Below are 114,082 nucleotides of genomic sequence, written 5' to 3' on the forward strand. Positions count from 1 at the left end.
GCAGAAGATCGCGCTCATGACCGGGGCGGCGACCCTGGCCGGCGGTTTCGCCGTGGTGACGATGAGCATGGGCCACGCCTCGGTGGTGTGCGACGGGCTCGACCAGGCGCTGCGCAACAACGAGAGCTTCATCGCGGGCCAACGCGCCAACCCCGACGCCCAGTCGGCGGCGCGGATCGCCAACCGCGAGGCCGTGATCAAGCAGATCAACGTGCAGCGGGAGGCCTCCGGTTGCGGGGCCGCCCCGGCGGCGCCCGCGGCGCCCGCCGCCCCCGCCGGGCAGGGTCAGGGCCAGAACCAGCAGGGGCAGAACCAGGGTCAGAACCAGAATCAGGGTCAGAACCAGGGCCAGAACCAGGGCCAGGCCGCGCCGCCGGCGGGCGGCGCCGGCGGTCAGGTCGTCTGCGCGGGCTCGACGGTCACCCTTTCCGGCGAGGCCGGCGCGCCCGCCGCCTCCAGCAACCAGTTCCCGCTGGGCACCAGGCTCAAGGTGACCAACCTGGACAACAACAAGTCGACGACGGTGACGGTGACCTCGCCTTCCGGGAGCTGCGCGCTGCTGAACAACGCGGCCTTCGAGCAGGTCCGGGAGCCCGGCAAGTTCCTCATCAGGAAGGCGCGCATCGAGCGCGTCGGCTGACCGGGACCCCTCGGCCGGTCCGGGCCACTGCCGTACCAGGAAGCGGCGGTGGTCCGGACCTCTTGACGGGAGCACGACAGTCCGCTTCAATCCGCGGAGACAGGTCCAGACCAACGGTCCAGACCACTCGCACAGCGCAGCCCCCCGCCCCCCACAGGGAGGTCACGTGCTCTTCCGTCGTCATGTCCCCCGTACCGGATCGCGCAGATCCCGCTTCCTCGCCGGCGTCACCGCCGCCTTCCTCGCCGCCGCGGGCAGCCTGATCGCCCTGCCCGGCACCGCCCACGCCGCCAACCTCGTCGCCAACCCGGGCTTCGAGAGCGGCAGCCTCTCCGGCTGGTCCTGCTCCGGCGGATCGGTCGTCAGCAGCCCCGTGCACGGCGGCACCAAGGCACTGGCCGGCGCGGTCAGCAGCAGCGACACCGCCCAGTGCACCCAGACCGTCTCCGTGCAGCCCAACACCGCGTACTCGCTGTCCGGCTGGGTGCGCGGCGCGTACGTCTACCTCGGGGTCACCGGCGGCGCGTCCACCTGGACGCCGTCCGCCGCCTCCTACACGCAGCTCACCGTCCCCTTCACCACCGGCGCCTCGCAGACCAGCGTCCAGATCTATGTGCACGGCTGGTACGCGCAGGGCACCTACAACGCCGACGACATCAGCCTCGACGGCCCCGGCGGCGGGGGCGGCGGGGACACCCAGGCGCCCACCGCGCCCAGCGGCCTCACCTCGACCGGCAAGACCTCCTCCAGCGTCTCGCTGTCCTGGAACGCCGCCACCGACAACACCGGCGTCACCAGCTACGACGTCTACCGCGGCAGCACCCTCGCCACCACGGTGACCGGCACCTCCGCCACCGTCACCGGGCTGGCCGCGAGCACCGCGTACACCTTCACCGTCAAGGCGCGCGACGCCGCGGGCAACACCTCGGCCGCCTCCAACGCGGTGAGCGTCACCACCAGCGCGGGCGGCGGCGGGGGCACCGGCTTCAAACAGGCCGCGCCCTACCTCTACCTCGGCTGGGGCGACCCGCCGAGCCCGTCCACGGTGATGAGCGCCACCGGCATCAAGTGGTTCACGATGGCCTTCATCCTCTCCTCCGGCGGCTGCAACCCGGCCTGGGACGGCTCCCGTCCGCTGACCGGCGGCACCGACCAGTCCACCATCAACGCCATCCGCGCCGCCGGCGGCGACATCGTCCCGTCCATCGGCGGCTGGAGCGGCAACAAGCTCGGGCCCAACTGCTCCACGCCCGAGGCGCTCGCCGGCGCGTACCAGAAGGTGATCGACGCCTACGGCCTCAAGGCGATCGACGTCGACATCGAGAACACCGACGAGTTCGAGAGCGAGGTCGTCCAGGACCGCGTCCTGAACGCGCTGAAGATCGTCAAGCAGAACAACCCCGGCATCCGCACGATCATCACCTTCGGCACCTCGACGACCGGTCCCAGCTACTGGGGCAACCGCCTCGTCGAGCGGGCCAACGCACTCGGCGCCAACATCGACGTCTTCACCATCATGCCGTTCGACTTCGGCGGCGGCGCCGACATGTACGGCAACACCGTGAACGCCGCCGAGGGCCTCAAGGCCAAGCTGAAGTCCACCTTCGGCTGGGACGACGCCACCGCCTACGCCCACCTCGGGATCTCCGGCATGAACGGGCTGAGCGACCAGCAGGAGACCACCACCCCGGCCATCTGGACCCAGATCCGGGACTGGGCCAACTCCCACCACATCGCCCGGCTCGCCTACTGGTCCGTCAACCGGGACCGCCCGTGCCCCGGCGGCGGTGTGACCAGCAACTGCTCCGGCATCAACCAGAGCACCTGGCAGTTCACCTCGATCACCGCCGGCTTCACCGGCTGATCGGACCCCCGCCCCCCACGGGTCAGGCGGCGGAGGACACCGCGTCCTCCGCCGCCTTGCGCATGCCCACGGCGTGCTCGTTGGTCCGGGCGTCGTACGCCATCAGCGTCGGCAGGCAGGCTGCCAGGGCCCCGACCGCCGCCACGCACGCCAGCCCGCCGGTCCACACCGAGGTGCGCAGGCCCAGCAGCGCCGCCGAGCCGCCGGCCCGCACCTGGCCGAACTGCGGGCCGATGGTGAAGGAGAGCAGTTCGATGCCGGCCAGCCGGCCGCGCAGCGCGTCGGGGATGGTCTGGTTCCAGATGGTGGCCCGGAACACCCCGCTGACCATGTCGAAAGCGCCCGCCAGCGCCAGGAAGGCCAGCACCGCCCAGACGTTGCCGGACCAGCCGGCCGCCGCCATGCACAGCCCGAAGCCCGCCGCGGCCAGCACGACCGCCCGACCGTGCCGGTGCACCCGCGACGACCAGCCGCCGGTGAGGCTCATCAGCAGCGCACCGGCCGGCAGGGCCGCGTACATCAGGCCCAGCGACCAGGGCGCGCCCAGGTCGTCCGCGATGAAGGGGAACACGGCGATCGGGAAGGCCAGTCCGGTGGCGGCGATGTCCACCACGTAGGTGCCCAGCAGTTCCTTGCGGCTCCAGGCGTAGCGCGCGCCCTCCGCGATCGAGCGCAGCGACGGGCGCTTCGCGTCGTGCGAGGGCGGTGAGGGCCGCAGCCCGAGGCCGAGGACGACCGAGAGGGCGAAGGTGAGGGTGTCGACGGCGTACGCCCACCGCAGGCCCGCGTACGCGATCAGCACACCCGCCAGTGAGGGCGCCGCGATCGCGCCGATCTGCCAGCGCAGCGCGTTCAGCGAGGCGGCCGCGGTCAGTTGCCCGTGCGGGACGATGCGCTGCACGATCGCCTCCAGCGCCGGCCGCTGGAGCCCGCCCAGCGCGCTGGTCAGCGCGGCGACCACGTACAGCGGCCACAGCAGCGGCCGCGGCAGCAGGGCGTTGAGCAGCAGCACGGCCGACAGCACCCCGAGGGCCGCCTCCGTCCACAGGATGAGCTTGCGGCGGTCCAGGGCGTCCGCGAGCGCCCCGCCGTAGAGGCCGCAGACGATCAGCGGCACCAGTTCGACGGCGCCGAGGGCGCCGACCGCGAGGGTGGAGCCGGTCATTTCCTTGACCTGGACCGGGAGGGCCACGAAGGTCAGGAAGCTGCCGAAGCTCGTGATCAGGCCCGCGCACCACATCAGGCGGAAGTCGCGCGAGGTCCGCCACGGTGCGAGGTCGGGAAGGAATCTGGACACGAGGTCGCATGCTCCGTGCACGGACCTCTCGGCGCAACCGGATTTTCCCGCCCGTGCCCCGTGACCGGGAGGGTCGGGCGGTCGGGTCGGACGGCGGCCGCGAGGCACCGGTGCGGCCCGCCTGTCCTCGACCGGTGTCACCGGCGACCAGTGGTGGCACATGCGGCGTTCGTGGCCCGGCGGCCTTCCGCGCGAGTGCGGGTCCGCGCTGACGACGGCACGGACGGGCTCACCTGCGGGTGCCGCTCACGCCGCGGCCCCGCGCGGGACCTGGTGGCGGGCATCGCCGTCAGCGCAGCAGCCCCGCGGCCGCCAGCCGCTGCCGGACCACCGCGACGGCGGTGTCGTCCAGCGGGACCTGCGGGGGCGCCGTGGCCGCGCAGCCGATGACGCCGCGCAGCCGCAGCGCCGTCTTGAACGCGCCCAGCGCGGAGGAACTCGGGCCCATCGGCGTGGAGTCCGCGCCCGCGTCGACGATGGCGAAGAGCTGCGCGAGCCGGTCCTGCTCCGCCGCGGCCTCCCGCCAGCGTCCCGCGACGGCGTGCGCGTGGAGCCGTACGTAGCCGTGCGGGTCCACGTTGCCGAGACCGGGGACGACGCCGTGCGCGCCCGCCAGCAGGGCTCCGTCCACGGCGAGTTCGGAACCGGTGAGCACGGCGAAGGAGGAGTCCAGGCCGCGGCGGCGCAGCTCGGTCAGCAGCCGGCGCATGGGGCCGTCGGCGCCGCTGCTGTCCTTCAGGCCGGCCAGGGTGCCCTCCTCGGCGAGGGCCAGCACGGTCGCCGCGGGCAGCTTGGTGTGCACCGCGGAGGGGATGTCGTACGCGAACAGCGGCGCCCCGCCCGCCCCGTCCCGCACCCGGCGGAAGTGGTCGGCGATCTCCATCGGATGCGTCGCCGCGTAGAAGGGCGCGGTCGCCACCAGGGCGTCGGCGCCCGCCGCGACGGCGGCCCGCGCGTGCTCCAGCACACGCGGGGTGGTCATGTCGACGACACCGGCCAGCACGGGCACCCGGCCCCCGACGGCCTCCACGACCGTCGTGAGCGCGGTGTGCCGCTGCGCGTCGGTGAGGAAGGCCGTCTCGCCGCTGGACCCCAGGGCGAAGACCCCGTGGACCCCGGCCGACAGGACGTGCCCGACCAGGGCGCGCAGGCCCGCGGTGTCGACGTCCCCCGTCTCCGTGAGCGGGGTGCACAGAGGTGGTACGACCCCGCGCAGCGGGCGGAGCGGATCGGTCCCGGTTGCGGTCATGGACGGCTTCCTACCAGCTCGCCGGGGGCGGCGACACCAGGTGCTCGGCGAGCCGGGAAAGTCGTGGCAGCCGGTCCCGCAGCCGCACCCGGCGTCCGGCCGCCGCGCTGACCAGGTGCTGCAGCACGTCCATGCCGACCTCGGAGGGCTCCGGCGGCACGGTGAGCGCCTCGTGCGCCAGCCCGCGCAACTCGGGGTCGCCGGCGTCCATCGCCAGCACGGTCGCGCCCGAGCGCCGCGCGTCGTCCACCCGCTCCAGCAGCCCGGCCTCGGCCCGCTCGGGGGTGACGACCAGTACCGTCTCGCCCCTGCGCGCGGCCTCCAGACGGGCCGTCCCGACCGCCAGGTGAGGGGGTGCGCCCTGTGGCACGCGGTGCCGCACCAGCGTCGGCGACAGCTCCGGCAGCCCGCTCCACGCGGCCTCGTCGTCCAGATGGGCCGCCATGTGCCAGGGCTCGTAGCCCCCGCTGCCGACGAGCAGCAGCCCGCCCGCGGGCCCCCGGCGGACGGCCCCGCGCAGCGAGCCGGCGAAGGACCGGGTCAGCTCCGGCCACTCGCTTCCGGCGAGCAGTTCACGGACGACCTCGACCCGTACGGCATCCATGCCCCGCATCCTCGCGGACCGCGCCCCCGCCCGGCCCCGCTTCGCGCCCCGCTCACCCGAACGGGGTCAGTCCGCGCCGTCGGCGGGCAGGGCCCGGGACACCCGTTCCCGCACGTCCGCGAAATGCCGCCGCATGGCGGCCCTGGCCGCGCCCGCGTCCCCGGTGCGCAGCGCGCCGACGACGGCGCGGTGGTTGGCGACGGCCCGCTCGGCCGGGCCGTCGGCGGGCGCCAGGGCGGTGCCGACCTCGTGGTAGGCGGCCCAGAAGAGGTCGACGAGCTGCAGCACGAGCTCGTTGCCGCAGGAGGAGTAGAGCAGCGAGTGGAAGGCCCGGTCCGCGTCCGGGTCGTCGATCATCCGCGCGGCGAGCTCGTCGAGTTCGTCCAGCCGCTGCGGCGGCAGCGTCCCGGCCACCTCGCCTATCAGGCCGACCTCGAGCAGTTCGCGCACCGCGACGAGGTCGGCGAGGGCCCGCACCCGGGACCGCAGGTGGAAGGTGAGCGAGGGCATCAGCATCCGCAGCGGCGCCTGTCCGACGAACGTGCCCGTGCCGTGCCGGATCTCGACGATGCCGAGCGCCTGCAGAGCCCGCACCGCCTCGCGCACGCTGTTGCGGCCGGCACCGAGCAGGTCCATCAGCTGCGGCTCGGTCGGCAGGGTCGCGCCCGGGGCGAGCCGCTGCTCGTGGATCAGCTCGATGATGCGGTCCTGGAGCGTCGGGCCGCGGCTGCTGCCGGCGGTTCTGGTCACGGGTGGCCGCCTTTCCCTGTGCTGTCGTGCGCTTTTGACGTTCCGTCAGCTGTCCCGTGCGGCGCGCACCGGGCGAGGGACGTCCTGCGTCCCTCCGGCGGCCGCGCATCGGGAGGCAACACCGATGTCATACCTCACATCCGTCGTCCCCCGAGCCAATACCGGTGCGTACGGGGGCTTTCCCGCACCGCGCGGGGTCGCGCACGGGCCGGGCGGCGAGGGGCGCGTCACAGCGTCCGCGCGGCCACGCACGGCCCCCACCTGGCAGGATCGCGGTATGACTGTTGACAGTGGCAATGAGACCCCCGCCCCCAAGGCCCCCGCGAAGGACCCCTGGGAGCTGCCCGACGTGTCCGGCCTCGTCGTCGGCGTCCTCGGCGGCACCGGCCCGCAGGGCCGCGGGCTGGCGTACCGGCTCGCCAAGGCCGGCCAGCAGGTGATCATCGGCTCGCGCGCCGCGGACCGCGCCCGGGCCACGGCCGACCGGCTCGGCCTCGGGGTGCAGGGCGCCGACAACAAGGAGACCGCCCGCCGCAGCGACGTCGTCATCGTCGCCGTCCCGTGGGAGGGCCACGGCGAGACCCTGGAAGCCCTGCGCGAGGAACTCGCCGGCAAGCTCGTCGTCGACTGCGTCAACCCGCTGGGCTTCGACAAGCAGGGCGCCTACGCCCTGAAGCCGGAGGAGGGCAGCGCCGCCCAGCAGGCCGCCGCGCTGCTGCCGGAGTCCCGCGTCACCGCCGCCTTCCACCACCTGTCCGCGGTGACGCTCGAGGACCCGGAGGTCGAGTCGATCGACACCGACGTCCTCGTCCTCGGCGACAGCCGCGCCGACACCGACCTCGTCCAGGCCCTGGCCGCGCGCATCCCCGGCATCCGCGGCGTCTTCGCCGGCCGGCTGCGCGGCGCCCACCAGGTGGAGGCGCTGGTCGCCAACCTGATCTCGGTCAACCGCCGCTACAAGGCCCACGCCGGCCTGCGCCTGACCGACGTGTAGGGCCGCGGGGGCATGGGGGACAATGGGCGGGTTCGCGACCGATCCGACAGGAGCCGCCCCCCATGCCCCGCCTCGCCCTCTACGCGCTCGTCCTGTGCGCGCTCGCCGTGGCCGCCGCCGTCGTCTCCTTCGTGGAGGGCAGCTGGCTGGGCGTCCTCTGGATCCTGATCGCGGGCCTGACCAGCAACATGTGCTGGTACTACCTGCGCAAGGCGAAGGCCGAGCGGGAGTCCGGGGAGCAGCGGACCGCTAGCTGAGCGGGTCGCCCTTCCAGAACTGGAAGAAGGCGTAGCCCAGGCCCGACAGCCCGTCCGGGATCCCGAAGGCCGCCGTCACGGAGTCGATGAAGCCGAAGAACGCGGCGTTGACCTCGGGGATCCACAGCACACCGAAGACGGCCAGCAGCCCGAACTGCCCGAAGGGCTCCAGCTGGCGCCGCGTCCGGTACGACAGCCAGGGCTCGATCACGCCGTAGCCGTCCAGGCCCGGCACCGGCAGCAGGTTCAGGATCGCCGCCGTGACCTGCAGCATCGCCAGGAAGGCCAGCGCGGACGCGAACGGCGCGTTGGTGCGGTCCAGCGTGATGACGCCGAGGGTGAACGGCAGCATCAGGGCGATCGCGAACAGCACGTTGGTCAGCGGGCCCGCCGCCGAGATGAGGCTGTGCTTCCACCGGCCGCGGATCCTGCCCCGCTCGATGAAGACCGCCCCGCCGGGCAGGCCGATGCCGCCCAGGATCACGAAGATCACCGGCAGCACGATGCTCAGCAGCGCGTGCGTGTACTTCAGCGGGTTCAGGGTCAGATAGCCCTTGGCGCCGATCGAGATGTCGCCGCCGTGCAGCGCGGTACGGGCGTGCGCGTACTCGTGCAGGCACAGGGAGACGACCCAGCCGGACACGACGAACAGGAACACGGCGAAGCCGGTGCTGGTCGAGAAGTCCGTCCACACCGCCCAGCCCGAGACGGCCATGATCGCGACCAGGCCCAGGAAGATCGGGCTGATCTGCCGTTCACTGCGGGTTGCTGCGGTCGTCATCGTGCGGGCTCCTGCGGAGGCGGTACGTCATCGGTCGTGGTGCTGGCCGCCCGATCATGCCATCCGGCCGCCGCCGGGCACAGCCACGGCGGGATAACGCTCTGCCGCCGCCGGACGTTCCTACGGCGCCCCGCCCCTGCCCGGCCGTCCGGGTGGCGCCCGCGTTGCGATCCGTCATCGATCGCCGCCGGCCCCCTCACGGCCCCGGGAACGCGGGCGCATGCTGAGTCGCACCGGGGTGAGGGGGGAATGATGGGACGGATTCGGCGCGTCGTCCTGGCGGTGCTCGGCACCGCAGGGCTGGGTCTGCTGTCCGGATGCGGGCCGGCGATCACGGGAGTCATGGGGATCGCCGTGACCGAGGACGGGAAGCCGCTCGCGGTGATGCTCGTCTGCGACGGCCAGGTGGAGCGCGTCACGCTCCACGACGCCGACCGGGGGCCGAGCAGGAAGAGCCGCCTGGCCGCCTGGAACCGGGGGAGGCCGGCCACGGGGTTCTCCGTCTGGTCGCTGGAGAGCGGCGGAAGGGGCTGGAGCGTGGACAAGCCCATGCCGCCCCTGGAGCCGGGGCGCGGCTACACCCTGCACGGGTGGACCGGTGACCCCGAGTCGACGACCAGCGGCGTGGACTTCACGGCCGCGCAACTGGCGGGCCTGCGGCCCGGGCAGGTCCGGTGGTTCAGGGGCGAGGGGATGCCGGGCGCGGACCGGGGCGGGTTCGCGACGGCGGGGGTGGGGGAGTTTCGCGCGGAGGCGTGCGGTGGTTTGTGACGGGGGGCCGTGGTTGCGGCCGGTGGTTGTGTGCGGGTGCGTTGCGCCTGCGGCGGGCATCCCCCGCCCTCCCGCCCGATTGCCCGGCGCGGTTGGTGACCGCCTGCGCGCGTGCGTGGTGGGCCGGGGGCGGGGCCTCCGGGGCTGGGCATTCTGTACCGCATATTTATGTGCATGGCGGGCACCCGCGCTCGGCGCCCCGGATGCCGCACAACAAATACACGTCAGCGTCCAGAACGCCCACCCCTACGACCCCGCCCCCTCCGTGTGTGTCGCGACCAACGGCCGGAGGGTGGTGATGGGGGGCACCCCTCCCCACACCGCTGGATGCTGCCCCCAGCGGGGATCCCCCGGCCGGAGGCCGAGCGAGGGTGCGCTGTACTGGTGGCGCGGCCGGCCCGGCGCTCACCGTGCCGCTGGTATCGAGCCGGATTGTGTGGGCGTTCGGTGAGACGCGTGCGGTAACCCCGGACCGCCCTCTCACCCCCCTCCGGCCGTCATGCGCCCGAACCCACGGGAGGGGGTGTGGCGGGGTGCGCCCATGGGGGTCCCCCCGGCCGAAGGCTGGGGGAGACGAGCGGCGGACCCGGTGCGGAATGACGTTGGGGTAAACCGCGAGCGTTCTGGGGGTCCCCCCGGCCGAAGGCTGGGGGAGTGCGCCGACGCGGCACCGACCCAGGCACACGGTGCGAGGCCCGCGCTGACCGCGCCGGGCAATCGGGAGGGCGGGTGGGAGAACCGCCCGCCGCAGGCGCAACGCACCCGCACACAACCACCGGCCGCATGGGGCACCCGGACCGTAACCACGACGCACCCGGACCGCAACCACGACGCACCCGGACCGCAACCACGACGCACCCGGACCGCAACCACGACGCACCCGCACCGCAACAACCGCGGCGCCGCACACGACAACCGGGCCCCACAGAACGCGTCCCGGTCGCAACCCGGCGGCACCCGGACCCCGCGCCTCGGACAGAATGGGTGCGTGCGCTACGGCATTCTCGGGACGACGCAGGTTCACCGCGACGACGGCACAGCCGTACCCCTGGCCGGTACGCGGCTGAGGTCGCTGCTCGCCGCGCTGGCGCTGCGTGCCGGTCGGGTGCGCACCACCGAGGCGCTGATCGACGAGGTGTGGGAGGGCGAGCCCCCCGCCGACGCCACCGGCGCCCTGCAGGCGCTGGTCGCGCGGCTGCGGAGGGCGATCGGGCACGAGGCCGTCGGCTCGGTGGACGGCGGCTACCGCCTCGTGGCCGAGCCGGACGCCGTGGACCTGCACCGCTTCGAGCGGCTCGTCGACGACGGCGGCCGGGCGCTCGCCGACGGCGACGCCGCCAAGGCCGCGGAGGCGCTGGACTCCGCGCTCGCGCTGTGGCGCGGCCCGGTGCTGGCCGACCTCCCGGACCGCGTGTCCGTCGCGCCCCGCTACGACGCGCTGCGGCTGGACGCCCGGCGGCTGCGGATAACCGCCGAAGTGGCGCTGGGCCGGGCCGAGCAGGTGCTGCCGGAGGCCGTGGAACTGGCCGCGGCGCACCCGCTGAACGAGGCGGTTCAGGTGCTGCGGCTGCGTGCGCTGCGCGAGGCGGGCCGGGGCGCCGACGCGCTGGTGGCGTACGAGGAGGTGCGGCGCGAGCTCGCCGAGACGCTGGGCACCGATCCGGGCCCGGAACTGCGCGCCCTCCACACGGAGCTGCTGAATCCCTCCGCCCCCGCCCCCGCCCCCGCCCCCGCGGCGGCGGCTCGGCTCGGCAACGTGCGTGCCCGGCTGACCAGTTTCGTGGGCCGCGAGGCGGACCTGTCCGCGATCGCCGCGGACCTCGCGGCCGCGCGGCTGGTCACCGTCACCGGCCCGGGCGGCACCGGCAAGACCCGCCTGTCGCAGGAGGCCGGGGACCTGGTCGCCGACCACTGGCCGGACGGCGTCTGGTTCGCGGAGCTGGCCCCCGTGGAGGACCCGCGCACCGTGGCCGTCGCCGTGGTGAACGCGCTCGGCCTGCGCGAGACGCTGCTGCACGCGGCCTCGGCGACCGAGGCGGCGCTGGCCGCGGAGGCGAAGGGGGTCGCGGCCAAGGACCCGCTGCTGCAGCTCACCGAGTACTGCGCGGAACGCCGCATGCTGCTGGTCCTGGACAACTGCGAGCATGTGATCGGCGCCGCCGCCGAGCTCACGGAGCGGCTGCTCGCGCACTGCCCGGACGTGGCGGTGCTGGCCACGAGCCGTGAACCGCTGGGCGTCCCGGGCGAGTTGATCCGCCCGCTGGACCCGCTGCCGCAGCCGCCGGCCCTGCGGCTGCTCGCCGACCGCGGTGCGGCGGCCCGCCCCGGCTTCACGCCGGACGAGGACCCCGAGGCCTGCGCCGAGCTGTGCCGCAGGCTCGACGGACTCCCGCTCGCCATCGAGCTCGCCGCGGCCCGGCTCCGTATGATGACGCCCCGTCAGCTGGCCGACCGGCTCGACGACCGCTTCCGCATCCTCACCGCGGGCAGCCGCACCGTGCTGCCGCGCCAGCAGACGCTGCGCGCGGTGGTCGACTGGAGCTGGGGCCTGCTCAGCGAGGCCGAGCGGATCGTGCTGCGCCGCTTCGCCGTGTTCGCCGGCGGCTGGGACCTGGCCGCCGCCGAGGCGGTGTGCGGAGCGGACGGCGGGGCCGTGGACGCCCGTGACGTCGCCTCCGTCCTGGCCTCGCTCGTCGACAAGTCGCTGGTCGTCGCCGACCTCGCCGAGGACGGCGCCCGCTACCGCATGCTGGAGACCATCGGCGAGTACGCGGCCGAACGCCTCGTCGAGGCCGGCGAGCGCGACACCGTGGGCCGCCGCCACACCACGTACTTCCGCGAGTACGTGCGCACCGCCGACCCCGAGCTGCGCGGACCGGGTCAACTGCGCTGCCTGGACCGCCTGGAGCGGGAGCACGAGAACCTGCGGGCCGCGATCCGCCGGGCGGTGGACACCGGGGACGAACAGGAGGCGCTCTGCCTGGTGCTGGCCTGCAGCTGGTTCTGGGAGATGCGCAACTACCGCAGCGAGAGCGGCCACTGGCCCGCCGTGGTGGCCGCGATGAGCCCGGTGGACGCCTTCGCCGAGCCGCTGCGGCTCCCGCCGCTGGACCGAGGGCCGCTGGAGGACCCGCTGCCGATGACGCCGCAGCAGCTCACCGAGGCGCGGCGCTGGGCGCGCACCTCCGAGGTGTTCGCGTACATGGGCGAGCGCGACGTGTGGAACGACCCGCGGCTGGTCGGGCTGGGCGAGGCGATCATCGAGGCCTACCCGCCGGAGCTGCCGCAGTCCAGCCTGCGGCCGGGGCTCTTCCGCATGCTCGGCGCGATGCTGACCGGGCGCTTCGACCGCATGGCCGAGCTCATGGACGACACGGTGGCGAGCTGCCGGCTGCACGGCCGGGTGTGGGAGCTTGCGTTCGCGCTGCAGTTCCGCGCCAAGGTGATGAACGACGTGGAGGACCGGCTCGAGGCCTCCATGGAGGACATCCGCGAGGCCCGGGAGCTGTTCGGCAGGGTCGGCGACGACTGGGGCATGGCCGAGGTGCTGGCGGCGGAGGCCGAGGCGACCGCCAACGCCGGAGACTGGGTCCGCGCCGCGGAGAGCTGCCGCGAGGCCATCGAGCTCGCCCGCAAGCTCGGCGCGTACCAGCATGTGCCGATCATGCAGGTCCGCCTCGGTGACGCCCTCGCCAACGCCGGCGACCTCGTGGAGGGGGAGCGGCTGATCCGCGAGGGGGTGGCGGAGGCCGAGACCTACCGGCCGGTGGGCGACGACGCGGGCTACTACGGCAAGGTGCTCCTCATCGCCCTGCTCTCGCGGCGCGGCGAACTGGACGAGGCCTTCGCGCTGCTCGACGTCCTGCAGGCCGCCCCGCCGCGCGGGATGCCCTCGTTCATCGTCGGACTCCTCGCCGCCATCCGCGGCTGGCTCACCGGCATGGCCGGCGACCCGTACGGCGGGCTGCCCCATCTCGCCGAGTCCGTCGCCTACATGGAGGGGCACCCGCTCAGCCCGATCATCGGGCCGCGCCTGGGTGTGCTCCTCTTCCCGCCGGGTGTCGCGCTCTTCACCGGGATCGCCGGCCTGCGGGACGGCGACGACGTCCGCGGCCCCGCCCGCCGCGCCGCGGTGGTGCTGGGCGCCCATGACGCGCTGCGGCAGACCGCCTGCACCCCGTGGGAGCGGACGAGCCTGGACGAGGACGCGGTGCGGCTGCGCGGGTACCTGGGCGAGGAGGACTTCGCGCACGCCTACCGCGAGGGCGAGGGGCTCGTCTTCGCCGAGGCGGTCGAGCTGCTGCGCCGGCCCGTCTGAACCTTCCTCAGCCGGCCTTCTTGCGGGGCGCCGCCTTCTTCGCCGCGGTCTTCTTGGCGGCCGTCTTCTTCGCGGGGGCCTTCTTGGCTGCCGTCTTCTTCGCCGGGGCCTTGCCGGAGGCGGTCTTCTTCGCGCCGGTCTTCTCCCCGCCGCGGGCGTCGATGCTGGCCTGCAGCGCGGCCATCAGGTCCACCACGTTGTCGGGGGCGGCGGTGACCTCGGCCATCTCGGGGACGGGCTCGCCCTCCAGCCGGGCGGCGACCAGCTCGTCCATCGCGTGCTGGTACTCGTCGTGCATCGACTCCAGGTCGAAGTCCTCGGAGAGGGTGTCCATCAGGCTCTGCGCCATCTTCAGCTCCTGCGGCCGCACGGTGACCTTCTCCGGCGGCGCCAGCCCCTCCGCGGCGCGGACCTCGTCGGGCCAGTACATGGTGTGCAGGACCAGCACGTCCTCGTGGACGCGCAGCAGCGCCAGCGACTCGCGGGTGCGCAGTGCGATCTTGGTGACGGCGGCCTTGCCGCTGCTGCTCAGGGCCTCGCGGAGCAGGACGTACGGTTTGGCCGCGGCGGTCTCGGCGCCGACGTAGTAGGCACGCGACAGCGACAGCGGGTCGATGTCGTCGGCGTCGACGAAGGCGAGCACGTCGATCAGCTTCTTGCTGGGCAGGGGGAGGGCGGCCAGGTCCTCGTCGGTGAGCACCACCGTGCGGCCGGCCTCGTCCTCGTACCCCTTGGCGATCTCCGCGTAGGGGACCTCCTTGCCCTCCTTCTCGCAGAACCGCTTCATGCGGATGCGGCCGCCGTCCTCGGCGTGCACCTGGTGCAGGGAGACGCCGTGCTCCTCGGTGGCCGCGTAGAGCTTGACGGGAATGGAGACCAGCCCGAAGCCGATCGCACCTTTCCACATGGATCGCATACTTTCGTCCCTTTCCGGGGACTTTCCAGACTATGCCCGCCCCGTCAGCCTCGCCCGACCGGCAGACGGTCGAGGTGGACGGCCGCCGAGTGGTCCTCACCCACCTGGACAAGGTCGTCTTCCCGGTCACCGGCCACACCAAGGCACAGCTGCTGCAGTACTACGCGAGCATCGCCCCGGTGCTGGTGCCGCACGCCGCCGGGCGCCTCGCCTCCTTCGTCCGAGCCCCCGAGGGCCCGCACGCCCAGCGGTGGTTCGCCAAACGCCCGCCCGCCGGCACGCCCGACTGGGTGACCACCGCCGGGGAGGCCCGCGAACCGCACATCGTCGTCGACTCCACCCCCGCCCTGGTCACCATGGCCAACCTCGGCGCCTGGGAGGTCCACGTCCCGCAGTGGACCGCGGCGGGCGGCCGCGACGCCCACGACCGGCTCGTCCTCGACCTCGACCCCGGCGAGGGCGCCGACCTCGTCCTGTGCTGCCGGGTCGCCGAACGCCTGCGGCAGATGATGGAGGACGACGGGCTCACCGCCTTCCCCGTCACCTCCGGCAGCAAGGGGCTCCACCTGTACGCGCCGCTGCGGCCCGCCAGCGAGGCCGCCGCCACCGGCTACGCCAAGGCGCTCGCCGCCCGTATGCGTGACGAGCACCCCGGACTCGTCGTGTTCTCCATGACCCGCAGCCTGCGCGCCGGGAAGATCTTCATCGACTGGTCCCAGAACGCCTCCGCGAAGACCACCGCCTGCCCCTACACCCTGCGGCTGCGCGACCGCCCCGGCGTCGCGGCCCCCGTCACCTGGGACGAGGTCGCCTCCTGCCGGACGGCGGAGGACCTCGCCTTCACCCCCGAGGAGGTCCTGCGGCGCGCCGCCGACCACGGCGACCTGCTGGCCGCCCTCGACGGCGCCGCCGGACGCGGCACCCTGCCGTGACGGGCGCCCCCACGTGACCGATCCGCTCCCGCTCCCCGTCCGTGTCGCCCTGGCCCGCCGTGTGGACACCGTTCCCGCGGCCGACGCCCTTCCCGGCGGGTGCGCCTACGAGCCCAAGTTCGACGGCCACCGCATGGTCGTCCTCACCGGCCCCGTACGTCTGCAGACCCGCTCCGGCCGGCTCGTGACGGCGACCTTCCCCGAGATCGCCGAGGCCGCCGGGGCGCTGCCGCCGGGGGTCGTCCTCGACGGCGAGGTCGTCATCTGGCGGGACGGCCGCATCGACTTCGGCGCCCTCCAGCGCCGCGCGCTGCGCGGCTCCCGCCGCGGCCCCGTCCTCCCCGCCAACTATGCGGCCTTCGACCTGCTCGCGGCCGCCGGCACCGACCTGCGCGGCCGCCCGTACGACGAACGCCGGGCCGCCCTCGTCGCCCTGCTGGCGCCGCTCGGGCCGCCGTTGCAGGCCGTACCCATGACGACCGACCGCGACGAGGCCGTCCAGTGGTACACCTCGCTCGCCCCGGCGGGCATCGAGGGCCTCGTCGTCAAGGGCCGCGGCCAGCGCTACCGCCCCGACCGCCGCGACTGGCTCAAGCTCCGCCACGCCGTCCCGCAGGACGCCGAGGCCATCGGCTTCACCGGCACCCCCCGCGCCCCGCGTGCCCTCGTCCTCGACCTCGGCGACGGCCCCTTCGCCTCCGCGCCCCTGGACGCCCCCCTCCGCACCCAGCTCGCCGCGCTCCTCGTCCCCCCGACGCCCACGGCCGCCGCGGCCCTCGACGACGGCACCCCCTACCGCCCGCTGCCCGCCCCCCTCCCCGTCGAGATCCTCCAGGGCGAGGGCCGCCACGCCCTCACCGCGGTGCTCCGCCTCCGGCCCGAGGCGTGAGGGGCGGAGGGGTTCACGGGCGGAGGAGTTCACCACCCCGCCGAGGAAAGCCCGTTGAGCGGCGGTCGGCGCCGGAATACCATGACGCGTCGCCGCCCGGTCCGTCGCGTGCGACTCCCCGGTTCCCAGGAGACTCCTTCCGGCATGCGCGCGTTCCTCCAGGCCGTCCTGCTGCTCGTCCTGCTGCTCGGCTTCTACGTCATGACCCTCGGCCTGCTCGCGGCGATCGTGGCCGCCGACGTCGTCCTCACCGACGTCGCACTGCGGCAGGGCTATGTGACCTTCCTGTTCCTGGGCATCAGTGTCGCCTTCGCCTCACCGCTGGTGTCGGGCCTGTTCGCCTCCGTCCGCGGCGTCAACCGCCATCGGCCCGACGGGATTCGGGTGACCGCGCAGGAGCAGCCGGAGCTGTGGGCGCGTGTGCGCCGGGTGGCCGAGGCCATGGAGACCTCGGCCCCCGTCGAGCTCTGGCTCGTGGCGGAGCCGGTGGCGGCGGTCTGGCAGAGTTCCTGGGTGCTCGGGCTGATCCCCGGGCCCCGGCGGATGGTGCTGGGCATCCCGTTCCTCACCGGCCTGACGGAACGCCAGATCGACGCGGTCATCGCCCATGAACTCGGCCACTTCGCCCAGCGTCACACCGTCCTGGCGGGGCTGGCCGCCCGCAACCGCGTCGGTCTGATGCGGGTCCTGGAGCGGTACGCCGAGGACGGCAACGGCATCGGCCACGCGATGGGCTCGATGTTCGCCGGCTACGCCCGCTTCTGCCTGCGGACGACGCAGGCCCAGGCACGCCTCGGGGAACTCGCCGCGGACCGCGCCGCCGCGGGGATCGCCGGACGGGACACCACCGCCGCCGCCCTGCGCCGTATCCCCCTGCTCGACGCCGCGCACACCCGCTACGTTCGCGAGTACGCCGGCATCGGCACCGCGCTCGGTCTGCTCCCCCCGGCCCAGGAGGTCCACTCCGGCTTCCGTGCGTTCCTGGACAGCGGCACCTGGCAGGAGGAGGAGCGGCGGCTGATCGACGACCCGCCCCGGGAGAAGACCTCGCCCTACGACTCCCACCCCCCGATGCGCGAGCGGGTCGCGGCGATCGAGGCACTGCCCGCCGACGCCGCCGGGACGTTCCCCGGCGAGCCGTCGCCGGCGGGAACCGGCCTCGTCAGGGACCTCGCGGGAACCGGCGCCCGCACCGTGCTGGCGCTTCCCGGGGCCGCGGAGCTGCGGCAGCTGCCGTGGCGGGACCTGGCCGCCGAGGTGGGGACGGCGGAGCTCGGCACCGAGGCGACACCGGTGCTCCGGGCGGGCCGCGCGGTCCTGCGCAGGACCGCGGACCTCGCGATGCTGCTGGACGCGGTCGACGCCGGGCAGTGGGCGGAGGTCGTCGACTGCATGCCGCGTCCCGGCCACGGGGGCCACATGCTGCTCGACGACTCGCTGCGGGCCCGCGCCCGCGCCGACGCCGTGGACGCGCTGTACTCCCTGGTGCTGACGGCCCTGGTCGAGGGCGGCCGGGCCCGCTGGGAGCTGGACTGGGAACGCGGCAGGCACCTGGAGTTCGACGAGGGGGTCCATGCCGCCCTGGACCGGGCCATGGACGCCGCCGTGTCCCCCGGGGAGGGAGCCGAACCGGACACCTCGGGCCTGCGCGACCTCCTCGGGCTGCCCGCGGACCGGGCACCGGCTCAGCCCTGAGCGGCCGCCGCCGGCACCTCGCGGGTGCGGGTCCAGCGCAGCAGGGTGTCCGCGTCCCAGGTGTTGACGACCCGCTCAGGGGGGACGCCGCACTCCTCTGCGCGGGCGCAGCCGTTGATCTGCCAGTCCAGCTGGCCGGGGGCGTGGGCGTCGCTGTCGATGCTGAAGAGCACCCCGGCCTCCACGGCCTTGCGCAGCAGCCGGCGCGGCGGGTCGAGGCGGTCCGGGCGGCTGTTGATCTCCACGGCCACCCCGAAGCGCTCACAGGCGGCGAAGACCAGGTCCGCGTCGAACTCCGACTCCGGGCGGAGCTTGCCGGACACCAGCCGGCCCGTGCAGTGGCCGAGCACGTCCACCAGGGGGTTGCTGATCGCGGAGATCATCCGCCGGGTCATCTCGTCCCGGTCCATCCGCAGTTTGGAGTGGACGGAGGCGACGACCACGTCCAGCCGGCCCAGCAGCTCCGCGTTCTGGTCGAGGGCGCCGTCGGCGAGGATGTCGCACTCGATGCCGGTGAGCAGCCGGAAGGAGCCGCCGAGGCGGGCGCCGACCTCGGCCACCACCTCCAGCTGGGCGCGCAGCCGCTCGGCGGTCAGCCCCCGGGCCACGGTCAGCCGGGGGGAGTGGTCGGTGAGCGCCGCCCACTCGTGGCCCAGCTCCATCGCGGTGCGGGCCATCGTCTCGATCGGGCTGCCGCCGTCGGACCAGTCGGAGTGCAGATGGCAGTCGCCGCGCAGCGCGGCCCGCATCCGCAGCCCCGCGCCGCCCTCCGGCCGGGGGACCGCGTCCGCGGCGCCCTCCGCCAGCCGGGTGAGGTAGGCGGGCCGATCGCCCGCCAGCGCCTCCCGGACGACCGCGGCGGTCTTCGGGCCGAGCCCCTTGACCTCCTCCAGGCCGCCCGCCCGTTCCGCGCGCCGCCGGAGCTCCTCCGGCGGCATCGCGGCGACCGCGGCGGACGCGCCGCGGAAGGCACGGACCCGGTAGGTCGGGGCACCGTCCCGCTCCAGCAGGAAGGCGATCCGGTCCAGCGCCGCTACGGGGTCCATGCCTCCAGGATCAGGTCTTGTTGCGGAACCTCGCCACCGCCAGCGGCGCGCTGATCGCCGTGATGCCCACGGCCCACATCACCGTCATCATCGCCGAGTGCGCGACGGCGCCGCCGTTGATCAGGTTGCGGGAGGCGTCCGCGAGGTTGGACAGCGGGTTGTAGCGGGTGAAGGCCTCCAGCCAGCCCGGCATGGTCGTCGGCTTGGCGAAGATCGAGCTCCCGAACTGCAGCGGCAGGACGACGATCATGGCGAGTCCCTGGACGGACTGGGGGGTCCGGGCGACCAGACCCAGGAGGATGAAGACCCACATCAGCGAGGCCCCGAAGGCGAGCGACAGCACCACCGCGCCCAGCAGCCCGAACACCCCGTTGTCCACGTGCAGTCCGAGGATGAAGCCCATCAGGAGGAGGATCACGGTGGCGACCAGCGCCCGGCCGATCTCCACCACGATCTTCGCGATCAGCACGGAGGAACGGGCGATCGGCATCGTGCGGAAGCGGTCCATCACCCCGGTCTTGAAGTCCGAGTTGACGCCCGTGCCGACGGCCATGGCGATGTTCATGCCCATCATGGCCATCAGGCCGGGCACCATGTAGTTGACGTACTTCTCCTGGCTGCCCTCGAGCGCGCCGCCGAAGACGTACACGAACAGCAGCGTGAAGACGATCGGCATCAGCAGCGCGTCGAACATCGACTCCGGGTCCTGCCGGATCTGCAGCACGTTGCGCCGCACGAGGGCGCCGATGTGCCGCAGGTTGGCGCGCAGCCCGATCCGCGGATCGGCGGCCGCGGCCCTGGTGTTCCCCGCGGGGACGGTGACGGCGCTCATGCCGCGAGCTCCTCTCGCTCCTGGGTGCCGCTGCCGCGCGTGACGGCCAGGAACACCTCGTCCAGACTGGGCAGATGGGTGTCGATGCCGGCGATGGCGAAGCCCTGTGCGCCGAGCGCGGCCACGACCTCCGTCAGCTGCTCGTCGCTGAGGATCGGCACGTTGAGGACCCCGCCCGCGTGGTCCGCGACGGCCTGCGCGCCCCTGCCGAGCGCCGCCGCCATCGCGTCCAGCACCCCGGGGTCCACCGGCCGCACCTGCAGCGTCCGGCCGCCGACCTTCGCCTTCAGCTCCTCGACCCGGCCCCCGGCGATCACCCGGCCCCGGTCGATGACCGTCAGCTCGTGCGCGAGCTTCTCGGCCTCCTCCATGTACTGCGTGGTCAGCAGCACGGTCGAACCGTCCGCGACCATGTTCCGCACTTCCTCCCACACCTCGTTGCGGGTGCGGGGGTCCAGGCCGGTGGTCGGCTCGTCCAGGTACAGCACCGCCGGGCGGCCGATCATCGACGCCGCCAGGTCCAGGCGCCGGCGCATGCCTCCCGAGTACTCCTTGGCGGGCTTGCGGGCGGCGTCCGTCAGCGAGAACCGCTCCAGCAGCTCGTCCGCCCTGCCGCGGGCGTCCCGCCGGGACAGGTCCAGCAGCCGGCCGATCATGTAGAGGTTCTCGCGGCCCGACAGCGACTCGTCGACCGAGGCGTACTGCCCGGTCAACCCGATCACCCGGCGCAACTGCCGGGGCTGCGTCAGCACGTCGTACCCGGCCACCGTCGCCGTGCCGGCGTCCGGCCGGATCAGCGTGGACAGGATCCGTACCAGCGTCGTCTTCCCGGCGCCGTTCGGCCCCAGCACGCCGAGCACGGTCCCCTGCCGCACGTCCAGGTCCACCCCGTCGAGGGCCTTCGTCTCCCCGTAGCGCTTCACGAGCCCCCGCACCCTGACGGCGGTGTCCGCGCTCTTGGCATCTCGTTGTGTCATGCCGCCACGGTCGCGTGTGTCGCCGACACGGCGCCGACATATCGCTGACAGCCCCACCGACACCCCACCGACACGCCCCCGGCCGCCCGCGCGCCGCACCGGAGAACGCCGGAGGGGGGACGCGCAGCGCGCGTCCCCCCTCCGGCATCGTCGGGCATCAGGCCCGCAGGGCCTACGTGGTGACCGACACCAGCCGCTGGCCCTGGGACGTGACGACGTCGAAGCGGGAGATGTCGTCCGGCTGCATCCCCGCCGACCCGTCCAGCGTGAGCGGGTTGGGCTGGTCGGAGGTGCCGTAGCCGGCCGTCGGGACACTCCAGGTGCCGACCGTCTGCTGGGAGCCGTCCTTTCCGACGACGACCAGGCGGCAGGTCAGCGGGCCCTGGACCCCGGCGAGGGTGAGGCCGACCTCGCTGCCCCACTTCTTCTCGTTGATGCCGACCGTCGCCTTGACGCCCGTGGAGTTGTCGGCGCCCTTGAACTGCTCGGCGTACACCCTGGCCTGTGCGTCGTCCGAGCCGCCGGAGGCCAGCACCGCGACGGTCGGGGCCGCCACGATCAGCGCCACCGAGGCGGCGAGCGCGAACATCCTGCGCCGGGCGCGGGTCTTGCGCTCGTCGGAGACCTTGCCGAGGAGACGCCCGAGCACCTTGTCGCCGCTGGGCGGGACAGGTGCGCCGGCACCGGCGGGGGCGAGTTCGGCGAGCACCGGCACGAGGCCGCTCAACTCGTCGAGCTGCTGCCCGCACTGGTGGCAGATGGCGAGGTGCTGCTCGAAGCGCGCCATGTCGGCGTCGTCGAGCACGCCGAGGACGTAGGCCCCGACGTCGACGTGCGGGTCGTGGGGGGTACCTGCCCCGGAGCCGTAACCGTAGACCGTCACGAGGTGGTCACACCCCTTTCCTCAAGAGCGATTTTCAGGGAGCGGAGGGCGTAGAAGACGCGGGAGCGCACGGTGCCGGGCGGTACCCCCAGCGCCGCCGCGGCCTCGTTGACCGTCCGGCCCTTGAAGTACGTTTCGATCAGCACCTGGCGGTGGGCCTCGGTGAGATCATCCAGTGCGTCGGAGATCGTCATCAGCCTCAGGGAGCGTTCGAGTTCGTCCTCGGCCGGGAGCTGGTCGAGGGCGGCCGGGGAGGCCTCCGGTGGCCGTGCCTGACGGCTGCGATGGCCGTCGATCACGATCCGCCGGGCGACCGTCACCAACCAGGGCCGCAGGGAACGGGCGCCCGGGTCGAGCCGGGACGCGCTCTTCCACGCGCGCAGCAGGGTCTCCTGCACGACGTCCTCGGCCAGGTAGCGGTCACCGCCGACCAGCCGAAGAACGTAGGCGAAGAGCGCACCCGCGTGTTCGCGGTAGAGCGCCCGCATGAGGTCCTCTTCGGGGACCCCACCTGAGCGATGGTCGGCCACTAGCGCATCCTGCCCTACTGATCGCTGGGGGTCGAGTCCTCTCAATGCCTGCTGTCCCATCAGTACCCGTCTGACCCGTTCTCGGTGGAGGCGCTCTTCGGCTGCGCGGATGCCCCGGCCTTCTCGCCGTCCGGGGTGGCCGCGTACCAGGTGCGGTTCGAGCCCTGGCCCTTGGTGTCGCCCGGGTTCTTGTCGCCCGCGAAGTGGTAGAGCGGCATTCCGTTGAGCGTGAGCTGCATCGTGCCGTCGGGACGCTTCACGCTGCCGACCAGGTTCTGGTCCACGCCCTGCACCTGGGTGTCCGAGACCGCGGCGGCCGGCTGCCACTGCGTCGCGCACTCGCCGGTGCAGGTCGAGGTCGGCGGGTTGGGCTTGTCCTGCTCGAAGCGGTACAGCACCCAGCCCTTCTCGTCGGTGACCAGCTTGCCGAGCTGGGCGTTGTCGACGGTCCGGAGACCGGGGGCCGCTGCGGGCTGCGACGCCTGGATCGCGCCCACCGGGGGACTGGCATTGTCGACGCCCGCGTTGCAGGCGGTGGCGACGATCAGCGCGGCGGAGGCGAAGGCCCCCGCCCCCACTGATCGGCGCAACTTCGGAACGTTCATGCCAAGGCCCCCGGCAATTGTCTCGTCGGTGCTCCGCCCCTGGTGGGCGGTTGCCAACTCATACGGAGGCGAGGGGCGGTGTACTCAACGTCCTCAGAAAAAACTTCCGCCCCGGGGAGGGGGTTCCCGGGGCGGAAGCCGGCGGTGGGTCGCACCGCCTTTGGGGAAGTCGCGCGTGGCGCCGCGACAGGTCGTCGGGAGATCAGTGGAAGCTGTGCTCCGGGGCCGGGTAGGCGCCGCCCACCACGTCCTCGGCGAAGGCCTTCGCGGCGCCGCCGAGGGTCTCGCGCAGTGCCGCGTACTGCTTGACGAAGCGCGGCACCCGGCCGCCGGTCATCCCCGCGAAGTCCGTCCAGACCAGCACCTGGGCGTCGCACTCCACGCCCGCGCCGATGCCGACCGTCGGGATGTGCAGGATGCGGGTGACCTCCGCGGCCAGCTCGGCGGGGACCAGCTCCAGCACGACGGCGAAGGCGCCCGCGTTCTGCACGGCCTTCGCGTCGCGCAGCAGCTGCTGGGCGGCCTCCTCGCCGCGGCCCTGGACCGGGTAGCCGCCGAAGGCGTTGACCGACTGCGGGGTGAGGCCGATGTGGGCCATCACGGGGATGCCGGCCTGGACCAGCAGCTCGATCTGCTGGGCGGAGCGCTCGCCGCCCTCCAGCTTCACGGCGCCCACCCCGGCCTCCTTGACCAGCCGGGTCGCGCTGCGCAGCGCCTGCGTCGGACCCTCCTGGTACGAGCCGAACGGCAGGTCGCCGATGACCATCGCGCGCTTGGTGCCGCGCACGACGGCGGCGGACAGCATCGTCATCTCGTCCAGCGTGACCGGGACGGTGCTCTCGTAGCCGAGGTGACAGTTGCCCATCGAGTCGCCGACCAGCAGCACGGGGATGCCGGCCTCGTCGAAGACCGAGGCGGTCATGGCGTCGTAGGCGGTGAGCATGGGCCACTTCTCGCCGCGCTCCTTGGCGGCGGCGATGTCCCGGACGGTGATCCGCCGTGTCCCCTTGCCTCCGTACAGCGCCTTGCTGCTGTCGGGAGCGGGCTGAGCGGGCGTCTGGGCAGCCGGAACGGCATGCGTCATTGCAACTGCTCCTTGTGTCATCTCGAGGCGCCCTCACGGCGTCCCCGGACCGCTTCCATGCTGACACGCGCCGCCGTTCGCGCAAAGGGGGCGCCCGCCGCTCCCCCTTTTGCCGAGGTTTTACAATACGAAACGGTCCCGTATCGGAAATCGGGTCTACGTTGGCCGCATGCCCGCCGACACAGCGCAGCCGCCGAGCCCCGCAGTCCCGGAGGCGGTCCACCGCCGCCGCTGGGGGATCCTGACCGTCCTGCTGTTCAGCCTCCTCGTGGTGGTCCTGGACAACTCGATCCTCAACGTCGCGATGAAGACGATCGCCGAGCCCGCACCGACCGGCCTGGGCGCCACCCAGAGCCAGCTGGAGTGGGCGATCAACTCCTACACGCTGGTCTTCGCCGGCCTGCTGTTCACCGCCGGCCTGCTCGGCGACCGCCTCGGCCGCAAGAAGGTGCTGCTCTTCGGCATGGCCGTCTTCGGCGTCGGCTCGGTGCTGTCGGCCTTCGCCGGCTCCTCCGGCGAGCTGATCGCCTTCCGCGCGGTCATGGGCTTCGGCGGCGCCTTCGTGATGCCCGCCACGCTCGCCATCATCATCAACGTCTTCGAGCGCGAGGAGCAGCCCAAGGCGATCGGCATATGGACCGGTGCGGTGGGCCTCGCGATAGCCATCGGCCCGGTCACCGGCGGCCTGCTCCTCGAGCACTTCTGGTGGGGCTCGGTCTTCCTGGTGAACGTGCCGATCATCGCCGTCGCGCTCGTCGCGATGGTGCTCCTCGTCCCGGACTCGCGCGACCCGCGGCCGGGCCGGCTCGACCCCTTCGGTGTGCTGCTCTCCATCGTCGGCCTGGTGCTGCTGGTGTACGGCATCATCAAGGGCGGTCAGCTCGCGGACTTCACCGCCCCCACGGCCCTGGCGCCCATCGTCGGCGGCCTCGTGGTGCTCGGCGCCTTCGTCTGGCACGAGGCCCGCAGCAGCCACCCCGCGTTCGACGTCTCCTACTTCCGCAACCCGACCTTCTCCGCCTCGGTCTCCGCGATCGGCCTGGTCTTCTTCGCGCTCATGGGCGTGACCTTCTTCATGGTCTTCTACACCCAGAGCGTGCGCGGCTACACCGCCCTGGAGTCCGGACTCCTGCTGCTCCCGCTCGCCCTCGCCCAGCTCGTCTTCGCCCCCCGCGCCCGGCTGGTCGTCGACCGCGTCGGCGCCCGCGCCACCTGCGCCACCGGGCTCGCGCTGATAGCGCTCAGCTTCCTCGGCTTCCGGCTGCTCGACGCGGACAGCCCGATCTGGCTGCTGGAAGTGCTGTTCTTCCTCATGGGCACCGCCATGGCCCACGTGATGCCGCCCGCGACCGTCGCCATCATGTCCTCCCTGCCGCGCGAGAAGGCCGGCTCCGGCTCCGCCGTCAACAACACCTTCCGGCAGGTCGGCGGCGCGCTCGGCGTTGCGGTCCTGGGCTCGCTGATGTCGACGGTCTACCGTGACGGCATCGCGGACCATCTGACGGGCCTCCCCGCCGGGGTGCAGCACCGGGCCGGCGAGTCCATCGAGGCCACGCGCGCCGTGGCCGAGGGCATGGGTCCCGCGGGCAAGGCGCTGATCGCCCCGGCCACGGACGCCTTCCTCGACGCCATGCACGTCACCGCCTACGTCGCGAGCGGTGTCGCGCTGCTCGGCATGCTCGTCGTCCTGTTCTTCCTGCCCGGCAGGAGCTCCGGGGCCCGCCCCGCGGGCGGGGAGGAACGCGAGGCCAGCCCGGTGGGGGCGCGGCGGTGACCGACATCCGTGCGGAGACGGCACCGGGCGACGGGACGCCGCCCGGGCCCTCCGTGCGCGTCGCACGCGGCCGCCCGCGCAGCGCCGCCGCCGACACCGCGATCATCGAGGCCGTCCTCAGCCTGCTGGAGGAGGGCGCCACGATCGCCGAACTGTCGATGGAGCGCATCGCCCGCGCCGCCGGGGTCGGCAAGGCCACCGTCTACCGGCGCTGGGCGGGCAAGAACGCGCTGATGCTGGACGTCATGAAGTCCGTCGACGAGCAGACGCCCCGGCTCGCCGGCCGCTCGGTCCGTGACGACCTGGTCACCTGCGTCGAGTTCATACGGCGCAGAGCCCTGGTCAAGCGTTCCTCCGCCCTGCTGCGCAACGTCATCGCCCAGGCCCAGAACGAGCCCGAACTGTGGGCCGCCTACCACGACACCGTCATCGCGGCCCGGCGCGCGCAGGTCGGCGAGGTCCTGCGGCGCGGCGTCCGCACCGGCGAACTCCGCGCGGACATCGACCCGGAACTCCTCGGCGACCTCTTCCTCGGCCCCATGCTGTCCCGCTCGATGCTGCGCCCCGACGCGGCGCTGCCGGAGGGGCTGTCGGAGCTGATCGTCGACGCCGTGCTGCAGGGTGTCCGCGCCGGGAACTGAACGCGTCAGGGAGCAAGGGGGAATGTCCTGGTTCTGTCACAGGGCGCCCCGTGGGCGGGCCGGTGGGGAACCCGTCGCCCGGCGAGTCCCGTCCTCCGGGCGTCGATCCCCTATGGTCGACTGAGCACCTGGCAAGACAGTGAGGACTCTCCCCATGGCTCAGGCGTACGACTCGGACGTGACCACCGACAGCGGTGACAAGCCGCAGGGTTCGGGTGCGAACGGACGTTTCGGACGCTTCCGGCGGTACTGGGCGTTCGGCGACGGCATGTGGCGCCGGGGGATCGTCACGGCCGTACTGGCCGTCGCGATCACCGTGGTGATGGCCTTTCACGGAGCGGTGCCCAACCGGGTCGGCAACCTGGGCAGCCTGCTGGAGACCTTCCTGCCGTGGCTCGGGCTCGGGCTCCCGGTGCTGCTGGCCGTCGGGCTGCTGAGGCGCTCGGCCACCGCGCTGATCGCCGTCCTGCTGCCGACCGTGGTGTGGCTGCACTTCTTCGGCGGGCTCCTCACGGACAAGCACACCGGCGGCGGCGACCTCACCGTGGTGACCCACAACGTCAACGCCGACAACCCCGACCCCGCCCGCACCGCCCAGGCACTCGTCGGCTCCGGGGCCGACCTCGTCGCACTGGAGGAGATCCCCGCCGGGAAGGTCGCCGTCTACGAGTCGGGGCTGAAGGCCCGCTACCCCTACCACGCCAGGCTGGGCACCGTCGGCCTGTGGAGCAGGTACCCGCTCAGCCAGGTGCGGCCGGTGGACATCCGGCTCGGCTGGGTCCGCGCCCTGCGTGCCACCGCCGCCACCCCGCACGGGAAGGTCGCGGTCTACGTCGCCCATCTGCCCTCGGTGCGGGTCAAGTTCAACGCGGGCTTCACCGCCGGCGAGCGCGACCGCAGCGCCGACGCGCTCGGCGAGGCCGTGGCGGACGAGAAGGTGCCCGAGGTGATCCTCATGGGCGACCTCAACGGCACGATGAACGACCGCGCGCTCGCCAACATCACATCCCAGATGCGCTCCACGCAGGGCGCCGCGGGCGACGGCTTCGGTTTCAGCTGGCCGGCCGGCTTCCCGACCGCCCGCATCGACCAGATCCTCGTCAGGGGAGCGGAGCCGACCGACTCGTGGGTGCTGCCCGCGACGGGCAGCGACCACCGGCCGGTCGCCGCGAAGGTAGCACTCCCGTAACGAGTTCTTCGCCCACGGGAAGAACGGGCCGGGCAGACTTTGTTCCGCAGTTAAACTTATAGCTGCACACAACCCTGCCCCGGAAAGGCCTGTCATGCCTCTCGCCCTGCTCGCACTGGCGATCAGCGCATTCGGCATCGGTACGACGGAGTTCGTGATGATGGGCCTGCTGCCCGACGTCGCGGACGATCTGCACACCTCCATCCCGACCGCCGGTTACCTCGTCTCCGGCTACGCCCTCGGCGTCGTCATAGGCGCCCCCCTCCTCGCCGCGATCACCACGCGGATGCCGCGCAAGGCCCTGCTGCTCTCCCTCATGGGCCTGTTCACCGTCGGCAACACCCTCTCCGCGCTCGCCCCCGGTTTCGGCTGGCTGCTCGCCGGCCGCGTGCTGTCCGGACTCCCGCACGGCGCCTTCTTCGGCGTCGGCGCGGTCGTCGCCGCGGGCATGGTCGACCCCGCGCGCAAGGCCCGTGCGGTCTCCCTGATGATCGCCGGGCTCACCGTCGCGAACATCGTGGGCGTCCCCGCCGCGACCCTCCTCGGCCAGCACCTCGGGTGGCGCGCGACCTTCCTCACCGTCGGCGTCATCGGCCTCGTCGCCATCGCCGGGATCGCCCTGCTCGTCCCCCGCATCCCGCTCGCCCCGGGCGGCGGACTGCGCCGGGAGCTGTCGGCCTTCCGCAGCGGGCAGGTCTGGCTGACGCTGTCCACCACGATCTTCGGCTTCGCCGCGGTCTTCGCGGTCTACAGCTACGTCACGCCCATGCTCACGGAGGTCGCCGGGTTCGGGGAGGGCAGCGTCACCCTGGTCCTCGCCCTCTTCGGCGTCGGCGCGACGATCGGCAACCTCCTCGGCGGCCGCCTCGCCGACCGCGCCCTGCGGCCCGCCCTCCTCGGCGGGCTCGGCGCGCTCGCGATCGTCCTGCTGCTGTTCACGGTCACCCTGCACGCCCGCTGGAGCGCGGCGCTCACGGTCGTCCTGCTCGGGGTCGCGGCGTTCGCCGCGGGGTCGCCCATGATGATGCTCGTCATGGAGAAGGCCCGGCACGCCCCGGCGCTGGCCTCCGCCGCGAACCAGGCCGCGTTCAACCTGGCCAACGCGGGCGGTGCCTGGCTCGGCGGGGTCGTGCTCGCGCACGGCCTCGGGTACACCGCCCCGGCGGTGGCGGGCGCGGGGCTGGCGGTCATCGGGGTGGGGATCGCCACGGCCGGAGGGCTGTGGGAGCGGCGCGCGGCGAGGGGGTCGGGGGCGGCGTCGTCCTCGTCCCGGGTCGTCGTGGCGTCCGACGCCGTGGTGCGGTCCGCGGAGCGGGTGGGCTGACGGCGGGCGCCGGCGGGCCGCCGGGCCGCCCGTCCGCCGGTCCGCCCGTCCGCCGGTCCGGCTGGTTCCGCTGTCGCCGGCTGATCCGCCGTCTCGCGCCCTGCGGGCGCAAAGATGCGGGCTGCGGAAGGGCGAGTGGGGGCCCGGGGTGGGTCGGCGCGGTGCGGGTGGGCGCGGGGCGGGGGTTCAGGCTCCGGAGCGGGTTCCCTCTCCGGTGGCTGGGGTCTCGTCGCCGTCCGCGGGTGCAGATGGCCGCTTCCACGCCCTCGCTGTGTGGTGGGCTCGCCCGCCGTAACCGGCGTCCGCGGCTGGTTCTGGGTGCTGTTGAGCCGTTCCGCGAAACAGAGCCCGATCTTCGAGGCGGGGAAGGCCGGCCGAGTCCGCCGCTCGCCGGGGAAGCAACCGCAGACGCCGGTTACGGCGGGCGCGCCACCCACAAACCGTGGGCGCGGCCGCCGGCCGTCTGCACCCGCGGACGGCGACGAGAGCGGAACCGTACGGACAACCGGCCCCGATCCGGGGCCTGAACCCTCACCACCATCACCCGCCCACCCGCCCACCCGCACCGCGCAGAGGCAGGCCCGCCCTCACCTTCCCGTCCGCAGCCGGCTGCTTTACGCCCGAAGGGCGTGAGACGAACCCGCACCCGCCCGCGGGCGTCATCATTCGGCGCCGCCCCGGACCGGGGCCCGACTCAGGTTCGGGCAGGCCCGCACCGACCTTTCCGGACGGGATCCCCCGGCCGGAGGGCGGGAAAGGGCGGGGGAGGAGCCGCAACCGCAACGGCGCGGCACACAGCGACGGGCCGCAAGGGGTACCCGGACGCCACCCCGGACCGCCGGCGCAGCGTCACGCGTGCTCGCGCCAGCGATTCGTGATGGGGAGCCTGCGGTCCTTCCCGAACCCCTTCGCCGAGATCTTCGTACCCGGCGGATACTGCCTCCGCTTGTACTCCGCCGTGTCCACCATCCGCAGCACCTTCGCCACCAGCTCCCCCTCGAACCCTGCGGCGACGATCGCGTCGCGCCCCTTGTCCTGGTCGACGTACATCGCCAGCACCCGGTCCAGGACGTCGTAGTCCGGCAGGGAGTCCGTGTCGACCTGGCCGGGGCGCAGCTCCGCGCTCGGGGGCTTGGAGATGGAGTTCTCGGGGATCGGCGGGGTCTGGCGCCGCTCCGCCGCGGCCTGGTTGCGCCACCGCGCGAGGCGGAAGACGGTCGTCTTGTAGACGTCCTTGATGGGCCCGTACGCGCCGACCGAGTCGCCGTACAGCGTGGAGTAGCCGACCGCCAGCTCGCTCTTGTTGCCCGGAGCCAGGACGATGTGCCCCTCCTGGTTGGAGATGGCCATCAGCGTCGTGCCGCGCAGCCGGGACTGGAGGTTCTCCTCCGCCAGCCCGGTCAGCCCCAGGGAGGCCATGTAGGCGTCGAACATCGGGCCGATCGGCACGGTGCGGAAGTTCAGGCCGGTGCGCCGGGCCAGCTCGGCGGCGTCGTCCTTGGAGTGGTCGGAGGAGTACCGCGACGGCATGGAGACGCCGTACACGTTGGCCGCACCGACGGCGTCGCAGGCGATGGCCGCGACGAGGGCGGAGTCGATGCCGCCGGAGAGGCCGATCAGCACGGAGCGGAAGCCGTTCTTGGCGACGTACGCCCGCAGGCCGACGACCAGCGCGGTGTAGACCTCCTCGTCGTCGCCCAGCCGCGGGGCCTCGCCGCCGTGCACCTCGGGCTCGTACGCGGGGAGCGGCTCGGTGGAGAGGGTGACGTGCTCGATCTCCAGGCCGTCGTCGGCGATGCCGCCCGGCACCTTCGTGGTGTCCGCGGCGGGCAGGTCGAGATCGACCAGGACGCAGCCCTCCTCGAACTGCGGGGCGCGGGCGATCACCTCGCCGTCCTCGGAGACGACGATCGAGTCGCCGTCGAAGACGAGCTCGTCCTGTCCGCCGATCATGGCGAGGTAGGCGAGGGTGCAGCCGGCCTCCTGGGCGCGCTTGCGCACCAGGTCGAGGCGGGTGTCGTCCTTGGCCACCTCGTACGGGGAGGCGTTGACGGAGAGCAGCAGCCCGGCGCCGGCGGTGCGGGCGGCGGGCACGCGGCCGCCGTCCTGCCACAGGTCCTCGCAGATGGCGAGGGCGACGTCGACCCCGTGCACCCGGATCACCGGGAGGGTGTCGCCGGGCACGAAGTAGCGGAACTCGTCGAAGACGCCGTAGTTCGGCAGGTGGTGCTTGGCGAACTTGAGTACGACCTTCCCGCCGTGCAGAACGGCCGCGGCGTTGCGCGGCGAGCCGGCGGGCTGGCCGTAGCGGGGCTGGGCCTTCTCGCTGCGGTCGAGGTAGCCGACGACCACCGGCAGCTCTCCGAAGCCCTCGGCCGCCAGGCGCTCGGCGAGGGCCTCCAGGGCGGCACGGCTGGCTTCGACGAAGGAGGAGCGCAGGGCGAGGTCCTCCACGGGGTACCCGGTCAGCGCCATCTCCGGGAAGGCCACGAGGTGGGCTCCCTGTTCGGCCGCGTGCCGGGTCCAGCGCACTACCGACTCCGCGTTCCCGGCGAGGTCGCCGACGGTGGAGTCGATCTGATTCAGGGCGAGGCGAAGTTGAGGCACGCCGCTCAGTGTAATCGTCAAATCGACGCGATGTCGTGGGCGACGCCTGTGGGGTCGCGCACTCGGCCCCGGAAGCCGTGGCGGACGGGCCTTTCCGGGGTCGTCCCCCTGTGTCAAGATCGCAAGGGTGCATCACAATGGTGGCGAGGGGTGTCCGGCGGTACCGGCCGCCGCCGAAACAGTCCGGTAATCCCGTGGCGCGATACTGGTCTGGCCCTCGCTCGAGCCGGCACGGACAACAGGCCCCATGACCTGTGAGGTTGGATAGCTATGGATAAGCAGCAGGAGTTCGTGCTCCGCACCCTCGAGGAGCGCGACATCCGTTTTGTGCGGCTGTGGTTCACCGACGTGCTGGGTTATCTCAAGTCGGTCGCCGTGGCGCCGGCCGAGCTGGAGCAGGCCTTCGACGAGGGCATCGGCTTCGACGGGTCCGCGATCGAGGGCTTCGCCCGGGTGTACGAGTCGGACATGATCGCCAAGCCGGACCCCGGCACCTTCCAGATCCTGCCGTGGCGCGCCGAGGCCCCCGGCACCGCCCGGATGTTCTGCGACATCCTCATGCCGGACGGCTCCCCGTCGTACGCCGACCCCCGCTTCGTCCTCAAGCGGTCCCTGGCCAAGGCCTCCGACCTCGGGTTCACCTTCTACACGCACCCCGAGATCGAGTTCTTCCTGCTGAAGAACCTGCCGCTGGACGGCACCGTGCCGGTGCCCGCCGACAACTCCGGCTACTTCGACCACACCCCGCAGAACGTGGGCCAGGACTTCCGCCGCCAGGCCATCACGATGCTGGAGTCGATGGGCATCTCGGTGGAGTTCTCCCACCACGAGGGCGCCCCCGGCCAGCAGGAGATCGACCTGCGGTACGCGGACGCGCTGTCCACCGCCGACAACATCATGACCTTCCGGCTGGTCATGAAGCAGGTCGCGCTGGAGCAGGGCGTGAACGCCACGTTCATGCCCAAGCCCTTCAGCCAGCACCCCGGCTCCGGCATGCACACCCACCTCTCCCTCTTCGAGGGCGACCGCAACGCCTTCCACGAGTCCGGCGCCGAGTACCGGCTGTCAAAGGTCGGCCGCTCCTTCATCGCGGGCCTGCTGCGGCACGCGGACGAGATCTCCGCGGTCACCAACCAGTGGGTCAACTCGTACAAGCGCATCTGGGGCGGCGCCAACCGCACCGCGGGCGCCGGGGGCGAGGCACCGTCGTACATCTGCTGGGGCCACAACAACCGCTCCGCGCTGATCCGCGTCCCGATGTACAAGCCCGGCAAGACCGGCTCCACCCGCGTCGAGGTCCGCTCCCTCGACTCGGGCGCCAACCCCTACCTCGCCTATGCCGTCCTCCTGGCCGCGGGCCTCAAGGGCATCGAGGAGGGCTACGAGCTCCCGCCCGGCGCCGACGACGACGTCTGGGCCCTCTCCGACGGCGAGCGCCGCGCGCTCGGCATCCAGCCCCTCCCGCAGAACCTGGGCGAGGCCATCTCCCTCATGGAGCGCAGCGAGCTGGTCGCCGAGACGCTGGGGGAGCACGTCTTCGACTTCTTCCTGCGCAACAAGAAGCAGGAGTGGGAGGAGTACCGCTCCGAGGTCACGGCCTTCGAGCTCCGCAAGAACCTCCCGAACCTGTAGCCGCAGGCCGGCGGGGTTTTCTGAGGGCGATGCGATGCGATCCGGGCCGGCAGCGGGATGCTGCCGGTCCGGCGTCGTTTCAACTCACCTGGGCCGTCCGAGGACGAAGGCGGCGACCGTTCCGCCGGCATCGGGACCACCGGGACGACGAGCCGCTCGTCCGAGGCTGCAGGAGCCAGCCCGATTCGCGGCCGGCGTATGGCCCCCGGATCATGCTCGACCCCAGCTCAGGCAGGCCACCGGCCAAAGATCACGGCAACGCCCGCGCTGGTCGCCCGCGTCACAGACAGGCCACGCACCGACCGAGGTCGGATGTCATGTAGAGGAAGAAGTGACGCCCGTCGCCGTGGCGAATCTCCCCCAGTTGGAGGGCAGCGTCGCCGGCAGCGGAGAAGGCAGGCAGAGCATCGGAGACCCACTTGTGCCGCTCGCTTGCCGGGGCACGCTTGCTCAAGATCTGTTCCCGGACCCGAAAGATTCTCAAATGGTGGTTGGCCGGAACGCCTGAACCGATAAAGAACCAGAAGCCAGCCCCCTCGCGGAGAGCAGCACGAGCGCTCTCGGCCGCGCGGCTTCCGAGCCGCTCCAACGCCGACATCAGTTGTTCGCGGTCCGTCGTCACAGCGTGGTGTTCCAGAGCTGAGTCGTCCAGGCCGAGGCGTACTGGCACGCAGCAGCCTCGGCCTGTCTCGGCCCCACAGACATCCACCGGCCCCGGGTCCCGACTGGGAGGTACCGTCCGCAACGACCGGTCGGCAGCGGAGGCAGCAGGGTCGGGTGCGGTCGTCCGATCGCCGCTGGCAAGATCGGGCCATGGGTTTGAACATGGTGGTCGGGGTACTCGTTGATGCCGAGGACGACTACACCGAGATGATCCGCGCTGACTTCGCTGCAATCGGCGAGCTACTGGAACGTACGGGAGCACGACAGTGGACCGAGCCTGATCTGGTTGTGGCAGATGACGCAGAGTTCGAGATGTGGGGCTACTCGGGCTTGCACACCGTTCGTCGTCTTGCCGTCCATCTTGCGACGGACGGGCGTCTTCCCGAGCCGTTGGATCAAGCCCAGCGTGCGACTGACGACCCGCTCCTGAGCAAGGTCTACAAGGCTCTCCCAGGTGATCCTCCTGGACCGTTCGATCATCTGATCCATCATTCGGACTGCGAGGGCTACTACGTCCCCGTCGACTTCGCTCATGTCATCGTCGACAAGAAGGCGCGGGGCGGCTACCTCGGCTCCTCGGTGCGACTGCTGGCGGAAACCCGTCGGCTCGCTGAAGCCCTCGGTCTTCCCGAAGACCTCGATCCGCACTCCGAAGAGGTCTTCGAAGTCGCCGATGCCGAAGAGCCGACCACCGAGAGATGGCAGCGTTACGGCGTCGAATCGTATGTCTGCCTGCAACTCCTCCAGGCCGCGAAACTCTCGATCGCGACCGGAGCCGCTATCGCCTTTGTCTGAGAAGGGCGTTGGGAAACGGCCGTCTGCCGACAATCACCATTTGATCGCGAACCCGCGGGTGAGCCTTTTCAACAACTGCGTCATCGGTGCCAGCGGTTCCGAGTTGACCGAAGCCTTAGTGCAGCCGCCGGAGTCGCCCAGCAGGACGAGCAGCATCGTGGGGCCGTCTCAGGGTCGCCTGTCACGGCTGACCGCGGCTTAATGGAGCCTGTCGACGGCCGCGGTGGCGAGCGCGCGGGTGGTCTGTCTCAGCGTTCGAGGTTCCGCTCGAACCAGTGGTGCGCGTACTGCTCGTCGTTGAAGGCCTCGATCTGTGTGAATCCCGCGGTCTCGTACAGGTGCCTGGCCTCCGTGAGCGTGCGGTTGGTCTCCAGTCGCAGCGTCTGCATGCCGCGGGTGGTCGCCTCGTCTGCGAGGCGTTCGAGGATGCGGCGACCCAGACCCAGCCCGCGGGTGTCGGGCGAGGTCCACATCCGCTTCACGTCCGCGATCCGCGTCTCGGCGTGAAGCTTGAGCGCCCCGCACCCCACCGGAGTGCCCTGCGCGGTGGCCACCAGCAGCAACCCGTTCGGCAGCGTCATCTCGTCGTCGCTCGCGGAGATGCTGCGGGTGGGGTTGAACCCGGTGTCGAAGCGCCGTTGCAGTTCCTCGAAGTAGGAGCGCAGGCAGTACCGGGCGTCAGGGGCGCGTGGGTCCGTGATCTCGATCCGCACCTGCGAGGCCAGCAGCAGCCGCTCGACCTCCGTCATCGCCGCCACCAGGTGCCCGCGCTGGCCGTCGGTCAGCGGATCGAGGATCGACGCCGCCAGTTCGTCCGACGCGAGGTCCAGCGTTGCCCGCTCCGCGACGCCGGCCTCGGTCAGGCGCACCTTCCGCACCCGTCCGTCGTCCGAGTCGGGGTCCGTGGTCACCAGGCCGTCCGACTCCAGCCGCCGCAGCTGCCGGCTCAGATACCCCGAGTCCAGAGCCAGTCGCGAGCGGAGCACGCGTACCTCGGACCCGTCCGGCTCGACCTCCCACAGCAGCCGCGACAGCCCGAGCGACCGGTCCCGCGATAGGTACTCGTCGCTCAAGGCGCCGACCCGCCGGGTGACCGCGCGGTTGAACCTGCGCACCACATCGATCTGCCCTGGTTCCATTCTCTGACCGTCGTCAGAGAATGCTGGAAAGGCAAGATCCGGCCTGTTCGGGTGGGACGCTTGCGCCATGACGAGTCCCACTGCCGAGGATTACCGCTGGTTCGAAGCGGACTTCGCCCGCCTTGCCGAGGGGTACTGCGTCACATTGGTGCATGGGATCGCGCCGGCAGAGGTGCTGAGGGTGCTCAGGGCCGAGGTGCGGGGGCACTGCACCGGGGCCGGGACGCTCGACGACCACGCCTACGAAGCGGCCCTGGTGCACCAGGGCAGCCACGGATACATCGGAGTCGCAGCCCTCGACGGCTGGTCGGTGATGCTGGAGCCCAACGGCTACATCGGGACGCTCGGCGGAGCGCTGACGCCACTGTCCGTCGGGCGCACGGTCGTGTCCCACTTCCGGAACGTCAACGCCGTCGACCACTTCAACTGGTTCGAGAACGGGCAGTCGCGGCTGCACTTCGAGCCGCTGTTCGCCCACCACCGGGACGGCAGCGACCCGGACAGCCTGGTGACTGCCATGCGCGAGGTGGGTTTCACCACGGAGGAGGACGGCGTGGACGACCTGGACGTGGTCACCGCGGCCGCCTTCGCTCTCGCCGAGCGCGTCACCGGGGTCCGGCTGACGCCGGAGTTCCTGGAGACCGCCCGGTTCGTCGAGGGCTTGGCGCCGATACCCGGCGGCTGATCAGCTCTCACCGCGCCGAGGGCAATCCGGAACCGCCGGGGGGAGGTTGGCGGCCGCGTACTCGTCCGCCACGCGGAACACGCAGGCGCAACGGGGGCACTCCGCGCGGCCCATGAGGTACGTGATTCCCTCGGCCAGTCGGTCCCGGCCGTACCGGACCGCGAGGTCGTACATCCACCGCCCGGTGCCGTCGAGTTCCGCGGCGGACGCCGGCCGCAATTCGCGCCTGTCGATGTCGCCGGCGTCCCAGTCCCGGTAGGCGGAGTAGCGGCCGTACGCGCCGATGGCGATGGTGACGGTCACATGGCAGTGTGGACAGGCCACCTCGTAGAAATCGTCGCCGAAGTCGTCGAGGACGGCGCTCCAGTGGAACTGCCGCTCGATCGCGAGGAGGGTGCGGAAGCCCCAGCTGAAGTCGGCCGGATCGGTGAGGAGATGCCGGTCGATCAGTTCGCGCAGCTCCTCGATGACGTGGGGGCTCCCGGCGAACACGCACCCGCTCTCGTCCTCTGCCATCGCGCGGCGCACGATCGCCCCGGCCAGGTCCAGCGCTTCCGGTTCGCTCCGGGCCAGTGCGACCAGACGCGGCAACGCGCCGGTACTTCCGGGGCGAAGGGTTTCGCCCCCGACGCACAGCAGGTCCCACAACTCGTCCCAGGTGCTCTCGGTCCCGGCCCCGGCCGCCACTTGATCCAGGAGTACGGGGACGAGCCCGGCGGCCTGTGCCACGTACGCGTCGTCCCGGTTCGTCACCCGCACATTCAACCGTGCCTGGGGGAGGCGCTGTGCGGCCCGCAGGGTCGCGGCCGGTCCGGAGACGCGGAAACGCGGGTTGTGGCAGCGTGGACGGCATGACATCCGGAACCGGTACCGACGTGCTGCGCTACACCGCCTTCAGCTCCGACCCCGCGGGGGGCAATCCGGCGGGCGTCGTCCTCGACGCCTCGGGCCTCGACGAGCCGCGCATGCTCGCCCTCGCCGCAGAGGTCGGCTACTCCGAGACGGCGTTCGTCACGGAAGCGGACCCCGCCCGGCGGCGGTTCACCTTGCGCTACTTCAGCCCGCTCGCCGAGGTCGACTTCTGCGGTCACGCGACCGTCGCGACCGCCGTCGCGCTGGCGGAGCGCATCGGGCCCGGTGAGCTGGTCTTCGACACCCCGGCGGGGGAGATTCCCGTGCTGACCGCCGCCGGCGGCGAGGGGGCGCTGCAGGCCACGCTCACCAGCGTGCCGACCCGGTCCCGCCCGGCCGCGGACGCCGAGTTGGACGCGGCGCTCGCCGCGCTCGGCTGGGAGCGCGGCGAGCTGGACCCCGCGCTGCCGCCGCACGTGGCGTTCGGAGGGGTCCACCACCTGGTGCTGGCCGCCGCCGCGCGGGACCGGCTGGCGGACCTCGCGTACGACTTCGAGGCCCTCGCCGACGTCATGCGCCGCCACGGGTGGACCACCGTGCACCTGGTCTGGCGGGAGGCCCCGGACCGCTTCCACGCCCGCGACCCCTTCCCGGTGGGCGGGGTCGTCGAGGACCCGGCGACCGGCGCGGCAGCGGCGGCCTTCGGCGGCTACCTGCGGGAACTCGGCCTGGTGGCGGAGCCGGCCCGGGTGGTGGTGCGGCAGGGCGAGGACATGGGCCGCCCGAGCGAGCTGCTGGTGGGCGTCGACCCGGGGGACCCGCGGGTGCGGGTGACCGGCAGGGCGGTGGCCCTGGCCACGCCCCCGGTCACGGGGCCCCGGGCTGTCTGATCCAGCCGATGGAGCGCTCGACGGCGCGCTGCCAGTTCTCGTACTCGGCCTCGCGGCGCCCGGGGTCCATGTCGGGCAGCCACTGCCCGGCGCGGTGCCAGTTGTTCCGCAGCACCTTCAGGTCCGGCCAGTAGCCGGAGGCCAGGCCGGCGGCGTAGGCGGCGCCCAGGGACACCGTCTCGGCGACCATGGGGCGGACCACGGGGACGTCGAGGACGTCGGCGATGAACTGCATCAGCAGATTGTCGGCGGTCATGCCGCCGTCGACCTTGAGCTCCTTCAGCCCGATCGAGGAGTCGGCGTTCATGGCGTCGACCACCTCGCGGGTCTGCCAGCCGGTGGCCTCCAGGACGGCCCTGGCCAGGTGCCCCTTGGTGATGTACGAGGTGAGGCCGACGATGACGCCGCGGGCGTCGCTGCGCCAGTGCGGGGCGAAGAGACCGGAGAAGGCGGGCACGATGTAGCAGCCGCCGTTGTCCTCGACGGTCAGGGCGAGGGTCTCGATCTCCGGGGCGCTGCTGATCAGGCCGAGGCGGTCGCGGAACCACTGCACCAGCGAGCCGGTGACGGCGATCGAGCCCTCCAGGGCGTAGACCGCGGGCTGGTCGTCTATCTTGTACGCGACCGTGGAGAGCAGCCCGTGCCGTGACCTGATCATCTTGGAACCGGTGTTGAGCAGCAGGAAGCTGCCGGTCCCGTAGGTGCACTTCGCGTCGCCGGGGGAGAAGCAGGTCTGACCGAAGAGCGCCGCCTGCTGATCCCCGAGGGCGGCGGTGATGCGGACCCCGGGCAGGATGGTCCGTGCCGCGCCGTAGTTCTCGGCCGAGGCGTGGATCTCCGGGAGCATCGCGCGGGGGACGCCGAAGAAGTCCAGCAGGTCCTGGTCCCAGGTCAGCGAGTGGATGTTCATCAGCATGGTGCGGCTGGCGTTGGTGGCGTCGGTGATGTGCAGGCCGCCGTCGACCCCGCCCGTCAGGTTCCAGATCAGCCAGGTCTCCATCGTCCCGAAGAGCAGCTCTCCGTCGCGGGCGCGCTGTTCCAGCCCGGGCACCTCGTCGAAGAGCCAGCGGATCCGCGGCGCGGAGAAGTAGGTGGAGGGCGGCAGGCAGCAGCGGTCCAGGAAGAACTCGTCGCCGGGATCCTTGCGCAGCCGCTCGACGAGCGGCGCGGTACGGGTGTCCTGCCAGACGATGGCCCGGCCCAGCGGTACGCCCGTGCTCGGGTCCCACAGCACGGTCGTCTCCCGCTGGTTGGCGATGCCGATCGCGGCGACCTCGTCCGCCGCGATCTCGGCGGAGGACAGCGCCTGCGGCACGATGCGCTCCAGGTTCCGCCAGATCTCCAGGGCGTCGTGCTCGACCCAGCCGGGCCGGGGGAAGTGCTGCTGGTGCTCGCGCTGGGCGACCGACACCAGGCGGCCCCGGTGGTCGAAGAGGATGCATCGGGTGGAGGTGGTGCCCTGGTCGATGGACAGCACATACCGTTCAACCATGGTTGGGGCCTGCTTTCCGATGCTTTCCCATGCTTTCCGGTGCCTTCGCCGCGTTCGCTGCGTCCCTCGGGTTCCTCGGGTTCCTCGTGTTCCTCGTGTCCTTCGCGCTTCTCGTGCTTCCTGTGTCCCTCGTGTTCCCTCTGTTCCGCGTGCCCTTCGTGTCCGGGGGTGCGGGCGGGCCTCACCAGCGGGCGGCGCCGAGGTCCCTGGAGATCGCCCGCGCGGCCTCCCGGAGCAGCGTGACCAGGGACGCCTGCGGGCGGCCCCGGGTGTCGCAGATCCGCTCGACCGGGCCGGACAGGCCGATCGCGCCCACGACGAGGCCGCCCGAGCTGCGGATCGGCGCCGCGACCCCGGCCTCGCCCATCGACATCTCCTGGACCTCCGCCGCCCAGCCCTGCTCGCGGACCTCGGCGAGGGCGCGGCTCAGGTCCTCCGGGACCGCCAGGGTGTGCCGGGTGTACGCCTCCAGCTCCTCCTTCAGCAGCGGCTCCAGCGGCGCCGCCCCGTACGCCAGCAGGATCTTGCCGAGCGAGGAGGCGTGCAGCGGCAGCAGGGCGCCGACGTCGAGCGTCTGGAGGCTGTCGTCGGGCCGGAAGACGTGGTGGACGACGAGGACCTGGCCCTCCAGCGGGGTGCCGAGGCGTACCGCCTCGCCGCTGCGGGCGGCCAGCGCGTCGGCCCAGTTGATCGACCGGGACCGCAGCTCGTTGACGTCGAGGTAGCTGGTGCCCAGGTGCAGCAGGGCCGCCCCGAGCTGGTACTTCCCGGTCGCCGGGTCCTGCTCGACGAAGTCCACGTGCTGGAGGGTGCGCAGGATGCCGTGCGCCGTGCCCTTCGCCAGTCCGAGGGAGGCGGCCACTTCGCCCAGCCCGAGCCGGCGGGGACCGCCGGCCAGGAGCCTGAGGATCGCCGCCGCCCGTTCGATGGACTGCAGCGGGCCGGCCATACGTCGATGCTATCCCCGGCAACCACGATGGGCATCAGCGCGTTTCCGCAGGTCGTTCGGCCTACGAGGGCGGCGTTCGACAATGGCGACCCCGATTCATTGACCCGCGATGTCCTGTCTCGGAAGCTTTCGTCCAGGCCCGGGAGTCCACCCGGCGGGATTCCCTGGGAGGAGGACACCATGGCGGCAGAGCCCGAGACGATGCCGCAGCGCGAGGATGTGCACGTTTGCGCGCTGTCGCACATCCCCGGCGCCCTGTCCGTGGTGCGCCGGCGGGTACGGGGCGTGCTGGCGGAGTGGGAGCTGTGCCCGGAGGTCGCCGAGGACGCGCTGCTGGTCATATCCGAGCTGACCACGAACGCGATCGTGCACGCCGACGGCCCCGCCTCCCTGCGCATCTGCTGGACGGAGGTCGACGGGCACAGCGCCCTGCACATCGAGGTGACCGACTCGGGCCCGTCGGCCCGACCATGCATGCCGGGGGGATCCACCGACCCGGACGAGCACGGCCGGGGCCTCGGCATCGTGGGCGCCCTCTCGACACGGCACGGCATCCGTGCCGACTGCGCCGGGTTCACCCGCTGGGCGGACCTGGTCACCGCCTGAGCCGCCGCCGGCGGGGCAGCACCGCCGCCCGGGCCCGGGGCGGGCGGCGGGTCGTTCCGCGCGGCGCGCCGCGGACGGGCTTACGGTGCCGCTCATGGCACTGAGCATTCGCAACCAGATCGACGGCAAGGTCGCCTCGGTGGTTCCCGGCGAGGTGATGGCCGTGGTCACGGTCCGCCTCGACGGCGGGGGACCGGACTTCACGGCGGCCGTGACGGCCGAGGCCGTGCGGGAGCTCGGCATCATCCCCGGCGGCGGGGTGACCGTGCTGATCAAGGCGACGGAGGTCTCCCTGGCGACGGCTCCGGCGCAGGGCATCAGCATCCGCAACCGCATCCCCGGGACCGTCACCGCAGTGACGTCGGGCGAGGCCATGGCGAGCGTGCGGGTCGCCTTCGGGGGCGGCCGCGAGCTGACCGCCGTGATCACCCGGGAGGCCCTCGACGAGCTGGGCGTCGCCGAGGGCGCCCAGGTCGTGGCGCTGGTCAAGGCGACCGACGTGTCGCTGGCGACCTGAGGACCGGGGTCCCGGCCGGGGCCTACCCGAGGTAGGCGGGAGCCAGTGCCGCCGTCATCATGCGGCGGGCCGAGCCGGTGCCGTCGGCGGGCACCGTCCACAGGTCCGCGCCGAAGTCGCCGGCGAGGGCGTAGACGACCGTGTGGTCGTCGCGCCAGACGACCTGGTCGTCGACGCTGCGCCGCTCGGCGAGCGGGGTCTCGCGCATGGTGGCCAGGTCCAGGACGTACAGCCGCCAGGGCGCGTCGGGGGAGAGGCCCTCGACGCGCTTCTTGAAGACCAGCCGGGTGCCGTCGGGTGAGAGCGAGGGGCACTCGACGTTGCTGCGCAGCGTCCGGACGGAGCGGGCCGCGACGTCGCCGCGGACGAGATAGGTGCGGCCGCCGGTGCCCAGGGTGGCGTAGAAGTGGGTGTCGTCGGAGAAGGTCACGCCCCAGAAGTTGACGTCGGCGGCGTGGTAGGGCCGGCCCTCCCGGGTGATCCGGAAGTCCTCCAGGTTCGCCACGAGGGCCCACGTTCGGGTGTCGAGGACGGAGGTACGGGTGGAGAAGTTCGTGCCCGCGTACGAGTCGCCCCCGACGAACACCGTCCAGGCGACCATGCGCCCGCTGGGCGATACCCGGGCCCGGGTGGGGATGCCCGCGAGGGGGAAGTGGCGCAGTTCGCGCAGCCGGGCGTCCAGCACGACGGCGCGGTAGGTGTCCTGGACGGCGCCCTTGACCGACTGCAGGCAGATGCCGGTGCCCGCGGCGGCGTAGAAGCGCAGGCACCTGACGTCGGAGGCGGTGCGCGCCGCCTCGGGGCTGCCGGCCGGCACGGTGGCGAGCTCGTCCCGGTGCGGGCCCCACGCCATGTTGCGGAACACCATGCGGGGCGCGTCCGGCGCCAGCGTCACCGCCCCCGCCGTGACCGCGGGGCCGCCCGCCTGCGGGCGGTCCTTCTCCGCCGCGCGGTCGGCGGCGCGCAGCACGGACACGGCGGCGACCGCGGCCAGCGCCGCCACGGCGGCGAGCAGCACGAACAGACGGCTGCGGGTGTTCATGGGGGGCCTTTCCTCGGGGGTCACTTGCTCGGCGCGGGACGCAGGTACACGGCGCAGACCGCGCACACCGTCAGCGCCAGCGCGGCGGTGGTCAGGGCCGTGCGGTCGCCCCAGGCCGTCCAGGCCGCGCCGAAGGCCAGGGAGGCGGCGAAGCGGGCCGTGGCCTGCCCGGTCTGGACGAGGGCGAGCCCGGCGCCGCGCAGCTCGTCGGGTACGGCGGTGGACGCGGCGGCCATCAGCACCCCGTCCGTGGCGGCGTAGAAGGCGCCGTGCAGCAGCAGGACGGCGTACGCCGGGCCGTGCGCGAGCAGCAGCCCGTACGCGGCGAGCAGGGCGACGTGCCCCGCCAGGAACATCCGCCAGCGGCCCATGCGGTCGGCCAGCCGCCCCAGCGGCATCGCGAGCAGCAGGAAGGCCGCCGCGGTGCCCAGGGGGAGCAGCGCGAACCAGCGGTCGGGGACGCCGAGACGGTGCTGGAGCAGCAGGTAGACGAAGGAGTCGCTGACCGTCGACAGGCCCAGCAGCGTCGCGCAGACCGTCAGCCTCCGCACGTCCCGGCGGCGCAGCAGCGCCAGGGAGGCCCGCAGCGTCGGCCTGGGCGGGTCCGCGGACGCGGGAACGCCGGAGGCGGGGGCGGGAACCCCGCCGCGGCCGCCCGGCACGAAGAGCAGCAGCACCAGCACGCCCAGGGCGGCCACGCAGGAGCTCACCGTGAAGACGGCGTCGTACCCCTCGGCGGCCTGCCGCAGGATGAGGAACGCGACCAGCGGTCCCAGCAGCGCTCCGGCGGTGTCCATGGCGCGGTGCACGCCGAAGGCCCGCCCGCGCGTCTCCGGCGCCGAGGAGAGCGAGATCAGCGCGTCCCGCGGTGCGGTGCGCAGCCCCTTGCCGGTCCGGTCGACCGCGAGGACGGCACCGATCAGGGGCAGGCTGTGGACCAGGAGCAGCGCGGGCTTGCACACCGCCGACAGCCCGTAGCCGACGGCCGCCACGGCCTTGTGCCGGCCGCCGCCCCGGTCGGCGAGATGGCCGCCGACCAGCCGCACCAGCGCGCTGAAGCCGTTGTAGACGCCGTCGAGCAGGCCGAAGCCGAGCGGGGAGAGCCCGAGCCCGGCGACGAGGTAGAGGGGGAGCACCGCGGTGACCATCTCCGACGAGACGTCGGTGATCAGGCTGACGGTGCCCAGGACGAGGACGGTGGGGGCGACGGCGGTGGCCCGGGGCCCGGGACGCGACGCGTCCCGGACCTCGGTGCCGGCTCCGCCGCGGCTGTCCGCGACGTACACCGGCCTCAGCTCGCCCAGATACCGGTGATGTCCGAGGCGGAGGCGGCGTTGCCCGCGTGCGTGCTCAGACCCGCCAGGTCCTCCAGCGTGCGGAGCACGTTGTAGTGGTTGTAGGTCGTCGCGGACGACGAACCGGCCTTGACCGGCTGGCCGTACAGCACGGTCGCGATCTTGTTGCCGCTCAGCCGGTTGTCCTCGTCGAAGGTGACGACGAGCAGGCTGTTGTGGGTCTTCGCCCAGGTCGCGTAGGCGCCCAGCTTGTTCTTCAGCCAGGTGTCACCGGTGGAGACCGAGCAGTCGTGCATGTCGCTGCACAGGTTCGGCGTGACGAAGGAGACCTTGGGCAGGGTGGTGAAGTCGGTCGGGAACTGCGCGAAGGTCTTCGCCGTCGAGGTCGGGACGTTGCTGAAGGCGAACCACGGGTTGTGCTTGCGGGCGTAGGTGCCGCTGCTGCAGGTGGTCGAACCCTGGCTCGGCAGCGTCTCGTTGTAGCTGGCCCAGCTCTTGCCCGCGGCGATCAGCTCGGAGGCGAGGTTGGGCTTGGAGCTGAAGCCGGGGGTGTAGCAGCCGTCGTCGGTGACGCCCTGGTTGCCACCGGAGAAGATCTGCAGGTAGTTGGGCTGGCTCGGGTGCGTGACGCCGTACGACTGCGTCAGGTTGGCGCCGCCGGCCTTGAGCGTGTTGTTGATGTAGGGGGCGCTGGAGCTGCCGATGACCTGGTTGTAGGCGTGGTTCTCGAACATCACCACGACCACGTGGTCGGGGTTCGGCACGCTGCCGGCCGCGTGGGCGGTCTCGGAGCCGCCGAGCCCGGCCCACAGGCCGAGGGAGGCGGCGGCGACGCCGAGGACGGAAGCGAGGGCGGTGACGGAGCGACGGGGACGGGGCAGGGACCAGCCGGACACGGCGGACCTCCGGAAAGTGGGGGAGGGGAGTGGCGCCGCGCCAGGTTAGGAGGGGGCCGTGGACGTCCGAAGCGCCGCGGAAATGAAGGTCGGGGGAACGGTGCGTACGTTCTGGATCTTGAGGTCAAGCACAGGTAAAAGGGCCCGGGGAGCGCGAATTCGCGCTCCCCGGGCCCTTGCTGTCAGGACATCACTTGACGTACGTGATGCCGTCCGTGGTGATCGCCGGCCGGCCGGAGGTGCCGACCACGACGATCTTCAGCGTGTGCTTGGCGCTGGTGCTCCAGGACTTGGACCAGATCGTCTGCCGGTAGGCGGTGGTGGAGGTCTTGAGGTCCACCGTCGCCGTCTTGACCCCGTCGACGTAGACGTACGCCTGGCCGGAGGTCGAGGCCCGGGAGACCACCCAGCCGACCGAGCGGCCGGTGAACGTCCAGGTCAGGCTGGCGTTCTTCGAGGACGAGGTGTAGGACTTCCCGCCGAGGTAGCTGGTGCTGCTCTTCGTCGACCAGGTACCGGACTTCGTCGCCGAGGTCTCCTGCAGGATCGCCGCCGTGCGGCTCACCGAGGCGGTGGTGTAGTTCCCGGCCGCGTCGGTGGCCTTCAGGCCGTACGTGACCGCGGTGTTCACCTTGCCCGTGGTGCTCCACGAGGTGGTGGTCGGGCCGAAGGTGGCCGTGCTGGGGGCGGTCGCCGCGACGCTCTTGAGGGCGCCGGTGTCGGCGGCCTTCCAGGTCACGGAGACCGGCACGGAGGTGCTGGACACCGTGGCGTTGCGGATCTTCACGGAGGGGGCCGTGGTGAACGTCGGCTTGGTCGTGTCGCCGACCACGCTGTACGAACTCGCCGACGTCGCCGTCTTGTTGCTCATGTGCACCGCCCGCACGGTCACGGTGTGCCGGCCCGCGGCGACCGTGATCGGCGCGGAGGTGGCGGTGGCCTTGGCGGTGGCCGCGACCTTGCCGTCCACGAGCACCTCGAACCGCTTGATGACGGCGGTCGGGGTGCTCTCCGTCCACGAGACCGTCGCCGTGCCCTTGGTGTAGTACGAGGTCCCGGAGAGCGTGGCGCCCTTGACGCTGCTCAGCTTCGGCGCGGCGACGGCGGAGGCGTACGTGCGGATCGTGCCCAGCTTGTCGTACAGGTTCTGGCCGGGGCACTCGGTCGCGAATCCGTCGCGGTGACCCGAGATGGGGTAGAACGCCTTGCCGTTGACGGTCTGGCTTTTGGTGCCGGGGTTGGGGTCGATCTTCTTGAGGCCCAGCTTCCAGGTGGCGAGGGCGGAGACCGAGCCCAGCATCTGCGAGGTTATCGGCGTGGCCTTGGTGACCGTGTCGTCGGTCTGGTAGTAGCCGAGGACCGCGATGCCGGCCGATCCCGTGTTGTAACCGTAGGTCTGAGCACCGACGACGGGGCGGTCCACACCGCCGTAACGGCCCTCGAAGATCGTGCCGCACTTGTCGACGAGGAAGTTGTAGCCGATGTCGCGGTAGGGGTCGTCCTCCTTGGTGACGTGGTACGTGTAGATGCCGCGAATGATGCTCGGCGAGTCGGCGCAGCTGTAGTCGCCGCTGTGGGTATAGGGGTCGTACGTCGCCGCGTGGTGCACGAAGACCACCTGCACCCCGTTGGGCGCGTAGTCCGGCTCCGTCTGCTCGCGGATGCTCTCGTCTGCACCCCATTCCTTGCGGGTGAGGATGTGAGGCTGGGGCACGGTCGAGGTGGGCGGCGTGGACGCGGACGCCGTCGGGGAGCTCGTCGCGGGCGGGCTGCTGCTCGCCGGGGCGCTGCTGGCCGGGGCTGAGCTCTCCGTCGCGCTCGGCTCGGTGGTCGACGGCTCGGTCGTGGCCGGTTCGGTCGTCTCGGACGGCGACGCCGTCACCGTGGGATCCGCGGACGGCGACGCGGTGTCCTCGGCGTCGACGGCGAAGGCGGCGGGCGCCATCGCCACGTCGACGCTGCTCTTCTTGTCGCTCTCGCCGACCAGGGTGAGCTTCATCCCCTTCGGGAGGCCGGCCGCGCCCTTGTCGGAGCGGACGCGGGCCTGCACGCCGTCGGACCAGCCCACCCACAGCGGAGGGGTGCCACCGCGTCCCGCGCTCTCGGCGCCGGCGTCCGGCGCGTCATCGTTGTGCGTCTCGATGCCGAACCAGTCGGACCACTTGCCGGTCTTCTGTGTCCGGACCCGCAGCTGGACCGTGCCGTCCAGCTCCTCCTTCGGATCGTCCCAGGTCACGCCGAGCGTGCCGAACGCATCCGTGCGCTGCTGGGGCAGCTCCCGCTCTCCGCCGGTGCCCTTCAGTGCCAGAGCGTCCACCTGGGTCTTGACCGGCCCCTTCGAGGCCGCCGACGAGGCGGTCCCCTCCGGGCCGCTGGCCACGGACGCGGCGGTGATGACGCCGGCCCCTCCGAGTACGACCGCCCCGATCGCGAGCCAGGCACGCCCGCGCAGACGTATTCGCCGCATGTTCTCTTCCCCGCCCCGTCCCACCCCTGGGTAGCCGTGGGAACCATTGGTTGATTTTTTAAACCTCAGAAACAGCAAGCGCTTTATACCAGAAGGGCCGGAGCGCGCTCACACCGCTGGACGATCACCGCGAAAACGGGCATAACGCCAGGTAACAGAGCCGGGGCCGGGCGGATACTCTCTCTAGGGCGGATCAGCCCAGCCGGGAGCACCGGGAAAGGCAGGCGGCGTGCTGGAAGGGCGACGGGACACCAGATTCGGGCGGCTGCTGCGGCACGGCTTCAGCGACGCCGTGGCCGCCGAGGCGCTGCTGGGCGGCGAGCAGCTCGCCCCGGTGCGCAGCGACCCGGTCCTGCTCGACGCGCTGGGCGCCACCGCCGACCCCGATCAGGCGCTCGCCTCCCTCGTACGGCTCGCCGAGGCCCTCGACCCCGGGGAGCGGCGCACCCTCCTCGACACCCTCACCACGGCCAAGCCGCTGCGCGACCGGCTGCTCGGGGTGCTGGGCGCCTCCGCCGCGCTCGCCGACCACCTGACCCGGCATCCGCGCGACTGGCACGCCCTGGTCACCTACGAGCACGCCGACCTGCACCCGGGGACCACGGAGTTCGAGCGGGGACTGGCCGGGGCCGACGACCCCGAGTCGCTGCGCGTGGCCTACCGGCGCTGCATGCTGGGCATCGCCGCCCGCGACGTGTGCGGCACCAGCGACCTGGTGCAGACCGCCGCGGAACTCGCCGACCTCGCCACCGCGACGCTGCGCGCCGCCCTGGCCATGGCCGAGGCGGAGGCGCCGGCCGACGTCGCGCTGTGCCGGCTGGCGGTGATCGGCATGGGCAAGTGCGGCGGCCACGAGCTCAACTACATCTCCGACGTCGACGTCATCTTCGTGGCCGAGGCCCGCCCCGACGCCGACGAGGCGAAGGCGCTGCAGGCCGCCACCCGGTTGGCCTCGCGCATGATGCGGATCTGCTCCGACACCACCGTCGAGGGCAGCATCTGGCAGGTCGACGCCAACCTGCGCCCCGAGGGCCGGCGCGGCCCCCTGGTGCGCACCCTTTCCAGCCATCTGGCCTACTACAAGCGCTGGGCCAAGACCTGGGAGTTCCAGGCGCTGCTCAAGGCCCGCCCGGTCGCCGGCGACCCGGCGCTGGGCCGGGAGTACGTCGAGGCGCTGTCGCCCATGGTGTGGCAGGCCGCCGAGCGGGACCACTTCGTCCAGGACGTGCAGGAGATGCGGCGCCGGGTCGTGGAGAACATCCCGGTGGCGCACCTCGACCGCGAGCTGAAGCTCGGCCCCGGCGGCCTGCGGGACGTGGAGTTCGCGGTGCAGCTGCTCCAGCTGGTGCACGGCCGCACCGACCCGTCGCTGCGCAGCGGCACCACCCTGACCGCGCTGTCCCAGCTCGCCGCCGGCGGTTACGTGGGGCGTGCGGACGCGGCGGCGCTCGACACCTCGTACCGCTTCCTGCGGACGATGGAGCACCGCATCCAGCTCCACAAGCTGCGCCGCACCCACCTGGTGCCGGAGGACGTCGCCGACCTGCGGCGGCTCGGCCGTTCCCTGGGCTTCCGCGCGGACCCGGTGACGGAGCTGCAGCGCGAATGGCGGCGGCACGCCCGGGAGGTGCGCCGCCTCCACGAGAAGCTCTTCTACCGGCCGCTGCTCGACGCGGTCGCCCAGCTCGCCCCCGGAGAGGTGGGCCTGTCCACGGACGCGGCCAAGCAGCGCCTGGAGGCGCTCGGCTACGTCGACCCGGCCGCCGCCCTGCGCCACCTGGAGGCGCTGGCCTCGGGGGTCAGCCGCAAGGCCGCCATCCAGCGGACCCTGCTTCCGGTGCTGCTCGGCTGGTTCGCCGACTCCGCGGACCCCGACGCGGGCCTGCTGAACTTCCGCAAGGTCAGCGACGCCCTGGGCCGTACTCCCTGGTATCTGCGGCTGCTGAGGGACGAGGGCGCCGCCGCCGTCAACCTCGCGCGGGTGCTCTCCTCCGGGCGGCTCGCCCCCGACCTGCTGATGCGGGCCCCCGAGGCGGTCGCCCTGCTCGCCGACGACGAGGGGCTCCAGCCGCGCACGCGCGGAGCCCTGGACCAGGAGGTCCTGGCCGCGGTCCACCGCGCGGACTCCGCCGAGCAGGCGGTCGCCGCGGTACGCGGAGTGCGCCGCCGCGAGCTGTTCCGCACCGCGGCCGCGGACCTGGTCGGAGTCCACCGCGACGACCCGGACGCGATCGGCGCCGCCCTCACCGACCTCAACGCCGCCGCCGTCACCGGGGCCCTGCAGGCCGCGGTCAACGCCGTCGAGACGGCCGAGGGCGAGCCCCTGCCGACCCGGTTCTCCGTCATCGGGATGGGCCGCTTCGGCGGGCGCGAACTGGGCTACGGCTCCGACGCGGACGTCCTGTTCGTCCACGAGCCCTATGAGGGCGTCGACGAGCACCTGGCCGCCCGCGCCGCGCTCAAGGTCGCCAACGAGCTGCGCCGGCTGCTGCAGATCCCCACCACCGACCCGCCGCTGCTGATCGACGCCGACCTGCGTCCCGAGGGCAAGAGCGGACCGCTGGTGCGCACGCTCGGCTCGTACGCCGCCTACTACCGGCGCTGGTCGCTGGTCTGGGAGAGCCACGCCCTGCTCCGTGCCGAACCGGTCGCGGGCGACGAGGACCTGGGCGCCCGCTTCATCGGCCTCGTCGACCCGCTGCGCTATCCGGCCGACGGGCTGCCGGAGGAGGCGGTCCGCGAGATCCGCCGGCTCAAGGCCCGCATGGAGTCCGAGCGGCTGCCGCGCGGCGCGGACCCGACGACCCACGCCAAGCTGGGGCGGGGCGGGCTCAGCGACGTGGAGTGGACGGTGCAGCTGCTGCAGCTCCGGCACGGCGCGGAGTTCCCCGGGCTGCGGACCACCCGCACCCGGCCGGCGCTCGCGGCGGCCGAGGCGGCGGGACTCGTCGCCGCCGAGGACGCCGAGGTGCTGGACGCCGCCTGGATCCTGGCGAGCCGGATGCGCAACGCCGTCATGCTCGTCCGGGCCCGCGCCGGCGACACCTTCCCCGGCGACGGCAAGGAACTCGCCGCGGTGGGGCGGTACCTCGGCTACGAGCCCGGCCACGTGGGCGACATGGTCGAGGAGTACCGCCGGGCCACGCGGCGGGCCCGCGCGGTGGTGGAGCGCCTCTTCTACGGCACGGACTAGGCCGTCACCCGGCCGGCGCCCGCCGCCCGGTCAGGCCGTGGCGACGCGGACCTGGCGCGGCAACCGGTAGGCGAGGCCCCCGTAGACGGCCCAGGAGGCGGCGAAGCCGACGCCGAGGCAGAGGGTGCCGCCGGCGGCGTCCAGCCAGAAGTGGTTGGCGGTGGAGACGATGACGAGCAGGGTGACGACCGGGTAGAGCACGCCCAGCACCCGCACCCAGGCCCGCCGCGCGAGCATGGCGACGGTGATGCCGCACCACAGCGACCAGCCGATGTGCATCGAGGGCATGGCCGCGTACTGGTTGGAGACGTGCGCCAGGTCGCCCGACGCCATCGATCCCCAGGTGTGGTGGATCTTCACGGTGTCGATGAACCCGCCGCCCTCCATCAGCCGGGGCGGCGCGAGGGGGAAGAAGTAGTAGCCCAGCAGCGCGATGCCGGTCGTCACGAACAGGATCAGGCGGGTCGGCGCGTAACGCCCGGGGTGCCTGCGGAAGAGCCACACGAGCACCGCCAGGGTGACGATGAAGTGGAGCGTCGCGTAGTAATAGTTCATCCCGACGATGAGCCACGTTACGGAGTTCACGGCATGATTGACCGCGTGCTCGAAGGCGAGCCCGAGGGACTGCTCGAGGTCCCAGACGTGGCTCGCGTTCCGCATGGCGTCGTCCTGCTGCTCCGGTACGGCGTTGCGCACCAGTGAGTAGATCCAGTAGCTGACGGCGATCAGCAGGATCTCGAACCACAGCCGGGGACGGCGTGGTGCCAGCAGTCCGTTGCCCGTCGTCGCTCCATCGGCGTCACGGGAATCGATGGAGCGCGGTGGTACGCCGCCACTGCGGTGGGCCATGATCTTCGCGGTCGATTCCCCCATGGGGCGATAGTCTGCCATGCGGTCCGGTGCCGTCCGATCAACCCCCGGTGGGATTCCGTGCATCCCGTGTACGCCTCCCGGCCGACTGCTGTACGGGTACGGCTGCCCCCGCCTGGGGGCCTGATGCCGTCGAACCGCGGACGACCAGTTCGGGCAGGAAGACGAACTCGCTGTGCGGGGCCGGGGTACCGCCGATCTCCTCCAGCAGCGCGCGCACGGCGGCCTGGCCCATGGCCGTGACAGGCTGCCGGATGGTGGTGAGCGGCGGATCGGTGAAGGCGATCAACGGGGAGTCGTCGAAGCCGACGACGGAGACGTCCCCGGGGACGGACAGCCCCAGCTGCCGGGCCGCGCGGACGGCGCCCAGCGCCATCATGTCCGAGGCGCACACCACGGCCGTGCAGCCCGCGTCGAGCAGACCGGCGGCGGCCGCCTGACCACCCTCCAGGGTGAACAGCGAGTGCTGGATACGTTCGGACGCCTCGTCGGCGGCTATCCCGAGCACCTCCTCCATGCTGCGCAGGAAGCCCTCGATCTTGCGCTGCACGGGGACGAACCGCTTGGGACCGACCGCGAGGCCGATCCGCTCGTGTCCGAGCGCGGCCAGGTGGGTGACGGCCAGACGCATGGCACCGCGGTCGTCGGGCGAGACGAACGGTGCCTTGATCCTGGCGGAGAAGCCGTTGATCAGGACGAACGGCACGCTCTGGCCGTGGAGCCGGTCGTAGCGGGCCGTGTCGGCGGTGGAGTCGGCGTGCAGCCCGGAGACGAAGATGATCCCGGCGACGCCGCGCTCGACGAGCATCTCGACGAGCTCGTCCTCGGTCGAGCCGCCCGGCGTCTGGGTGGCCAGCACCGGGGTGTATCCCTGCCGCGTCAGGGCCTGCCCGATGACCTGGGCGAACGCGGGGAAGATAGGGTTCTCCAGCTCGGGCGTGATGAGCCCGACCAGGCCCGCGCTGCGCTGCCGCAGCCGCACGGGCCGTTCGTACCCCAGCAGGTCGAGGGCGGCCAGCACGGACTGGCGGGTGGCGGCGGAGACACCTGGCTTGCCGTTGAGGACACGGCTGACGGTCGCTTCGCTCACCCCCGCCTGGGCTGCGATGTCGGCAAGCCTTGCGGTCACAGGATTGGACTGTACCGGTCGCATCTCAGATCGCCCACCAGATGCATGAATCGGCCGGAAGACGGACGGATCCGCCGGTGAACGCGACGGGCCCGGAGGAGAGCACCGGACGCCCCGGAACGGGGAGTTGGACCGGCGCCGAAAGGGTGTTGACGGTGCACACCAGGCCGGGCCGGGAGAACGCGAGCACCCCCTCCGGGGCGTCCAGCCAGCGCATCGGCCCGTCGCCGAGCCCGGGCAGCTCACGGCGCAGCCGCAGCGCCGAGCGGTACAGCTCCAGCGTGGAGTCGGGGTCGCCGGTCTGCGCCTGGACGCTGAGCCCGGCCCAGTCCGCGGGCTGCGGCAGCCAGCCGGCGGCCGGGCCGAAGCCGTGGCTGGGGCCCTCGGTGGTCCACGGGATGGGCACCCGGCAGCCGTCGCGCAGCCCGTCCTGGCCGTTGTCCCGGAAGAAGGAGGGGTCCTGGCGGACCTCGTCGGGCAGGTCGGTGACCTCGGGCAGGCCCAGTTCCTCGCCCTGGTAGACGTAGACCGAACCGGGCAGCGCGAGCATCAGCAGGGCCGCGGCGCGGGCCCGGCGCAGCCCGGCCGGGCCGTCGCCGTAGCGGGTGACGTGCCGGACCACGTCGTGGTTGGAGAGCACCCAGGTGGTGGGGGCGCCGACGGAGACGGTGGCGGCGAGGGACTCCTCGATCACCGTGCGCATCGCCCCGGCCTCCCACGGGCACTGCAGGAAGTGGAAGTTGAAGGCCTGGTGCATCTCGTCGGGGCGGACGTACAGCGCCATGCGCCCGGCGTTCGGCGCCCAGGCCTCGGCGACGCCGATGCGCTCGGCCGGCAGTGCCTCCGGCCGGGGACCGGGGGAGTAGGAGTCGAGCAGCCGGCGCCAGGCGCGGTGGATCTCGTGGACCCCGTCCTGGTCGAAGAAGGGGAGTGTCTGGGAGCCGATCATCTTGACCTGCTCCTTGCGGCCGATGTCGGGCAGGCCGGCCGCCTTGACCATGCCGTGCGCGACGTCGATGCGGAAGCCGTCGACGCCCAGGTCCAGCCAGAAGCGGAGGACGGCGTCGAACTCCTCGCGGACCTCCGGGTGCTCCCAGTCGAGGTCGGGCTGCTCGGGCGCGAAGAGGTGGAGGTACCAGTCGCCGTCCGCGACCCGGGTCCAGGCGGGGCCGCCGAAGACCGACTCCCAGTCGTTGGGCGGCAGTTCCCCGTGTTCGCCCTTGCCGGGGCGGAAGTGGTAGCGCTCACGGGCCGGCCCCCCGCGCCGGTCCGTGAGCGCCGCCCGGAACCACGCGTGCCGGTCGGAGGTGTGGTTCGGGACGATGTCGACGATCACCCGCAGGCCCAGCTCGTGGGCGGTGCGGATGAGCGCGTCGGCGTCCGCGAGGGAGCCGAAGAGGGGGTCGACGCTGCGGTAGTCGGCCACGTCGTAGCCGCCGTCCGCCTGGGGGGAGGCGTAGAAGGGGGTCAGCCATACGGCGTCGGCGCCCAGTTCCGCCAGGTAGGGCAGCCGGGCCCGGATGCCGGGCAGGTCGCCCACGCCGTCGCCGTCGCCGTCGGCGAAGGAGCGTACGTACACCTGGTAGATGACGGCGCTGCGCCACCAGCCGGGAGCGCGCCCCTCGGGGGCGGCCGGGGTCTCGTCGGTCGCGTCGTGGATGACGGGGGCGAGCTCTTGGGTCATGTCGGTCCCTCGTGAGTCGGCGCCGGTCCCTGCCGATGATTCCGATCCGCCGCGTGATCGGCAATGCCTTTCAGGAATTTGCGGAAGATCTCGTAACGGCTTCCAGGACGGTGAGCGTCCCACGGTGCGTCTCCCGTCTGCAACTGTGAGGACACGCAGATGTAACGATCGGAAGATCTTGCAAGTCTTTGCAGCAAGGTCTTTCGTCGGGCTTTCTTCCCTGTTACGTTCCTCGACAGCCCGGCCGCCGCAAAGGCGCAGTCGGCAGGGGGGACGCGGTGACGCGCCCCGCACCATCACGGGCTTTCATCCTGGAGGAGATCACATGCGGCGTGGCATAGCGGCCACCGCGCTGGTTGCGGCGCTCGGGCTCGCGGCGACGGCTTGCGGCGGCGACAGCGGCAGTGACAAGGCCGGCGGTCCCGTCACCATCACCTGGTGGGACACCTCGAACGCGACGAACGAGGCGCCGACCTACGAGGCCCTGGTCGCGGAGTTCGAGAAGGCGAACCCGAAGATCAAGGTCAAGTACGTCAACGTCCCCTTCGACGCGGCGCAGAACAAGTTCGACACCGCCGCGGGCAGCAAGGGCGCTCCGGACGTGCTCCGCTCCGAGGTCGGCTGGACGCCCGCCTTCGCCAAGAAGAGCTACTTCGTCGCGCTGGATGGCACCGACGCCCTCGCCGACCAGGACAAGTTCCAGGCCTCCCTGCTGAAGCAGGCCCAGTACGAGGGCAAGACCTACGGTGTGCCGTTCACCACGGACACCCTGGCCCTGGTCTACAACAAGAAGCTGTTCCAGGAGGCCGGCATCGCCGAGGCCCCCAAGACCTGGGACGAGCTGAAGGCCGCCGCGGGGACGATCAAGAAGAAGGCCGGCGTCGACGGCTTCTGGCTGAACACCGCCTCGTACTACGCCCAGCCCTTCCTGTACGGCGAGGGCACCGACATGGTGGACACCGCCGCCAAGAAGATCACCATCAACGGCGAGGCCGCCGCCAAGGGCCTGAAGACCTGGCAGGGCATGTTCTCCGGCGCCGGCCTGCACAAGGCCGACACCACCGCCGACTCCTACGCGCACATCCAGGACGCCTTCGTCAACGGCAAGGTCGCCGCGATCATCCAGGGTCCCTGGGAGATCACCAACTTCTACAAGGGCTCCGCGTTCGCCGACAAGAACAACCTCGGCATCGCCCCCGTCCCGGCCGGCTCCTCCGGCGCGGCCGGCGCCCCCACCGGTGGCCACAACCTCTCGGTCTACGCGGGCTCGGACAAGGCCCACCAGGACGCCGCGATCCAGTTCGTGAAGTTCATGACCTCGGCGAAGAGCCAGACGCAGATCGCCCTCAAGAACTCCACCCTGCCGACCCGCTCGGACGCCTACACCGCCGAGGTCACCGCCGACCCGGGCGTCAAGGGCTTCCAGTCGGTCCTGTCCGTCGCCCAGCCGCGGCCGGAGCTGCCGGAGTACGGCTCCCTGTGGGGCCCGTTCGGCGAGGAGCTGACCAAGGTCGCCGGCGGCAAGGAGCCGCTGGACAAGGGCCTGGACAGCGCGGCCACCGCGATGGCCAAGCTGCTGCCCGACTACAGCAAGTGATCCCCGCGGCCGCCGGCCCTGCCCCTCACCGGGCGGGGCTGGCGGCCACCGGCTGTTCCACCCGGTAAGAAACCCCCGTAGAAGAGGGCCAACGATGACAGTCGCCGCCCAGGGCACGGTGTCCACGTCCCGCGGTTCCCGCGGGCCGCGCCCCGGTCCGATCAAGCGCCTCAAGCGCTCCTACCAGAAGTACTGGTACGCGTACGCGATGATCGCCCCGGTGGTCGTCGTGCTCGGCGTGCTGGTGGGCTATCCGCTGGCCCAGGGCTTCTACCTCACGCTCACCGACGCCAACAGCCTGAACTCGGCCCGCACCATCGGCGTCAACCACATCGACGCCACCTACGAGTTCATCGGCCTCCACAACTACGCCGACATCCTGTGGGGCCCGACGGCGTACGACCGCTTCTGGTCCCACTTCATCTGGACGGTGATCTGGACCGCGGTCTGTGTGACCCTCCACTACGGCGTGGGCATGGGCCTGGCCCTGCTGCTCAACCAGAAGCTGCGCGGCCGCACCTTCTACCGCATGATGCTGATCCTGCCCTGGGCGGTGCCGACCTTCGTCACCGTCTTCTCCTGGCGGATCATGCTCAGCGACTCCGGAGTCGTGAACTCATTCCTCGGCGCGCTCCATCTGCCGCAGCCGCAGTGGCTGGAGGACAGCACCTTCCAGCAGATCGCCGCGATCGGCGTCAACACCTGGGTCGGCGTCCCCTTCATGATGGTCTCCCTGCTCGGCGGCCTGCAGTCGATCCCCTCGGAGCTGTACGAGGCCGCGGAGATGGACGGCGCCAACGCCTGGCAGCGCTTCCGCAACGTCACCCTGCCCGGGCTGCGCTCGGTCAGCAGCACCGTCGTCCTGCTCGGCATCATCTGGACGTTCAACCAGTTCGCCATCATCTACCTGCTGTTCGGCAGCGGGGCCCCCGACGCGCAGATCCTCGTGACCTGGGCGTACTACCTCGGCTTCGGCCAGCAGCCGCGCGACTACGCGCAGTCCGCCGCCTACGGCGTCCTGCTGCTGTCCGTCCTGGTCGTCTTCACCGCCTTCTACCGCCGCTGGCTCGCTCGCAACGAGCAGCTCGCCGGCTGAGGGGATCGCAGCATGAGTACCACCACCAAGACGACGGTCCCCGGCCCCGGCCTCGGCGGCGACCCGCTCGACCCCCCGGCGCCGCCGCGCCCGAAGCGGATCCGCGGCCGCGGGCAGCGCAGCCGCACCGCCTCGGTGCTGTCGCACGGCGTGCTGATCACCGCCAGCCTCATCGCGCTGTTCCCCATCGCGTGGCTGATCTTCCTGTCCCTCGGCCCGGACAAGGACGACTACCTGCACCCGGGCCGGATCCTGGACAAGGCGGGCTTCGCCAACTACTCCTTCGTCCTGGAGCACACCAGCTTCTTCACCTGGATGGGCAACACCGCCATCATCGCGGGCGCCACCTGCGTCATCGGTGTGCTGATCGCCGCCACCACCGGCTACGCGGTCTCCCGGATGCGCTTCCCGGGCTACAAGAAGTTCATGTGGGCGCTGCTGGTCACCCAGATGTTCCCGGTCGCCGTGCTCATGGTCCCGATGTACGTGATCCTCTCGGACCTGGGCCTGATCGACACCTACGGCGGCCTGATCCTCGTCTACTGCAGCACGGCCGTGCCCTACTGCGCCTGGATGCTCAAGGGCTACTTCGACACCATCCCGTTCGAGATCGACGAGGCGGGCCGGGTCGACGGACTCAGCCCCTTCGGCACCTTCTGGCGGCTCGTGCTGCCGCTGGCCCGGCCGGGACTCGCGGTCGCCGCCTTCTACACCTGCCTCACCGCCTGGGGCGAGGTCGCCTTCGCGACCACCTTCATGCTCGACGACGGCAAGTACACCCTCGCCGTCGGCCTGAGCAGCTTCGTCAGCGAGCACGACGCGCAGTGGAACCTGATGGCCGCCACCGCGGTCCTGATCGCCATCCCCGTCAGCGTCGTCTTCTACCTCGTGCAGAAGCACCTGGTCACCGGCCTCACCGCCGGCGCGGCCAAGTCCTGACCCGTACCACCCGCATCCCCCGGGGCGCCCGGCCCGACCGGCCGGGTGCCCCGCCCCAGCCCCATCGCCGCACCGAGCCTTCCATCCTCCAAGGGATCACCATGACCCAGTACCTGGCGGACTCCACCCGTCACCCCCACACCTCCGACCGGCCCGTGGCCACCACGGACTGGTGGAGAGACGCGGTCATCTACCAGGTGTACCCCCGCAGCTTCGCCGACGGGAACGGCGACGGCATGGGCGACATCCCCGGCATCCGCGAGCGCCTGCCGTATCTGCGCGACCTCGGCGTCGACGCCGTCTGGCTGAGCCCCTTCTACGCCTCCCCGCAGGCCGACGCCGGTTACGACGTCGCCGACTACCGGGCCATCGACCCGATGTTCGGCACCCTCCACGACGCGGACGGCCTGATCCGCGACGCCCACCGGCTGGGTCTGCGGATCATCGTCGACCTCGTCCCCAACCACTCCTCCGACCAGCACGAGTGGTTCAAGCAGGCGCTGCGCGAGGGCCCCGGCTCCCCGCTGCGGGCGCGCTACCACTTCCGCCCCGGCAAGGGCGAGGACGGCGAACTGCCCCCCAACGACTGGGAGTCCGTCTTCGGCGGCCCCGCCTGGACGCGCGCGACCGGCCGGGACGGCAAGGGGGAGGAGTGGTACCTGCACCTGTTCGCCCCGGAGCAGCCGGACTTCAACTGGGAGCACCCGGCCGTGCAGGACGAGTTCCGCTCGATCCTGCGCTTCTGGCTGGACATGGGCGTCGACGGCTTCCGCATCGACGTCGCGCACGGCCTGGTCAAGGCCGACGGCCTGCCCGACATCGGCGCCCACGAGCAGCTCAAGCTCCTTGGCAACGATGTCCTGCCCTTCTTCGACCAGGACGGCGTCCACGAGATCTACCGCTCGTGGCGGCGCATCCTCGACGAATATGACGGCGAGCGCATCGCCGTCGCCGAGGCCTGGACGCCCACCGTCGAGCGCACCGCCAACTACGTCCGCCCCGACGAACTGCACCAGGCCTTCAACTTCCAGTACCTCGGCACGAAGTGGGACGCCGCCGAGCTGCGCGAGGTCATCGACCGCTCGCTCGACGCCATGCGCCCGGTCGCCGCGCCCACCACCTGGGTGCTGTCCAACCACGACGTCGTCCGCCACGCCACCCGGCTGTCCTCCGACGGGAAGAGCCACGACCTGCGCCGCGCCCGCGCCGCCTCGCTGCTGATGCTGGCGCTGCCCGGCTCGGCGTACGTCTACCAGGGCGAGGAACTGGGCCTGCCCGAGGTGACCGACCTGCCCGACGAGGCCCGTCAGGACCCGGCGTTCTTCCGCGCCGCGGGCCAGGACGGCTTCCGCGACGGCTGCCGCGTGCCGATCCCGTGGACTGCCGAGGGCGCGAGCTACGGCTTCGGCAGCGGCGGCAGCTGGCTGCCGCAGCCCGAGGGGTGGGCGCGGCTCAGCGTCGCCGCGCAGACCGGCGACCCGGCCTCCACCCTGGAGCTGTACCGCTCCGCCCTGCGGCTGCGCCGCGAGCGGGACGGCCTCGGCGCGGGCGAGTCGGTCCGGTGGCAGGACGCCCCGCGGGGCGTGCTGTCCTTCCGCCGGCCAGGCTTCGCGTGCACCGTCAACACCACGGCCGCGCCGGTGACACTGCCCGTACCGGGCGAGCTCCTGCTGGCCAGCTCTCCGGTGGAGGTCACGGCGGACGGGGTCGTCGTCCCGGCCGACACGACCGTCTGGTGGGCCGTTTGACGTGCGTCGCGGTCGCATAGGGTCTGTAGGTGTGAACACCACAGCTCGACTCGCCGACATCGCGGCCCAGGCGGGGGTCAGCGAGGCCACCGCCAGCCGCGTGCTGAACGGGAAGGCGGGGGTCGCCCCCGCCACCCGGCAGAAGGTGCTGGCCGCGCTGGACGTGCTCGGCTACGAGCGTCCGGTGCGGCTGCGCCAGCGCAGCGCCGGCCAGATCGGGCTGATCACCCCCGAGCTCAACAACCCGATCTTCCCCGCCTTCGCCCAGGTCATCGAGCAGAACCTGACCGGCTACGGCTACACCGCGGTGCTGTGCACCCAGCACCCCGGCGGCTCCACCGAGGACGAACTGGTGGAGGCGCTCGTGGAGCGCGGGGTGCGCGGCATCGTCTTCCTGTCAGGGCTGCACGCCGACGTCACCGCCGACCCCGAGCGCTACGCCCGCCTGCTCGGCCAGGGCGTGCCCTACGTGCTGGTCAACGGCTTCAACCCGGCGATCGCCGGGCCGTACATCTCGCCGGACGAGCGCGCCTCGGCGCGTATCGCCGTCCAGCACCTGGTGGAGCTCGGCCACCAGCGCATCGGCCTGGCCGTCGGCCCCAACCGCTTCGTGCCCGTGCACCGCAAGGTCGAGGGCTTCGTCGAGGCGCTGGGCAGCCTGCTCGGGCTCGACGAGGAGCAGGCCGCGGAGTACGTCCGGCACACCCTCTTCTCCGTGGAGGGCGGCCACGCCGCCGCCGGGGCGCTGCTGGACCGGGGCTGCACGGGCATCGTCTGCGGCAGCGACCTGATGGCGCTGGGCGCGGTGCGCGCGGTGCGGGAGCGCGGGCTGACGGTCCCGGGGGACGTCTCGGTCGTCGGCTACGACGACTCGCCGCTGATCGCCTTCACCGACCCGCCGCTGACCACGGTCCGCCAGCCGGTCGAGGCGATGGGCGCGGCCGCGGTGAACGCCCTGCTGGAGGAGATCGGCGGCAACCCGGTGCAGCGCTCGGAGTTCGTCTTCCAGACGGAACTGGTCGTGCGCGGTTCCACGGGCCAGGCGCCCGGCGCCGGCCGGCGTTCCTGACGGCCTTCCCGACGGCGGGGCCCGCCGGGCATCGCGCGTTCCGCGTGCGGATGCCGAGGCGGGCCCTGGACCTGCCCCGGGCGGGGCGCAGCGGGGTGGCTTCGTCGGTCCTGGGCCCGCCCCCGTTTCGGTGGCGACCGGTCCGGCCGGCCGGGCGCGTGGGACCCGCCGTCAGGGGCGGACCCCCGGCCGGCCGAACCGGGCTGAAGAGGAACGTAACAGCCGCTCCGGCCGCGACGGAAGGCCCCTGCAGAAACTTTCTGCAAGATTCTGCAGGGGCCTTGCGCAAGGGCGTGACCGCAGGTGGGAGGCCACATGGCCCTCGGCCGCGGGCCGCTCAGGGCGCGATGCCCACACCGTCCAGGCGGCTCCACGCGCGCTCCTGGGCGGCGGACAGCGCCGGCCAGTGCCGCGCCCCCGGCCGCGGGTAGACGCGGGAGTCGTAGGGGTGCGGGACGTAGCCCGGCTCGAAGAAGCACCCGGTGCCGTAGACGGCGTCGAACTCCGGGCAGGAGGCCGCCACCGAGCGGGGCGTGGGCCTGTGGCCGGTCCGCACCCAGGTCGCCAGTGACCGCATCGCGGCGGCGTACTCGGAGGAGCTCAGCTCGCTGTGCTCGCTCTCCCGCGTGAAGTTCTGCACCAGCAGCCTCTCGCGGTGGGCGCCCTCCAGGGAGGCCCGGTAGGCCGCCTCGTGCTCGACGAAGGCGGTCGGGTCGTCGATGGCGTGGACGGTGAGCACGGGGATCGACACGGCGCCGGTGACGTCGCTGTCGTAGGACAGGTCCCGCCGGGCCGCCGGGTCGGCGGCGAAGCGCTCCACGCCGGCGTTGAGGGCCGCGTCGTCGTGCGAACCGGTGTAGCGGACGGTGGTGTTGCCGAACGGGTTACGGCCGCCCAGCCGGTTGTGCACGATGTCGCGGAAGGTGAAGGTCGCGAACCGCAGGTGCGACTCCAGCGTCCGCTCGGGAAGCCTCGTCACGGCCAGGATGTCGTCGAGGTTGCGCTGCTGCAGGGCGGTGCGCTCCTGCGGGGGCGAGGAGTAGCCGGTGCACTCCTGCAGGCGGGCGCGCAGTCCGGTGGCCGTCATCGTGGAGTCGGCGCGCAGCCCCATCCACAGCGGGTACTGGGGCTCGGTGGGCCTGGGGTGGTTGCCGCAGTAGTACTGGTAGACCACGCGCAGGTCCACCCGGTAGTCGTAGCCGCGCGAGCCCCCGCCCAGGACGCCGCTGGTCAGCAGTGCGCCGTCGTACGGCGATCGGTGACCGGCCGCGTAGATCTCGGCGACCTTTGCCGCCACGTCGCCGCCCCAGGACTGGCCGTGGACGAAGGTCCGGCGCGGCGTGCCGAAGCGCTGCACGAACAGCCGCCGCACGTTCTCGGTGTCCTCGGCCGCCATCCGCGTGCCGTAGCCGCCGCGGCGGTAGGAGGAACCCGCCCACGCGTAGCCCTCCTTGACCATGACCGACCAGCGCGCCAGGTCTCCGACGCTCCGTTCCGGGTCGGAGGTGTCGCCGAGGTCGGGGCCGCCGTGCGCGTGGACGACCAGGGAGCCGTTCCAGTCGCGCGGTACCGCCATCGCGTAGTGGGCGCCGTTCGCGTCCTGGCCCCGGTAGCAGGTGGTCTGCGCCGCCACCTCGGCCGGGCAGTCGGTGGGGGCGGGCGCCGTCCCGGCGGCCGCCGCGGGCGGGGGGCCGGCGAGCCCGGTGGCGAGGAGGGCGGCGATGCCCCCGGCCGCCAGGGCGATGCGGCGTCGTGCGGTTCCGGAACCGGTGCGTTGTGGGGAATGCCCGGTGAACATGGTCTGGTCCTCCCATGGTCGCCCGGCGCGTCGTCGCGCGGGGGCCCCGATGTTTCGGGACGCGGTGGCGGGGGTCCAGAGCCGTGGCCATTGCGTTCATAGTGTTCGGTGATCCGCGGTCGCGGGACCGCAGCTGACGGTGCGTCATGGAGTGTGCGCCGCCGCCTGAGCGGGTCCGTTGGAAATCCTTGCGACATCTTGCTGTAAGCCCTTCGCAAGGAGTACGGTCCCGGTCACCGGTCCGGCACCGCTGCCGGGCCACGGCTCATGGCGCGTGGGCTCCCAGAGGTACAACCGTCCGCACACGGATTCCGCAAGGAGAACACCCCGTGGCCCAGCACACCGGGCTGCCCGCGTCCACGCGCCCACGCGCGCGCAGACGCGGAGCCGCAGCCGTCGCGGTGGCGGCCCTCGCCGCCGCCTTCGCCGTCCCCGCCTCGGTGCCCGCCGCCCAGGCGGCCGCCCCGCCCCCGCCGCCCTCCGATGCGGCGCTCGCCGCCCAGGCGGCACGTCACGACCTCACGCGGGAGCAGTTCTACTTCGTACTGCCGGATCGTTTCGCCAACGGCGACCGGTCCAACGACAGGGGCGGCCTGACCGGCACCCGGCTCAGCACCGGCTACGACCCCGCCGACAAGGGCTTCTACCAGGGCGGCGACCTCAAGGGGCTCACCGACCGGCTCGACTACATCAAGGGCCTCGGCACCACCGCGATATGGATGGCGCCGATCTTCAAGAACCGGCCCGTACAGGGGACGGGTGATGGGGGTACCTCCCAGGGCGAAGCCTCTGGGGGAGCCTCGGCCGGCTACCACGGCTACTGGATCACCGACTTCACCCAGGTCGACCCGCACTTCGGCACCAACGCCGACCTCAAGGCCCTGATATCCAAGGCCCACGCCAAGGGCCTGAAGGTCTTCTTCGACGTCATCACCAACCACACCGCCGACGTCGTCGACTACGACGAGAAGTCCTACGGCTACCTCTCCAAGGGCGCCTTCCCCTATCTGACGAAGGACGGCGTGCCCTTCGACGACGCCGACTACGCGAAGGGCGGAAAGGGCTTCCCCGCCGTCGACCGCGACTCCTTCCCGCGCACCCCCGTCGTCACCGCGGGGAACAAGGTCCCGGCCTGGCTCAACGACCCGACGATATACCACAACCGGGGCGACTCCACCTTCGCCGGCGAGAGCTCCGAGCAGGGCGACTTCTCCGGCCTGGACGACCTGTGGACCGAGCGTCCCGAGGTCGTGAAGGGCATGGAGGAGATCTATCGGAAGTGGGTCCGCGACTTCGCCGTCGACGGCTTCCGCATCGACACCGTCAAACACGTCGACCTGCCGTTCTGGACCCAGTGGGCCACGGCCCTCGACGCCTACGCCGCCGAGCACGGCCGCGAGGACTTCTTCATGTTCGGCGAGGTCTACTCCGCCGACACCTCCATCACCTCCCCCTACGTCACCCAGGGCCGCCTCGACTCGACGCTCGACTTCCCCTTCCAGGACGCGGCCCGCCAGTACGCCTCCCAGGGCGGCTCCGCGGGCAGGCTCGCCTCGGTCTTCGGCGACGACTACAAGTACACGACCGACAAGGCCAACGCGTACGAGCAGGTCACCTTCCTCGGCAACCACGACATGGGCCGCATCGGCACCTTCCTGCGGCAGGACAATCCGGAGGCCGACGACGCCGAACTCGTGCGCCGGGACCGGCTCGCCAACGAGCTGATGTTCCTCTCCCGCGGCAACCCGGTCGTCTACTACGGCGACGAGCAGGGCTTCACCGGCGCCGGCGGCGACAAGGACGCCCGCCAGACGCTGTTCGCCTCCGAGGTCGCCGACTACCTCGACGACGACCAGCTGGGCACCGACCGCACCCACGCGAGCGACGCCTACGACACCGGCGCCCCCCTCTACCGGGCGATCGCGAAGCTCTCCGCGCTCCGCAAGGCCCATCCGGCGCTCGCCGACGGCGTCCAGACCGAGCGCCACGTCACCGACGGCGCCGGGATCTACGCCTTCTCGCGCACCGACGCCAAGACCCGCACCGAGTACGTCGTCGCCGTCAACAACGCCACCGGGGCGCGGACCGCCGACATCCCCACCGGCTCCGCGAACACCCCCTTCACCGCCCTGTACGGCACCGAGGGCTCCGTGACCAGCGGCGCCGACCGGAGGATCGGCGTGACCGTCCCGGCGCTGTCCGCCGTGGTCTACAAGGCGGGCAGGCCGCTCGGCGCCCCCGCCACGCGGCCCGCGCTGACCCTGAAGGCTCCCGCCGCGGGCGCCACCGGCACCGTCGAGCTCTCCGCCGACGTCGACGGCGGGCAGCTGAACCGGGTCGTCTTCGCCGCGCAGACCGGCAACGGGCCGTGGAAGGTCCTCGGCTCCGCGGACCACGCGCCGTACCGGGTCACCCAGACGGTCGCCGACGACGTGACGCCCGGCACCGCGCTGCGGTACAAGGCCGTCGTGATCGATTCCGCAGGCCGCACCGCGAGCGCCACCGCCCGGACCACCAGCGGCGCCCCGGCCGTGCCGGAGACCCCGGTGGCGAGCAGCCGCGACTACGCCGTCGTCCACTACAAGCGGGCGGACAACAACTACACCGACTGGCGCCTGTACGCCTGGGGCGACATCGCCGACGGCGAGGGCACCACCTGGCCCGCCGGCCACGACTTCATCGGCCGCGACGCCTACGGCGCCTTCGCCTATGTGAAGCTCAAGCCAGGCGCCTCAAGCGTCGGTTACCTCGTCATCGACAAGGACGGCAACAAGGACGTCGCCGCCGACCGGTTCATCGACGTCACCAAGAACGGTGAGATCTGGGTGGAGCAGGGCAAGGAGGCCGTCGCCACCCAGGCACCCTCGGGGACCGAACCGGGGCAGGACACCTCCAAGGCCGTCCTGCACTACCACCGTGCCGATGGGGATTACGGCGGCTGGGGCCTGCACACCTGGACCGGCGCCGCGAACCCCACCGACTGGACCGCCCCGCTGCAGCCGGTGCGTACCGACGCCTACGGCGCGGTCTTCGAGGTGCCGCTCGCCGCGGGCGCCACGTCGCTCAGCTACATCCTCCACAAGGGCGACACCAAGGACCTGCCCGCCGACCAGTCGCTCGACCTCACCGCCAGCGGACACGAGGTGTGGCTGCTGAACGGCACCGAGAAATATCTGCTGCCCGCCACCGCGGGCTCCTCCGCGGACCTCGACCTCTCCTCGGCCAAGGCCCAGTGGATCGACGCCGGCACCGTCGCCTGGAAGACCGGCGACACCGCCGCGAGTTACCAGCTGGTCTACGCCCCGGACGGCGGCCTGGCGATCAAGGACGGCGCTCTGACCGGCGAGGGCCACTGGCTGCGCCTGCAGCGCGTCACGGGCGGCCTCACCGACGCCCAGAAGGCCCGCTTCCCGCACCTGAAGGACTACGCGGCCTTCACGATCGACCCGCGCGACCGCGACCGCGTCCGCACCGCCCTCACCGGGCAGGTCATCGCGACCCAGCACCTTGCCAACGGAGCGCTGCTTTCCGCCACCGGCGTCCAGATCCAGGGCGTCCTCGACGACCTGTACGCGGCCAGGGCGACCAAGGCGGCCCTGGGCCCGGTCTTCACCCACGGCAGGCCCACCCTGTCGGTGTGGGCCCCGACGGCGCAGTCCGTCGCCCTGGACCTGGACGGGCGCACCGTCCCGATGCGGCGCGACGACGCCACCGGCGTCTGGAGCGTGACCGGCGAGCGGAGCTGGACCGGCAAGCCGTACCGCTACGTGGTCACGGTGTGGGCACCCGGCGTGCAGAAGGTCGTCACCAACAAGGTCACCGACCCCTACTCGGTCGCCCTGACCGCCGACTCGAAGCAGAGCCTGGTGGTCGACCTAGACGACGCGAAGCTCGCACCGGGCGGCTGGTCAGGACTGGCCAAGCCCAAGGCGGTGGGCCTGAACAACGCCCAGATCCAGGAACTCCACATCCGGGACTTCTCGGTGGCCGACACCACCGTGCCCGCCAAGGACAAGGGCAGATACACCGCCTTCACCGACACCGGCTCCGCGGGCATGACGCACCTGAGGGCGCTCGCGAAGTCCGGGGTCTCCTACGTCCACCTGCTGCCGGCCTTCGACTTCGCCACCGTCGCCGAGAAGAGCGCCGACCAGGCCACGGTCGACTGCGACCTCGGCGCCTACCCGGCCGACTCCGACAGGCAGCAGGAGTGCGTGGCCGCGGTCGCCGCCAAGGACGCCTACAACTGGGGCTACGACCCCTTCCACTACACCGTCCCCGAGGGCTCCTACGCCACCGACCCGGACGGCACCCGGCGCACCGTCGAGTTCCGGCAGATGGTGCAGGGCCTCAACAAGGCCGGCCTGCGCGTCGTCATGGACGTGGTCTACAACCACACCGCGGCGAGCGGCCAGGACGACAAGTCCGTCCTCGACCGGATCGTGCCCGGCTACTACCAGCGCCTGCTGGACGACGGGACCGTCGCCGACTCCACCTGCTGCTCCAACACCGCGACCGAGAACGCGATGATGGGCAAGCTGGTCGTCGACTCGATCGTCACCTGGGCCAGGGAGTACAAGGTCGACGGCTTCCGCTTCGACCTGATGGGCCACCACCCGAAGGCGAACATCCTCGCCGTCCGCGAGGCGCTGGACGCGCTGACCCCGGCGAAGGACGGCGTCGACGGAAAGAAGATCATCCTCTACGGCGAGGGCTGGAACTTCGGCGAGGTCGCCGACGACGCCCGCTTTGAACAGGCCACCCAGAAGAACATGGCCGGCACCGGCGTCGCCACCTTCTCCGACCGCGCCCGCGACGCGGTCCGCGGCGGCGGCCCCTTCGACTCCGACCCCGGTGTCCAGGGCTTCGCCTCCGGCCTGTTCAACGAGCCCAACGGCTCCGCCGCCAACGGCAGCGAGGCCGAGCAGCGGGCCCGCCTGCTGCACTACCAGGACCTCATCAAGGTCGGCCTCACCGGCAACCTGAAGTCCTTCTCCTTCACCGACAGCGGCGGCAAGGAGGTCACCGGCGCCGAGGTCGACTACAACGGCTCGCCCGCCGGATACGCGGACGCCCCCGGCGACGCCCTCGCCTACGCCGACGCACACGACAACGAGTCCCTGTTCGACGCGCTCGCCTTCAAGCTGCCGAAGGGCACCTCGCCCGCCGACCGGGCGCGCATGCAGGTCCTCGCCGAGGCCGTCCCCGCCCTCTCCCAGGGGCCGGCGCTCTACCAGGCGGGCTCGGACCTGCTGCGCTCCAAGTCCCTGGACCGCAACTCGTACGACTCCGGCGACTGGTTCAACGCCGTCCACTGGGACTGCTCGGCGGGCAACGGCTTCGGCCGCGGCCTGCCGCCCAGGGCGGACAACGAGTCCAAGTGGTCCTTCGCCAGGCCGCTGCTGACCGCGGACACGCTCCGGGTCGGCTGCGCCGAGATCACCGCGGCCTCGGCCGCCTACCGGGACCTGCTGCGGATCCGCTCCACCGAGCCGGCCTTCGGGCTGACCACGGCGGCCCAGGTCCAGGAGCAGCTGTCCTTCCCGCTCTCGGGCGAGGACGAGACCCCGGGCGTGATCACCCTGCGCGCCGGGCGGCTGGTCGTGGTCTTCAACGCGAGCCCGAAGGCCCAGGACCAGCGGGTCGGCGCCCTCGCCGGGAAGGGCTACGCCCTCCACCCGGTGCAGGCGGCCGGCTCCGACGCCGTGGTGAAGCGGTCCTCCTACGACACCGCGTCCGGCACCTTCACCGTGCCGGGCCGCACCGTGGCGGTGTTCGTCCGCAGGTAGCGACACGTTCCGTCACCGCCCGGCCGGCGACCCGCTCCCCGCGGGCCCCGGCCGGGCGGTGCTGCGTACGGGCGAAGTGCGTGTCCATCCGGATGAATCGGCGGCGGGTCGGCTCCGGTGGGCGATCCGGCAGGGGTACGTATCCGCGCGGCTCCGGTGACGCACGGTGATTGCCGTCCCCGGGTGGCCTCGTTCCCGTCGTCCCCTGGAGGACCCTTGAAGCGGCGCCAGCGAATATCGCTCTCCACTCTTCCCGCCCTGCTCGTCCTGCTCGTCGGCACCCTGCTGGGCACGGTCACCTCGGCGCACGCCGAGGACTGGGGGCCGGGCGCGCAGCTCGCTGCTCCCCCCGGACGCCCCGCCGCGGGCCACGGACCGGGCCCCGGGGCCGCGGGCCACGGACCGGGCCGGGAAGCCGATACCCCCGGGCGCGTTCCCGGCGGTCCGGAGAACCCGCGCATCTGCATCGGTGCCACCTTCACCGACCCCAAGTTCTTCTGCGGCGACCCCCGGCTCGGCCCGCGGCAGCTGCCCGCCAAGGGGCTGCTCGGCGCGATGCTGACCGACTACCGGCGGCTCGACGGGCAGAACGCCAACGGCTTCCTGCGCACCTGGTTCGACTTCGCGGCGAACAGCTACAAGTTCCCGCCCGACGACGGCTTCCTCCCCGGCGGCCCCGTCGCGGTGATCAACCTCGCCGTGGGGCAGCGGATCGACCGCTTCGGCGGCGAGGGCGGACGGTTCCTCGCACCGGCGGGCTCGCCGTACGCCCAGCGCTCCATCGCCCCGTCGAACCTCAACACCTTCGACCCGGGCTACCCCTTCAACTACCACCTGTACAAGGTCGTCAGGTCGTTCGCGGTCTCCGCGGGGCCCGTGGCGCCCTTCTACGGTCAGCCCGGCAACGGCCTCCAGTACGTGCTGCCGCTCGGCGACAGCGTGGCCAACCACATCACCAACGGCGACCTCATCCGGCTGAACTGACGGGTGCGGCGATGGACCGGCGTGAGCTGTGCGACGCCCTCGCCTCCGCGGGGGTGCCCGGCGGGCTGTACGAGATCCCGGGCTTCCACGAGTTCGACCTGAGGCCCCCGGACTTCAGGTACCTCCGGCAGGAGGGCGACGTGTGGGTGGTCGGCAACGTCGAACGCGGGGTGCACGACCCGCACCGGCGCTTCGACACCGAGGACGCGGCCTGCCGCTACCTCTACGACCGGCTCACGGACCCCGGCCCCGCCCCGGGCCCCGGGGCCGACGAGGAGATGGAGGCGGTCCTGCGCGACCGGGAGGAGATCCGGCGGGCGGCCCATGACAGCTATGAACGGGCCCGGCGCCGGCGGAACTGATGCGGCCGGCCCCTGCGGCCCGCCGACGCGGAGCGGCCCGCCCCGGGATCCGGGGCGGGCCGCTCCGCACGTACGCGGCCGTCGCTACAGCGCCTTCTCCAGCAGCGTCACCGCGTACGGGCTGCCCTTGCCGCCCTGCTTGCGGGGCTGCTCACCGACGACGGTGTAACCCGCGCCCTCGTAGTACGCCCGCAGCCGCGGGTTGCCCGCCACGCAGTCCAGCCGCGCGTAGGGGCGGCCCTCCTCGGCGATGCGGCGCTCCGCCCGGTCGAGCATGGCCCGGCCGAGACCGCGCGGGGCGGCCGTCCGGTCCACCATGAGGCGGTGGACGTAGCCGGCGTCCGGCGGGCGCACTCCCCAGGCGTGCTCGTCGGTCCACCACAGCTCCCAGGCCCCGACGACCCGGCCCTCGTGCCCGGTGAGCCAGACCTCGCCCGAGGCCATGCGGGCGCGGAAGTGTTCCTCGTCCATCTCGCCGGGCTTCCACTGGTCGATGCCGTGCTCCTGCATCCAGCGGGCGGCCTCGTCCCGGAGACGGACGAGGAGGGCCGCGTCACCGGGCAGCGCGAGACGGAAGGTGAGGTCGTTCATGCCGCCATTGTCCGTGAACCGTTTCCGGGCCTTCGCCCGGCCGGTCCGCCGCCCGGAACCGAACCCTTCGGAAGGAGGGAGCCACCGAGGGCGGGACCGGGTCCGGGCGGCTCGCGGCGCCGCGTGGGGGGTGTCGCGGCGGTCCGGTCAGTTCACGAAGACGGCGGGGCCGCCGTCCTGGCCGGAGTCGGTGACCGGGGCGTACTTCGCGGTGAAGAAGCCGTTGGCGAAGCAGAGCGAGGAGCCGGAGGCCTTGGTGAACTGCTGGGCGGCGAAGGTGATGCTGCTGTCGGCGTTGTCCGCCGTGCCGGTCAGGCTCGCCGCCCGGTAGACGCAGGTGATGCTCCCCAGCAGGGTGCGCAGCACCACCGTGGGCGGCTTCTTCGTCGGGCTGCTGCTCGGCGTCGCCGGCAGCTGCCTCGCCTTCGGCTGGCACCCGGACGGGGCCGCACCGCGCCGGGACCGCTCCCCGCACGACGCCCCGGAGGCGGACCGGGCCGGACTCAGCGCAACGTCGTGAGCGCCGCGCCCGAGTCGAGCACCGCCGACAGCTCGGCCCGGGCGCCCTGTTCGGCCCGTACCGCCATCGTCGGGCCCTTCGAGGTGCCGGTCACGCCGCCCGTGGCCTTGATCCGCGTCACGTCACGGCTGCCCGCGGCCAGCAGGTACCAGTGGCCGGCGGTGGACTTCCACAGCGCCCCGGCCAGCACCCGGGGCACCCCCCGGCCGCATGCCCCGCCGTCCCGGCCGCTCTGGCCCACCGGCGCGCCCGGGGTGCCCGGCTCGGACACCGGGGGCAGGAACAGCGCCAGCGCCCGGCCGTCGGTGCCGCGCCAGGTGTCGGCGCGGGCGCAGACCCACGAGGCCTGACCGTTGTTCTCCGGCAGCCCGTGCGTGGCGTACCGCCAGACGTTGACCGACCGGGTGCCCAGGCCGCTCATGGAGGACAGGTTGCAGGCCGTGCGGGCCATGTACGCCAGCGCCGTGGGGCCGGTCGCCTCCAGGGGCGTGCCCCCCGCCGGCGGCTGGTACGTCAGATGCGCCGGCACGAGGTCGCCGAGGTCGGTGAGGAGGAACGGCCGGTCCGCGCCGAGCCCGCCGGCGGCGCGGAACTGGAGCGCGGGCCAGGTGTCCCCGCACACCCCGGGACGGCTGTCCGCACCCGGCATCCGCACCGGCTCGGTCACCCCGTCCGCCGTGCGGTCCAGCTTCGCCGGGGCGCGCCCCGGGTCCCGCAGGTCGCGCGAGGCCGCCTCGGCGACCCAGGGGGCGGTCAGGAACCGGGTGTTGCCGTCCGTCCGGCCGAGCACCACGGCCGCCGTGGTCGCGCCCGCGCCGTCGACCCGGGCGAAGTCCAGGGCCGCCGTGCCCCCGCCGTCCCGCGGCTCGGCGTAGCGCACCAGCCGCAGGCCGTCGTACATCAGCACCACCGTGGCGGCGTCCACGTCCCCCGCGTACAGCAACTGCGGCTGCTGCGCGGGCAGTCCCTCGGCGGTGCCCTTGGTGGCCGACACCGAGACCCGCGCGGAGGGCTGCGCCCACACCGCCATCGCCCGGCCCAGCAGCGCCCGGTCGCCGGCGCGTCCGCCACGGGTCGGCCAGGCGGTGAAGTCCACCCGGGAGGCGCGGGTCCACGCGGTGTCCTTCACCCGCACCAGCTTCGCCGGGTCCAGCAGCCCCGCGGACCCGTAGGCGCCCGGTGACCCGCCCGCCGCGTACGGGTCCTGCCCGCCCGTCAGCACCGCGACCAGGGTCGCGGTGACGGCGATCGCGCCCGCAGCGATGAGACCCACCCGTACGTGCTGGCGCCTGCGCAGCAGATCCGTCGGCCGGGCGTGCACCGTGCACGGGTCGAACCCGCTGCCGCCCAGCAGCAGTCCCTCCGGAACCGCCTTGGCGGCCTTCAGCGCGCCCCGCGGGTCGGCCACCCCGGAGGCCACCAGCAGCCTGCGCACCTCGCGGCCGTCCGCGTGCCGGGGCCGCTCCAGTTCCAGCAGCGCGTACGCCGCCCGTCCGGCCGCGTTCAGCCCGGACAGCGCCCGGTCCAGCTCCGCCTCGTCCGTCCCGGTCGCCTTGGTGTGCAGCCGCAGGCCCAGGACGTACGGCGCCGGACCGCCCACCAGCGTTCTGCGCAGCCGGCCCCGCCAGCCCCGCTCACGCCCGAACGCCAGCGCCGTGTCCAGCACTTCCTGCCGCACCAGGGCGTACGCCGGGTCCATGGTGCCCCGCGGCCCGGCGACGTCCGCCACGGCGGGGTCCGGTTCGCACGGCGAGCGCGGCAGCGCGCCCTGCGTCAGGGTGTGGGCGGTCAGTACCCTCCGGTGCCGGCCGAGCGACGGCGGCAGCGTCAGATAGGCCAGCCGGACCAGGTGCGGGTAGTTCTCGACGAGTGCGGCCTCCGCCTCCTCGACGTCCACGATGACGGGTGCGCCGTGCCGGGGACGGGTGGCGGTCGCGTGCTGGGCGTTCACGTTCCGTTGAACGAGTGAATCCTGGGATGGTCACTCCGCCGCCCGCGCGCCGCCCCCGGTACGGGAGCCGTCATGTGCCCTCGGGGCAGGCGCTGTCGGTGCCCACCGCCATGATGGCCGCATGCACGAGACGGACTGGGCCCGGCTGTTCCACGCCTACGGTGCCGCGACGGACACCCCGCGGCATCTGGCCGCCCTGCGCGGCGGCCGGGAGGCGGAGGTGTCGGCCGCCCTGGAGCACCTCAACGGGGCGATCGTGCACCAGGGCACGCCCTGGCCCGCCACACCGCCGGCCGTCCGGCAGGTCGCGGAGCTGCTCGCCGGGGAGCACCCGGCCGGGCCGCGCTGCGCGCTGCTGGGCTTCCTGCGGTACGCGGCGGAGGCGGCGCCCGGCCCGGCGGAGGCCGAGGAGTGCCGGGCGCGGGCGTTCCCGGCGGACGGCGCGGCGATCGACGCCTGGGAGGAGGTCTGGGCGAACGCGGACGAGGAGGAGCAGGAGGACCTCTGGGACGGGGAGACGGCCGACCTCGCGGTCCTGCGCGCGGCCGTCGGGGTGTTCGACGCCCTGCCCGCCGTCCACGCGGCCGCCGCCGTCCATCTGACCGACCCCGACGAGGAGGTGCGGGCCGCCGCGGCCGCCTGCGTGGCGATCACGGCCGCGCACCCGGCGCTCGCCGGCCGGCGGCAGGAGGTCGTCCGGGTGCTCACCACGGCCTCGCGCACCGCCGGGACGGACGAGCGCGCCGCCCTCGCCTTCCACCTGGGGGAGCTGGGCGAGGCGCCGCGGTCCCTGCTCGCCGACCCCGAGCCGGCCGTGCGCGTCTGCGCCGCGCTCGCCCCCGCCCTCGACGGCGACGAGGACGCGCACACGGTGCTGCTGGAGGCCCTGCGCGACCCCGCGGCGCTCGACGCGGCGTTCGGGCGCACGCCGGCCGCCTTCCCCGGCCGTCCCCGCTTCACCGTCTCCGCAGAGGTGTGCCGGCGGGTCCCCGACCCCGAGCGGCTGCTGCCGGCGGCCCTCGCCGTCCTGCCGCTGCTCCAGTGGCGGTACCCGAACCCGGACCTCGGCCCCTACCTGCCGCTGCTCTTCCCCGACGGCTGGCCCGCCCCCCACGCCGCCACCCCGGCACAGCGCGCCTACGCCGCCGCCCTGGCCGAGCACGAGACCCTGTGGGACCCGCGCGGCGGCAACCGGGGCGCCCTCTTCGCCCCGCTCGGGCTGCCCGACGACCGCGCCGCGTGGCGGGCCCTGAGCGCGACGTCCGAATCCCGCCGGACCTCCTGACCCGGCCCGGCGACGCTGGGGGCATGGACACCCATCGCACCACGTACGAGATCCGGGCCCTCGACCCGGCCGTGGCACAGGAGCTGCGGCGCCTCGACGACGCCGGTCTCGTCCCCCGCCCCGAGCCCGACCCGGAGGGCGGCGCCCCGCTCCGCTGCTGCCTGCGGCGCAGCGCACCGGGGGAGCGGATCGCCCTGGCCGGCTACGCGCCGCTGCGGCGCTGGGCCGCCGCGACCGGGGCCGACCCCGGCCCGTACGCCGAGACCGGTCCGGTCTTCGTGCACGCCGCCGCCGGGGACTGCCCCGGACCGCCGGACGTCCCCGGCTACCCCGCCGCCCTCCACGGCGACCGGCGGGTCTTCCGCTGCTACGACGCCCGGGGCCGCATCCTCGGCGGCCGCCTGGTGCAGCTGACCGCGGACGAGGTCGGCGCGGGCGCCGCCGACGCGGTGCTGGCGGCCCGGTTCGCCGACCCGCGGGTGGCGCTGGTGCACGTACGGGCCGTGGAGTACGGCTGCTTCCTCTTCGAGGCCGTCCGCACCCCGTGAACGCGCCGAGGGCGCCCGGCGGATGGCCGGGCGCCCTCGGGGACGGTGCGGAGCGTCAGACGAGCTCGGCCTTCTCCAGCGCCGAGCAGCAGGTGCCGACGATGAGGCGGGTGACGACGTAGGGGTCGACGTTGGCGTTGGGCCGGCGGTCCTCGATGTAGCCCTTCTTGTCGACCTCGACCTGCCACGGGATGCGGACCGAGGCGCCGCGGTCGGAGACGCCGTAGCTGTACTCGCTCCAGGGGGCGGTCTCGTGGGCGCCGGTCAGGCGGGCCTCGACGCCGGAGCCGTAGTTCTTGATGTGCTCCATCGGCTTGTCGTCGCGGCCGAGGGCCTCGCAGGCCTCGACGATCGCGTCGTAGCCCTCGCGCATGGCCTTGGTGGAGAAGTTGGTGTGCGCGCCCGCGCCGTTCCAGTCGCCCTTGGCCGGCTTGGGGTCGAGGGTGGCGGAGACGCCGAACTCCTCGGCGGTGCGGTAGAGCAGCCACCGCGCCACCCACAGCTGGTCGGCGACCTCCAGCGGGCTCAGCGGGCCGACCTGGAACTCCCACTGGCCGGGCATGACCTCGGCGTTGATGCCGGAGATGCCCAGACCGGCGGCGAGGCAGTTGTCGAGGTGCTTCTCGACGATCTCGCGGCCGAAGATCTCGTCGGCGCCGACGCCGCAGTAGTAGCCGCCCTGCGGGGCCGGGTAGCCGGCCTCGGGGAAGCCCAGCGGGCGCGAGCCCTGGAAGAAGGTGTACTCCTGCTCGATGCCGAACAGCGACTCCTGGCCCTCGAACCGCTCGGCGACCGGGCGCAGCAGGGCACGGGTGTTGGAGGAGTGCGGCGTGCCGTCGATGTCGAAGACCTCGCACAGCACCAGCAGGTTCGCGCCGCCGCGGATCGGGTCCGGGTAGGTGGCGACCGGCTTGAGCACGCGGTCCGAGCTGTGGCCCTGGGCCTGGTTGGTGCTGGAGCCGTCGAAGCCCCACACGCCGGGCTCCGCACCGTCGGCGAGGATCTTGGTCTTCGAGCGCAGCTTGGCGGTCGGCTCGGTACCGTCGATCCAGATGTACTCGGCCTTGTAGCTCACGGGCGTCATCCTTGTTGGCGTGTGCCTTGCGGGGCGGGTGGTGTTGCCGCTGCAGCGTCACAACCTGCGATTTCGCATCCATTGCCCGTGTGTTAACCCGATGTGAACGCGCTGCCGTCCCACCTGCCGGACACTCCTGCCGGATGGGCGCCGGCCCTGCCGCAGGCCTGGCGCCGGGCCCTCGCGGACCGCCGTGACCAGGGACGTAGGGTGTGTGCCATGCCTCACATCACCGTGGACTACACAGGCAACCTCGCGGACGCCTTCGACCGGCGCGGCTTCGCGACCGCGTTGCACCCGCTGGTCGCCAAGACCATCGACACCACCGTGGAGGCGTGCAAGACCCGCTTCCTCCGGTCCGACGAGTACGTCCTCGCCGACGGCGGTCCCGAGCACGCGCTCGTCCTCGTCCGCGCCGCCGTCCTGTCCGGGCGGACGCCCGAGGCCAAGACGCGGCTGAGCGAGGGCGTCCTGGAACTGCTGCGGGAGCACCTCGCGCCGACCCCGGGGCTGAGCGTGCAGACCGCCGTCGACATCGTCGACCTCGACCGCACCTGGTACCGCAGCCACACCGAGCCGGCGGGGGAGCGGTGACCATGCGCATCGGACTTCTCGGCACCGGCCCCTGGGCGGAGATCGCCCACGGCCCCGCCCTCGCCGCCCACCCCGACGTCGAGTTCACCGGGATCTGGGGCCGCCGCCCCGAGGCGGCGGCCGCACTCGCCGCGACCCTCGGCACCCGCGCCTACGCCGACGTGGACGAGCTCATCGGCGACGTGGACGCCGTGGCGATCGCCCTGCCCCCGGACGTGCAGGCCCCGCTGGCCGCGCGTGCCGCCGCGGCCGGCCGGCACCTGCTGCTCGACAAGCCGGTCGCGACGACCGTGACCGACGCCCGTCTCGTCGCCGACGCCGCCGAGGCCGCCGGGGTCGCTTCGGTGGTCTTCTTCACCCTCCGCTTCGACGCCACGAGTTCCGCCTGGATCGACGAGCAGGCCGCCCGTGACGGCTGGTTCACCGCCCGCGCGGAGTGGCTCGGCTCGGTGTTCACCTCCGGCGACAGCCCCTTCGCCGACTCCCCCTGGCGACGTGAGAAGGGCGCGCTGTGGGACGTCGGACCGCACGCGCTGTCCGTGCTCCTGCCCGTCCTCGGGGACGTCACCGCGCTCACCGCCGTCCAGGGCCCCGGCGACACCGTCCACCTGGTGCTGCGGCACGACAGCGGCGCCTCCAGCACGGCGGCGCTGAGCCTCACCGCCCCTCCGGCGGCCGCCGGCATGACCGTCGAGCTGCGCGGCACCACCGGCGTCGCCTCGCTCCCCGACCGCGCCGACGGGCCCGTGCCCGCCTTCGGCAACGCCATCGACGCCCTGCTCACGGCCGTGCGCACCGGCGTCCCCCACCCCTGCGACGCCCGTTTCGCGGCGCGCGTGACGGAGTTGCTGGTCTCGGCCGACCCGGTGTGACGCGCCGTCAGGGGCGGGACCCTGGCGGGCGACTTGCGAAGTGCCTATCGTTTTGGGTATGGCAGCGGACTGGTGGTCCATCGAAGTCCTCAACGCCAGCACACCCGCCGCGGCATGGCGTGACGCGTACGCGCCGACGCTCGTCGAGTCGGCGGTCACCAACCGTGCACTGGCGTGGGAATGGCACACGTACGGGTGGGGTGTCGTCTTCGAGTTGTGCTTCCGCGAAGAGGAGCACTGGCTCGGCTGGCGCGCCCTGCCCGGCACTCGCGCGGCGCTCGACGCCGTCCCCGATCCCGTCTCCGGCGTCCTGGTCCACCGCGGTCGCGGCGGCACCAGCGGAGCGTTCGTCCCCCGCGCCCCGCACGGTTCGCCGGGCGCGGCCGCGGTGGGCCTCCCCGAGCCGCCGCCGGAACCCTCCGGCGCCGCCGTCCTGCGCGAACGGGCGGCGCCCGTCTGACCCCTCAGCGCGCGCCGCGCGGTACCCGCGTCTGCCCCGGCCACGCCCCGCCCGTCGCCTCCACGGCCGCGGCGCGCAGCAACTCCAGTACGGCCGCTGCGGGATGGGCGGCGAACTCGGGGAAGCGCCACCGCTGGTACTCGTTCCAGTAGCTCACCGCGCGGCGTTCGGTGAGGGAGAGGAAATCCGGGTGCTCCCCGGCGAAGCGCCCGTACACGCGGCGCGCCTCGCTCCCCGGGACGAGGGCCTCGGTGAGCCGTGCGCGGATGTCGGCGACGATCTCCAGCACGTACTCGCCGGTGAGCCGCACCACGAACGGCACCGCCCAGGACTCGGCCGCCCCGGCGACGTGCGCCGCGTGCCGCTGCCGCACGTACCCGTCGTGGTGCGCGGCGAACAGGCAGTGCAGGACGAGGCGCTGCCGGGAGGTGAGGGCGGCCGTCACGTCGGCGGCCGGCTCGGGGTGGTACAGGCGCGCCGGGAGCAGCACGCTGCCGTGGGCCTCCCAGTGGGGGCCGTGGGACGGGGGCGGGAGCAGGGCGGTGACGGCGCGCACGTCCGGGCCGAGCGCCGCGGGGAACGCCGCCTCCACGGGCGGCGGATCGGCGGGCGCGGCGGACACGCGCCGAGCCTACCCGGACCAGGACATCCGCGCGGCGGGAAGAATGCGCGCCGGTGCGGCCTTGTACGGATCATGAAGGCCATCGTGTACACGGAAGGCGGCGGCCCCGAGGTGCTGCGCCTGACCGAGCGGCCGCTTCCGCAGCCGGGTCCGGGCGAGGTGCGGGTACGGGTCGAGGTGTCGGGGGTCAACCCGACGGACTGGAAGTCGCGGCGCGGCGGGCCGCCCGCCACGGTCGCGGAGCAGGTGCCGAACCAGGACGGCGCCGGGGTGGTCGACGCGGTCGGGGAGGGCGTCGACCCCGAGCGGACCGGTGAGCGGGTGTGGCTGTGGGAGGCCGCCTGGCAGCGGGCGGACGGCACCGCCCAGGAGTACGTGACGCTCCCCGAGGCACACGCGGTGCCGCTGCCCGCGACCGCGTCCCTCGACACCGGCGCGAGCCTCGGGATCCCGGCGATGACCGCGCACCGCGCGCTGACCGTCGCGGAAGGCGGCCCGACCCGGCTCGCCCCGGGCGTCCTCGGCGGCCGGAACGTCCTTGTCGCGGGCGGGGCGGGTGCGGTCGGCCACGCGGCGATCCAGCTCGCCCGCTGGGCGGGGGCGTTCGTCGTGGCCACGGTCAGCAACCCCTACAAGGCGGAGCTCGCCCGTGCCGCGGGGGCGCACCACGTCGTGGACTACACGGCCCCCGACCCGGCCGCGGAGATCCGCCGTGCCGCCCCGGAGGGCGTGGACATCGTCGTGGAGGTCGCCGTGGCGGTGAACAGCGGGCTCGACCTGGCGGTGCTGGCGCCGAACAGCGTCGTCGCCTACTACGCGGACACCGGCGGCGCCGAGTTCACGCTGCCCGTCAGGGAGACCTTCGCGCGCAATCTGCGCTGGCACGGCGTGCTCGTCTACACCATGCCGGACGCCGCGAAGCGCGAGGCGGTCGCGGCCGTCACCGCGGCCCTGCGGGACGGCGCCCTGCGGTCCGGCGAGGAGTCGGGGCTGCCGCTGCACCGCTTCCCGCTGGAGCGCACCGCAGACGCCCACGCGGCGGTGGAGGAGGGTGCCGTCGGCAAGGTCGTCGTGGACGTGTAGGCAGGGGCGGCGGGCGGTGCGGCTGTCGCGTTTGTTCAAGACCGTCTGCCGCCCGCCTCCGCAGGATGGGCGCATGACCGAACTGCACGCGTTCATGATCGAAGCCGCCGCCGAGGCCGCCCGGGTCGCCCGCGGTGCGGGCGGCGACCCCGCCCGCCTCTCCGCGCCCACCCCGTGCGGGGAGTGGGACACCCGCACGCTGCTCAACCACTGGATCCTCTACACCTCGCACGGCCTGGAGCACCGGGCGCTGCGCACGCCGCTGCCCGAGGAGCTCACCGCCCGCGACTTCACCGCCGCCCCGGACTGGGCCGGGGCGTACGCGGAGCAACTGGACCGCGCCGTCGCGGCGTGGGCGGCGCCGGAGGTGTGGGAGGGCGAGCTCGACCTGGGGCACGAGAAGATGCCGGCCGCCGAGGTCGCCTCGATGATCGTCAAGGAGCTCGCCGTCCACGGCTGGGACGTGGCCCACGCCACCGGCCAGGAGTACCGCTGCGGCGCGGGGCTCGGCGCGTTCGTGCTGGAGGTCGTCGACCGGTACGCCGAGGTCTACCGCCGCTACGAGGGCTTCGCCGCGCCGGTCACGCTCCCGGACCCCGCCGCGGCCACGGCCTTCGAGCGGGCCCTGGCCCTGTCCGGCCGCACGCCCGCGCGCTGACGGCGGCCCGCCGGCGACGGCCTACGCGCCGATGACGCCCGCGCCCAGCAGGCCGAAGAGCAGGGTGCCGATCACGAGCCGGTAGACGATGAACGCGTTGAACGAGTGCTTGGCCACGAACTTCAGCAGCCAGGCGATCGACCCGTACGCGACGACGAAGGACACGACCGTCCCGACGATCAGCGGCGCGGTGTCCACCCCGGCGCCGAGCGCGTCCTTCAGCTCGTACAGGCCGGCGCCGGTCAGCGCGGGGATGCCCAGGAAGAAGGACAGGCGCGTCGCGGCGACCCGGTCCAGGTCGAGGATGAGCGCGGTGGACATCGTCGCGCCGGAGCGGGAGAAGCCGGGGAAGAGCAGGGCGAGGATCTGCGAGGAGCCGACGAGCATCGCGTCCTTGAACGTGGTGTCGTCCTCGCCGCGCTTGTGGCGGCCCATCTGGTCGGCCGCCCACATCACGCCGCTGCCGACGATCAGCGATCCCGCGACCACCCACAGTGAGGCCAGCGGCCCCTCGATGAGCGGCTTGGCCGCCAGGCCGACGACGACGATCGGGATCGTCGCGAAGATCACCCACCAGCCGAACTTGTAGTCGTGGTGGTACCGCTCCTCGCGGTTGGCGATGCCGGTGAACCACGCCTTGCAGATCCGGACGATGTCCTTGAAGAAGTAGACCAGCACGGCCGCGATCGCGCCCGACTGGATGACCGCGGAGAAGGCGACGACGGCCTTGTCGTCCACCGGGATGCCCATCAGGCCTTCGGTGATCTTCAGGTGGCCGGTGGACGAGATCGGGAGGAACTCGGTGACCCCCTCCACGACGCCGAGCACAGCTGCCTGACCGATACTGATGGCGCTCATGGGACCCATCTCTGCGGAGTACGTGGCGTGCCCGGGCCTGCACCGGCCGGAGCCCTACGGAGTGTAAGAGAAGTCCCGCGCCCCCCGCGAACCAGGTCCGCCCCGATCGCACGCCCCGAAGGCCTTTTTCGGCGGGCGGCGGCCTCGCGAACAGGGGGGACGCGCCCGAGCGCGGTCCGCCGTCATGTCGCGCATGTCACATCATCGGGTAAAAGGCACATAAGGCGCATCGGTGGCGCCGTCGCGGTGCGGCCGCGCAGTGCGCTCCGGCTCCCGGCGGCGAGGGAGGCCGGTCGTACCGCCCGCCTCTCCCATCCCCGGCCCCTCCGTGCCCGGATGGACGGGGGTGCCCCCAAGTCCCCCATGGTGCAAGGACGGTGTGACGCAGGGCTCGAACAGGCCCGGGTGTGGGCAATACTGGCGGCCGCATGCCTGCGTAGGAGCCTTTCATGTCGATGATCAGCAATCTCCGCAAAGCCGTCCGCCTCACCCACATACGCCAACGGCGTGTGGACCTCAGCCACCCGGCGCGTTCCCCGCTGGGCAGCTCGGTGGTGAACTGCGTGGTCTACAGGGACGGACTGCGGCAGGACGACTGCGCCGCGTACGAGGCGATCGCCCGGGTCCGCAAGTCCGGCCGGGGCTTCGTGTGGATCGGGCTCCACGAGCCGACGGAGGCGGAGTTCGCCGGAGTCGCCGAGCTGTTCGGACTCCACCCGCTCGCCGTCGAGGACGCCGTCCACGCCCAGCAGCGGCCCAAGCTGGAGCAGTACGGCGACACCCTGTTCACCGTCCTCAAGACCGCCCGTTACGTCGAGCACGACAAGCTCACCGCCACCAGCGAGGTCGTGGAGACCGGCGACATCATGGTCTTCACCGGCGCCGACTTCGTCATCACGGTGCGCCACGGCGGCCACGGCTCCCTCGGCCCGCTCCGGGAGGGCCTGGAGACCGTCCCCGACCAGCTCTCCAAGGGGCCGGCCGCCGTCCTGCACGCGATAACCGACCATGTCGTCGACCAGTACCTCGCCGTCACCTCCGCGGTCCATGAGGACATCGAGCAGGTCGAGACGGACGTCTTCTCCGACCACCACGGCCGCGGCACCGACGCCGGCCGGATCTACCAGCTCAAGCGGGAACTGCTGGAGCTCAAGCGGGCCGTGGCCCCGCTCGGCCGCCCTCTGGAGCGGCTCGCCGAGGTCCCGCTGCCCGGCATCGAGGCCGACCTGCGGACCTACTTCCGCGACGCCGCCGACCACCTCGCCCGCGCCACCGAGCAGGTCAACTCCTTCGACGAACTGCTCAACTCGATCCTCCAGGCCAACATCGCGCAGGTGACCATGGCCCAGAACGAGGACATGCGCAAGATCAGCGCCTGGGTCGCCATCCTCGCCGTCCCCACCATGATCTGCGGCCTGTACGGCATGAACTTCGACCACATGCCGGAACTGCGCTGGACGTACGGCTATCCGCTCGCCGTGGGCGTGATGGCCGTCGCCTGCTTCGTCATCCACCGCGGATTCCGGCGCAACGGCTGGTTGTGAGCAGTGCTGTGTGACATATTACCGGCGTGAGCAAGCCGACGAGCTGCGATGTCGTGGTCGTCGGCGCCGGGATGGTGGGCGCGGCCTGCGCCCTCCACGCCGCGGCGGCCGGGCTCCGCACCGTCCTGGTGGACCGCGGACCGGTGGCCGGCGGCACCACCGGGGCCGGCGAGGGCAATCTGCTGGTGTCCGACAAGGAACCGGGTCCGGAGCTCGGACTCGCCCTGCTCTCCGCCCGGTTGTGGCAGGGGTTGACGGAGCGTCACAAACTGGGCGCGACCGCCGAGTACGAGGCCAAGGGCGGGCTCGTCGTGGCCTCCGGCGAGGAGGGCCTGCGGGCGCTGCTGGACTTCGCCGCCGCCCAGCGGCGCAGCGGCGTCGAGGCGGTGCCTGTACCGGCGGACGGGCTGCACGAGCTCGAACCCCGTCTGGCGGAGGGCCTCGCCGGCGGCGTCCACTACCCCCAGGACGCCCAGGTGCAGCCCGCGCTCGCGGCCGCCCGCCTCGTCCGCGCCGCCCGCGACCTGGGCGCCGAGGCGCGGTTCGGCACCACGGTGACGGCGGTGCTCCGCACGCCGGACGGCGCCGTGCGCGGGGTCCGCACCGACCGCGGCGACATCCACGCCCCGGCCGTCGTCAACGCCGCGGGCACCTGGGGCGGCGAGGTGGCCGCGCTCGCCGGAGTGCGGCTGCCCGTACTGCCGCGGCGCGGCTTCGTCCTGGTCACCGAGCCCCTCCCGGCGCGCACCGTCCGGCACAAGGTCTACGCGGCGGACTACGTCGCCGACGTCGCCAGCGACTCCGCGGACCTGCAGACCTCCGCCGTCGTCGAGGCCACGGCGGCGGGTCCCGTCCTCATCGGCGCCAGCCGTGAACGCGTCGGCTTCGACCGCACCTTCTCCCTGCCCGTCGTACGCCGTCTCGCCGCCCAGGCCCTCGCCCTCTTCCCGGTGCTCCGGGACGTCGCGACGCTGCGCGCGTACACCGGCTTCCGGCCCTACCTGCCGGACCACCTTCCCGCCATCGGCCCGGACCCCCGTGCCCCCGGGCTCCACCACGCCTGCGGCCACGAGGGCGCCGGCATCGGACTCGCCCCGGCGACCGGCCACTTGATCGCCCAGTGCCTCACCGGGGTCCGCCCCGACCTCGACCTCACCCCCTTCCGCCCCGACCGCTTCACCGCCGAGGAGGCCACCCCGTGAGCCGCCGCAGCCCCCTGCGCCTGGCCCGCGCCGCACCGGGCCCGGGCTTCACCTTCAGCTTCGACGGGCGCGACATCCCCGCGCACCCGGGCCAGTCCGTCGCCGCCGCCCTCTGGTCGGCCGGCGTCCTGTCCTGGCGCACCACCCGCGTCGACGGCGCCCCCCGCGGGGTCTTCTGCGGCATCGGCGTCTGCTTCGACTGCCTCGTCACGGTCAACGGCCGCCCGGGGCAGCGCGCCTGTGTCACCGCCGCGCACCCCGGCGACGTCGTCACCCCGCAGGCCGGCACGGGAGAGCTGCCGTGACCGCCCCCGGCGGGGCGGCGGCGCGGGCGGCGGTACGGCGGCACGTCGCGGCTGGGACGGGCGCGGGGAGTTGCCCGCCCCGGGGGCTTGGCCGACCAGCAGGTGCGTGCGGAGGAGTCGCCGTCCACGGCCGCGCCGGCCGTCCGGGACCCGTTCGGCCGGGGCACCGGATCGGGTGCGGGGGACGGCCGGGGCATGGCCGCGTCCCCTGGTGTGGTCCGCGGTGGGCGTCGCGCATCGGGCCCGCGGGGGAGGCGGGCACGAGCGGGGAAGGGCACGGGCCGGCCGTCGTGGGTGCCGGTCCGGCGGGGATCGCGGCCGCGCTGGACGCCGCGGACGCGGGCCTGCGCGTCGCACTGGTGGACGCCGTGCCGCAGGCGGGCGGGCGGTTCGGCCGGCAGCCCGCGTTGCCGGGCCTGCCGGGGTGCCGTCGCTGGAGGCGGATGTGACCGGGGAGAGGTACGGGCTGGCCGTCGTGGGTGCCGGTCCGGCGGGGATCGCGGCCGCGCTGGAGGCCGGGGACGCGGGCCTGCGCGTCGCACTGGTGGACGCCGCGCCCCAGGCGGGCGGGCAGTTCTACCGGCAGCCCGCACCGGGCCTGCGGGCACGCAGGCCTGGGGCCCTGCACCACGCGTGGGGTACCTGGCGGAGGCTGCGCGGGCGCCTCGAGGCCCATATCGAGGCGGGCCGCGTCACGCACCTCCCGGGGTGCCAGGTCTGGTGCCTGGAGCCGGGGTTCACCCTGCACACGCTGGAGGCCGGCGCGATCGGCGCGGACGGCGTGGTCCTGGCGACCGGGGGATACGAGAAGGTGCTGCCGTTCCCCGGCTGGACGCTGCCCGGGGTTGTCACGGCGGGCGGCGCGCAGGCGATGCTCAAGGGCGGTCTGGTGCTCCCCGGCCGTACGGTCGTCGTCGCCGGGACGGGGCCGCTGCTGCTGCCGGTCGCGGCGGGCCTCGCGGCGGCCGGGGCGCGCGTCGCGGCGCTCGCCGAGGCCGCCGACCCGCGCGACCTGCTGCGGCACGCCACCGCCGTACCCCTCGGCAAGGCCGTGGAGGGCGCCGTGTACGCCGCCCGCCTGGCCCGGCACGGGATCCGCGTGCGCTGGCGGCACACGGTCGTCGCCGCCCACGGCGTGGACCGCGTCGAGGCGGTCACCCTGGCCGGGCCCGACGGCGCACGGCGCCGTGTCGCCTGCGACGCCCTCGCCGTCGGCCACGGACTGCTGCCGCACACCGACCTCGCCGGCTCCTTCGAGGTGGACGCGGAACAGCGCACCCCCACCCCCGGCGTCTGGGCCGCCGGCGAGGTCACCGGCGTCGGCGGCGCCGAACTCGCCCTCGCCGAGGGGGAGATCGCCGGACGATCCGCCGCCGCCCGGCTGCGCGGCCGGGAGCCCGACCCCGCGGCGTGGGCGACCGCCGCCCGCCGCCGCGAGCGGCTGCGGCGGTTCGCCGCCGTGCTCGACGCCGTCTACCGCCTGCCCGGCGACTGGGCGGAGTCCGCCGTCACCGACGACACCGTGGTGTGCCGCTGCGAGGAGGTGCCCGCCTCCGCCGTCCGCGAGGCCGTCCGCGACCTCGGCGCTGGCGACCTGCGCACCGTCAAGCTGCTCACCCGCGCCGGGATGGGCTGGTGCCAGGGCCGTGTCTGCGGCCCCGGCGTCGCCGCCGTCGCCGGATGCCCCTTCACCGACCCCGGGCGGCCCCTCGCCCGGCCCGTGCCGCTCGGCCTGCTGGCCGGCCAGGCAGACGAAGAGGAAGAGAGGGAACAGCCATGAACAGCACCCCCGACCGTCCGTGGCGCGGCGTGCTCGTCGCCACCGCCCTGCCGCTGCGCGCCGAGGACATGTCCGTCGACTACGAGGCCTACGCCGCCCATTGCGCCTGGCTGGTGGCGAACGGCTGCGACGGCGTCGTGCCCAACGGCTCGCTCGGCGAGTACCAGGTCCTGACCCCCGCCGAGCGCGCGCGGGTCGTGGAGACGGCCGTCGCCGCGATCGGCGGCGAGCGCGTCGTACCGGGCGTCGCCGCGTACGGCTCCGGCGAGGCGCGCCGCTGGGCCGAGCACGCCGCCGACGCCGGATGCTCGGCCGTGATGCTGCTGCCGCCCAACGCCTACCGCGCGGACGAGCGTTCCGTGCACGCCCACTACGCCGAGGTCGCACGGGCCGGGCTGCCGGTCGTCGCGTACAACAACCCCTACGACACCAAGGTCGACCTGACCCCGCGCCTGCTCGCGGAACTGCACGAGGCGGGCCACATCAAGGCCGTGAAGGAGTTCAGCGGCGACGTGCGCCGCGCCTGGGAGCTGGCCGAGCTCGCCCCGGAACTCGACCTGGTGATCGGCGCGGACGACGTGCTGCTCGAACTGGCCGCCGCGGGCGCCAAGGGCTGGGTCGCGGGCTACCCCAACGCCCTGCCCCGGGCGTGCGGCGAGCTCTTCCGCGCCGCGGTCGCCGGGGACACCGGGACCGCGCTGCCGCTCTACCGGTCGCTGCACCCGCTGCTGCGCTGGGACTCCAGGACGGAGTTCGTCCAGGCCATCAAGCTGTCGATGGACCTCGCCGGACGGTACGGGGGCCCCTGCCGCCCGCCGCGCGTGCCGCTGCTTCCGGAGCAGGAGAAGGACGTCCGGGCCGCCACCGAGGCCGCGATCGCCGCCGGCCTGGCGTAGCCACCCGGGCCGCGGCTCCCGGGCCGCGGCCCCGGCACCCCACCCACGAGGAGGACACACCCCCATGCGCAGCAAACTCGTCCTGCACGCGGTGGACTCCCACACCGAGGGCATGCCCACCCGCGTCGTCACCGGCGGCATCGGCACCGTCCCCGGCGCCACCATGAACGAACGCCGCCTCCACTTCCGCGACCACCTCGACCACATCCGGCACCTGCTCATGGACGAACCGCGCGGCCACGCCGCGATGAGCGGGGCGATCCTGCAGCCGCCCACCCGCCCGGACGCCGACTACGGCGTGATCTACATCGAGGTCTCCGGCTACCTGCCGATGTGCGGGCACGGCACGATCGGCGTGGCGACCGTCCTCGTCGAGACCGGCATGGTGCCGGTGACCGAGCCCGTCACCACGGTCCGCCTGGACACCCCGGCCGGCCTGGTCGTGGCGGAGGTCGCCGTCAGCGACGGCGCGGCGACCGCCGTGACCCTGCGCAACGTCCCCTCGTTCAGCGTCGCGCTGGACCGCAAGGCCGTCCTCGCCGACGGCCGCACCGTCACCTACGACCTCGCCTACGGCGGCAACTTCTACGCGATCCTGCCCCTGGACTCCTTCGGCCTGCCCTTCGACCGGTCCCGCAAGGACGACATCCTCGCCGCCGGCCTCGCGCTGATGGACGCCATCAACGCCGAGGGGCCGCCCGTCCACCCGGAGGACCCCACCATCCGCGGCTGCAAGCACGTCCAGTTGCTGGCGCCCGGCTCCACGGCGGTCCGCTCGCGGCACGCCATGGCCATCCACCCCGGCTGGTTCGACCGCTCGCCCTGCGGCACCGGCACGAGCGCGCGCATGGCGCAGCTGCACGCCCGCGGCGAACTGCCCCTGCGGCAGGACTTCGTGAACGAGTCCTTCATCGGCACGCACTTCACCGGGCGGCTCACCGGCACCACCGAGGTGGCCGGCCTGCCCGCCGTGCTGCCGTCCGTCACGGGCCGCGCCTGGATCACCGGCACGGCCCAGTACCTGCTGGACCCGTCGGACCCGTTCCCCGCCGGATTCGTCCTCTAGCACCCCGGACACCGATACTGGTCGCATACATGCCACGTCGCCGAGGAGGAGCCACCGCATGGCAGCGCACGACGGGCCCGCCCTGCCCGCCCTCGGCGGGCAGCGCACCGGCAGTTACCGCGAGCTCGTCGCGGACGCCCTGCGCGCGGCGCTGGTCGCGGGGGAGCTCCGCCCCGGTGAGGTGCACTCGGTGCCCGCGCTGGCGGGCCGCTTCGGCATCTCCGCCACGCCCGTCCGCGAGGCGCTGCTGGACCTGGCCAAGGAGGGGCTGCTCGACCCGGTGCCCAACAAGGGCTTCCGGGTGACCGCGGTCTCCGACCGGCAGCTCGACGAGTACACCCACATCCGCTCCCTCATCGAGATCCCGACCGTCACCGGCCTCGCCTCCACCGCCGACGCCACGGCGCTGGAGGCGCTGCGCCCGGCCGCCGAGGAGATCGTCACCGCCGCCGCGGCCGGCGACCTCATCGCCTACGTGGAGGCCGACCGCCGGTTCCACCTCGGCCTGCTCGCGCTCGCCGGCAACGAGCACCTGGTCGAGGTCGTCGGCGACCTGCGCAAGCGCTCCCGGCTGTACGGCCTCACGGCCCTCGCCGAGCGCGGCCTGCTCCGGGCCTCCGCGGAGGAGCACCTGGAACTGCTGGACGTCCTCCTGGCCCGCGACGGCGCCGCCGTACAGGCCGTCATGACCCGTCATCTCGGACACGTCAGGGGCCTGTGGGCGCGCTGACCGGCGGAGGCGGCCCGGGGCCGTTCTTCGCCGTACGCACCGGGCCGGGGGAGCCGCGGGCGGAGGGGTTCGTGCCGCTGGCGGAGGTGTACGCCGGGCGGCCGTCGCCCGCGCTCACCGGACGGGTGGCGGAGGTCGGGCGGCGGCTCGGCACACCGGAGCGGCGCGTCGCCGCCTCGCTGGCCCAGCAGGGGCTGGCCGCGCGGCTGTGGTCCGTCGCGCTCGGCCCGGCGGCGCTGACCGGCCGTATGCCCGACCTGTCCGGCGGACGCCTGTGGTGGCACCCCGGCCGGTCCACCCCGGACGAGCTGTGGCTGCCGGACGACGCCCCGCAGGTGCCCGCCGGCCGGCTGCGCGAGGACGTGCTCCTGGGCCACCTGGTGCCCCTCTGCGAGTCCGTGCACGCGGTGTCGGGCGTCGCGCCCGGACTGCTGTGGGGCAACGCCGCCTCGGCCCTCGCCGGCACCCTGAGGGTGCTGCGCTCCTGGTGCCTGGGGGAGGGCGCCCGGCCCGGCGCGGCGGCCCGTGCCGTCGCGCTGACGGAGGAGCTGATGGCGGACCCCCTGCTGCGCGACGCCGGCGACCTCCGCCGCACCGGACCGGGCGCACCCGCCTACGTCCGCCGCAGTTGCTGCCTGTACTACCGCGTGCCCGGCGGCGGACTGTGCGGGGACTGCGCGCTGCGCTGAGGGCCGGCCGGCCGTCGGCGGACGCCCCGTCGAAATCCCGGTGACCAGGAACTATCCATGTGGGCATAGAAGTTGATGATGTGGAAAGCTGTCGTCAGCGGTGCCGGGTCAGGGCCCGGCCGGCCGCCGAGAGGAGCGCAGCGTGATGGAGAACGGCTTCCGCGCCGAGGAGATCGACACCGGCAGGCCGCACCCCGCGCGGATCTACGACTACCTGCTGGGCGGCAAGGACAACTACGAGGTCGACCGCAAGGCCGCCGACGCCCTCGCCGTCGCGGCGCCCGAGGTGAGGATCGGCGTCCGCGCCAACCGGGCCTTCATGCGCCGCGCCGTCCGGCACGTGGTCGCGAGCGGCGTCCGCCAGGTCCTCGACATCGGCACCGGCCTGCCCACCTCCCCCAACGTGCACGAGATCGCCCAAGAGGTGTCGGCCGACGTCCGCATCGCGTACGTCGACAACGACCCGATCGTGAACACCCACGCCAACGCCCTGCTCAGCCGCTCGGCCGCCACCAGCGTGGTGCTCGCCGACCTGCGCGACCCCCGGGCCGTCCTGGACCACCCCGAGGTCCGGCGGGTCATCGACTTCGACGAACCGGTCGCCCTGCTCCTCGTCGCCGTCCTCCACTTCCTCACCGACGCGGAGAAGCCCGCGGAGGTGGTCGCCACCCTGCGCGACGCGCTGCCGAAGGGCAGCTACGTGGTGCTCTCGCACGCCACCGGCGACTTCGCCGACCGCAGCGACGCCCAGGCCGTCTACAACAACGCCACCGCGACCCTGAACCTGCGCTCCCGTTCCGAGGTCGAGCGGCTCTTCGACGGCTTCGAGCTGGAGGAGCCGGGCCTCGTCCAGGTCCCCTTCTGGCGCCCCGAGGCCCCCGTCCCGCCGCGCTCCGGAGAGATCGGCTTCTACGGCGGCGTCGCCCGCCGCGGCTAGCGGGACCCGCCCGTTCTTCAGGCGGGCCGGTCCAGCCGGGCCTTGAGGACCCGCGCTCTGGCCCGCTGGACCGCCCCCGCCTGGGAGGCGGCGAAGCGCAGCAGGCCGGGCGGCGTACGCAGGCGCAGGGTGTCGGTGACGATGCTGCCGGCGCCGTCGCGCTCGATGGCGAAGCGGTAGCCCATGCGGACCCGGGCCGGGCTGCGGACCTCGCCGGAGATCTCGGCGGAGTGCGGCAGCCGGTCCGGGACGGCGACGAGCGTCACGCCGATGACGTTGTCGTGCCGCAGCAGGCCCAGGAACCGGAACCGCTCCACGGCCGTGTAGTGCACGCTCCCGCCGCTGAGGTGCACATCGCGCACGTCGACGAGGAGCGGCGACAGCCCGATGTAGTGCGTCGGCTCGGCCAGGTGCGCGTAGACCTCCTCCGGGGGCGCGGCCACCCGGAAGGTGTGCTCCAGTTCGGTGGACGGCATCGCGGACCCCTCCTCGGCACGGCACCCGGCACGGGGATCCTCCCACCGCGGCGCGCGCCGCACACCGGCTTCCGGGACGGGAAAGCCGTCGGCCGGCTCTCCTGGAGGAGGAGAGCCGGCCGACGGGTGGCGCACGGTCCGGGCGGGCGGTTCCCCGCTCCGGCCCGGGGCCGCATCAGATGTCGAAGTAGAGCTCGAACTCGTGCGGGTGCGGCCGCAGCGCGATCGGGGCGATCTCGTTGACCCGCTTGTAGTCGATCCACGTCTCGATCAGGTCGGAGGTGAAGACCCCGCCCTGGAGGAGGAACTCGTGGTCGTCCTCGAGGGACTCCAGGACCGCCGAGAGCGAGGTCGGGACCTGCGGGACGCCCGCGTGCTCCTCGGGGGCGAGCTCGTAGAGGTCCTTGTCGACGGGCTCGGCCGGCTCGATCTTGTTCTTGATGCCGTCGAGGCCCGCGAGCAGCAGCGCCGAGAACGCCAGGTACGGGTTGCCGGAGGAGTCCGGGGCGCGGAACTCGATGCGCTTGGCCTTGGGGTTCGCACCCGTGATCGGGATGCGGATGGCCGCGGAGCGGTTGCGCTGCGAGTAGACCAGGTTGACCGGGGCCTCGAAGCCGGGGACCAGGCGGTGGTAGGAGTTCACCGTGGGGTTGGTGAAGGCCAGCAGCGCCGGGGCGTGCTTGAGGATGCCGCCGATGTAGTAGCGGGCGGTGTCGGACAGGCCCGCGTAGCCCTGCTCGTCGTAGAACAGCGGGGCGCCGTTGGTCCACAGCGACTGGTGGACGTGCATGCCGGAGCCGTTGTCACCGAAGATCGGCTTGGGCATGAAGGTCGCGGTCTTGCCGGCACGCCAGGCGACGTTCTTCACGATGTACTTGAAGAGCATCAGGTCGTCGGCCGCGGCGAGCAGCGTGTTGAACTTGTAGTTGATCTCGGCCTGGCCGGCGGTGCCCACCTCGTGGTGCTGGCGCTCGACCTGGAGGCCGGACTTCATCAGCTCGAGGGTGATCTCGGCGCGCAGGTCGGCGAAGTGGTCGACCGGCGGGACCGGGAAGTAGCCGCCCTTGTACTTGACCTTGTAACCGCGGTTGTCCTGCTCCGCACCGCTGTTCCAGGCGCCGGCCTCGGAGTCGATGTGGTAGAAGGACTGGTTCGCGCTGGTCTCGAAGCGGACGCTGTCGAAGACGTAGAACTCCGCCTCGGGGCCGAAGTACGCGGTGTCGGCGATGCCGGAGGAGGCGAGGTAGGCCTCGGCCTTCTTCGCCACGTTCCGCGGGTCACGGCTGTACTGCTCGCCGGTGATCGGGTCGTGGATGAAGAAGTTGACGTTGAGCGTGGAGTCCCGGCGGAACGGGTCCAGCTTGGCCGTGGAGAGGTCCGGCACCAGAGCCATGTCGGACTCGTGGATGGCCTGGAAGCCGCGGATCGAGGACCCGTCGAACATCAGCTGCTCGTCGGGGTCGAAGGACTCGACCGGGACCGTGAAGTGCTGCATCACACCGGGCAGGTCGCAGAACCGGACGTCCACGAACTTGACGTCGTTGTCCGAGATGAACTTCTTCACCTCGTCGGCGTTTTGGAACGACATCCAACTCCTCCTTGGCCCGGCCCGGGAGGCCGGATTGCAGCTCATGGGTGCGACCAGTGCGGTGGCGCACGTTGGTGCCGACCATAGAGATCGGGCATTTCCCTCTCGTGACCCATTTGTTTCTTGCAGGTTAACCGAGCCGCCGCACGGGTGCCGGGTCGGACGCGGGCGCCCCGGGGCGGGGGGTTACCGTGGAGCCGTGGACAACAGGGATGTCATCGGATCGTGGATCGAGGGCCCGAAGGCCGCCGCGGAGCGGATGGGTGTCGACTTCGGCTACCGCGGGCAGCGCCTCGGGCTGCCGCAGGACGGCCCCGGCTCGATCGCCCCGGTCGGGCGGCGCATCGCGGCCCTCTTCATCGACTGGGGCCTGTGCGCGCTGATCGCCTACGGGCTGATCGCGCACCGTGACGCGGCCGCGGCCAATCCGTGGACCACCGTGGTCTTCGGCCTCATGAGCGTGCTGCTGCTGGGCACCATCGGCACCACTCCCGGCAAGCGCCTGCTGCGGCTGCGGGTGGTGAAGGAGGACGGCGGGCCGCTCGGGCTCGGCGCGGCGGTGCTGCGGACGCTGCTGCTCCTGCTGGTCGTCCCGGCGGTGGTCTGGGACCGCGACACCCGCGGCATGCACGACCGGGCCGTGAAGGCGGTCCAGATCCGGATGTGACCGCGGAGCGCACGACGCGAAGTGCCCCGGACGAGTCGACTCGTCCGGGGCACTTCGCGTTCCGTTTCGTATGCGATCAGCGGCCCTTCGGCATCCGCATGCCCTTGGGGAGCGGACCCTTCGGCACCGGCATGTTGCTCATCAGGTCGCCGAGCGCCCGGAGCCGGTCGTTGACCTCGGTGACCTTCGGGCCGGGCAGGACCCGCGGCAGCTTCAGCAGGGTGGTGCGGATCTTCTTCAGCGGCACCTGGCCCTCGTCGTTGCCCACGATGAGGTCGGTGACCGGGACGTCCACGACGATGCGCGCCATCTTCTTCTTCTCGGAGGCCAGCAGGCCCTTCAACCGGTTCGGGTTGCCCTCGCCGACCAGGACGATGCCGGCCTTGCCGACCGCGCGGTGCACGACGTCCTGGCTGCGGGTCATCGCCACCGCGGGCGTCACCGACCAGCCGCGGCCGACGTTGTCCAGCACCGCCGCCGCTGCGCCGGGCTGCCCGTCCAGCTGGCCGAAGGCGGCCTTCTCGGCACGCCGTCCGAAGATGATCGCCATCGCCAGCAGGGCCAGAAGGAAGCCCAGGATGCCCGCGTAGATGGGGTGACCGATCAAGAAGCCGATGGCGAGGATGACACCGAAGGTGACGATTCCCACAGCCGCAAGGACGAGACCGACCTTGGAGTCGACCCGCCTGGTCATCTTGTAGGTCTGGGCGATCTGCTTGAGGCGCCCAGGGTTGCTCTCGGATGTATCCCTCGCCATGCCGCACAGGATACGTGGCCCGCGCGGCCCCGGCCCCACCGGAGGGGGTCCGCCTTTTCCGGCGGCCCCGCCGGGGCCCTAGAGGACGTCGCCGTGCGAGGCCCGGGAGGAGACCAGGGCGTCCATCACGTGCTGGGCGTCGCGGCGGTCCTTGGCGCGCTTGCGGTCCTCCAGGACGGCGGACCAGGCGTTGCGGCGCGCCGTCTCCTCGGCGCCGCGGAACAGGAGGTACTCCACGGCGCGCAGCGCGCCGGCGGCGGCGCCGGGGATGGTGCTCTGGCGGTGGAGGTGTGCGGCCTGCATGGTGGTGTCCCCCTCAGGACGGCTCAGACGCGGTGGGATGGTCCGCTTATCCAGAGTCACCACATTGTGTTACCAGTCCGTGACCGGTCGGTCAAACCGTCGTGAAGCCCTGGCGGTGCCTTCGCGCCGTTCCCTGCCGAGGTGCCGCACGTCAGGGACGCGTCAGGGGCCCCCGGGGGGACCCCTGACGTGACGAACCGCACGTTCCGGCGGTGACCCGGAGGTCACCGCAGCGTGATCAGACGGCCTGTACGGCGACGACCTCGCCGCGCTCGCCGCGGCGCTCGACGGCCTGCTGGAAGAGCCGGCCGGCCCGGTACGAGGACCGCACGAGCGGGCCCGACATGACGCCGGCGAAGCCGATCTCCTCGGCCTCCTCCTTCAGCTCCACGAACTCGTGGGGCTTCACCCAGCGCTCCACCGGGTGGTGCCGCAGGCTCGGGCGCAGGTACTGGGTGATGGTGATCAGCTCGCAGCCGGCGTCGTGCAGGTCCTGCAGCGCCTGGCTGACCTCCTCGCGCTCCTCGCCCATGCCGAGGATGAGGTTGGACTTGGTCACCAGGCCCGCCTCGCGCGCCTTGGTGATGACCTCCAGCGAGCGCTCGTAGCGGAAGCCCGGACGGATGCGCTTGAAGATCCGCGGCACCGTCTCCACGTTGTGGGCGAGCACCTCGGGACGGGCGCCGAAGACCTCGGCGAGCTGCTCGGGGACCGCGTTGAAGTCCGGGATCAGCAGCTCGACCTTGGTGCGGCCGGCGGCCCGGTCGGCGGTCATGGCGTGGATCTGCCGCACGGTCTCGGCGTACAGCCAGGCGCCGCCGTCCTCCAGGTCGTCGCGGGCGACGCCGGTGATGGTGGCGTAGTTCAGGTCCATGGTGACGACGGACTCGCCGACGCGGCGCGGCTCGTCACGGTCGAGGGCCTGCGGCTTGCCGGTGTCGATCTGGCAGAAGTCGCAGCGCCGGGTGCACTGGTCGCCGCCGATGAGGAAGGTGGCCTCGCGGTCCTCCCAGCACTCGAAGATGTTGGGGCAGCCCGCCTCCTGGCACACCGTGTGCAGACCCTCGCGCTTCACCAGGCTGTGCAGCTCGGTGTACTCGGGACCCATCTTGGCCCGGGTCTTGATCCACTCGGGCTTGCGCTCGATGGGGGTCTGGCTGTTGCGGACCTCCAGACGCAGCATCTTGCGGCCTTCAGGCGCTACAGCGGACACGTCCGACTCCCTCTCGAGGCTTCGTTTCCTTGGTGAACATCAGCGTACGCCTGTGGATTCCGGGACGGCCCGGGGGAGCGGCTCCGCCGACTCCAGGACGCGCCGCAGGTGCTTCTCCACCACCGGGAGGGCCTCGGAGACGGTGACCTCGCGGCCGAGTTCATTGCTCAGCGAGGCCACGCCGGCGTCCCGGATGCCGCAGGGCACGATCCGGTCGAACCAGGTGTTGTCGGGGTTGCAGTTCAGCGCGAAGCCGTGCATCGTCACGCCCTTCGCGACGCGGATGCCGATCGCGGCGAGCTTGCGGTCCTCACGGCGCTGGCCGGCGTTGGAGGGGGCGTACTCCGGGCCCGACAGGCGGGGGTCGAACTCCTCGTCCTGCAGCCGCGGGTCGAAGTCCAGGGTCAGCCCCGGGATGACCGGCGGACGGTCCTCGATGGGGTCGCCCAGCACCCACACGCCGCTGCGGCCCTCCACCCGGGTGGTCTCCAGGCCGAGCTCGGCGCACGCGTCGATCAGCGCCTCCTCCAGCCGGCGCACGTGCGCGACGACGTCCACCGGGCGCGGCAGCTTCAGGATCGGGTAGCCGACCAGCTGGCCCGGCCCGTGCCAGGTGATCTTGCCGCCGCGGTCCACGTCCACCACCGGGGTGCCGTCCAGCGGGCGCTCGCTGTCCTCGGTGCGGCGGCCCGCGGTGTAGACGGGCGGGTGCTCGAGCAGCAGGCACGTGTCGGGGATCTCGTCGGCGAAGCGCGCGGCGTGCACCCGGCGCTGCTCCTCCCACGCCTCCCGGTACTCCACCGCGTCCTCGCCGAAGCCCAGGTGGACGAAGCGCAGGTCACTCACGGCCGCTCCCTTTGTGGTCCTTTGCGGCGCTCCTCCACGCGTCAAGAGCGCCTCAGCAACTGTACGTCCGGCGGGGTGGTGTCCTGCACGGGGCCGAGGGCTTAGCACCCGGCAAAGGGCAAAGGAAGCGTTCTGCCGATATGTGGGTGCAGATTCACCCGATACGGCGAATGGGAGGCGCTCGGGTGGTGAGTGAGTCGATACAGAACGTTACATTCGCGCCGTTCTGCGGATGACCCGGCGGGCCGCGGACGGTGCACACCGCCCCGGACGCCCGCGACGCCGCACACGCCCGCACACACCCGCACACCCGCACGTCCGGAAGGCAGGGGACCGCACCACTGATGTCCGACCGTTCCTCGCAGCGCCACCCGAACCGTCAACTGGCCGCTCTGATCGCCGAGGCCGGGTTCTCCAACGCCGGGCTCGCCCGCCGGGTGGACCAGCTCGGCATCGAGCACGGTCTGGACCTGCGGTACGACAAGACCTCCGTCACCCGGTGGCTGCGCGGCCAGCAGCCCCGGGGCACGACGCCCGCGCTCATCGCCGAGGTCTTCACCCGGCGGCTCGGGCGCCGGCTGTCCGCCCACGACCTCGGCCTCGACGCCGTCGCCCCCGTCTACGCGGGGCTGGAGTACGCCTCCTCCCCGGAGGAGGCCGTCGAGATCATCTCCGGGCTGTGGCGCAAGGACACCGGCAACCAGGCCGACCTCCGCAAGATCGCGTTCACCCCCGCGGGGCTCGTCGTCCCCAGCCGCGACTGGCTGATCGGCCGGGCCGACGACCGGGTGGGACGCGCCCCCGAGCCGGGCACCGTCCCGGCCGGCGCGGGCGGTCCTGGGCACGGCGCCGGCCCCGGGGCCGCGCGGCTGCCGGCGCAACGGGCGGGCGGCGGCCTCCGCGGTGCGCCCGCGCCGGTCGCGGTCGCCGCGCCCGCGGTGTTCGGCGGCACCGGCCAGCGGGTCGGCATGGGGGACATCGCCGCCCTGCGCTCCGTCGGCGAGCTCTTCCGCACCCTCGACAACGCCTACGGCGGCGGCCACGCGCGGCAGGCCCTCGTCCGCTACCTGGAGCACGAGGCCGAACCCATGCTGCGCGGCAGCTACGGCGAGACCATGGGGCGCCGCCTCTTCGCCGCGGTCGCCGACCTCACCCGGCTCGCGGGGTGGACCTCGTACGACATCGGCGCCCACGGGCTCGCCCAGCGGTACTTCGTGCAGGCCCTGCGGCTCGCGCAGGCCGCCGGGGACCGGGTCTACGGGGGGTACGTCCTCGTCACGATGAGCCGCCAGGCGGTCTACCTCGGGCACGGCCGCGAGGCCGTCCAGCTGGCGCGGGTCGCCCAGCAGGGGGTCGGCAGCGGGGCCCCGCCGGTCGTGCAGGCGCTCTTCCACGCCGCCGAGGCACGCGGCCACGGGCTGCTCGGCGAGGTCCGCGCCTGCACGGCGGCACTGGTGCGGGCCGAACGCGCCCTGGAGGCGGTCAGGAACGGCGACGACGTCCCGTCCTGGGCGCGCTTCTTCGACGAGGCCCAGCTCGCGGACGAGTTCGGCCACTGCCACCGCGACCTCGGGCAGTACCGCGCGGCCTCGCAGCACGCGGAGCGCTCGCTGCAGCTGCGCGGCCACGCGTACGCCCGCAGCCGCGTCTTCTGCCGCACGGTGCTGGCCACCGCGCGGCTCGGCCTCGGCGAGGTCGACGCCGCCTGCGCCCTCGGCGCGGAGGCCATGCAGGCCGCCGTCGAGATGCGGTCGCTGCGCGCCGTCGAGTACGTCCGCGACTTCGGCCGCCGCCTCGACACCCACCGCGACGCCGCTCCCGTCCGCGCCTTCCACGACCGCGCGACGGCCCTGGGAGTCCCCGTGGGGTGACGACCCCTGCGGGCGCCGGGGCGCCCCCGCGGAGTGCCGGCCCCGGAAGGCGCCGTACCGGTGGGCCCTACGCCGCGAGCGGCTGCGTGTCGGGGCCCTGGCGGAGGCCGACGTCGCGCAGGAGGTGCTGGGCGGCGCGGCGGCCGGAGAGGAGGGCGCCCTGGACCGTGCTGGTGTCGCGGTGGTCGCCGCAGACGTAGAGGCCCTGCAGTATCCGCACCGGGCGGCGCAGGTCGTGCGGGGCCGTCATCGCGGGGAGCGCTTCGGCGTCGTGGTGGACGGCGAGCAGTTCCCAGCCGGCGGTGGACGTGCCGTAGAGCTCCGCGAGGTGCGCCCGGACGGCGATGTCGTCCGGTGCGGGGGCGGCCGCGGGGCCCAGCAGCACGGAGGTGACGAGGGCCCGGCCCACGGGGGCGCGGGAGGGGTCGACGAGGCTGGCCGGAAACGTGTGGGAGACGGGTCCGCGCCGGTCCGCGTCGAGCACGAGCGCGGGCTGCTTCAGCGGGGCCGCCGACGAGGCGTGGTGCAGGACGGTGACGCCGTGGAAGGCGGGGACCCGCAGCCCGGGCAGCAGACCGGCCGCCGCGCGGGCCCCGGTGGCGACGACCACGGCCCGGCACGGGATCTCGTCCCCGCCCGCGGTGCGCACGCCGTTCGTGGCCGCGGCGACGGCCCGCACCCCGGTGCGGACGGTACCGGGCGGCAGCGCGGCCGCCAGCGCCTGCGGCACCGTAGCCGCGCCGCCCGCCGGCAGGCACGTACGGCCGAGGGCGAAGCCGCGCAGGACCAGGTCGGCGACCCGGCTGGACGTCGTGAGGTCCGGGTCGCAGAGCAGCGCGGACAGCAGCGGCCGCAGGTACCCGTCGACCGTGCGCGGCGCGAAGCCGCGCGAGGCGAGGGCGGCCGCGGCCGTGGTCTCGGGGCGCTCCAGGAGGCGCTCGGCGGGCGCGTCGGCGAGGCGGTTGAGGGCCGTCCGCAGCCGGGCCTTGTCCAGGGGCGAGCCGATCGGCGCGCGGGCCGCGGCGAGCGCGGCGCGCGGGTCGCCGACCCGGTAGCCGCGGCCGGCGGAGCGCACCAGGACGCCGGGCGAGAGCGGCCGCAGCTGCAGCCCCTGCAGTTCCGGGGTGCGGCGCAGTTCCGGGTAGGCGGTGTTGAGCAGTTGTGGACCCCGGTCGAGCAGGAAGCCGTCGACCTTCTCGGTGGCCATGCGGCCGCCGACCCGGTCCTCGGCCTCCAGCACGGTGACGGTGAGCCCCGCACTGGTGAGATGGCGCGCCGCGGAGAGCCCGGCGAGGCCGGCCCCGATCACGCACACGTCCGTATGTGAACCCGTAGAGCGTGCTGTAGAGAGCACGATGCCCCTCCCCGAGGTCGGCACGTTTCCCCGCTCGCGTCAGCTGGTGCTGGAACCGTCATGCCCACTCCCGCGCCAACTGATGCCGGAAAACGGCTGTGGGTGGCATTCAGTGCCTTTCTTCGGCCAGCGCGGCGCGGATCGCCTCGTCGATCCCGGGGTGGGCGTAGGTGAACCCGGAGTCCAGCAGCACCCGCGGCACCGCGCGGGTGCTGCCGAGGATCTCGGTGGCGAACTCCCCGACGACGGCGCGCAGTACGGGCCCGGGGACGGCGAAGGCCGTGGGCCGGCGCAGCACCCGTCCCATCGCCCGGGTCACCTCGGCGTTGGTCAGCGGCTCGGGCGCGCACAGGTTGACCGGCCCGGAGACGGACTCGGTGCCGATGATGTGGCGCAGCGCCGCGACGTGGTCGTGCAGGGAGATGAAGCTCCAGTACTGGCGTCCGTCGCCGAGGCGGCCGCCCAGGCCCGCCTTGAAGAGCGGGAAGAGCCGGCCCCATGCCCCGCCCCCGCCGGAGACGACCAGCCCGGTGCGGGCGAACGCGGTGCGGACGCCAGCCTCGCGGGCCGGGTCGGCGGCGGCCTCCCAGTCGCGGCAGACGGAGGGCAGGAAGCCGGTGCCCAGCGGTGCGCTCTCGTCGACCCGGCGGTCGCCCGTGTCGCCGTACGCCGTGATGCCGGAGCCGCTGACGAGCACCCGCGGCGGGGTGTCGAGGGAGGCGAGGGCCCGCGCGAGGGTCGCGGTGCCCCGCACACGGCTGTCGCGGATGGTCCGCTTGTAGTCGTCCGTCCAGCGGTGGTCGCCGACCCCGGCGCCGGCGAGGTGGACGACGGCGTCCACGCCCGCGAGCCGCGCGGTGTCGACGGTGCCCCCCTGCGGGTCCCAGCGCGCCTCGTCCGGCCCGGAGGGCTCGCGCCTGACGAGGCGTACGACATCGTGCCGGTCGGAGCGCAGGGAGCGGACCAGGGCGGAGCCGATGAGGCCGGACGAGCCGGTGATGGCGATGCGCATGGGGACATCGTCGCGCGGAACGCCCCTCCTGGTGTGGGAGGGTGACACGCATGTCCGACATCCGTGTGCGTCCGGCCCTGCTCTCCGACGACCCCGCACTCGTGCGTCTGGAGCGGGCGACCTGGTCGACCCTGCACGCGGTGCGGCCGCCGCGGGAGGAGAACGAGGACTTCTTCGGCGAGCGCTTCGGCCCGGACACCTTCCTGGTGGCGGAGACCGACGGGCGGGTGGCCGGTTTCGTCGGGTTGGTGCCCCCGACGCCGCTGGCCTCCAACGCCCATGTGCGCCAGATCCAGGGCCTGGCGGTCGACACCTGGGCGCGGGGCCGCGGGGTGGGGCTGGAACTCGTCCTGGCGGCCGTGGTGGAGGCCCGCCGGCAGGGCGCGGTACGCGTCACGCTGCGGGTGCTGGGCCACAACACCCCGGCCCGGCGGCTGTACGAGGCGGCCGGGTTCACCGTGGAGGGCGTGCTGCCCGGGGAGTTCCTGCTGGACGGCGTCTACGTGGACGACGTGTGCATGGGGCGCCGGGTCTGACGGGTCACCCGGAGCGGGCGGCAGGGCCCCGCGGCGCGGCTCAGCCGCTCAGCCGAAGCGCTCCCAGAGCCGGGGGAATCGCTCCGCCACCGCGGCCGCGTTCTCGAAGTCGATGTAGACGCCCTCCGGCTCGGCGGGCTGCGCCGGCAGGTCCAGGTCCGGCAACCGGACCCCGGTGAGCTGCTCGTACGCCTCGTCCGCCGCGTAGCCGAGGTCCTCGGCGTCGCCGTCGACCTCCGGGTCGAAGGAGCCGGTCAGCTGAGCGAGGCTGTCGGGGTCGTGGACGGCCCCCTCGAAGACGTGCCGGCCCTGGCCGATGAGCCAGCACCGGAAGAAGTCGAACGCGTCGTCACCGGCGCCCCCCAGCATCAGGTCGGCGGCGCCCCACACGTCCCAGCGGTAGGCCCGGTTGAAACGGCTCTCGAAGTGCCGCGCGAAGTCGACGACGGACTCCGGGTCGAGCTGGGTGAGCCGTTCCACCAGGAGGTCGGCGTGCTCCTCCGGGTCGCCCCCCGCTGCCTCACGCGTGCTGTCGACGATCTCCCAGAACTCCGTCTCGTCCATCACCGCTCCAGCATCCTGGCTGCGGCCCTCCGACGCACGCGGAACACGGCAGACGCGGCCCTCAGGAGTAGAGCGCGGCCATGGCGCTTACGGCACCGGCCAGCCGCTCGCGCAGGGCGTCCGGGCCGAGCACCTCGGCGTCGGGGCCGAGGGACAGGAGCTGTTCGTAGGCGACGTCCTGGCCCTCGACGGGGAGGGTGACGGTCACCCGCCCCCGCGCGTCCGGGGGTGCGGCGGCCGCGAGGGCCTCGCGCGCGGCGGTGCGGTCGGTGACGTACGGCAGGCGGCGGGCGCCGTCGGGCGTGAGGCGAAGGACGACCTCGTCCCGGAGCATCGAGCGGGCGAACTCGGCGGCGCGGGCCTCCCAGAACGCGGGCAGATCGAAGTCCGGGTCTCTGCCGAAACGATCCTCCGTGGGCTCCGCCGCGGTGAACCGGTCCACCCGGTAGACCCGGACGTCCGCGCCGCAGCGCGCCACCGCGTACCAGACGCCCCCCTTGAGCACGAGGCCGTACGGATTCAGCTCGCGCTCCACCTCCTCCTCGCCCCGCCGGTACCGGGCGCGCAGCCGCCGGTCCCCCCACACCGCCGCGGCGAGCGCCGGCAGCAGCCGCGGTGTCTCCGGCTCCTGCCACCAGCCGGGCGCGTCCAGGTGGAAGCGCTGCGCCGCCGAGCGCGGTGCGTCCCGCAGTTCGGGCAGCAGGGCGGCGGAGACCTTCAGACGGGCCGAGGAACCCGCGTCGTGCAGGCCCATGGCCCGCAGCGCGGCGGGCACCCCGGACAGGAAGAGCGCCTCCGCCTCCGCGCGGGCCAGCCCGGTCAGCCGGGTGCGGTAGCCGTCGACCAGGCGGTACCCGCCGGCGCGCCCCCGCTCGGCGTAGACCGGCACCCCCGCCTCGGACAGGGCCAGGACGTCCCGGCCGACGGTGCGTTCGGACACCTCCAGGGCCTTGGCGAGTTCGGTCGCCGTCATCGACTCGCGGGACTGGAGCAGGAGGACGAGATGGATCAGTCGTGCCGCACGCATACCCCGAGGCTATGCGGTCGCCCAGGGCGACGGGACGGGGCCGGTCGGGGAGGTCCGGACCGGCCCCGCCGGAGCCCGCTGCGTGCGCGTCGGCGCGGGGGGAAGGACTCCGCAGCGCGCAACCCGCCAGGGCGACCGGGCCGGTGGGGGCGGTGGCGCCCCGGCGGGAGTCGGCGACGGCGATCGGCCGTCACTGCGGGGCGGGTTCACCGGAGTCCGGCTCCCCGGCCCTGCCCCCTCCAGTACGTCCGCCGGGCCCGGCCCGTTCAATCCGGCGGGGAATCCCCCGCGACGGAGGCACCGGGACACGGCCGGAGGGCACAACGGCCGAGGCCCCAGCCCGGGAAGGGGCTGGGGCCTCGGCCGTCGTACGGTCCCGCGAGGACTCCGGTCGGTTACAGACCGAGGTCGCCCTCGAACTCGCCGGCCTCGAGACGGGCCTTGACGTCGTTCAGGTAGCGGGCGGCGTCCGCGCCGTCGACCAGCTGGTGGTCGTACGACAGGGTCAGGTACGCCATGTCGCGGATCGCGATGGTCTCACCCAGGTCCGGGTGGTTGACGACCATCGGGCGGCGCACGGTGGCACCGATGCCGAGCTCGGCGACCTGCGGGTAGTTCACGATGATCGTGTCGAACAGCGCACCGCGCGAACCGGTGTTGCTGATCGTGAACGTGCCGCCGGACAGGTCGTCCGGGCTGATCTTCTTGTTGCGGACCTTGCCGGCCAGCTCGGCGGTCTTCTTGGCGATGCCGGCCAGGCTCAGGTCGCCGGCGCCCTTGATGACCGGGACCATCAGGCCCTGCTCCGAGTCCACCGCGATGCCGACGTTCTCGACGTCGTGGTAGGTGACGGTGCCGTCGTCATTGATCTTGGCGTTGATGGTCGGGTGGGCCTTCAGCGCCTCGGCGGCGGCCTTCACGAAGAACGGCATCGGCGAGAGCTTGACGCCCTCGCGGGCCAGGAAGGACTCCTTGGCCCGGGCCCGCAGCTTCATGATCCTGGTGACGTCCACCTCGACCACGGTCGACAGCTGCGCCTGGCTGTGCAGGGCCTTCATCATGTTCTCGGCGATGACCTTGCGGATGCGGGTCATCTTGACCGTCTGACCGCGCAGCGCGGCGGCGGCGGCCGGGACCGTGACGCCCGCGGACGGGGCCGGGGCGGTCGGCGCGGCAGCGGCGGCCTTGGCGGCCTCGGCGGCGGCCAGGACGTCCTGCTTGCGGATACGGCCACCGACACCGGTGCCCTTGACCGCGGCCAGGTCCACGCCGTTCTCGGCGGCGAGCTTGCGCACCAGCGGGGTCACGTACGCGCCCTCGTCGGTCGGCGCCGTCGCCGAGGGAGCGGCCGCGGCGGCCGGGGCAGGGGTGACGGGAGCCGGAGCCGGAGCGGCGACCGGGGCGGGCGCCGGAGCGACCGGAGCCGGGGCCGGGGCGGGTGCCGGAGCCGGGGGAGCGACCGGGGCCGGAGCCGGAGCCGCGGCGACCGGGGCCGGCGCGGGGGCGGCCGGAGCCGGGGCGGCGGCGGGGGCAGCGCCGGCGGCACCGATGACGGCGAGCTTGGCGCCGACCTCGGCGGTCTCGTCCTCACCGACGAGGATCTCCAGCAAGGTGCCGGCGACCGGCGACGGGATCTCGGTGTCGACCTTGTCGGTGGAGACCTCGAGCAGCGGCTCGTCGGCGTCGACGCTCTCGCCGACCGACTTCAGCCAGCGGGTGACGGTGCCCTCGGTCACCGACTCGCCCAGTGCCGGCAGCAGCACCGGGGTGCCCTCGGCACCGCCGGCCGGAGCCGCGGCCGGGGCGGGAACGGCGGCAGCGGGGGCCTCGGCGACGGGAGCCGGGGCGGGGGCGGGGGCCTCCTGCACCGGAGCCGGCGCGGGCGCCGCCGCGGCGGCGGGGGCGGGGGCGGCAGCGGGGGCACCCGTGCCGTCGTCGATGACGGCCAGCTCGGCGCCGACCTCCACCGTCTCGTCCTCGGCCACCTTGATGGAGGAGAGGATGCCGGAGGCGGGCGCCGGGATCTCGGTGTCGACCTTGTCGGTCGACACCTCGAGCAGCGGCTCGTCGGCCTCGACGCGCTCACCCTCGGCCTTGAGCCAGCGGGTGACGGTGCCCTCGGACACGCTCTCGCCGAGCGCCGGCAGGGTTACGGAAACCGCCATGGTTTCGGTTGCTCCTAACGATCTGTGCGGATGGTTCTGCGTGTCCGTGTGTCAGTCGTGCGAGTGCAGCGGCTTGCCGGCCAGCGCGAGGTGGGCCTCGCCGAGGGCCTCGCTCTGCGTCGGGTGCGCGTGGATGAGCTGCGCGACCTCCGCGGGCAGGGCCTCCCAGTTGTAGACCAGCTGGGCCTCGCCGACCTGCTCGCCCATACGGTCACCGACCATGTGGACGCCGACCACCGCACCGTCGCGGACCTGGACGAGCTTGATCTCGCCCGCGGTCTTGAGGATCTTGCTCTTGCCGTTGCCGGCCAGGTTGTACTTCAGGGTGACGACCTTGTCCGCGCCGTACAGCTCCTTGGCCTTGGCCTCGGAGATACCCACGGAGGCGACCTCGGGGTGGCAGTACGTGACGCGCGGCACGCCGTCGTAGTCGATCGGCACGGTCTTCAGGCCGGCCAGCCGCTCCGCGACGAGGATGCCCTCGGCGAAGCCGACGTGGGCCAGCTGCAGGGTCGGGACGAGGTCGCCGACCGCGGAGATGGTGGGCACGTTGGTGCGCATGTACTCGTCGGCGAGGACGTAGCCGCGGTCCATGGCGACCCCGGCCTCCTCGTAGCCCAGGCCCTGGGAGACCGGGCCGCGGCCGACGGCCACGAGCAGGACCTCGGCCTCGAACTCCTTGCCGTCGGCCAGGGTGACCTTGACGCCGTCCGCGGTGTACTCGGCCTTGGAGAAGAAGGTGCCGAGGTTGAACTTGATGCCCCGCTTGCGGAAGGCGCGCTCCAGCAGCTTGGAGCTGTTCTCGTCCTCGGCCGGCACGAGGTGCGGCAGGCCCTCGACGATGGTGACGTCGGCGCCGAAGGACTTCCACGCCGAGGCGAACTCGACGCCGATGACGCCGCCGCCGAGGATGATCGCCGACTTCGGCACGCGGTCCAGGACCAGCGCGTGGTCGGAGGAGATGATGCGGTCGCCGTCGATGGCCAGGCCCGGCAGCGACTTCGGCACGGAGCCGGTCGCCAGCAGGACGTGCCGGCCGGTGTAGCGCTGGCCGTTGACGTCCACGGAGGTGGCGGAGGAGAGCCGGCCCTCGCCGGTCACGTAGGTGACCTTGCGCGAGGCCACCAGGCCCTGCAGGCCCTTGTACAGGCCCGAGATCACGTCGTCCTTGTACTTGTGGACCCCGGCGATGTCGATGCCCTCGAAAGTGGCCTTGACACCGAACTGCTCGGCCTCGCGGGCCTGGTCCGCGATCTCACCGGCGTGCAGCAGAGCCTTTGTGGGGATGCAGCCGCGGTGCAGGCAGGTGCCGCCGAGCTTGTCCTTCTCGATCAGGGCGACGTCCAGACCGAGCTGCGCCGCGCGCAGGGCCGCGGCGTAGCCGCCGCTACCGCCACCGAGGATCACTAGGTCGAAAACGGTGCTGGCGTCGTTCGCCACGTCACGTCCTCCATGCATGGATACGCCGGAGCCGGTCCGTCGTGACCGGGCGGCGGCTTTTGTTCGGCCGCTTCTGTTAAACGGGGCCCTGTCGTGCCGAGACAACATCTTCGCACTTGTTCGGGGCGGACGAGGCACCGGGCCGGTGTCTGAGACGTACGGAACGTCCCCGGCCGGTGCTACTCGCCGGTATCCCCCACGGAATACGGAGCGGTTGCACTCTTTGCTCGCTCTTGGCGAACGCGTACGGCCCCGGATGCCATACCCGGGGCCGTACGGAATGTGCCGAGTCTTACACCGCGGTCAGAGCAGTTCGCCCTCGCCGGCCTTCTCGGCCACGCGCACCAGGGTGCGGATGGCGGAGCCGGTGCCGCCCTTGGGGGTGTAGCCGAAGGGGCCGGACTCGTTGAAGGCGGGGCCCGCGATGTCCAGGTGGGCCCAGGTGATGCCCTCGCCGACGAACTCCTTCAGGAACAGGCCGGCCGCCAGGCCGCCGCCCATGCGCTCGCCCATGTTCGAGATGTCGGCGGTGGGGGAGTCCATCGCCTTGCGCAGGTCGGCCGGGAGCGGCATCGGCCAGGACTGCTCGCCGACCTCGGTCGCGGTCTCGTGCAGGGCGGTGCGGAAGGCGTCGTCGTTGGCCATGACGCCGAAGGTGCGGTTGCCGAGCGCCAGCACCATGGCGCCGGTCAGGGTCGCCACGTCGATGATCGCGTCGGGCTTCTCCTCCGAGGCGCGGGTGAGGGCGTCGGCCATCACCAGACGGCCCTCGGCGTCGGTGTTGAGCACCTCGACGGTCTTGCCGCTGTACATCTTCAGCACGTCGCCGGGGCGGGCGGCGCTGCCCGAGGGCATGTTCTCGGCGAGCGCCAGCCAGCCGGTGACGTTGACGGGCAGGCCCAGGCGCGCGGCGGCGACCACGGTGGACAGCACGGCGGCGGCGCCGCTCATGTCGCACTTCATGGTCTCGTTGTGACCGGCCGGCTTAAGGGAGATGCCGCCCGAGTCGTAGGTGATGCCCTTGCCGACCAGTGCCAGGTGCTTGGCGCCCCGGCCCTTGGCGCCCGTGTAGGCGATCTTCACCAGGCGGGGCGGGTTCGCCGAGCCCTGGCCGACGCCCATGATGCCGCCGTAGCCGCCCTTGACCAGCGCCTTCTCGTCCAGGACCTCGATCTTGAGGCCGTGCTCCTTGGCGGCCTCCTGCGCGAGGGCGGCGAAGGACTTCGGGTGGAGGTCGTTCGGCGGCATGTTGATCAGGTCGCGCGCGCGGTTGACCTCGGCCGCGATGACGGCGGCCCGCTCGGCGGCGGCCTTGTACGCCTTGTCCCGCGGCTTCGCGCCGAGCAGGGCGATCTCCGCGAGCGGCGCCTTGCCGTTGGACGACTGGTACGCGGTGTACACGTAGGCGCCGAGCAGCGCGCCCTCGGCGACGGCCTGCGCGGCGTCCGCGTCCTGCACCGGGAGCGCGTAGGCGGCCTTCTTCGACCCGGACAGCGCGCGGGCGGCGGCGCCGGCGGCCTTGCGCAGCGCCTCGTTGTCGTACGCGGCGCCGTCGGCGGGGGCCTCGCCGAGCCCGACCGCCAGCACGACCGGGGACTTCAGGCCGTCCGGAGCGGGGAGCTTGGTCACCTCACCCTCAGCGCCCGAGGCGCCCAGCGTCTCGAGCGTCGCGGCGAGCCGCCCGGCGAAGGCCTGGTCCACCGCCTCCGCCCCGGCGGCGACCTCGGGGCCCTTGGCGCCCTTGGTCACGCCGACGACGACGGCGTCAGCGCGCAGCGCTGCCGCGGAGGAGGTGCTGAGAGTCAGTGCAGTCACGGTGATGCGGATCCTGTTCCTTCGGGGGTCCAATACTTGACGCCGGACTCCGTCCGGCTCCCCTCGTGTCCCGATGCCGGGCGTCCTTCGCGGCATGGAACGGGGGTGCAGGACCGACCTTACGCTCACTCCTGTCACTTGCGACCACGACCTGCGCCCATGACGGCGAAGGCGCGGGTTTTCCCTAGGGGAACGCGCCCGCACGGCACCCCTGCGAGGGCCCCGACACCCGGCCCTGCGGAGGGAGTTGGGGTATCCCCCGACGCCGCGGCGCGGTCGTCGCGCGGCGCTCAGCCCAGGGTCAGCACCAGCAGCGCGGTCGTCGCCGCGGTCTCGCACAACGCGCCGAAGACGTCACCGGTGACGCCTCCCAGGCGCCGGCGGCACCGCCGGAGCAGCAGTTCGGCCGCGGCCAGCGCCAGTACCGCGGCCGCCGCGCAGCGCGCCGCGTCCGGCGCGCCGAAGGCGGCCCCGCAGCCGGCGCAGACCGCCACCGTCAGCGCGGCGAGCGCCCAGGCGGTACGGACGGGGACGGCGCCCGCCACGGCCGCGCCGAGCCCGCCGGGCCGGGCCGGCGGCACACCGTCGCGGCAGGCCAGCGTCATCGCGGCGCGGGCGGTGAGCCCCGCCAGGGCGGCGGCCACCGCGCCCCGGGTCCAGGACTGGCCGTACAACTCGGCGAGCGCGGCGACCTGGGCCAGCAGGACGAGGATCAGGGTGAGCACCCCGAAGGGCCCGATGTCGGACTGCTTCATGATCCGCAGCGCGTCCTCGGCGGGCTTTCCGCTGCCCAGCCCGTCGGCGGTGTCGGCCAGCCCGTCCAGGTGCAGCCCGCGCGTCAGGGCGGCCGGAACGGCGGCGCTCGCGACCGCGGCGGGCAGCGGCCCCGAGCCGAGGAGCAGCAGCAGTCCGCCGGCCGCCGCCGCGCACAGCCCCACGACCAGCCCGACGGGCGGCGCCCAGAGCATCCCCGCGCGGGCCGCCGGGCGGTCCCAGCGGCCGACGTGGACCCGCAGCACCGTCAGCGTGCCGAAGGCGAAGCGCAGTCCGTCGGCCGCCGTCGCGGCCGGGGGAGCGGGAAGGGGCGCGGGGTCGGGGGCGGGGCCGGCGGTCATGGCGTGCAGGGTAACCGCCGGGGCGGAACCGTATAGTGCCGCATACGGGGCGAATCTGGAGCAATCGGCATGGGCGACTGGTGGTACCGCAACATCATCGAGCCGGGAAAGCTGCCGCTGCTCCTCGCGCTCGGCGCGTTCGTGCTGACCTTCCTGGTCACGCGGATGATCACCCGCCTCATCCGGGCCGGAAGGGGCCCCTTCCGCAACATCTCCTCCGGCGGCACCCACATCCACCACGTGGTGCCCGGGATCATCCTCATGACGATCGGCGGCTTCGGGGGCGTCGCCAGTTCCTCACGGGGCTTCGGCGCCGGCCTGTCGGCGGTCCTGTTCGGCGCCGGAGCGGGCCTGGTGCTCGACGAGTTCGCGCTCGTGCTCTACCTCGACGACGTGTACTGGAGCGATCGCGGACGCAAGAGCGTCGAGGCCGTCGTCGTCACCTTCTCCGTCGTCCTGATGATGCTCTGCGGCCTGGTCCCCTTCGGCGTCGACTCGGTGACCCCGGACGAGCAGCAGAGCCGCGTCTCGGTGATCCTCACCATCGCCGTCAACTTCCTGTTCGTCCTCGTCGCCCTCGTCAAGGGCAAGATGCGCTCCGCCGTCCTCGGCGTCTTCGTGCCCTTCGTCGCCCTGTACGCCGCGCTGCGGCTGGCGCGCCCCGACTCGCTGTGGGCCGAGCGGGTCTACTCCCGCAGGCCCCGGGCGGCCCAGCGGGCCGAGGCCCGTGCCGCCCGCCACGACGCGCGGTGGTCGGGCCCGCTGAGGCGGCTGCAGGACTGGCTCGGCGGCTTCACGGAGCACTGAGCCCCGGGGCGTCCGCCGGGTGTGCGGCGCCGGCGGCTCACGCCGGTCCCCGCGGACGGCGTCGGTGAGCGTCCGCGCCCCGACGGGCCGCGGCTTTCACCTCGGCCGTCGGACGCCCGTCGCGTGTGGTGGCCGCGTGCCGGGTGCAGGCCGCCGCGGCGCCCCGGCCGGGCCCCGGCGCCGGTTTCAATGAACCGGCGGCCCGAACCCCCTCACCGACGCGGCCGCCCCCGGCTCGTACGGCCGCCACGGCCCGCGCCCCTCCTCGCTGCCCCCGTCCCCGCCCTCCCCGCCGTCCGGGCGGCCGGTCGCCACGAACGAGGCGAGCGCCCCGCCGAAGGCCCGGGCGAGGGCGCGGTCGGACTCGTCCACCGGGCCGAGCATCGGCGCCTCGGCGAACGGCCCCGGCGGTGGCGGCCGGCCGCTCCAGGCGCTCGACCGTCTCCGTGCCGCCGTGCCGCCGTGGCGATCCGGGCCGGCCGGTCCCCTACCGCCGCGGCGAGGGCATCCTGGGCGCGGCGAGGAAGCCCTCGGCACGTGCGCTCGCCAGTCCGATGCGCGGGAGTTCGCCGCCCTTCTCGAAGAGCAGGAAACGCGGCTCCCACACGGGCCGGTACTTGGCGTTGGCGCGGTACAGCGACTCGATCTGCCACCACCGGGAGAAGAAGGTCAGCAGCGCCCGCCACATCCGCAGCACCGGTCCGGCGCCCAGCTTCGCCCCGCGCTCGAAGACCGACCGGAACACGGCGAAGTTGAGCGAGACCCGCTCGAGGCCGAACTCCTCCGCGCGCCGGATCAGCTCGATCACCATGAACTCCACCAGCCCGTTGTCGGAGTCCCGGTCGCGGCGCATCAGGTCCAGCGACAGCCCGTGCCGCCCCCACGGCACGAAGCTGAGCAGCGCCCGCGGTTCGCCCCCCTCGTCCGCGCACTCCACCATGACGCAGCGGCCGTCCGCCGGGTCGCCGAGCCGTCCCAGCGCCATGGAGAAGCCCCGTTCGGTCCGCCCGTACCGCCAGCGGTCCGCGCGCTCGACCAGGGCCGCCATCTCCCGCTCCGGGATGTCCTCGTGCCGCCGTACGCGGACGGTGTACCCGGCGCGCCCGATCCGGTGGTGCGCCTGTCGCACGGTGCGCATCGCGCGGCCCTCCAGGGTGAAGTCGGCGACCTCGACGACCGCCTCGTCGCCGAGTTCGAGGGCGTCCAGCCCGTGCCGGGCGTACACCGTGCCGCCCTCCTCGCCGGCTCCCACCACCGCCGGGACCCAGGCGTGCTCCCGGGCCTCGGCGAGCCAGGCCCCGATCGCCCCGGGCCAGGCCTCGGGGTCGCCGATCGGGTCTCCGGAGGCGAGGGACACCCCGCCGACGACGCGGTAGGCGATCGCCGACTTGCCAGAGGGCGACCAGACCACGCTCTTGTCGCGGCGCAGCGCGAAGTAGCCGAGCGAGTCCCGCTCGCCGTGCCGGTCCAGCAGGGCCCGCAGCCGCATCTCGTCCCGCGGGCCCAGCAGTTCACGGCCGCGCGGCGAGCGGAACGCCGCGTACAGCACCAGCAGGAACAGCACCGCGCTCAGGGCGTTGATGACGACGTCGACCCAGCCCGGGGACGAGATCCCGGGGAAGGACTTCCCGGCGTCCGCCAGCGAGACCACACGGAGCATGGCGTACGCGTACCGCTCGCCGAAGGTGGAGCCGTGCCCGGTGTCGGTGACGGTGACCAGCCCGGCGGCGAGCAGCCCGCCGACCGCGACACCGCCGACGGCGACCGCGGCGGCCAGCCGGGGGTTGGCGGGGTCGCCCTTGGCGCGGAACGCGCGGCGCCCGGCGAGCAGCGCGGCGCAGAAGGCGGCGGTGATCCCCAGCGACACCCAGTTCTGCGGGTGGCCCCGGACCTCGGGGACGGCCGTCGCCGCGGCCAGGAACAGCAGGTAGAGCCCGGCGAGGACGAGGTTGAGCAGCCAGGCCGCGCGTTTCCCGCGGCGCATCGTGACCGCCAGGAAGAGCGCGAGGAAGGCCGGGGTGTAGCCGGCGGTCAGCAGGTACGGCGTGAAGTACTCGTCGACGTCGTGCCGCCGGATGTCGTTGCCGAAGGACACCCACACCGCGCCCAGCAGGTCGACCAGGCCGACCACGCGCAGATACCCGACGGTGAACACCGCGCAGCGTTCACGACGGACCGAACAGGCCGTTCCCATAAGCCCGGATCCTACGGGAACGGCCTGGTTCGTGATGTGTCAGAAACGTTCCGGCAGCTCCGCCGACAGGGCCGCCGCCGCCCTCAGCAGCGGCAGCGCCAGCAGCGCCCCGGTGCCCTCACCCGCCGTCACCTTCTGGTCCAGCAGGGGCTCGATGGACAGCCGGTCCAGCGCCTTGACCTGGCCGGGCTCACCGCTGGCCTGCCCGGCCAGCCACCAGTCCGGCGCCCGGAAGGCGATGCGCTGCGCGACCAGCGCGCACGCCGCCGATACCACGCCGTCCAGGACCACCGGCAGCTTCCGTACCGAGGCCTGCAGCAGGAAGCCGGTGATCGCCGCCACGTCCGCGCCGCCGACCGCCGCCAGCAGCTCCAGCTGGTCGCCCAGCACGGGCCGGGCCCGGCGCAACGCGTCGCGGATCGCCGCGCACTTGCGCATCCAGGTGATGTCGTCGATGCCCGAACCCCGGCCGGTCACCACCGAGGCGTCCGTGCCGCACAGCGCCGCGACCAGCACCCCGGCCACCGTGGTGCCGCCCACGCTCAGGTCGCCGAGGAGCACCAGGTCCGTGCCGGAGTCCGCCTCCTCGTCCGCGACGGCCATACCGGCCCGGAACGCCGCCTCGGCCTCCTCGGCCGTCAGCGCGTCCTCCACGTCGATCCGGCCGGAGCCGCGCCGCACCCGGTGCGCCGTCACGTCGGCGGGCAGGTCCTCGGCCGGGGCGTCCACGCCCACGTCCACCACCCGGACCCCCGCGCCGTACTGACGGGCCAGCACATTGACCGGCGAGGCCCCGTCCAGGACCCGCCGCACCAGCTCCACCGCGGTGCCCTCGGTGCGGGCCGACACCTTCAGCGCCGCCACCCCGTGGTCCGCGGCGAAGAGCACCGCCTTGGGGTGCTCGATCGGGCGTACGGTCGCCACACCCTGGGCCGCCGAAAGCCAGTCGGCGAGCTCGGCCAGCCCGCCCAGCGCGCTCGCCGGACGCACCAGCCGCTGCCAGCGGTCGCGGGCGTCACGGCGCACACCGGCGTCCGGACGCTCCACCAGGGTCGCGAAGTCATCAAGGTTCAGGCCGCTCACGGGGTCGAACACTACCGGTCCGGGGGGCCGCGCGCCGAGGTCAGCCCCGCAGCGGCAGTGCCTGTCCCGCGACCACCAGCACCACGTGCTCGGACTCGTCGGCCAGCGCGACGTTCAACCGCCCCAGCTCGTCCCGGAATCTGCGCCCGCTGGCCGTGGCCGGGACGACCCCGGAGCCCACCTCGTTGCTGACCGCCACGACCGTGCGGCGGGTCGCGCGCCACGCCGCGGTCAGTTCCCCGACGCGGCGGCGCAGTTCGCGCTCGGCGCCCTCCGCCCACTTCGCGTCGTCCCACGCGCCGAGCTCGTCCATGGTGTGCGTCAGCCACAGCGACAGGCAGTCGATCAGCAGCGCCGGCCCGTCCCCCTCGGCCAGCAGCGGCAGCAGGTCGCAGGTCTCCACCGTCTGCCAGGACTGCGGGCGCCGCTCCCGGTGCAGCGCCACCCGCTCCCCCCACTCCGGGTCGCCGTCCCGGATCCCGCCGGTGGCCACGTACACGACGTCGGGGAAGGCCGACAGCCTGCGCTCCGCCTCCACCGACTTGCCCGACCGGGCGCCGCCCAGCACGAGCGTGCGCCGCGGCACGTCCGGTACGTCGTGGAGATCGCCGGCCGTCAGCGTCGTGCCGTCAGGCACCGCCCGCACGCCGAGCGCGGCCAGCCGGCGCCGCAGCTCCGGCCCCGGGTGGACGCGGTGGTCCAGGTGGACGGCGATCACATCGGTGGTGCTCCCGACCGCGCCGGCCGCGCGCAGCCGCGCCAGCGCGTCGGGCCGCCCCACCGCGTCCAGCAGCACCGCCCGGTACGGCTCCACGGCCTCCGGCAGCCCCGCGGGGGCGCACTCGGGCGGCAGGTACAGCAGCCGCTCGCCCTCGGGTCCCGTCACCTCGTACCCGGAACCGGGCGCGTCGACCGGGACCGCCCGCACCCGGTGCCCGGTCGGCAGTGCGATCTCCTGCCCGGGCGCCACCCGGCCCGGCGCGGGCAGCCCCGCCGGGATCTCCACGGCAGGCCCGTCGTGCGGATGCGACAGCAGCACCTGGCGCACCCCGGCGAGCGAGTGACCGGACCGCGCCGCCGCGAAGGCGAGACCGGGCGTCAGGTCGAGCAGCAGCACCCCGTCCACGAGCAGCGAGGTCGCCGCCCGAGCGTCGTCGCCCACCGCCGTCTCGCACGCGGCGCACGGGCAGCCGGGCAGGGGCAGGCCGTCGGGGCCCCCGGTGCCGAGGAGAGTCAGTTCCACGTGCCGATCCTCTCGCGTCCGCGCACGCTACGCTGCCGGGCAGGCACCCCCAGGGACGAGGAGACGGACATGGCGTGGACGTGGCGTTTCGAGAAGACCGACGGCACGGAGGT

102 protein-coding genes and 1 pseudogene (2 of these 103 only partly in view) are annotated in these 114,082 nt (G+C 73.2%); 51 read left to right on the top strand and 52 right to left on the bottom strand.

Annotated elements, in window-relative coordinates; all coding sequences use genetic code 11:
- Positions 1-640, top strand: partial view of an RlpA-like double-psi beta-barrel domain-containing protein gene (locus CHF15_RS01585; RefSeq protein ID WP_089221746.1) — the 3' portion only. 29 nt of this gene lie to the left of the window's left edge; the window shows 640 of its 669 coding nt (coding positions 30-669); its start codon lies beyond the left edge, outside the window; it ends in the stop codon at positions 638-640.
- Positions 641-806: 166 nt separating this feature from the next.
- A complete protein-coding gene (locus CHF15_RS01590; RefSeq protein ID WP_089221747.1) occupies positions 807-2,504 on the top strand; it encodes a carbohydrate binding domain-containing protein in 1,698 nt (565 codons plus the stop codon).
- Positions 2,505-2,526: 22 nt separating this feature from the next.
- Here CHF15_RS01590 and CHF15_RS01595 read toward each other — a convergent pair whose 3' ends face one another.
- The 4 genes from CHF15_RS01595 to CHF15_RS01610 all read right to left on the bottom strand — a co-directional run bounded on the left by CHF15_RS01595 (position 2,527) and on the right by CHF15_RS01610 (position 6,404).
- The gene (locus CHF15_RS01595) at positions 2,527-3,801 is read right to left on the bottom strand and encodes an MFS transporter (RefSeq protein WP_089221748.1); all 1,275 of its coding nucleotides are present in this window, start codon (positions 3,799-3,801) and stop codon (positions 2,527-2,529) included.
- A 289-nt stretch (positions 3,802-4,090) separates the two neighbouring features.
- The gene (locus CHF15_RS01600) at positions 4,091-5,050 is read right to left on the bottom strand and encodes a dihydrodipicolinate synthase family protein (RefSeq protein ID WP_089221749.1); all 960 of its coding nucleotides are present in this window, start codon (positions 5,048-5,050) and stop codon (positions 4,091-4,093) included.
- A 10-nt stretch (positions 5,051-5,060) separates the two neighbouring features.
- Complete coding sequence (locus tag CHF15_RS01605) at positions 5,061-5,654, bottom strand: hypothetical protein (RefSeq protein WP_089221750.1); 594 nt, start codon at positions 5,652-5,654, stop codon at positions 5,061-5,063.
- 66 nt (positions 5,655-5,720) lie between these two features.
- Entirely contained in the window at positions 5,721-6,404 is a 684-nt protein-coding gene (locus CHF15_RS01610; protein WP_089221751.1) for a FadR/GntR family transcriptional regulator, read from the bottom strand.
- 277 nt (positions 6,405-6,681) lie between these two features.
- On the opposite strand from CHF15_RS01610, the gene npdG reads away from it, so the two are divergent.
- The gene (gene npdG / locus CHF15_RS01615) at positions 6,682-7,398 is read left to right on the top strand and encodes an NADPH-dependent F420 reductase (RefSeq protein WP_089221752.1); all 717 of its coding nucleotides are present in this window, start codon (positions 6,682-6,684) and stop codon (positions 7,396-7,398) included.
- A 62-nt stretch (positions 7,399-7,460) separates the two neighbouring features.
- The gene (locus CHF15_RS01620; protein ID WP_089221753.1) at positions 7,461-7,655 is read left to right on the top strand and encodes a hypothetical protein; all 195 of its coding nucleotides are present in this window, start codon (positions 7,461-7,463) and stop codon (positions 7,653-7,655) included.
- Here CHF15_RS01620 and CHF15_RS01625 read toward each other — a convergent pair.
- On the bottom strand, positions 7,648-8,436 hold the full coding sequence (locus CHF15_RS01625) for a site-2 protease family protein (protein WP_089221754.1): 789 nt from the start codon (positions 8,434-8,436) through the stop codon (positions 7,648-7,650). The genes CHF15_RS01620 and CHF15_RS01625 overlap by 8 nt on opposite strands.
- A 249-nt stretch (positions 8,437-8,685) precedes the next feature.
- On the opposite strand from CHF15_RS01625, the gene CHF15_RS01630 reads away from it, so the two are divergent.
- Positions 8,686-9,207, top strand: coding sequence for a hypothetical protein (locus CHF15_RS01630; protein WP_245938619.1), 522 nt, complete (start codon positions 8,686-8,688; stop codon positions 9,205-9,207).
- A 988-nt stretch (positions 9,208-10,195) separates the two neighbouring features.
- Entirely contained in the window at positions 10,196-13,525 is a 3,330-nt protein-coding gene (locus CHF15_RS01635) for a BTAD domain-containing putative transcriptional regulator (protein ID WP_089221755.1), read from the top strand.
- Positions 13,526-13,532: 7 nt separating this feature from the next.
- Here the strand turns inward: CHF15_RS01635 and ku are convergent, their stop codons facing one another.
- A complete protein-coding gene (gene ku, locus CHF15_RS01640; protein ID WP_245938620.1) occupies positions 13,533-14,432 on the bottom strand; it encodes a non-homologous end joining protein Ku in 900 nt (299 codons plus the stop codon).
- Positions 14,433-14,473: 41 nt separating this feature from the next.
- Here ku and ligD point away from each other — a divergent pair, with 41 nt between their 5' ends.
- From ligD to CHF15_RS01655, 3 genes are all read left to right on the top strand, one after another.
- On the top strand, positions 14,474-15,373 hold the full coding sequence (gene ligD, locus CHF15_RS01645; RefSeq protein WP_089221757.1) for a non-homologous end-joining DNA ligase: 900 nt from the start codon (positions 14,474-14,476) through the stop codon (positions 15,371-15,373).
- A 13-nt stretch (positions 15,374-15,386) separates the two neighbouring features.
- Entirely contained in the window at positions 15,387-16,262 is an 876-nt protein-coding gene (locus CHF15_RS01650) for an ATP-dependent DNA ligase (protein WP_179279612.1), read from the top strand.
- Between the two features lie 144 nt (positions 16,263-16,406).
- Positions 16,407-17,957, top strand: a complete 1,551-nt coding sequence (locus tag CHF15_RS01655) for a M48 family metallopeptidase (RefSeq protein WP_179279613.1) — start codon at positions 16,407-16,409, stop codon at positions 17,955-17,957.
- On the opposite strand, the gene CHF15_RS01660 is transcribed toward CHF15_RS01655, so the two are convergent.
- From CHF15_RS01660 to panB, 7 genes are all read right to left on the bottom strand, one after another.
- Positions 17,948-19,003 carry a PHP domain-containing protein gene (locus CHF15_RS01660; RefSeq protein WP_089221759.1) on the bottom strand — a complete coding sequence of 352 codons (1,056 nt, stop codon included), beginning with the start codon at positions 19,001-19,003 and terminating at the stop codon, positions 17,948-17,950. The genes CHF15_RS01655 and CHF15_RS01660 overlap by 10 nt on opposite strands.
- 10 nt (positions 19,004-19,013) lie before the next feature.
- Positions 19,014-19,835 (bottom strand): ABC transporter permease, encoded by an 822-nt coding sequence (locus tag CHF15_RS01665; protein ID WP_089221760.1) that lies wholly within the window; start codon positions 19,833-19,835, stop codon positions 19,014-19,016.
- Positions 19,832-20,812 carry an ATP-binding cassette domain-containing protein gene (locus CHF15_RS01670; RefSeq protein ID WP_089221761.1) on the bottom strand — a complete coding sequence of 327 codons (981 nt, stop codon included), beginning with the start codon at positions 20,810-20,812 and terminating at the stop codon, positions 19,832-19,834. The genes CHF15_RS01665 and CHF15_RS01670 overlap by 4 nt, the downstream gene beginning before the upstream one ends.
- 172 nt (positions 20,813-20,984) lie before the next feature.
- Positions 20,985-21,695 carry an anti-sigma factor family protein gene (locus tag CHF15_RS01675; protein WP_245938621.1) on the bottom strand — a complete coding sequence of 237 codons (711 nt, stop codon included), beginning with the start codon at positions 21,693-21,695 and terminating at the stop codon, positions 20,985-20,987.
- On the bottom strand, positions 21,692-22,285 hold the full coding sequence (locus CHF15_RS01680) for a sigma-70 family RNA polymerase sigma factor (RefSeq protein ID WP_089221762.1): 594 nt from the start codon (positions 22,283-22,285) through the stop codon (positions 21,692-21,694). The genes CHF15_RS01675 and CHF15_RS01680 overlap by 4 nt, the downstream gene beginning before the upstream one ends.
- Positions 22,285-22,830, bottom strand: a complete 546-nt coding sequence (locus CHF15_RS01685) for a hypothetical protein (protein WP_089221763.1) — start codon at positions 22,828-22,830, stop codon at positions 22,285-22,287. Before CHF15_RS01685 ends, CHF15_RS01680 begins: the two co-directional genes overlap by 1 nt.
- Positions 22,831-23,032: 202 nt before the next feature.
- A complete protein-coding gene (gene panB, locus CHF15_RS01690; RefSeq protein WP_018556940.1) occupies positions 23,033-23,914 on the bottom strand; it encodes a 3-methyl-2-oxobutanoate hydroxymethyltransferase in 882 nt (293 codons plus the stop codon).
- 169 nt (positions 23,915-24,083) lie between these two features.
- On the opposite strand from panB, the gene CHF15_RS01695 reads away from it, so the two are divergent.
- From CHF15_RS01695 to CHF15_RS01710, 4 genes are all read left to right on the top strand, one after another.
- On the top strand, positions 24,084-25,688 hold the full coding sequence (locus tag CHF15_RS01695; protein ID WP_089221764.1) for a DHA2 family efflux MFS transporter permease subunit: 1,605 nt from the start codon (positions 24,084-24,086) through the stop codon (positions 25,686-25,688).
- A complete protein-coding gene (locus CHF15_RS01700) occupies positions 25,685-26,329 on the top strand; it encodes a TetR/AcrR family transcriptional regulator (RefSeq protein ID WP_089221765.1) in 645 nt (214 codons plus the stop codon). The genes CHF15_RS01695 and CHF15_RS01700 overlap by 4 nt, the downstream gene beginning before the upstream one ends.
- 268 nt (positions 26,330-26,597) lie before the next feature.
- Positions 26,598-27,518 (top strand): endonuclease/exonuclease/phosphatase family protein, encoded by a 921-nt coding sequence (locus tag CHF15_RS01705; protein ID WP_375822002.1) that lies wholly within the window; start codon positions 26,598-26,600, stop codon positions 27,516-27,518.
- A 94-nt stretch (positions 27,519-27,612) separates the two neighbouring features.
- Positions 27,613-28,842, top strand: a complete 1,230-nt coding sequence (locus CHF15_RS01710) for an MFS transporter (protein ID WP_089221767.1) — start codon at positions 27,613-27,615, stop codon at positions 28,840-28,842.
- A gap of 849 nt (positions 28,843-29,691) precedes the next feature.
- Here CHF15_RS01710 and CHF15_RS01715 read toward each other — a convergent pair.
- Complete coding sequence (locus CHF15_RS01715) at positions 29,692-31,449, bottom strand: NAD+ synthase (RefSeq protein WP_089221768.1); 1,758 nt, start codon at positions 31,447-31,449, stop codon at positions 29,692-29,694.
- A 270-nt stretch (positions 31,450-31,719) separates the two neighbouring features.
- On the opposite strand from CHF15_RS01715, the gene CHF15_RS01720 reads away from it, so the two are divergent.
- On the top strand, positions 31,720-33,081 hold the full coding sequence (locus CHF15_RS01720; RefSeq protein ID WP_089221769.1) for a glutamine synthetase family protein: 1,362 nt from the start codon (positions 31,720-31,722) through the stop codon (positions 33,079-33,081).
- Positions 33,082-33,361: 280 nt separating this feature from the next.
- On the opposite strand, the gene CHF15_RS01725 is transcribed toward CHF15_RS01720, so the two are convergent.
- Positions 33,362-33,751 carry a hypothetical protein gene (locus tag CHF15_RS01725; protein ID WP_143681509.1) on the bottom strand — a complete coding sequence of 130 codons (390 nt, stop codon included), beginning with the start codon at positions 33,749-33,751 and terminating at the stop codon, positions 33,362-33,364.
- Positions 33,752-33,894: 143 nt separating this feature from the next.
- Here CHF15_RS01725 and CHF15_RS01730 point away from each other — a divergent pair, with 143 nt between their 5' ends.
- Positions 33,895-34,539 (top strand): hypothetical protein, encoded by a 645-nt coding sequence (locus CHF15_RS01730; protein ID WP_089221771.1) that lies wholly within the window; start codon positions 33,895-33,897, stop codon positions 34,537-34,539.
- A gap of 33 nt (positions 34,540-34,572) precedes the next feature.
- Here CHF15_RS01730 and CHF15_RS46340 read toward each other — a convergent pair whose 3' ends face one another.
- Complete coding sequence (locus CHF15_RS46340; RefSeq protein WP_265737378.1) at positions 34,573-34,695, bottom strand: hypothetical protein; 123 nt, start codon at positions 34,693-34,695, stop codon at positions 34,573-34,575.
- A 92-nt stretch (positions 34,696-34,787) separates the two neighbouring features.
- Positions 34,788-35,678: a bifunctional helix-turn-helix transcriptional regulator/GNAT family N-acetyltransferase gene (locus CHF15_RS01735; RefSeq protein ID WP_089221772.1), complete on the bottom strand. Its 891-nt coding sequence runs from the start codon at positions 35,676-35,678 to the stop codon at positions 34,788-34,790.
- Between the two features lie 67 nt (positions 35,679-35,745).
- Between CHF15_RS01735 and CHF15_RS01740 the strand changes: the two genes are divergently transcribed.
- Positions 35,746-36,363, top strand: coding sequence for a DUF6461 domain-containing protein (locus tag CHF15_RS01740; RefSeq protein ID WP_143681510.1), 618 nt, complete (start codon positions 35,746-35,748; stop codon positions 36,361-36,363).
- On the opposite strand, the gene CHF15_RS01745 is transcribed toward CHF15_RS01740, so the two are convergent.
- On the bottom strand, positions 36,364-37,116 hold the full coding sequence (locus tag CHF15_RS01745) for a hypothetical protein (protein ID WP_089221774.1): 753 nt from the start codon (positions 37,114-37,116) through the stop codon (positions 36,364-36,366).
- Positions 37,117-37,214: 98 nt separating this feature from the next.
- On the opposite strand from CHF15_RS01745, the gene CHF15_RS01750 reads away from it, so the two are divergent.
- The gene (locus tag CHF15_RS01750) at positions 37,215-38,105 is read left to right on the top strand and encodes a PhzF family phenazine biosynthesis isomerase (protein ID WP_089222168.1); all 891 of its coding nucleotides are present in this window, start codon (positions 37,215-37,217) and stop codon (positions 38,103-38,105) included.
- Here CHF15_RS01750 and glpK read toward each other — a convergent pair.
- Both glpK and CHF15_RS01760 read right to left on the bottom strand, forming a co-directional pair.
- The gene (gene glpK / locus CHF15_RS01755; RefSeq protein WP_089221775.1) at positions 38,083-39,597 is read right to left on the bottom strand and encodes a glycerol kinase GlpK; all 1,515 of its coding nucleotides are present in this window, start codon (positions 39,595-39,597) and stop codon (positions 38,083-38,085) included. The genes CHF15_RS01750 and glpK overlap by 23 nt on opposite strands.
- Positions 39,598-39,778: 181 nt before the next feature.
- Positions 39,779-40,546, bottom strand: coding sequence for an IclR family transcriptional regulator (locus tag CHF15_RS01760; protein WP_089221776.1), 768 nt, complete (start codon positions 40,544-40,546; stop codon positions 39,779-39,781).
- A 180-nt stretch (positions 40,547-40,726) separates the two neighbouring features.
- Here CHF15_RS01760 and CHF15_RS01765 point away from each other — a divergent pair, with 180 nt between their 5' ends.
- Together CHF15_RS01765 and CHF15_RS01770 are read left to right on the top strand one after the other, a co-directional pair.
- Entirely contained in the window at positions 40,727-41,152 is a 426-nt protein-coding gene (locus CHF15_RS01765; protein ID WP_089221777.1) for an ATP-binding protein, read from the top strand.
- Between the two features lie 94 nt (positions 41,153-41,246).
- Positions 41,247-41,669 carry a TOBE domain-containing protein gene (locus CHF15_RS01770; RefSeq protein ID WP_089221778.1) on the top strand — a complete coding sequence of 141 codons (423 nt, stop codon included), beginning with the start codon at positions 41,247-41,249 and terminating at the stop codon, positions 41,667-41,669.
- 22 nt (positions 41,670-41,691) lie between these two features.
- Here CHF15_RS01770 and CHF15_RS01775 read toward each other — a convergent pair whose 3' ends face one another.
- The 4 genes from CHF15_RS01775 to CHF15_RS01790 form a co-directional block, all read right to left on the bottom strand.
- Positions 41,692-42,711, bottom strand: coding sequence for a TolB family protein (locus tag CHF15_RS01775; RefSeq protein WP_089221779.1), 1,020 nt, complete (start codon positions 42,709-42,711; stop codon positions 41,692-41,694).
- A gap of 20 nt (positions 42,712-42,731) precedes the next feature.
- Positions 42,732-43,997, bottom strand: a complete 1,266-nt coding sequence (locus tag CHF15_RS01780; RefSeq protein ID WP_089221780.1) for an MFS transporter — start codon at positions 43,995-43,997, stop codon at positions 42,732-42,734.
- Positions 43,998-44,002: 5 nt separating this feature from the next.
- Positions 44,003-44,902, bottom strand: a complete 900-nt coding sequence (locus CHF15_RS01785) for an alkaline phosphatase family protein (RefSeq protein ID WP_089221781.1) — start codon at positions 44,900-44,902, stop codon at positions 44,003-44,005.
- Between the two features lie 190 nt (positions 44,903-45,092).
- Entirely contained in the window at positions 45,093-47,369 is a 2,277-nt protein-coding gene (locus CHF15_RS01790) for an N-acetylmuramoyl-L-alanine amidase (protein WP_089221782.1), read from the bottom strand.
- A 229-nt stretch (positions 47,370-47,598) separates the two neighbouring features.
- Here CHF15_RS01790 and CHF15_RS01795 point away from each other — a divergent pair, with 229 nt between their 5' ends.
- Positions 47,599-50,562: a bifunctional [glutamine synthetase] adenylyltransferase/[glutamine synthetase]-adenylyl-L-tyrosine phosphorylase gene (locus CHF15_RS01795; RefSeq protein WP_089221783.1), complete on the top strand. Its 2,964-nt coding sequence runs from the start codon at positions 47,599-47,601 to the stop codon at positions 50,560-50,562.
- 30 nt (positions 50,563-50,592) lie between these two features.
- On the opposite strand, the gene CHF15_RS01800 is transcribed toward CHF15_RS01795, so the two are convergent.
- From CHF15_RS01800 to CHF15_RS01810, 3 genes are read right to left on the bottom strand one after another with little or no spacing between them, the layout of a single operon-like run.
- The gene (locus tag CHF15_RS01800; protein WP_089221784.1) at positions 50,593-51,435 is read right to left on the bottom strand and encodes a phosphatase PAP2 family protein; all 843 of its coding nucleotides are present in this window, start codon (positions 51,433-51,435) and stop codon (positions 50,593-50,595) included.
- A 37-nt stretch (positions 51,436-51,472) separates the two neighbouring features.
- A complete protein-coding gene (locus tag CHF15_RS01805) occupies positions 51,473-52,561 on the bottom strand; it encodes a LacI family DNA-binding transcriptional regulator (RefSeq protein WP_089221785.1) in 1,089 nt (362 codons plus the stop codon).
- 25 nt (positions 52,562-52,586) lie between these two features.
- Positions 52,587-54,245: a glycoside hydrolase family 13 protein gene (locus CHF15_RS01810; RefSeq protein ID WP_089221786.1), complete on the bottom strand. Its 1,659-nt coding sequence runs from the start codon at positions 54,243-54,245 to the stop codon at positions 52,587-52,589.
- 325 nt (positions 54,246-54,570) lie between these two features.
- Here CHF15_RS01810 and CHF15_RS01815 point away from each other — a divergent pair, with 325 nt between their 5' ends.
- The 5 genes from CHF15_RS01815 to CHF15_RS01835 all read left to right on the top strand — a co-directional run bounded on the left by CHF15_RS01815 (position 54,571) and on the right by CHF15_RS01835 (position 60,694).
- Complete coding sequence (locus CHF15_RS01815; protein WP_089221787.1) at positions 54,571-55,842, top strand: extracellular solute-binding protein; 1,272 nt, start codon at positions 54,571-54,573, stop codon at positions 55,840-55,842.
- 94 nt (positions 55,843-55,936) lie between these two features.
- Positions 55,937-56,938, top strand: coding sequence for a carbohydrate ABC transporter permease (locus CHF15_RS01820; protein ID WP_089221788.1), 1,002 nt, complete (start codon positions 55,937-55,939; stop codon positions 56,936-56,938).
- 12 nt (positions 56,939-56,950) lie between these two features.
- The gene (locus CHF15_RS01825) at positions 56,951-57,877 is read left to right on the top strand and encodes a sugar ABC transporter permease (protein ID WP_089221789.1); all 927 of its coding nucleotides are present in this window, start codon (positions 56,951-56,953) and stop codon (positions 57,875-57,877) included.
- Positions 57,878-57,978: 101 nt separating this feature from the next.
- Positions 57,979-59,625 carry a glycoside hydrolase family 13 protein gene (locus CHF15_RS01830; RefSeq protein WP_179279614.1) on the top strand — a complete coding sequence of 549 codons (1,647 nt, stop codon included), beginning with the start codon at positions 57,979-57,981 and terminating at the stop codon, positions 59,623-59,625.
- Positions 59,626-59,656: 31 nt separating this feature from the next.
- Positions 59,657-60,694: a LacI family DNA-binding transcriptional regulator gene (locus CHF15_RS01835; RefSeq protein ID WP_089221790.1), complete on the top strand. Its 1,038-nt coding sequence runs from the start codon at positions 59,657-59,659 to the stop codon at positions 60,692-60,694.
- Positions 60,695-61,031: 337 nt separating this feature from the next.
- Here CHF15_RS01835 and CHF15_RS01840 read toward each other — a convergent pair whose 3' ends face one another.
- A complete protein-coding gene (locus tag CHF15_RS01840; RefSeq protein ID WP_089221791.1) occupies positions 61,032-62,492 on the bottom strand; it encodes a hypothetical protein in 1,461 nt (486 codons plus the stop codon).
- A 329-nt stretch (positions 62,493-62,821) separates the two neighbouring features.
- On the opposite strand from CHF15_RS01840, the gene pulA reads away from it, so the two are divergent.
- The 3 genes from pulA (at position 62,822) to CHF15_RS01855 (ending at position 69,627) form a co-directional block, all read left to right on the top strand.
- Positions 62,822-68,281 carry a pullulanase-type alpha-1,6-glucosidase gene (gene pulA, locus CHF15_RS01845; protein WP_179279615.1) on the top strand — a complete coding sequence of 1,820 codons (5,460 nt, stop codon included), beginning with the start codon at positions 62,822-62,824 and terminating at the stop codon, positions 68,279-68,281.
- A gap of 216 nt (positions 68,282-68,497) precedes the next feature.
- Positions 68,498-69,265, top strand: coding sequence for a TNT domain-containing protein (locus CHF15_RS01850; protein WP_089221792.1), 768 nt, complete (start codon positions 68,498-68,500; stop codon positions 69,263-69,265).
- An 11-nt stretch (positions 69,266-69,276) separates the two neighbouring features.
- Positions 69,277-69,627, top strand: coding sequence for a hypothetical protein (locus tag CHF15_RS01855; protein ID WP_089221793.1), 351 nt, complete (start codon positions 69,277-69,279; stop codon positions 69,625-69,627).
- A gap of 84 nt (positions 69,628-69,711) precedes the next feature.
- On the opposite strand, the gene CHF15_RS01860 is transcribed toward CHF15_RS01855, so the two are convergent.
- Together CHF15_RS01860 and CHF15_RS01865 are read right to left on the bottom strand one after the other, a co-directional pair.
- Positions 69,712-70,218 carry a GNAT family N-acetyltransferase gene (locus tag CHF15_RS01860; RefSeq protein ID WP_089221794.1) on the bottom strand — a complete coding sequence of 169 codons (507 nt, stop codon included), beginning with the start codon at positions 70,216-70,218 and terminating at the stop codon, positions 69,712-69,714.
- Between the two features lie 147 nt (positions 70,219-70,365).
- A pseudogene (locus CHF15_RS01865) lies at positions 70,366-70,623 on the bottom strand (Tat pathway signal sequence domain protein); the annotation flags it as partial.
- Here CHF15_RS01865 and CHF15_RS44685 point away from each other — a divergent pair.
- On the top strand, positions 70,574-70,738 hold the full coding sequence (locus CHF15_RS44685) for a hypothetical protein (RefSeq protein ID WP_179279595.1): 165 nt from the start codon (positions 70,574-70,576) through the stop codon (positions 70,736-70,738). The pseudogene CHF15_RS01865 and the gene CHF15_RS44685 overlap by 50 nt on opposite strands.
- Here the strand turns inward: CHF15_RS44685 and CHF15_RS01870 are convergent.
- Entirely contained in the window at positions 70,722-72,689 is a 1,968-nt protein-coding gene (locus CHF15_RS01870) for a hypothetical protein (protein ID WP_089221795.1), read from the bottom strand. The genes CHF15_RS44685 and CHF15_RS01870 overlap by 17 nt on opposite strands.
- Positions 72,690-72,810: 121 nt before the next feature.
- Here CHF15_RS01870 and CHF15_RS01875 point away from each other — a divergent pair, with 121 nt between their 5' ends.
- Positions 72,811-73,974 carry a hypothetical protein gene (locus CHF15_RS01875; protein ID WP_089221796.1) on the top strand — a complete coding sequence of 388 codons (1,164 nt, stop codon included), beginning with the start codon at positions 72,811-72,813 and terminating at the stop codon, positions 73,972-73,974.
- A 23-nt stretch (positions 73,975-73,997) separates the two neighbouring features.
- On the top strand, positions 73,998-74,522 hold the full coding sequence (locus tag CHF15_RS01880) for a DUF1203 domain-containing protein (protein ID WP_089221797.1): 525 nt from the start codon (positions 73,998-74,000) through the stop codon (positions 74,520-74,522).
- A 55-nt stretch (positions 74,523-74,577) separates the two neighbouring features.
- On the opposite strand, the gene glnII is transcribed toward CHF15_RS01880, so the two are convergent.
- Positions 74,578-75,597: a glutamine synthetase gene (glnII, locus tag CHF15_RS01885; protein ID WP_089221798.1), complete on the bottom strand. Its 1,020-nt coding sequence runs from the start codon at positions 75,595-75,597 to the stop codon at positions 74,578-74,580.
- A gap of 219 nt (positions 75,598-75,816) precedes the next feature.
- Between glnII and CHF15_RS01890 the strand changes: the two genes are divergently transcribed.
- From CHF15_RS01890 to CHF15_RS01900, 3 genes are read left to right on the top strand one after another with little or no spacing between them, the layout of a single operon-like run.
- Positions 75,817-76,191 carry a 5-carboxymethyl-2-hydroxymuconate Delta-isomerase gene (locus tag CHF15_RS01890; RefSeq protein WP_089221799.1) on the top strand — a complete coding sequence of 125 codons (375 nt, stop codon included), beginning with the start codon at positions 75,817-75,819 and terminating at the stop codon, positions 76,189-76,191.
- Between the two features lie 2 nt (positions 76,192-76,193).
- The gene (locus CHF15_RS01895; protein ID WP_089221800.1) at positions 76,194-77,063 is read left to right on the top strand and encodes a Gfo/Idh/MocA family protein; all 870 of its coding nucleotides are present in this window, start codon (positions 76,194-76,196) and stop codon (positions 77,061-77,063) included.
- A gap of 58 nt (positions 77,064-77,121) precedes the next feature.
- On the top strand, positions 77,122-77,523 hold the full coding sequence (locus CHF15_RS01900; protein ID WP_089221801.1) for a hypothetical protein: 402 nt from the start codon (positions 77,122-77,124) through the stop codon (positions 77,521-77,523).
- A 4-nt stretch (positions 77,524-77,527) separates the two neighbouring features.
- On the opposite strand, the gene CHF15_RS01905 is transcribed toward CHF15_RS01900, so the two are convergent.
- Complete coding sequence (locus CHF15_RS01905; protein ID WP_089221802.1) at positions 77,528-78,145, bottom strand: hypothetical protein; 618 nt, start codon at positions 78,143-78,145, stop codon at positions 77,528-77,530.
- Between the two features lie 72 nt (positions 78,146-78,217).
- Between CHF15_RS01905 and CHF15_RS01910 the strand changes: the two genes are divergently transcribed.
- Entirely contained in the window at positions 78,218-79,228 is a 1,011-nt protein-coding gene (locus CHF15_RS01910; protein ID WP_089221803.1) for an NADPH:quinone reductase, read from the top strand.
- A gap of 73 nt (positions 79,229-79,301) precedes the next feature.
- The gene (locus CHF15_RS01915; RefSeq protein WP_089221804.1) at positions 79,302-79,886 is read left to right on the top strand and encodes a TIGR03086 family metal-binding protein; all 585 of its coding nucleotides are present in this window, start codon (positions 79,302-79,304) and stop codon (positions 79,884-79,886) included.
- Between the two features lie 21 nt (positions 79,887-79,907).
- On the opposite strand, the gene CHF15_RS01920 is transcribed toward CHF15_RS01915, so the two are convergent.
- Positions 79,908-80,744 (bottom strand): undecaprenyl-diphosphate phosphatase, encoded by an 837-nt coding sequence (locus tag CHF15_RS01920; RefSeq protein ID WP_026250604.1) that lies wholly within the window; start codon positions 80,742-80,744, stop codon positions 79,908-79,910.
- Between the two features lie 449 nt (positions 80,745-81,193).
- Here CHF15_RS01920 and CHF15_RS01925 point away from each other — a divergent pair, with 449 nt between their 5' ends.
- The 10 genes from CHF15_RS01925 to CHF15_RS01965 all read left to right on the top strand — a co-directional run bounded on the left by CHF15_RS01925 (position 81,194) and on the right by CHF15_RS01965 (position 89,893).
- A complete protein-coding gene (locus CHF15_RS01925; RefSeq protein WP_179279616.1) occupies positions 81,194-82,288 on the top strand; it encodes a magnesium and cobalt transport protein CorA in 1,095 nt (364 codons plus the stop codon).
- Positions 82,289-82,314: 26 nt separating this feature from the next.
- Positions 82,315-83,490 (top strand): NAD(P)/FAD-dependent oxidoreductase, encoded by a 1,176-nt coding sequence (locus CHF15_RS01930; RefSeq protein ID WP_089221805.1) that lies wholly within the window; start codon positions 82,315-82,317, stop codon positions 83,488-83,490.
- A complete protein-coding gene (locus CHF15_RS01935) occupies positions 83,487-83,795 on the top strand; it encodes a (2Fe-2S)-binding protein (protein ID WP_089221806.1) in 309 nt (102 codons plus the stop codon). Before CHF15_RS01930 ends, CHF15_RS01935 begins: the two co-directional genes overlap by 4 nt.
- 290 nt (positions 83,796-84,085) lie before the next feature.
- Positions 84,086-84,244 (top strand): FAD-dependent oxidoreductase, encoded by a 159-nt coding sequence (locus CHF15_RS43775; protein ID WP_245938622.1) that lies wholly within the window; start codon positions 84,086-84,088, stop codon positions 84,242-84,244.
- Positions 84,241-85,575: an NAD(P)/FAD-dependent oxidoreductase gene (locus CHF15_RS01940; protein WP_089221807.1), complete on the top strand. Its 1,335-nt coding sequence runs from the start codon at positions 84,241-84,243 to the stop codon at positions 85,573-85,575. The genes CHF15_RS43775 and CHF15_RS01940 overlap by 4 nt, the downstream gene beginning before the upstream one ends.
- On the top strand, positions 85,572-86,471 hold the full coding sequence (locus CHF15_RS01945; RefSeq protein ID WP_089221808.1) for a dihydrodipicolinate synthase family protein: 900 nt from the start codon (positions 85,572-85,574) through the stop codon (positions 86,469-86,471). The genes CHF15_RS01940 and CHF15_RS01945 overlap by 4 nt, the downstream gene beginning before the upstream one ends.
- Before the next feature lie 64 nt (positions 86,472-86,535).
- Positions 86,536-87,537: a proline racemase family protein gene (locus tag CHF15_RS01950; protein ID WP_089221809.1), complete on the top strand. Its 1,002-nt coding sequence runs from the start codon at positions 86,536-86,538 to the stop codon at positions 87,535-87,537.
- Positions 87,538-87,595: 58 nt separating this feature from the next.
- Entirely contained in the window at positions 87,596-88,267 is a 672-nt protein-coding gene (locus CHF15_RS01955; protein WP_089221810.1) for a GntR family transcriptional regulator, read from the top strand.
- Positions 88,255-88,956, top strand: a complete 702-nt coding sequence (locus CHF15_RS01960; protein ID WP_089221811.1) for a (2Fe-2S)-binding protein — start codon at positions 88,255-88,257, stop codon at positions 88,954-88,956. The genes CHF15_RS01955 and CHF15_RS01960 overlap by 13 nt, the downstream gene beginning before the upstream one ends.
- A 145-nt stretch (positions 88,957-89,101) precedes the next feature.
- Positions 89,102-89,893, top strand: a complete 792-nt coding sequence (locus tag CHF15_RS01965; protein WP_375821399.1) for an SAM-dependent methyltransferase — start codon at positions 89,102-89,104, stop codon at positions 89,891-89,893.
- 17 nt (positions 89,894-89,910) lie between these two features.
- On the opposite strand, the gene CHF15_RS01970 is transcribed toward CHF15_RS01965, so the two are convergent.
- Both CHF15_RS01970 and glnA read right to left on the bottom strand, forming a co-directional pair.
- Positions 89,911-90,369, bottom strand: a complete 459-nt coding sequence (locus CHF15_RS01970; RefSeq protein WP_089221813.1) for an SRPBCC family protein — start codon at positions 90,367-90,369, stop codon at positions 89,911-89,913.
- 175 nt (positions 90,370-90,544) lie between these two features.
- Positions 90,545-91,957, bottom strand: coding sequence for a type I glutamate--ammonia ligase (glnA, locus tag CHF15_RS01975; RefSeq protein WP_089221814.1), 1,413 nt, complete (start codon positions 91,955-91,957; stop codon positions 90,545-90,547).
- 199 nt (positions 91,958-92,156) lie between these two features.
- Here glnA and CHF15_RS01980 point away from each other — a divergent pair, with 199 nt between their 5' ends.
- The gene (locus tag CHF15_RS01980) at positions 92,157-92,624 is read left to right on the top strand and encodes an RDD family protein (protein ID WP_089221815.1); all 468 of its coding nucleotides are present in this window, start codon (positions 92,157-92,159) and stop codon (positions 92,622-92,624) included.
- 76 nt (positions 92,625-92,700) lie between these two features.
- Here the strand turns inward: CHF15_RS01980 and CHF15_RS01985 are convergent, their stop codons facing one another.
- From CHF15_RS01985 to lipB, 4 genes are all read right to left on the bottom strand, one after another.
- Positions 92,701-93,381, bottom strand: a complete 681-nt coding sequence (locus tag CHF15_RS01985) for a DUF4191 domain-containing protein (RefSeq protein WP_089221816.1) — start codon at positions 93,379-93,381, stop codon at positions 92,701-92,703.
- Between the two features lie 78 nt (positions 93,382-93,459).
- Complete coding sequence (locus CHF15_RS01990) at positions 93,460-93,684, bottom strand: SCO2195 family GlnR-regulated protein (protein ID WP_089221817.1); 225 nt, start codon at positions 93,682-93,684, stop codon at positions 93,460-93,462.
- A 238-nt stretch (positions 93,685-93,922) separates the two neighbouring features.
- Positions 93,923-94,897, bottom strand: coding sequence for a lipoyl synthase (lipA, locus tag CHF15_RS01995; protein ID WP_089221818.1), 975 nt, complete (start codon positions 94,895-94,897; stop codon positions 93,923-93,925).
- A gap of 39 nt (positions 94,898-94,936) precedes the next feature.
- A complete protein-coding gene (gene lipB / locus CHF15_RS02000; protein WP_089221819.1) occupies positions 94,937-95,743 on the bottom strand; it encodes a lipoyl(octanoyl) transferase LipB in 807 nt (268 codons plus the stop codon).
- Positions 95,744-96,087: 344 nt separating this feature from the next.
- Between lipB and CHF15_RS02005 the strand changes: the two genes are divergently transcribed.
- Complete coding sequence (locus CHF15_RS02005) at positions 96,088-97,614, top strand: regulator (RefSeq protein WP_089221820.1); 1,527 nt, start codon at positions 96,088-96,090, stop codon at positions 97,612-97,614.
- Positions 97,615-97,681: 67 nt separating this feature from the next.
- Here CHF15_RS02005 and CHF15_RS02010 read toward each other — a convergent pair whose 3' ends face one another.
- Together CHF15_RS02010 and CHF15_RS02015 are read right to left on the bottom strand one after the other, a co-directional pair.
- Positions 97,682-98,923: an NAD(P)/FAD-dependent oxidoreductase gene (locus CHF15_RS02010; RefSeq protein ID WP_089221821.1), complete on the bottom strand. Its 1,242-nt coding sequence runs from the start codon at positions 98,921-98,923 to the stop codon at positions 97,682-97,684.
- Positions 98,924-99,077: 154 nt separating this feature from the next.
- On the bottom strand, positions 99,078-99,980 hold the full coding sequence (locus tag CHF15_RS02015; protein ID WP_089221822.1) for a TIGR01777 family oxidoreductase: 903 nt from the start codon (positions 99,978-99,980) through the stop codon (positions 99,078-99,080).
- 50 nt (positions 99,981-100,030) lie between these two features.
- On the opposite strand from CHF15_RS02015, the gene CHF15_RS02020 reads away from it, so the two are divergent.
- Positions 100,031-100,516 (top strand): GNAT family N-acetyltransferase, encoded by a 486-nt coding sequence (locus tag CHF15_RS02020; protein WP_089221823.1) that lies wholly within the window; start codon positions 100,031-100,033, stop codon positions 100,514-100,516.
- 48 nt (positions 100,517-100,564) lie between these two features.
- On the opposite strand, the gene CHF15_RS02025 is transcribed toward CHF15_RS02020, so the two are convergent.
- From CHF15_RS02025 to CHF15_RS02050, 6 genes are all read right to left on the bottom strand, one after another.
- Positions 100,565-101,080 (bottom strand): DUF4240 domain-containing protein, encoded by a 516-nt coding sequence (locus CHF15_RS02025; protein ID WP_089221824.1) that lies wholly within the window; start codon positions 101,078-101,080, stop codon positions 100,565-100,567.
- A gap of 61 nt (positions 101,081-101,141) precedes the next feature.
- Entirely contained in the window at positions 101,142-102,107 is a 966-nt protein-coding gene (locus CHF15_RS02030) for a helix-turn-helix transcriptional regulator (RefSeq protein WP_089221825.1), read from the bottom strand.
- A gap of 395 nt (positions 102,108-102,502) precedes the next feature.
- Positions 102,503-104,272, bottom strand: a complete 1,770-nt coding sequence (gene sucB, locus CHF15_RS02035) for a 2-oxoglutarate dehydrogenase, E2 component, dihydrolipoamide succinyltransferase (protein ID WP_089221826.1) — start codon at positions 104,270-104,272, stop codon at positions 102,503-102,505.
- A 51-nt stretch (positions 104,273-104,323) separates the two neighbouring features.
- Positions 104,324-105,712, bottom strand: a complete 1,389-nt coding sequence (gene lpdA, locus CHF15_RS02040; RefSeq protein ID WP_089221827.1) for a dihydrolipoyl dehydrogenase — start codon at positions 105,710-105,712, stop codon at positions 104,324-104,326.
- A 303-nt stretch (positions 105,713-106,015) separates the two neighbouring features.
- Positions 106,016-107,527 carry a leucyl aminopeptidase gene (locus tag CHF15_RS02045; protein ID WP_089221828.1) on the bottom strand — a complete coding sequence of 504 codons (1,512 nt, stop codon included), beginning with the start codon at positions 107,525-107,527 and terminating at the stop codon, positions 106,016-106,018.
- A gap of 290 nt (positions 107,528-107,817) precedes the next feature.
- Entirely contained in the window at positions 107,818-108,642 is an 825-nt protein-coding gene (locus tag CHF15_RS02050; RefSeq protein ID WP_089221829.1) for an adenosylcobinamide-GDP ribazoletransferase, read from the bottom strand.
- 69 nt (positions 108,643-108,711) lie between these two features.
- Between CHF15_RS02050 and CHF15_RS02055 the strand changes: the two genes are divergently transcribed.
- The gene (locus tag CHF15_RS02055) at positions 108,712-109,449 is read left to right on the top strand and encodes a hypothetical protein (RefSeq protein WP_089221830.1); all 738 of its coding nucleotides are present in this window, start codon (positions 108,712-108,714) and stop codon (positions 109,447-109,449) included.
- A gap of 186 nt (positions 109,450-109,635) precedes the next feature.
- Here the strand turns inward: CHF15_RS02055 and CHF15_RS02060 are convergent, their stop codons facing one another.
- From CHF15_RS02060 to CHF15_RS02075, 4 genes are all read right to left on the bottom strand, one after another.
- On the bottom strand, positions 109,636-109,821 hold the full coding sequence (locus tag CHF15_RS02060; protein ID WP_179279618.1) for a hypothetical protein: 186 nt from the start codon (positions 109,819-109,821) through the stop codon (positions 109,636-109,638).
- A 115-nt stretch (positions 109,822-109,936) separates the two neighbouring features.
- The gene (locus CHF15_RS02065) at positions 109,937-111,643 is read right to left on the bottom strand and encodes a phosphatidylglycerol lysyltransferase domain-containing protein (RefSeq protein WP_089221831.1); all 1,707 of its coding nucleotides are present in this window, start codon (positions 111,641-111,643) and stop codon (positions 109,937-109,939) included.
- Between the two features lie 39 nt (positions 111,644-111,682).
- Positions 111,683-112,726: a nicotinate-nucleotide--dimethylbenzimidazole phosphoribosyltransferase gene (cobT, locus tag CHF15_RS02070; protein ID WP_089222172.1), complete on the bottom strand. Its 1,044-nt coding sequence runs from the start codon at positions 112,724-112,726 to the stop codon at positions 111,683-111,685.
- Positions 112,727-112,766: 40 nt separating this feature from the next.
- Positions 112,767-113,969, bottom strand: coding sequence for a bifunctional adenosylcobinamide kinase/adenosylcobinamide-phosphate guanylyltransferase (locus CHF15_RS02075; RefSeq protein ID WP_179279619.1), 1,203 nt, complete (start codon positions 113,967-113,969; stop codon positions 112,767-112,769).
- A 69-nt stretch (positions 113,970-114,038) separates the two neighbouring features.
- Here CHF15_RS02075 and CHF15_RS02080 point away from each other — a divergent pair, with 69 nt between their 5' ends.
- Positions 114,039-114,082 carry the beginning of a hypothetical protein gene (locus tag CHF15_RS02080; RefSeq protein WP_089221832.1) on the top strand. 163 nt of this gene lie beyond the right edge of the window, so 44 of the gene's 207 nt are visible here — the first part of the coding sequence; it begins with the start codon at positions 114,039-114,041; its stop codon lies off the right edge, out of view.

Origin of the sequence: Actinacidiphila glaucinigra, from assembly GCF_900188405.1 — a bacterium.
Lineage (GTDB): Bacteria > Actinomycetota > Actinomycetes > Streptomycetales > Streptomycetaceae > Actinacidiphila > Actinacidiphila glaucinigra.

Bases quoted from the DNA above. Each gene is read 5' to 3' on its own strand.
- CHF15_RS01600 (WP_089221749.1), bottom strand. From the start codon at position 5,050: ATGACCGCAACCGGGACCGATCCGCTCCGCCCGCTGCGCGGGGTCGTA.
- CHF15_RS01605 (WP_089221750.1), bottom strand. From the start codon at position 5,654: ATGGATGCCGTACGGGTCGAGGTCGTCCGTGAACTGCTCGCCGGAAGC.
- npdG (WP_089221752.1), top strand. From the start codon at position 6,682: ATGACTGTTGACAGTGGCAATGAGACCCCCGCCCCCAAGGCCCCCGCG.
- CHF15_RS01620 (WP_089221753.1), top strand. From the start codon at position 7,461: ATGCCCCGCCTCGCCCTCTACGCGCTCGTCCTGTGCGCGCTCGCCGTG.
- CHF15_RS01625 (WP_089221754.1), bottom strand. From the start codon at position 8,436: ATGACGACCGCAGCAACCCGCAGTGAACGGCAGATCAGCCCGATCTTC.
- CHF15_RS01630 (WP_245938619.1), top strand. From the start codon at position 8,686: ATGATGGGACGGATTCGGCGCGTCGTCCTGGCGGTGCTCGGCACCGCA.
- ku (WP_245938620.1), bottom strand. From the start codon at position 14,432: ATGTGGAAAGGTGCGATCGGCTTCGGGCTGGTCTCCATTCCCGTCAAG.
- ligD (WP_089221757.1), top strand. From the start codon at position 14,474: ATGCCCGCCCCGTCAGCCTCGCCCGACCGGCAGACGGTCGAGGTGGAC.
- CHF15_RS01655 (WP_179279613.1), top strand. From the start codon at position 16,407: ATGCGCGCGTTCCTCCAGGCCGTCCTGCTGCTCGTCCTGCTGCTCGGC.
- CHF15_RS01660 (WP_089221759.1), bottom strand. From the start codon at position 19,003: ATGGACCCCGTAGCGGCGCTGGACCGGATCGCCTTCCTGCTGGAGCGG.
- CHF15_RS01665 (WP_089221760.1), bottom strand. From the start codon at position 19,835: ATGAGCGCCGTCACCGTCCCCGCGGGGAACACCAGGGCCGCGGCCGCC.
- CHF15_RS01670 (WP_089221761.1), bottom strand. From the start codon at position 20,812: ATGACACAACGAGATGCCAAGAGCGCGGACACCGCCGTCAGGGTGCGG.
- CHF15_RS01680 (WP_089221762.1), bottom strand. From the start codon at position 22,285: ATGGGACAGCAGGCATTGAGAGGACTCGACCCCCAGCGATCAGTAGGG.
- CHF15_RS01685 (WP_089221763.1), bottom strand. From the start codon at position 22,830: ATGAACGTTCCGAAGTTGCGCCGATCAGTGGGGGCGGGGGCCTTCGCC.
- panB (WP_018556940.1), bottom strand. From the start codon at position 23,914: ATGACGCATGCCGTTCCGGCTGCCCAGACGCCCGCTCAGCCCGCTCCC.
- CHF15_RS01695 (WP_089221764.1), top strand. From the start codon at position 24,084: ATGCCCGCCGACACAGCGCAGCCGCCGAGCCCCGCAGTCCCGGAGGCG.
- CHF15_RS01705 (WP_375822002.1), top strand. From the start codon at position 26,598: ATGTGGCGCCGGGGGATCGTCACGGCCGTACTGGCCGTCGCGATCACC.
- CHF15_RS01710 (WP_089221767.1), top strand. From the start codon at position 27,613: ATGCCTCTCGCCCTGCTCGCACTGGCGATCAGCGCATTCGGCATCGGT.
- CHF15_RS01720 (WP_089221769.1), top strand. From the start codon at position 31,720: ATGGATAAGCAGCAGGAGTTCGTGCTCCGCACCCTCGAGGAGCGCGAC.
- CHF15_RS01730 (WP_089221771.1), top strand. From the start codon at position 33,895: ATGGGTTTGAACATGGTGGTCGGGGTACTCGTTGATGCCGAGGACGAC.
- CHF15_RS46340 (WP_265737378.1), bottom strand. From the start codon at position 34,695: ATGCTGCTCGTCCTGCTGGGCGACTCCGGCGGCTGCACTAAGGCTTCG.
- CHF15_RS01735 (WP_089221772.1), bottom strand. From the start codon at position 35,678: ATGGAACCAGGGCAGATCGATGTGGTGCGCAGGTTCAACCGCGCGGTC.
- CHF15_RS01740 (WP_143681510.1), top strand. From the start codon at position 35,746: ATGACGAGTCCCACTGCCGAGGATTACCGCTGGTTCGAAGCGGACTTC.
- CHF15_RS01750 (WP_089222168.1), top strand. From the start codon at position 37,215: ATGACATCCGGAACCGGTACCGACGTGCTGCGCTACACCGCCTTCAGC.
- glpK (WP_089221775.1), bottom strand. From the start codon at position 39,597: ATGGTTGAACGGTATGTGCTGTCCATCGACCAGGGCACCACCTCCACC.
- CHF15_RS01760 (WP_089221776.1), bottom strand. From the start codon at position 40,546: ATGGCCGGCCCGCTGCAGTCCATCGAACGGGCGGCGGCGATCCTCAGG.
- CHF15_RS01765 (WP_089221777.1), top strand. From the start codon at position 40,727: ATGGCGGCAGAGCCCGAGACGATGCCGCAGCGCGAGGATGTGCACGTT.
- CHF15_RS01770 (WP_089221778.1), top strand. From the start codon at position 41,247: ATGGCACTGAGCATTCGCAACCAGATCGACGGCAAGGTCGCCTCGGTG.
- CHF15_RS01775 (WP_089221779.1), bottom strand. From the start codon at position 42,711: ATGAACACCCGCAGCCGTCTGTTCGTGCTGCTCGCCGCCGTGGCGGCG.
- CHF15_RS01790 (WP_089221782.1), bottom strand. From the start codon at position 47,369: ATGCGGCGAATACGTCTGCGCGGGCGTGCCTGGCTCGCGATCGGGGCG.
- CHF15_RS01800 (WP_089221784.1), bottom strand. From the start codon at position 51,435: ATGGGGGAATCGACCGCGAAGATCATGGCCCACCGCAGTGGCGGCGTA.
- CHF15_RS01810 (WP_089221786.1), bottom strand. From the start codon at position 54,245: ATGACCCAAGAGCTCGCCCCCGTCATCCACGACGCGACCGACGAGACC.
- CHF15_RS01815 (WP_089221787.1), top strand. From the start codon at position 54,571: ATGCGGCGTGGCATAGCGGCCACCGCGCTGGTTGCGGCGCTCGGGCTC.
- CHF15_RS01820 (WP_089221788.1), top strand. From the start codon at position 55,937: ATGACAGTCGCCGCCCAGGGCACGGTGTCCACGTCCCGCGGTTCCCGC.
- CHF15_RS01825 (WP_089221789.1), top strand. From the start codon at position 56,951: ATGAGTACCACCACCAAGACGACGGTCCCCGGCCCCGGCCTCGGCGGC.
- CHF15_RS01830 (WP_179279614.1), top strand. From the start codon at position 57,979: ATGACCCAGTACCTGGCGGACTCCACCCGTCACCCCCACACCTCCGAC.
- CHF15_RS01840 (WP_089221791.1), bottom strand. From the start codon at position 62,492: ATGTTCACCGGGCATTCCCCACAACGCACCGGTTCCGGAACCGCACGA.
- CHF15_RS01855 (WP_089221793.1), top strand. From the start codon at position 69,277: ATGGACCGGCGTGAGCTGTGCGACGCCCTCGCCTCCGCGGGGGTGCCC.
- CHF15_RS01860 (WP_089221794.1), bottom strand. From the start codon at position 70,218: ATGAACGACCTCACCTTCCGTCTCGCGCTGCCCGGTGACGCGGCCCTC.
- CHF15_RS01875 (WP_089221796.1), top strand. From the start codon at position 72,811: ATGCACGAGACGGACTGGGCCCGGCTGTTCCACGCCTACGGTGCCGCG.
- CHF15_RS01880 (WP_089221797.1), top strand. From the start codon at position 73,998: ATGGACACCCATCGCACCACGTACGAGATCCGGGCCCTCGACCCGGCC.
- CHF15_RS01890 (WP_089221799.1), top strand. From the start codon at position 75,817: ATGCCTCACATCACCGTGGACTACACAGGCAACCTCGCGGACGCCTTC.
- CHF15_RS01895 (WP_089221800.1), top strand. From the start codon at position 76,194: ATGCGCATCGGACTTCTCGGCACCGGCCCCTGGGCGGAGATCGCCCAC.
- CHF15_RS01900 (WP_089221801.1), top strand. From the start codon at position 77,122: ATGGCAGCGGACTGGTGGTCCATCGAAGTCCTCAACGCCAGCACACCC.
- CHF15_RS01910 (WP_089221803.1), top strand. From the start codon at position 78,218: ATGAAGGCCATCGTGTACACGGAAGGCGGCGGCCCCGAGGTGCTGCGC.
- CHF15_RS01915 (WP_089221804.1), top strand. From the start codon at position 79,302: ATGACCGAACTGCACGCGTTCATGATCGAAGCCGCCGCCGAGGCCGCC.
- CHF15_RS01920 (WP_026250604.1), bottom strand. From the start codon at position 80,744: ATGAGCGCCATCAGTATCGGTCAGGCAGCTGTGCTCGGCGTCGTGGAG.
- CHF15_RS01925 (WP_179279616.1), top strand. From the start codon at position 81,194: ATGTCGATGATCAGCAATCTCCGCAAAGCCGTCCGCCTCACCCACATA.
- CHF15_RS01945 (WP_089221808.1), top strand. From the start codon at position 85,572: ATGAACAGCACCCCCGACCGTCCGTGGCGCGGCGTGCTCGTCGCCACC.
- CHF15_RS01950 (WP_089221809.1), top strand. From the start codon at position 86,536: ATGCGCAGCAAACTCGTCCTGCACGCGGTGGACTCCCACACCGAGGGC.
- CHF15_RS01955 (WP_089221810.1), top strand. From the start codon at position 87,596: ATGGCAGCGCACGACGGGCCCGCCCTGCCCGCCCTCGGCGGGCAGCGC.
- CHF15_RS01965 (WP_375821399.1), top strand. From the start codon at position 89,102: ATGGAGAACGGCTTCCGCGCCGAGGAGATCGACACCGGCAGGCCGCAC.
- CHF15_RS01970 (WP_089221813.1), bottom strand. From the start codon at position 90,369: ATGCCGTCCACCGAACTGGAGCACACCTTCCGGGTGGCCGCGCCCCCG.
- glnA (WP_089221814.1), bottom strand. From the start codon at position 91,957: ATGTCGTTCCAAAACGCCGACGAGGTGAAGAAGTTCATCTCGGACAAC.
- CHF15_RS01985 (WP_089221816.1), bottom strand. From the start codon at position 93,381: ATGGCGAGGGATACATCCGAGAGCAACCCTGGGCGCCTCAAGCAGATC.
- CHF15_RS01990 (WP_089221817.1), bottom strand. From the start codon at position 93,684: ATGCAGGCCGCACACCTCCACCGCCAGAGCACCATCCCCGGCGCCGCC.
- CHF15_RS02005 (WP_089221820.1), top strand. From the start codon at position 96,088: ATGTCCGACCGTTCCTCGCAGCGCCACCCGAACCGTCAACTGGCCGCT.
- CHF15_RS02015 (WP_089221822.1), bottom strand. From the start codon at position 99,980: ATGCGCATCGCCATCACCGGCTCGTCCGGCCTCATCGGCTCCGCCCTG.
- CHF15_RS02020 (WP_089221823.1), top strand. From the start codon at position 100,031: ATGTCCGACATCCGTGTGCGTCCGGCCCTGCTCTCCGACGACCCCGCA.
- CHF15_RS02025 (WP_089221824.1), bottom strand. From the start codon at position 101,080: ATGGACGAGACGGAGTTCTGGGAGATCGTCGACAGCACGCGTGAGGCA.
- CHF15_RS02030 (WP_089221825.1), bottom strand. From the start codon at position 102,107: ATGCGTGCGGCACGACTGATCCATCTCGTCCTCCTGCTCCAGTCCCGC.
- sucB (WP_089221826.1), bottom strand. From the start codon at position 104,272: ATGGCGGTTTCCGTAACCCTGCCGGCGCTCGGCGAGAGCGTGTCCGAG.
- CHF15_RS02050 (WP_089221829.1), bottom strand. From the start codon at position 108,642: ATGACCGCCGGCCCCGCCCCCGACCCCGCGCCCCTTCCCGCTCCCCCG.
- CHF15_RS02055 (WP_089221830.1), top strand. From the start codon at position 108,712: ATGGGCGACTGGTGGTACCGCAACATCATCGAGCCGGGAAAGCTGCCG.
- CHF15_RS02065 (WP_089221831.1), bottom strand. From the start codon at position 111,643: ATGGGAACGGCCTGTTCGGTCCGTCGTGAACGCTGCGCGGTGTTCACC.